Raw genomic sequence first — 115343 nt, 5'->3', positions numbered from 1 at the left:
CTAAAATGGGACTTAATCCACGACTTCGCTTAGACGAAAACCAACAACCAGTTTTAACAGACTCAAAAAATTATATCATCGATTTGTTCTTAGATCATATCGATGACCCCAAAGAATTAGCGTCAACACTAGATTCCATTACTGGAATTGTTGAACACGGATTCTTTTTGGACATTGCTAATACGATTATTGTTCAACATCCAGACGGTCCACAAATCATTAATGCACGCTAAATTATAAAATTAAGATATAATAAAGCCAATCAATTATTTGGGAGGCTTTTTATTATGGATAAATCTATTGAACCAAAGAACATTACCCGTTATGCTAACAACCTTAACGAGTTAGCAGATGCTAATGTCGTACGTCGGGCCGTTACTCATAACGGTATTTTAAAATCAGCAGCTGATTATGAAGCAAACGCTGCAATGGACCCAATTTTTTCAGTTGATGTTTCTAGTCAACACGTTGCTAATCAAAAACAAAGTGGAAGATGTTGGGTATTTGCTGCGCTTAATACTATGCGTACTCAAGTTGAAAACAACTTCAATGTGCCTAAAGATTTTGAATTATCACAAACATTTACATTCTTTTGGGATAAATTTGAAAAATCAAATTATTTCTTAAATAACATTATCAATACTGCTGACCAACCTTTGGACTCTCGAAAAGTTAATTTCTTATTAACTACTCCTCAACAAGATGGTGGTCAATGGGATATGCTTTGTGCCTTGATTGAAAAATATGGAATTGTTCCAAAGTCTGCTATGCCTGAGACTTACAACAGTAACATGTCTTCAGAAATCAACGCAGCTTTAAACACTCAATTGCGTCATGATGCTGTTATCTTGCGTAAATTAGTAAATGACGGTCAAAGTGAAGAAATTATTAACGCTAAACGTGATGATATGATGAATGAAATTTACCGGATGTTAGTTTTTGCTTTCGGTGTTCCAGTTGATAAATTCAACTTTGAATACCGCGATGCAGATAAAAATTATCACATTGACAAAGATTTAACTCCTAAAGATTTCTTCAAAAAATACATTAACTTAGACCTTGAAGAATACGTTTCAATTATTAACTCACCTACTGCTGATAAACCATTTAACAAAACTTACACAGTTGAAATGTTAGGTAACGTAGTTGGTGGAAGAGACGTTAAACACTTTAACCTTCCAATTGAAAGACTAAAAGAATTAACTATCAAACAACTTCAAGCTGGAGAAACAGTTTGGTTCGGTAGTGATGTTTCAATGGACAGTGATCGTAAAGCTGGTATTTTGGATACTGATTTATATCACATCGATGATTTAATGCACACCGACAACTCATTAACTAAAGCTGAACGCCTTGATTATGGTGAAAGTGCCATGAATCATGCCATGGTAATTACTGGTGTTGATTTAGTTGATGGTCAACCTACTAAATGGAAGGTTGAAAACAGTTGGGGCGATAGAGTTGGAGAAAAAGGTTACTTTGTGATGAGTGACGAATGGTTTAGCCAATTCGTTTACCAAATCGTAATTAACAAAAAGTACCTAAGTCCTGAAGAACGTGAACAACAAACTGAAGAACCAAAAGAATTAGCTCCTTGGGATCCAATGGGAACTCTTGCTTAAATAAATACGAAACTAGGTACCGATAACTTAAATTTGTTATTAGTACCTTTTTTAGTGAAACAAAAAGCACTTGAATTCAGCATAATTCGAGTGCTTTCTTATTGATTTTTATTTTTCTAAACCTTCACGTCGATTACGAATTTTTAATAACCACCGAATTAACCCAATAATCAAACCGAATAAAATAATTACACTAATTATAAATAGCCAAGGAATTGAATGAGTAACTTTTGCATTTAAAACAATTGCATCCCAAACTGAAACTGTAAAATCTTTTTCTAAAAAACAAGTTTCACCTTTTACACCTAATTGTGGATCGGTACTTTTGATTTTAACTTTCATAGTATAAGCGCCGGGCGTAATTCTTTTAGTTAACCAAGGAATCTCAAACTTAAATTGACTATTTGGTGCAATTTGTCCATCAACTCGTGATGCTTTGGCAACAACATCATTAGTTCCTTTTTTAACCACCGTGCCTTTATAGCTAATTTGAGATAACATATCTGGATGATTATTAGTAATCATCGCATCAACCATATTATGCTTATACGTAGTGTCAACTTTAACTTTTTTCATAGCAATATTAGGAGAAGATGTTCCTTTGTTAATCCTGATTGCAATTGGATAAGCTATCTTTTTAGCATGATTAGGTTGGGCAACAATATAAATTCCACCTAGAATAGTTCCGTTAAAATTTTTAAACATTTCATTACTAGGAGTTTGAATATGAAAATTTAACTCGCGACTCTCGCCTGGCTTTAATGTAATCTTATTTTCATTAACATCATTGGCCGTTACGATTTGTTTAAAGTCGAATAAGTTCTTAACTGATTTACCTTTGCCATCATAACTAATTTTAGCAACTTTAGACGTAGTTGCTTGGTTTATGCTAGTCGTGAAATCAACTTTTTGATCATGACTTGGATTAGTTACTTTAATGACCAAATCTTGATTAATTTGATCTTGTTTATTAAGTCGAAAATCAAAAAAATTACTATTATTATTTTGAAATTTCAAATTTTTTGTTTGTGGTTCAACTTTTAATGTATCATTTTGCGATACGTTTTCCGCCTTACTAGTGGATTGAAAAGTTACAAATGATCCAACAAAGCTCAGTAAAAGTAATAATAAAAATGTTACTTTTTTTAATTTTTTAAGCATATTTTTCTCCATTCAATCAACAAACTACAAAAGTAAATTAGCAGTTTATACATATTATGGTAATAATTTACAATTTTTAACCATTTTTTAATACAACCTAATTTAAGATTTCCTTTTTCAAAATCCGTAAATCGTGATCTAAAGTATAAATGATTGGTTCTGCATTACCTACTTCAACCCCATCGATTCCTAAATCATCGATGTTCTCAAGATACTTAATTAAAGCTCGTAAAGAACTTCCATGAGCAATAACCAATTGATTATGGTTATTCATCAAACGAGGAGCAATTTCATCAATCCAATAAGGTACTAAACGTTGATAGGCCATTTTTAAACTTTCAGCCCGTGGTTCATCAATTCCAGCATCATGATAACGTCGCAAATCAGGCACCACTTCTAATCTTGGAGGAACTGCTTCAAAACTGCGTCGCCACATCATAAACTGCTCATCACCGACTTCAGCACGAACTTTTTGTTTGTTTTGACCACGCAATGCTCCGTAATGACGCTCATTTAAACGCCAAGTTTTATGTTGTGGAATCCAAAGCTGATTAATTTCGCTCAAAACAATGTTTTCTGAGATAATCGCACGCTTTAAATATGATGTATGGGCATCATCAAACTTAATTTGCAATTCATTTAGTTTGCGACCAGCTTCATGAGCTTCTCGTCTTCCCTCATCTGTTAAGGGAACATCACTCCAGCCAGTAAAAGTGTGGTTATAATTGGCAACACTTTCTCCATGTCGCATCAAAACTAACTTACTCATGTAATCAACCTCGCTGACTCTTTTATCCATTACTAACTATTGTAGCATATCTAAGCCCTTTATTTAATCATTCGTCTTGCTGTAAAAAAATAAATTTACTTAAATTTTTTAAGATTTTAAGACAGAAGTTTAGCATTAAGCTATAATAAGAAAAAGCTTAATACATAACAGAAGGACTTATCATGGCAGAAAATGAAAATAATAATTTTACCCCTAAACGACGTTCTGGAACAAATCATTTTATTAATGATCCCAAAAAATTTAGTTATAATAAAAAAAACAATCATTTAAAATCAAATAATTATCAACCCAAAAACTTTTCAACTCAATCAAATGAAATTGAATATCATCCAATTAATTGGACCATTCTTGTAATTTTATTAATTATTATGATAATTGGCTTAATTTTTGGCTATCAGCAATATAATAAAGCACGTGATACCTTTGGTGATACTTACATGGCATCCCGAAGTTCTCGAAATGTTTCTAAAATTTTAAAAGAACGAAAACCATTCTCAATTCTTTTAATGGGGACAGATACCGGAGCATTAGGAAGAAAAGACAAAGGTCGAACTGATTCACTAATTGTTGCAACGGTTAATCCTAAAACAAATACGACAAAACTAGTTAGTATCCCCCGTGATACTAAAGTTGTTATTCCAGGAGATCGAATGCCATATGAAAAAATTAATGCAGCTTATACAATTGGAGGGCCTAATTCAGCAACCGAAGTAGCTAGTAAATTATTGAATGTTCCCATTGACTTTTACGGAGTTGTCAATATGGGTGGTATCAAAAAAATGGTTAATGCTGTCGGCGGGGTTGATATTACCCCTAACCTAACCTTTAATTACGAAGGAATCAGTGTTAAAAAAGGTAAAAAAGAACATATGACTGGTCAAACAGCACTTCAATATACTCGAATGCGGTATCAAGATCCTCTTGGTGACTATGGACGTCAAATTCGGCAAAGAGAAGTATTAGAACAGATTTTAAAAAATGGTTTGAAAATTTCATCAGTTACTAAATATAGTGATATTTTAAAATCATTAGATGGAAACATTCTCACCAATTTGTCTTTTGAAGATATGATGACGGCTGGTTCCGCATATCGTGGAGCAACTAAAAACCTTCAAGAAGATACTCTTCAATGTGACAACGCTACAGTTGATGGTGTCAGTTATCAAGTAGCACCGAATGGTGAATTGTTAAAAATTTCAAATGAGCTTCGTGAATCGCTTGGTTTAAAAAAATCTCCCACCCTTACAAAAGATCAAAAACACATTAATTCAAATAGCGGAGCTAGCTCTGATGATAGTATTTTTACTGACAATACTAGCGTTAATAATAACGACGAATTAGTTTCAAATTAATTAAAATTCATCTGCAATTTTGCAGGTGTTTTTTTATTCTGCAAAATAAAAAACAGTTCTCATAAGAGAACTGCTTTTTCTACTGCTATTAATGCGGCCAAGAAGATTCGAACTTCCACCGGGAAAACTCCCGACAAGATCCTTAATCTTGCGCGTCTGCCAATTCCGCCATGGCCGCATATGTAACAGTATTTAGTATATCAACAAATCATAAATAACGCAATACAAATCTTAAAATCAATTAGTGTAAATCAATTGTAATTTTCCGCGACACTTACTACATACATATCTTTTAGTATCAATTCGACGTTGCCTTTGGTACTTTAGACCACACTTAGAACACTGATATTCGTATTTATAATTACGTTCAACTCGCGGTGCGTAACGACTACCGCCTACTTGATGTAATAATCGTTTAAATGACACTGTATTATGTTTACCAGAATGACCATTCATATGAAGATGATAGTGGACTAATTCGTGTTTAATAATTCCCACCAAAACTTCTTGTTGACTAGCCATTTTGGGATTTATATCAATGTTGTGGTCTTTAAGATGATAGCGACCCCCGGTTGTTTTTAACCGACGATTAAAATATGCACGGTGTGAAAACGGACGTTTAAAAAATTCTAATGATATATTTTCCACTAAATTTTGTAATTCTTGATCATTCATATTTACTCCTAGTCAATTTTTTTATAACCAAAGATAAATACGTGTTTAATTTTTATATCATTCCGGTTCTATCATAGATAATTGGATTCGTTTCCGATCTATATCAACTGACAGTACCCAAACATCTACAATATCACCAACTGAAACAATCATTGCTGGATCTTTAATGAATTTATTACTCATGTGTGAAATATGAACTAAGCCATCTTGCTTTACACCAACATCCACAAACGCCCCAAAATCAATTACATTACGAACCGTTCCTTGTAATTTCATTCCAGGTTTTAAATCATCAATTTTCATTACATCTGATTTCAATAATGGTGCAGGCATTTGATCACGTAAATCACGTCCTGGATTTTTTAATCCGTTTAGCAAATCAACTGTTAGTTGTTCATCTAAATCTAGTTTATTTGCTAATTCACTTGGATTAACATTATTTAGACTTTGAATAGCTACATCCGTCCCTAATTGATCAACTGATAAATCAAGTGCTTGTAAAATAGATTGGGCTTGATCATAACTCTCAGGATGAATATCAGTATTATCTAGTGGATTATTACCACCAATAATCCGTAAAAATCCAACCGATTGTTCATAGGCTTTGGGTCCAAGTCGTTTTACCTTTTTTAGTTGTTTCCGATTTGTAAAACTACCATTTTCTTCTCGATAATCAACAATATTTTGTGAAATTGCTGCTGATAATCCAGAAATATGTTCCAGTAATTCAACACTCGCTGTATTCAAGTTTACTCCAACTTGGTTAACCGCTGTTTCTACTACTCGATCTAGTTGTTTATCTAAATGTGTCTCTGAAACATCATGCTGATACTGACCAACTCCAACTGCTTTTGGATCAATTTTAATTAATTCGGCTAATGGATCTTGCAAACGCCGACCAATACTAATGGCGGAACGTTCCTCAACATATAAATCTGGGAATTCTTTTCGTGCATTGGAACTAGCAGAATAAACGGAAGCTCCTGATTCATTCACAATCACATAGTGAACTGGAAACTCAATTGCCTTGAGTGCATCTGCTACAAATAATTCGGACTCACGTGACGCGGTTCCATTCCCAATCGCCACCATTTCAACATGATATTGATTGATTAAATCGATGAATTGTTGTTTAGCGTGAGCAATTTTTGCTTCACTAGCTGGCTTAGTTGCGAAAATAATTTGTTTATGCAAAAATTTACCATTTTTATCCATAATGGCTAATTTACATCCAGTTCGATAAGCAGGGTCAAAACCTAGAGTTACCTTTCCTTTAATTGGTGCTTGCATTAAAAGATGATAAAGATTTTTTCCAAAAACTTCAATGGCGTGTTCCTCAGCAGTTTCCGTCAATTTTGCTTGAACATCACGAGTAATTGCTGGCCGAATTGATTTTCGATAGGCTTCTTTAACTGCATCTGCGACAAAGTCAGCTACTGATCCCGTATGTTTGCCAATTACCGTAAAGCTTAAGTATTTCAAAATAACATCTTCATTAACATCAATTTTAACTTGTAAAATCTTTTGTTTTTTCCCACGGTTAATCGCTAGCACCCGAAAAGAAGGAATTGTTTTAATGGTTTCAGAAAAGTCATAGTAATTTGCATAAACTTGATTTTCATCAAGTTCATCTGCCTTACTTTTCAACTTAGTCACAATTAATCCATTTTTTTCCGTGTAATTTCGAATCCATTCACGAAAAATTGCTACATCAGCAACTGATTGAGTAATAATATCAGCTACCCCACTTAAAACTTCGGTAACGTCATTCAATCCAAATGCCGGATTAACGTAACTTTCAGCTAACTGTTCTGGACTTTGGCTCGGGAACTTCATCATTTGATTAGCTAACGGAGTTAATCCCTGTTCGTCGGCAAGCATTGCTTTCGTCTTCCGTTTTTGTTTATAAGGAAGGTATAAATCTTCAACTACCTGAATATCACTAGCTGCTTTAATTTGGTTTTGTAATTGATCAGTTAATTTTCCTTGTTCTGCAATTTTGTTAATTACATCAATTTTACGATTACTAAGTTTTAATAAGCGTTGATAGGTATCTTGAATGTCGCGAATTTGTACTTCATCAAGGCTCCCCGTTCTTTCTTTACGATAACGGGCAATAAACGGAACCGTATTACCTTCATCTAGTAACGATAAAGTTGTTTCGATTTGATGTTGGTTTATGTCAGAAAGGTCCTGACTAACTTGTTTAATAATTTCTTTTTCCACTCCGTTACCTCCAATATAAAAACTCCGTCATAGTAACGAAGTTTTTAGTTGCTTATTTCCAAAATGTATCGTAAACCGTAATTGGTGAATGACGTTTATGTTCAGTCTTCTTGTACCAATTTTCAATGGTAGCAGCAGCTTGCTCACTAACATCTTTACCCTCTAAGAAATCATCAATCTCTTTATAGCTTACGCCCAGTGCTACTTCATCAGGAAGTGCAGGCCGGTCATCTTCTAAATCGGCAGTTGGGGTCTTTTCATAAAGCTTTTTCGGTGCGTTTAAGGCTTCTAACATCGCTCGGCCTTGTCGTTTATCTAAACGCCAAATGGGCGTAATATCAGCAGCTCCGTCACCAAATTTAGTGTAAAAACCCGTGACTGCTTCAGCAGCATGATCAGTTCCTAACACAATTCCTTGATGAGCTCCCGCAATTGCAAATTGTGCAATCATTCGTTCCCGAGCTTTAATGTTTCCTTTGTTAAAGTCTAAAATTTTATCTCCATTAGCTTCTACAGCATTCAACATTGCATCCGTTGCAGCTTTAATGTTAACCCGTTCAACTTGGTCTGCACCAATAAATTCAATGGCTGCCATCGCATCTGATTCGTCAGCTTGTTCTCCATAAGGTAAACGAACTGCGATAAATTGATATTTGTCGTTCCCAGTTTCTTTGCGAAGTTCTGACATGGCCATTTCTCCAAGTTTACCAGTTAAAGTTGAATCTTGACCACCGGAAATTCCTAACACTGCTGTTTCTAAAAAAGAATTTTTTGCAAAATATGCTTTGATAAAATCAACACTGCGCCTAATTTCAACTTGTGGGTCAATTTTTGGTTGGACCTTTAAAGTTTCAATAATTTCTTTTTGAATTTGTTTTTGTTTTTCGTTCATAAGTAATCATCCTATTGTAAACGTTTTTGTCCGCCATTGCGGATTTGTTTAATTAATTTAATCTTATTATCCCATGCTTCTTGTGAAAGGTCGACTGGATATTGTTCCGGATTAAGCATCCGTTTATACTCTGGCCAAAGTAAGCCACGAACCGTATCAGCATATTGTTTAGTTTCCTTTAAAGTTGGTGATTTATAAGTTAATTTACCATCCACAAAGATATCCTTCAATAATGGTTCAGCATTAAAATTAGTAATTGTTTTATTGATGTAAGTATATTGGGGATGGAACATGTAAAGCTCTTTTTCAACACGGGGATCTTCATTTGCTAAAGTTACGTAATCACCTTCGGATTTTCCATCTTTCTTTTCGGTAATCCGCCAAACTTGTTTCTTTCCAGGTGTCGAAACTTTTTCGGCATTATTTGAAAGCTTGATGGTATCAACCATCTTCCCGTCTTTATCTTCAACAGAAACTAATTTATAAACAGCTCCTAAAGCCGGTTGGTCAAAAGCTGTAATGACTTTGGTTCCTACTCCCCAGACGTTAATTTTAGCATGTTGCATTTTCAAACTGCTGATTGTGTATTCGTCAAGGTCATTGGAAGCATAGATTTTGGTGTCGGGATAACCGGCCTTATCGAGCATCTCACGAACTCTTTTAGAGATGTATGCCATATCACCCGAATCAATTCGAACACCATTAAAGTTAATCTTGTCACCCATTTCACGGGCTACACGAATGGCTTCTGGTACTCCACTTTTCAAGGTATCAAAGGTATCAACTAAGAAAACACAATCTTTATGCGTTTCGGCATAGGCTTTAAAAGCATCGTAATCATTTCCAAAGGCCTCAACTAATGAGTGGGCATGGGTTCCTGAAATTGGAATTCCAAATTCTTTACCAGCCAATACATTTGAAGTAGCATCAAATCCACCAATATAAGCAGCTCGAGTTCCCCATAAAGCAGCGGAAACTTCTTGAGCACGACGTGATCCAAATTCAAGAAGTGGATCATTGCCAGCCACACTTCGAATTCGAGCGGCTTTTGTTGCAATCAAGGTTTGATAATTAACAATGTTTAAAATGGCCGTTTCAACTAACTGACATTCTGCAATCGTTCCTTCAACTTGAACAATTGGTTCGTTGTTAAACACCAAGTCCCCCTCATAAGCAGAGCGAATCGTTCCTTGAAATTTAAAGTTACGTAAATATTCTAAAAATTCATCAGAATAATCGCCTTCTTTACGTAAATACTCAATATCAGCATCAGTAAAGTTCAGATTTTTAATGTAATCAATGACGTGTTCCAATCCAGCAAACACTGCATATCCATTTCCAAATGGCATGTCACGGAAATAAACTTCAAAAACAGCATGACGATTTTGCATATTTTTCGCAAAATACGTGGCCATCATATTAATTTCATAATCATCAGTATGCAAAGTAAGGTTTGCATTAACATCTATGGTTGACATTTTTTATTCCTCCAGAATAAAACAAAACTTTGTGACCAAATTATATGAACTAATTCTAACATTAAAAGAGCCAAAAGAAAAAACGCCGAATTAGTTTAACCTAATCAGGCGTTTATTTATTAAGATAAAACTCAAACCGTTGGGCAACATACTGCGTTTCCACAAATTCAAGTGGTTTTTTGTTTTTTAAATATGAAATTTGTTTTAATTTTAGAATTGGATCTCCTGGTTTAATTGCTAACATTTTTGCAACCCGATCATTAGCTAAAATTGCAGAAATGTATTGTTTAGCACTAGCTGGAATAATCCCTTTTTTAACTTCTAACGAACGATAAAATGATTCAGTAACGTCAACTTGCTTAATCCCTTGAATTAACTTTGCACTAACCGTTGTCGTCTCTAAGCAAATTGGTTCTCCATCACCTAAACGTAATCTCTCCATTCGTAAAACTCGTTCATTGTCTTTTAATTCTAGAGCTTGAGATTCCTTGAAAGTTGGTTCAATGATTTTATAGGATAAAGTTTTACTACTGGGGGTCTTTCCCTCAGTTTCCATTGTTTCTGTAAAACTAGAAATTCCAGACATATGTTCCTGGACCTTCTGACTGGTCACAAAAGTTCCCGATCCAATTGCACGCCGAAGTAAGCCTTCATCAATTAATGTTTGAACAGCTTGCCTTAAAGTCATTCTGCTGACATGATATTCATCCGCTAAACGTCGTTCGGATGGAATCCGAGAGCCAACTTTCCATACTTCATTCTCAATTTTTTGTTTAATGTCATTATGAATTTGAATATACACTGGTAAATCCATGATTCCTCCTAATAAAAAAATCGACTGACATTATGTCAGTCGATTAAATATTGGGCTAGCTGGGATCGAACCAGCGCATACTAGGATCAAAACCTAGTGCCTTACCGCTTGGCCATAGCCCAAAAATAAAATGGAGGGGAGTGGATTCGAACCACCGAACCCGAAGGAGCGGATTTACAGTCCGCCGCGTTTAGCCAGACTTCGCTACCCCTCCGCATTGATTAATTGATTAGGTCACCCAATCAACATATATAATATTAATGGATATTGATGATCTTGTCAACAAAATATCCAAAAAAAATCAAAAAAATTTGAATTTTTTTTACATACCCTATCCAATCTATTATCAACCTAATTATAGTTAAAAATGTGTACAAAAAAAGGACTGAATTTAATAAATTCAGTCCTTTAATATTAATTTTACTTATTCAACATTTTCCATTAATTTAATAATTGGTTTAACAAAGAATAATAAAACTACACTAGCTACTATTGCTACCAAACCAATAGTTCCATAGTAAGCTATTTCATTTCCCGGTGTATAAAAACGAGCAATTTGTGAGTTAACTGCTTGTCCGGCTGCATCTGATAAGAACCACATACTTAACATTTGTGCACCAAATGCTTTAGGAGCTAATCGTGTAGTAACTGACAAACCGATTGGTGAGATAAGCATTTCACCAATTTCAATGATTGCCCAACTACCAACTAACCATAGCGGGTTAATTTTAGCAGAAGTTCCAAAAAGGAAAATTGGAATGACCATTAGTAAGAATGATAGACCTGAGAAAAATAGTCCATAAGCAAACTTTTTAGGTGTTCTTGGTTGTCTTTTACCAAGCTTGCTCCATAAAAGCACAAATAATGGAGTATAAAGCATAATAAATAATGGGTTTAGTGATTGATACCAACTTGGATCAATGTTTAACCAACCTAAATGGTTATTGGTTTGTTCTGTGGCAAAAATTGCTAAAACACTTGAACCTGATTCTTCAATTCCCCAGAAAATTACTGCACCAATGAATAATGGGATGTATGCAAGTACCTTCTTATGTTCATCTGGAGTAACTTTTTTACTTCGTAACATGATTACAAAATAAATAATGGGTGTGACAATTGCAACGACACTTAGTAATGAAACAAAATTATCAATAGTAAGAACATTCATTTGTTTCATAACAGCCAAAATACCAGCAAAAACAATCAAACCGGCAATAATGATAAATGTAACTTTCTTACCTTCTCCATCAAGCAAAGGATCAGAAGGTTTTGCACCATCTTCACCAAGGGTTTTGTTACCACCAAAGTAATAGAATAAAAGACCAAAAAACATTCCAATTGCGGCAAGTGAAAAACCAACATGGTAATTATATGAAGAAGAAAACCATCCACAAACTAATGGTGAAATAAAAGCTCCAAAGTTGGTTACAAAGACGAAAATCGTAAACGCACTTTCGCGACGAAGATCATCTGGTTTATATAATTTACCAACCATATCAGAAATATTTGGTTTTAAAAGACCTGTTCCTAAAGTAATGAAGGCAATTGAAGCGAATAATCCTACAATTCCGGCAGAAGGTATTGATAAAGAAATGTGTCCAAACATTATCAAAATCCCACCATATAAAACTGTTCGACGACTACCTAAAATTCGATCACTAACATATCCACCAACAACTGATGCAAGATATACTAATGAACCATAAATTGCCATAATTGATAAACCAGTGGTTTGTGATAATCCCAAACCACCTTTAGCTACTGTGGCAACAATGTAGTAAAGAAGAATTGCTCGCATCCCGTAGTAACTAAATCTTTCCCAAAATTCAGTTCCAACTAACGCAGCTAATCCTTTTGGTTGACCAAAAAACGCATGATCCATATCTTTTTTATTTCCCAAAATCATCTCTCCTATTTAATAATATAAAGTAAGTATACTCTACATTTTATGTTTATTCAATTTGAACATTTGTATACGAATCAACTAAAAAACGACCTAATCATGTTAACTAGGTCGTTTTGTTAGCTATTTAGGTGTTTTTTTAAAGCATATCTAAATAACGATCACGTTCCCATTGAGAAACGTTTTGACTATATGAAGTCCATTCCATATTTTTTGCATCTAAGAAGTTTTGGTAAATATGTGATCCTAAAGCATCCTCCATTAGTGGATCTTTAGAATATTCAGCTAATGCATTATGCAATGATGTTGGTAATTTCTCGATGTGGTCAAGTTTAAGTTCTTGTCCATCCATTGAGTAAATATTACGATCAACTGGTTCTTCTGGTTCAATTTTATTTTTAATTCCATCTAGTCCAGCTTTTAAAATGGCAGCAATTGCTAAGTATGGGTTAGCTGATGGGTCAACACTTCTTAATTCAAGACGAGTTCCCTTACCACGAGCGATTGGGACACGAACCATTGGTGAACGGTTAGCGCCAGACCAAGCAATGTATACTGGAGCTTCAAATCCTGGAACTAAACGTTTGTACGAGTTAACAGTTGGGTTACATACGGCAGTTAATGCTTTCGCATGTTTCAATAAACCACCTAAGAAGTAGTATGCTGTTTGTGATAACTGACCGTCACCATTTTCATCATAAAAGGCGTTGTTTCCATCTTTATCAAAGAGTGACATATTCATGTGCATTCCAGAACCGTTTACACCATTTAAAGGTTTAGGCATGAATGTTGCATATAAACCATAACGTCTAGCAACTGTTTTAACTACCATTTTGAAAGTTTGAATGTGATCAGCTGCAGCAACTGCATTGTCATATTCAAAATCAATTTCGTGTTGACCTGGAGCAACTTCGTGATGAGAAGCTTCTACTTTAAAGTTCATCTTTTCAAGTTCAAGAACCATATCACGACGAACGTTAGCAGCTAAGTCCATTGGTGCCAAATCAAAATAACTACCTTTATCGTTTAATTTTTTAGTTGGGTGGCCATTTTCGTCTAATTCAAATAAGAAAAATTCTGGTTCAGGTCCAATGTTAAAATCACTAAAACCTAATTCTTTCATTTCTTCAAGAACTCGCATTAAATTTTTACGAGGATCTCCTTTAAATAGTTTTCCATCTGCCGTATAAACAGCACAAGTAATTCTAGCAACTTTACCATGTTCGTCGCCCCATGGAAATACCATCCAAGTATCAAGATCTGGATGTAAATACATATCACTTTCTTCAATTCTCACAAAACCATCAATTGAGGATCCATCAAACATTAACTTTCCTGCTAATAATTGGTCTAATTGACTAATTGGAACTTCAACATTTTTAACTGTACCAAGTAAATCGGTAAACATTAAACGAAGGAAACGTACATCTTCATCTTTAACCATTCTTTTAATATCATCAGGTGTATATTTTGCCGTCTTTTCCATTACTCTATCTCCCTTTTATAAATAACCTTGTTTGAATTGAGGATCGTTATCAACATAGAAGCCACCGGCTTTCATGATATCATCACGGAGGTACTCACGAACTCGTTCGTCACTGACAGTTTGTCTTTGATTACTATTCTTACTAGCAAGTCGGCGACGTTGCTTTTCGTAAACCCGTTTCACTTGTTCAATATTCATACCTTCATCTAGATAATCTTTAACTTCTAAAATTCGATCAATATTGTTTAGTGAATAGAGACGACGATTACTTTCAGTCCGTTTTGATTTTACTAAACCACAATCATCGTAATATCTAATCTGGCGTGCGGTTAATGATGTTAATTTCATTACTGTACCCATCGGCAAAACTGCCATTGAGCGTCTTAATTCCTTTTCACTCATATTAATAGCTCCTCATTGGTAGTAATGATAATGGTATTTATTTAAATGGTCAACAAGTCATGTTACATTTCATTACATACAGAGCATAAAAAAAAGGAATCCACCAAATTGATGAATTCCGGTTCTACAATATCTGTTGTTGGTAATAGATTTTCATCTATTACTGATGACAGATTTTTTATTTATGGCTAGAATAAAAAAGCGGACATTTCCTGTCCGTTCATCCAAGTCAACCACCACGAAGATTTTTCAGAAAGAAGGAAATGCCCTATGTGTAATGATACTACAAAATTATTATTAGGAATAGCTGACGAGAACCTAAAAATTACTGACGGTGAAACTGGAGAAGACGGGGTTATTCGCTTAACTGGCCACTTGGATTACACGCCGAAGGCTTGTCCCAAGTGCGGGATTATCAATGATCAAAAGATTATTAACTACGGCTGGCGCAATACCACTATCAGATTCTCGAAGGTTCTGAGCAACACCGTCATCTTAGCCTTAAAGCGCCGCTATTTCCACTGTAAAGAATGTCACGGCAACTTTCTTGCACAAACAGTGACAGTTCCGAAACACTGTACAATTTCAAACACCAGCCGCAAAGAATGCCTAGAGAAGCTCGGTGAACCGGTCTCTTTGAAGCACATTGCCAATGAAGTATCGGCATCAGATTCATTTGTGGGCCGCCAGTTAATGCGCGCTGAACGAGACTTTCAAACCAATTGGCACTATTTACCAGAGATCATCTTAATGGATGAGGTGAAGAGTACCAAGAGCGCTACTGGTACCATGAGCTTTGAGTTCATGAATGGCGAAACCCATGAATTAATCGACTTACTCCCTTATCGAACCATCAATAAACTAGAGAAGTATTTTTACCGCTTCGATCAAGCTGCCCGAGAAAACGTCAAAATTATTGTGACTGATATGAATTATACCTACCCCAAGCTTGTGCAGACCGTGTTCCCCAATGCCATGGTGGTCATGGACAAGTTTCATATTATCAACGCCCTAAATCGGGCGTTTAACAAAACCAGAATCAAGGTGATGAAGAAGTTTACCCCGTCTTCTCGCGAATTTCACGCCCTTAAGCGCTACTGGAAGCTGTTGTTAGTACCAACTGAACAGCTTAACTTTGAACAATTCAAAAAGTGGACTAATTTTCCTTACTGGATGGCTGCCACCGATGTTGTCCATCAGCTGTTATCGTTGGATTCAGAACTAGAACAAACTTATCAAGTCTTAAACAGCGTCCGGTCAGCTGTCCAACATCAAGATTGGCATAACTACAATGCGGCATTTTGGAATAACAAAACGTATTCTGAAGAAATGAAGAACACGATTAAAACACTTGAAAGCCATCATGATGAGATTCGTAACACCTTTACCACACACTATTCAAATGGTCCTTTGGAAGGTTCTAATAATAAAATCAAGGCGATCAAACGAGCCAGTTTTGGCTATCGCAGCTTCTGGAGGTTTAGAACTCGAGTACTATACGTTTTCAAAATCAAAACAAAAAGAGCCCTAATCACGAAGTGATTAGAACTCGAAATATGGATTCACCAACAACAGTTGACGAAGAGCCTGAATTCCTTTTAAAATTATAAATGCTGATTAGAGGAGTCGAACCTCCGACCTTCGGTTTACGATGCCGATGCTCTACCAACTAAGCTAAATCAGCAAAAATAACATTATATAAGTCAAAAGCGCTAACCAGGTAGTTAACGCTTCTTTACTTAACTCCGACAGGCGGGCTCGAACCGTCGACAACCTGATTAACAGTCAGGTGCTCTACCAACTGAGCTATGTCGGAATAATAACCGCGTGGCAACGTCCTATCCTCGCAGGGGGCGATCCCCCAACTACTTTTGGCGTGCTGAAGCTTAACTTCTGTGTTCGGCATGGGAACAGGTGTATCCTTCAGGCTATCGCCACCACACTATTTTTTGTGAGAACTTTGTTCTCTCAAAACTAGACAATATTATTTTCTTCCGATTAACTTCCATCGTATCTTCATTCTACTTGGTTAAGTCCTCGACTGATTAGTATTAGTCCGCTTCACGTATCACTACGCTTCCACTTCTAACCTATCTACCTGATCATCTTTCAGGAGTCTTACTTCCATATAGGAATGGGAAATCTCATCTTGAGGCGAGTTTCACACTTAGATGCTTTCAGCGTTTATCTCATCCATACATAGCTACTCAGCAATGCGCCTGGCGGCGCAACTGATACACCAGCGGTATGTCCATCCCGGTCCTCTCGTACTAGGGACAGCTCCTCTCAAATTTCCTGCGCCCGCGACGGATAGGGACCGAACTGTCTCACGACGTTCTGAACCCAGCTCGCGTACCGCTTTAATGGGCGAACAGCCCAACCCTTGGGACCAACTACAGCCCCAGGATGCGATGAGCCGACATCGAGGTGCCAAACCTCCCCGTCGATGTGAACTCTTGGGGGAGATAAGCCTGTTATCCCCAGGGTAGCTTTTATCCGTTGAGCGATGGCCCTTCCATATGGTACCACCGGATCACTAAGTCCGACTTTCGTCCCTGCTCGACCTGTTTGTCTCGCAGTCAAGCTTGCTTTTGCCTTTACACTTTAGGAATGATTTCCAACCATTCTAAGCAAACCTTTGAGCGCCTCCGTTACTGTTTAGGAGGCGACCGCCCCAGTCAAACTGCCAACCAGACACTGTCTCCGCGCACGATCAGTGCGCAGGGTTAGAGTGTTCACATAACAAGGGTAGTATCCCACTGACGCCTCCACCGAGACTAGCGTCCCGGCTTCTATGGCTCCTACCTATCCTGTACAAGTTATGTAAACACCCAATATCAAGCTACAGTAAAGCTCCATGGGGTCTTTCCGTCCTGTCGCGGGTAACCTGCTTCTTCACAGGTATCTTAATTTCACCGAGTCTATCGTTGAGACAGTACTCAAATCGTTACGCCTTTCGTGCGGGTCGGAACTTACCCGACAAGGAATTTCGCTACCTTAGGACCGTTATAGTTACGGCCGCCGTTTACTGGGGCTTCATTTCGGTGCTTCGCCGAAGCTAACACTTCCACTTAACCTTCCAGCACCGGGCAGGCGTCAGCCCATATACTTCATCTTACGATTTTGCATAAACCTGTGTTTTTGATAAACAGTCGTTTGAGTCTTTTCACTGCGGCTGGCCGTGAGGCCAGCACCCCTTCTTCCGAAGTTACGGGGTCATTTTGCCGAGTTCCTTAACGATAGTTCTCTCGCTCACCTGAGGATACTCTCCTCGACTACCTGTGTCGGTTTGCGGTACGGGTAATTAATTACTAACTAGAAGCTTTTCTCGGCAGTGTGACGTCAGATACTTCTCTACTTAAATTTCGATCCTCATCATCGCTTGTCAACCCGCTTAAAAGCATTTGACTCTTAAACTGACTTACGATTTGAACACACATTTCCAATCGTGTGCATATCTTAGCCTACTGCGTCCCTCCATCGTTCAAACATAATTAACTAGTACAGGAATCTCAACCTGTTATCCATCGCCTACGCTTCTCAGCCTCGGCTTAGGTCCCGACTAACCCTGGGTGGACGAGCCTTCCCCAGGAAACCTTAGTCATTCGGTGGATCAGATTCTCACTGATCTTTCGCTACTCATACCGGCATTCTCACTTCTAAGCGCTCCAGTAGTCCTTACGGTCTACCTTCATTGCCCTTAGAACGCTCTCCTATCACGCAACATAGTTGCGTCCGCAGTCTCGGTAATATGCTTAGCCCCGGTAAATTTTCGGCGCAGAATCACTCGACTAGTGAGCTATTACGCACTCTTTAAATGGTGGCTGCTTCTGAGCCAACATCCTAGTTGTCTATGCAACTCCACTTCCTTTTCCACTTAGCATATATTTAGGGACCTTAACTGGCGGTCTGGGCTGTTCCCCTTTCGACGATGGATCTTATCACTCATCGTCTGACTCCCGGACATAAATCAATGGTATTCGGAGTTTATCTGAACTCAGTAATCCTAGATGGACCCCTTGCTCAAACAGTGGCTCTACCTCCATGATTCTAATTCCGAGGCTAGCCCTAAAGCTATTTCGGAGAGAACCAGCTATCTCCAAGTTCGTTTGGAATTTCACCGCTACCCACACCTCATCCCAGCACTTTTCAACGTACACGGGTTCGGACCTCCGGTGCGTATTACCGCACTTTCATCCTGGACATGGGTAGATCACCTGGTTTCGGGTCTACGGCAACATACTATGGCGCCCTATTAAGACTCGCTTTCGCTACGGCTCCGCTTTTTCGGCTTAACCTTGCATGCAACTGTAACTCGCCGGTTCATTCTACAAGAGGCACGCCATCACCCATTAACGGGCTCTGACTGCTTGTAGGCACATGGTTTCAGGAACTATTTCACTCCCCTTCCGGGGTGCTTTTCACCTTTCCCTCACGGTACTGGTTCACTATCGGTCACTAGGGAGTATTTAGCCTTGGGAGATGGTCCTCCCAGATTCCGACGACGTTTCACGTGTGTCGCCGTACTCAGGATCCTGAACTGAGGGTATTCGATTTCGTTTACGAGACTATCACTCTCTTTGGTGTAGCTTTCCAACTACTTCAACTATCAAATACTTTTGTAACTCAAATGTTCAGTCCTACAACCCCGAACCACAAGGGTTCGGTTTGGGCTATTCCCCGTTCGCTCGCCGCTACTTAGGGAATCGAAATTTCTTTATATTCCTGTGGGTACTTAGATGTTTCAGTTCCCCACGTCTGCCTCTGCATAGCTATGTATTCACTATGCAGTGACCAGTCATAACACTGGTCGAGTTTCCTCATTCGGAAATCTCCGGATCAAAGCTTACGTACAGCTCCCCGAAGCTTATCGCAGTTAGTTGCGTCCTTCATCGGCTCCTAGTACCAAGGCATTCACCATGCGCCCTTATTAACTTAACCTATAATCCTACGGATTATAAATTATTTGAGTTTTAGCGATTAAAACTAATTAAAAAACTCAAAAATAACACAATGGTTATTTCTCGGTTCAATTATATAAAAATATAATTATTACAGAAAATAATATTATCTAGTTTTCAAAGAACAAAAATGACACTTACGTGTCAATGGAGAATAGCGGGATCGAACCGCTGACCCCCTGCTTGCAAAGCAGGTGCTCTCCCAGCTGAGCTAATTCCCCATAATATTCAAAACCGACTTTTCGGTATGGGCCTAAGTGGACTCGAACCACCGACCTCACGCTTATCAGGCGTGCGCTCTAAACCAGCTGAGCTATAGGCCCAAAAAGCGAATACTATGAATATAAAATTTTAAGAGTAAATACTCTCAAAACTGACCAAGATTTTGATTAATGTAAGGTTCCGAATTATTCCTTAGAAAGGAGGTGATCCAGCCGCAGGTTCTCCTACGGCTACCTTGTTACGACTTCACCCTAATCATCTGTCCCACCTTAGGCGGCGGACTCCTAAAAAGGTTATCCAACCGACTTTGGGTGTTACAAACTCTCATGGTGTGACGGGCGGTGTGTACAAGACCCGGGAACGTATTCACCGTGGCATGCTGATCCACGATTACTAGCGATTCCAACTTCATGCAGTCGAGTTGCAGACTGCAATCCGAACTGAGAACGACTTTAAGAGATTAGCTTGACCTCGCGGTTTCGCAACTCGTTGTATCGCCCATTGTAGCACGTGTGTAGCCCAGGACATAAGGGGCATGATGATTTGACGTCATCCCCACCTTCCTCCGGTTTATCACCGGCAGTCTCTCTAGAGTGCCCAACTTAATGCTGGCAACTAAAGACAAGGGTTGCGCTCGTTGCGGGACTTAACCCAACATCTCACGACACGAGCTGACGACAACCATGCACCACCTGTCATTCTGTCCCCGAAGGGAACGTCTAATCTCTTAGATTGGCAGAAGATGTCAAGTCCTGGTAAGGTTCTTCGCGTAGCATCGAATTAAACCACATGCTCCACCGCTTGTGCGGGTCCCCGTCAATTCCTTTGAGTTTCAACCTTGCGGTCGTACTCCCCAGGCGGAATGCTTAATGCGTTAGCTGCGGCACTGAAAGGCGGAAACCTTCCAACACCTAGCATTCATCGTTTACGGCATGGACTACCAGGGTATCTAATCCTGTTTGCTACCCATGCTTTCGAGCCTCAGCGTCAGTTACAGACCAGATAGCCGCCTTCGCCACTGGTGTTCCTTCATATATCTACGCATTTCACCGCTACACATGAAGTTCCACTATCCTTTTCTGCACTCAAGTTTATCAGTTTCCGATGCACTTCTCCGGTTAAGCCGAAGGCTTTCACATCAGACTTAATAAACCGCCTGCGCTCCCTTTACGCCCAATAAATCCGGACAACGTTTGCCACCTACGTATTACCGCGGCTGCTGGCACGTAGTTAGCCGTGACTTTCTGGTTAGATACCGTCATACCGTGAGCAGTTGCTCTCACGGCTGTTCTTCTCTAACAACAGAGTTTTACGAGCCGAAACCCTTCTTCACTCACGCGGCGTTGCTCCATCAGACTTTCGTCCATTGTGGAAGATTCCCTACTGCTGCCTCCCGTAGGAGTATGGGCCGTGTCTCAGTCCCATTGTGGCAGATTACCCTCTCAGGTCTGCTACGTATCATTGCCTTGGTGAGCTATTATCTCACCAACTAGCTAATACGCCGCGGGTCCATCCAGAAGCACTAGCACAAAGGCCAGCTTTCAAACAAGAACCATGTGGTTCTTGTTGTTATACGGTATTAGCATCTGTTTCCAGGTGTTATCCCCTTCTTCTGGGCAGGTTACCCACGTGTTACTCACCAGTTCGCCACTCAGTCGGATCCAAAATCATCTTAGTGCAAGCACTAAGAATCAATTGGGCGACTTCGTTCGACTTGCATGTATTAGGCACGCCGCCAACGTTCGTCCTGAGCCAGGATCAAACTCTCATTTTAAAAATGAGAACTTTACTAGCTCTTATTTATTTGTTTTTGCAAATTGACATTGCATATTTGTTTAATCTTTAAACTAAGTTTAAAGATTATCCTTACACTTATTGTAATCAAAATCTTGTTCAGTTTTCAAAGATCTACTCAAGCACCCGTAACAGTGCATTAACTATATTACATGGTTATACCATAAATGTCAATAAATAAAATGTATTTTTTAACATTTAAATAAAAATAGTAATACTCTCTCACAACCATATAAATATTACTCTCTTACCAAATTGTTGTCAACAATAATTTGAACTTTTTATAATAAAAAAGTGATTGAATTCAATTGAATTCAATCACTTACTTAATTTATTAATCTTGATCTTCTTCCGGACGCATGGTTGGGAATAAGAGAACATCTCGAATAGAAGGTGCATCAGTTAAGAGCATTACTAAACGATCAATTCCAATTCCTAAACCTCCAGTAGGTGGCATTCCATATTCCAAAGCTTTAATGAAATCTTCGTCAATACCTTGAGCTTCATCATTTCCAGCCTCACGTTCTGCAACTTGTGCTTCAAAACGTTGTCTTTGATCAATTGGATCATTTAATTCAGAAAAAGCATTAGCATATTCATTTCCAAGAATATAAAGTTCAAAACGATCAGTGAAACGAGGATCATCAGCATTTTTCTTAGCTAATGGAGAAATTTCAATTGGATGTCCATAAACAAATGTAGGATCAACAATGGTTGATTCAACGAATTCTTCAAAGAATTCATTAATGATGTGTCCAACCTTCCAGTATGATTCATATTTAACGTGATGTTCATCAGCTAATTTACGAGCTTCATCAATAGTCATTTCTGGCCAAAAATCAACACCAGTGACTTCTTTAATAGCATCGACCATATGAACTCGCTTAAATGGCTTATCTAAATCAATTTCATTACCTTGATAGGTAACTTTACCATCATCTGTAACAACCTTAGCGGCTGCACGGAAAATTCCTTCAGTTTCATCCATTACATCTTTGAAATCAAAATAAGCAGCATAACTTTCTAATTCAGTAAATTCTGGGTTATGCTCTTTATCCATTCCTTCATTTCTGAAAACACGGCCTATTTCGTATACTCGTCCCATTCCCCCAACGATTAAACGTTTAAGGTGAAGTTCGAGTGCAATCCGAAGATATAATTGAATATCTAAAGCGTTATGATGAGTAATAAATGGACGAGCTGAAGCTCCACCAGCAGAAGCATGTAATACAGGTGTCTCTACTTCAGTAAAGTCCATCTCGTTATCTAAGAAGTTTCTAATTGCACTGATAATTTTGGCACGATTTTGAAAACGGTCAAAACTCTCGCGGTTAGAAATTAAATCAAGATAACGTTGACGGTATTTTTGTTCTTTATTTTGTAAACCATGGAATTTATCAGGTAGTGGACGAAGTGCTTTTGATAAGAATGTCACGTCCGTAACTCTAACAGTTAATTGACCCATGTCAGTCTTAATTACTTCTCCAGTAAAACCTAAGAAGTCACCAATATCAGAACGTTTAAAGATATGGTATTTTTCTTCACCAACAACATCCTTACGAATATAGATTTGCATTCTTCCAGAACGATCAAGAATATCAGCAAATCCAACTTTACCACTACCACGCTTAGCAACCATCCGTCCTGCAATAGTCACAGTAACGTCTTTTTCTTCTAATTCTTCTTTTGAATATTTGTCATATTCTTCGGTTAAGTCTTTTGCTAAAGCGGTTGGTTTGAACTCATGACCAAAAGGATCAATACCCTCTTCACGTAATTCATCCATTTTTTCATGACGAACTCGCATTTGATCATTCATTTGTCTTTCTTGTTTTCTTTTTTGCTTAGGATCTTGAGCCACTATAATTCCTCCAAACTACTTAATAATTAGTTTAATTTTAACATAACTAAACTCTTTCATGCGCTCTCACAGCACGTTTTTTCTCACGATCTTTAGTTTGTGCTACAAAATCATCCATAATTTTAAACATTTCAGCTTCAGTATCTGCACTTGTGATTGCAACTTTGGCACGAGCTGAATGTGAATATCCCTTAAGATAATAAGCTGCCTGTCCCCTAAATTGATGAACACCAACATAATCACCTTTTAGTTCAACTAATCCATGCAAATGTTCTTTAGCAATTTGCATTTGGTCTTCAATATCTGGAGTTGGTAATACTTCTCCAGTTTCAAGGTAATGGTTAGTTTGCTTTAAAATCCAAGGATTTCCTTCAACAGCACGTCCCATCATAACAGCAGTAGCACCGACTTCATCAAGCATTTGTTTTGCCATTTGTGGAGATGTTACATCTCCGTTCCCAATAAAGGGAATTGTCAAAGCATCAGAAACTTCTTTCAAAATTTCCCAGTTAGCATTACCCATGTACATTTGTTCACGGGTTCTCCCGTGCATAGCAACTGCTGCAGCACCAGCCTTCTCAGCTGCTAGGGCATTCTTAACAGCGTACAAATGTTCGTCGTCCCATCCAGTTCTCATTTTAACTGTTACTGGCTTTTCAACTGCAGCTGTTACTGCAGAAACCATTTCATAAACTTTATCAGGATTTAATAACCAACGAGCTCCTGCTTCACATTTAATTACTTTGTTAACGGGACAACCCATGTTGATGTCAATCACATCTGCTTCAGTTTTCTGGTCAATAAATTTGGCTGCATTAACTAAAGTATCTTTATTTCCACCAAAGATTTGAATACTCATTGGGTGCTCAGTTACTTCAACGTTTACCATGTCTAAAGTTTTTTTGTTGTTATACATAATTCCACGGTCAGAAATCATTTCACAAACAACTAATCCGGCCCCGAATTTTTTACAAATCAAACGGAAAGCAGAATTAGTAACACCTGCCATGGGAGCAACTACTAATGGATTATCAATTTTAAGATTGCCTAGTTTCCACGATCTATCTTTACTCATTACTCTTTTTCCTTTTCATTCATCATTTTAATTAAATCATCTTCTGAAAAATTATACTTCTTTCCACAGAAATTACATACAATTTCAGCACCATGATCTTCGTCAATTAATTGTTGGAGATCTTTTTTACCAATTCCTGCAATATCTTTGGCAAACTTTTCCTTAGAACAATTACATTCAAATGATACAGGAAGATGTTGCACAATGTCCAAATTATCTTTACCAAATAAGGCATCTAAAATATGCTCTGGATTAGGATCTTCTGCTAGCATAGTTGGAATACTTGGAATTTCTTTTAATTTCTTTTCTAATTTTGTAATTGCATCATCGTCAGCACCTGGCATTGTTTGAATTAGGAAACCACCAGCAACTTGGATCTTATTTTCTCCATTGATATCAACGGAGACACCAACTACTGAAGGAATTTGTTCAGACATCGCTAAATAATAAGTAAAATCATCACCAATTTTACCGCTGGCTAAAGGAACACTGCTGGTATAAGGTTCTTTGCCACCTTGATTCTTCAAAACTTCTAAGAATCCATTAGTACCAACTCCTTGAGCAACGTCAACATTTCCTTCTTTCGTCAAAGGTAAGTTGATATGGGGATTTTGAATATAACCCTTAATGTGTCCGTTCGCATCAGCATCAATTACCATAAAACCAACTGGTCCTTGACCATTCAAACGCACCGTCATCGTTTCTTTACCTTTAAGAGCTGAATTAGATAGTAATAACGTTGCTACTAATGTTCTTCCCAATGCAGCAGCTGAAGTGCTCCATAAATCATGATTTTTTTGAGCGTAATCCACTACCCCAGTAGCGTTAATGGCATAAACTCGAAAGTTTTGATCTTTCGTAAGGGCTTTTACCAATACATCATTTTCTTTCATTTTAATTTCTCCTTAAATTCGAAAAGAACGCTAGCAATTCTGCTCACGTTCTTCTTCGTTATTTAATCTTTTGGATCTTTGTGTTCATCATCCTTGATTTTATTTTCAAGTTTTTCTTCTTGTTCACTATCTTTTGTTTCAGCAATTTTCTTTGCTTCATCAAAAGTCTCTTCTTCATTAGCAGGTTTTTCGTCTTGTTCTTCTGGCATTTTACCAGTATTGTATAAACTTAGAATTTGTTTTTCATCTAGAGTTTCATACTTGAGCAATGCGTCCGCAATTAATTTATGTTGAGCCCGATGTTCTTCAATAATTTCGCGAGCCTTTTTATGACCTTCGTCAGTAAAACGTTTGACTTGGGCATCAATTTTGGCTGCTGTATCTTGAGAATACTTAGGAGCAGCATATGGATCAGTATTTGGATCTTCCAAAGCAACTGTTCCAAGCTCATCGGTCATCCCATATTGGGTAACCATTGCCCGTGCAATTTGAGTCGCCTGTTGGAAATCATTAGATGCACCAGAAGATTCTGAATTAAAGACAATTTCTTCAGCACTTCGACCACCCATCATCCCAGCAATTTGTTCAAGGGCATCTTTCTTAGATAGTAATTGTTGATCTTCTTTAGGAAGCACAATTGCATATCCGCCAGCACGTCCACGAGGAACAATAGTAACCTTGTGAACTACTCGAGCATCATTCAAAACTAATCCCACAATTGTGTGACCAGCTTCATGGTTAGCAACAACTTCACGTTCATGCTTACTAATCACACGATTACGTTTAGCAGGACCTGCAATTACTCGATCTTCTGCTTCATCCATATCAGCGGCCGTAATAAATTTACCATCACGACGAGCAGCTAATAGAGCAGCTTCATTAAGTAAATTAGCTAAGTCAGCACCCACAAAGCCAGGTGTTTGCTTGGCAATTTCTTTCAAGTCAACATCAGGACCCATTGGTTTGTCTTTAGAATGAACTTTAAGAATTGCTTCACGACCACGAACATCTGGTTGACCAACCAAAATTTTCCGGTCAAAACGACCAGGACGAGTTAAAGCGGGATCAAGAACATCAGCACGGTTTGTCGCAGCAATCACGATTACTCCAGCATTACCAGAGAAACCATCCATTTCAACTAACAATTGGTTAAGGGTTTGTTCACGTTCATCGTGTCCACCACCCATACCAGAACCACGTTTCCGACCAACAGCATCAATTTCATCAATGAAAATGATAGCAGGAGCATTTTTCTTAGCTTGAGCAAATAAGTCACGAACACGACTTGCTCCAACTCCAACAAACATTTCAACGAAATCTGAACCTGATAGTGAGAAGAATGGAACTCCGGCTTCACCAGCAACTGCTTTTGCAAGTAAAGTTTTACCAGTACCAGGAGGTCCCTCTAAAAGTACACCTTTAGGAATTTCAGCTCCTAATTTAGTGAATTTCTTTGGATCCTTCAAAAATTCAACGACTTCAACTAATTCTTGTTTTTCTTCATCTTCACCCGCAACATCATTGAAACGAACTTTACTTTTAACTGGTTTTGCTTGGCTTTTCCCAACTTTCATAACTCCGCCAGGACCACCTGCACCACCAGCTTGTTTCATCATCATGTAAAACAAGTAAATAAAGATAATTAATGGAAGAATTGAAACAAGTAAGTTTAACCAAAATCCATTTGATTGGGTTTGTTTAGCGGTTGTCTTAACATTATGATTCTTTGCCAAAGCATTAATTTCTTTAATCGAAGAATCAGTTTTTACGACATTCGTTGTAAACTTACTAGTTTTAGTAGTTTCCTTTGGTGCTTTGACAATCCCTTTTGAACTAACGTTAAAAGACATGCCATTATCTTGTTTTACATTTTGTGGAGTTCGGTATTCTCCAGTTACTTTATATACACCGTCACTTGATTCAATCGCAAAACTTTTGATTTTATTATCTTTTAAATCATTAGTAAATTGACTTGATTGAATCTTTTGACTTTGAGCGGAACTGCCACCAGTTCCGCCACCAGTTGCAAAAAGAATAACTCCCATTGCTAACACAAAGACGATGATATAAAACAGACTACTTTTAAAAAGTCCATTTTTATTATTTTTCATTTGTGTCCTCCATAATTTTATTGCTTAACAAACAAATATTATCACTTTTAATGAATTGAAACGATTATTAAGCCTTGTAAACTTCCGGTTTTAAAACTCCAACATATGGAAGATTGCGATATTTACCTTGATAGTCCAACCCGTACCCAACTAAAAATTCATTAGGAACATCAAAACCAACGTAATCAGCTTGAACAGTATCTACTTTACGAGCCTCTGGCTTATCCATCAGAGTACAAACCTTAACAGATTTTGCACCACGATTTTTAAGTAATTTTTTAAGATAATCTAAAGTACGACCAGTATCAATAATATCGTCAATAAAAAGAACATCGCGATCCTTAACGTCAGAATCAAGGTCTTTTACTAATTCAACTTCACCGGTAGAGACAGTTCCGCCTTTATAACTAGAAACATCAATAAAATCAAGATCCATATAAATGTTCATTCGTTTAATGACATCTGCCATAAAAGGAACTGCACCTTTCAAAACACAAACAACTAATGGGGTCTTACCTTGATAATCTTTAGTGAGTTGCTTTCCTAATTCAACACAAGTATCTTGAATTTTTGCTTCACTATAAAGTACCTTTTGGATATCGTCGTTCATTAATAATCTCCTTATTTAACTAATAATACGTATAAATTTGTTTGCACTGATTTATTCGTGCTACTTTCCTGGATTCCTAAGATTGAAAGAACCTCATTATGACAATCAACTAGAGAAAACATTAATTTACGTTCTTCATTATTAACTTTATGATCAATCAAAATTCGCCGTAATTGTTTATGTCCTCCACCCTTCAATTTAACTCGATCATGTATTTCACTTGGTCGAATCTGAAGGGGAAATTGAGAGTCATTTAACCAAAAATAACTTTGGCGTAGGTAGTTTCCACTAGGAACTTTTTCAGAATTGAAAATAGCCACTGACTTGCCACTAGGCAAATCATACCAATGATTTAATACTACCATAAAACCAGTTTTTTCACGAAAAGTTTTGTTTTCACTTTTAATTTTCTTGATTTTTACTTTTTGATAAACCTTTTGCAATTCAAAACCATTGCCTAATTGGATTTTACCTTGTGGTTTTCTTTGATTTTGTAAAAGTTGAACAACTTCAAATAGTTGAGTTTTGGTTAAACTCACTGGCATTAATCGCTGCATCATTTGCTGTAAAGCGGGCTCAATCATATTAGAAATATCATCATAATTAACTTCAATACTATTTGAAGTTTGTTTAAATGAATCAAGATTATTAAGATAGGAATCCAATAATTTTGCAACTAAACCATTTTGCTTTTGTAAATCATCTGCAAAGGTTGCCAAATGATCAACCGCATTTTTATTTTCTTCAACTAAATTAGGAAGCACATGATGACGAATCCGATTCCTTTGAACTTCATCATCGTGGTTGGTTTCGTCTTCAAACCAATGGATTTGATTCGTAATCGCATACGATTCAATTTCTGAACGACGAACTTTTAATAATGGTCTAATTAATTTTCCACCAGCAAACTTACGAACTGGTTTAATTCCAGCAACTTCTTTCAAATTTCCAGACCGAACTAATTTCATTAAAACGGTTTCTGCTTGATCGTTTTGTTGATGAGCGGTCACTAAAACTTTAGAACCTGTCTTTTGCATAACCTCTTTAAAAAATTGATAGCGAAATTTACGGGCTTGAGCTTCCATCCCGCTCGATATTTTACCATGTTCCCAACGTTTAAGCACCAACTGTAGCTGGTGTTCATTGCAGTAATCTCTTAAATATTGTTCTTCATCTTCACTTTGTTTCCTTAATTGATGATTAACGTGAGCAACAGTTATTTGGGGATGGTATTGCTTTAACTGTTGAATTAAATGCAAAAGTACCATCGAATCAACTCCGGTCGAGACTGCAATTACGATGGGTTCATTTGATTTCCACCAATTTGATTGGGCGACTTTAAGATTGAATTGACTTTGTAACTTCACTAAAACTCCCCCTAACAAAAAACTGAGCACCTAAATGCTCAGTTCATTATTAACTGCGACGACCTCCACGACCTCCGCGTTTACCTTCAGTATTCTTTTTAATATCTGACAAGCGACTTTCTGATTGTTTCAAAAAATTAGAAAGTAAATCATCAAATTTTTCTGGTTTATTTTCATGTTTAGGTTGTGAGGAACGTGGGCGGTGTGAATTGCTTTGTGATTTATGCATATGATGCGGTTTAGCATCTGCTTGCGGTTTATCACTGGCTGCTCTAATTGATAAGCCAATTTTACCATCATCACCAATTTTCATCACTTTAACTTTAACATCATCACCAACGTTTAAAACGTCATGAATATCTTTGATGAAGCCATCTGAAACTTCACTAATATGTACTAATCCGTTTTTATGGTCACCAAGATCAATAAATGCACCAAATCCTGTTATCCCAGAAACTTTTCCAGTAACAATTTCACCAACTTTGAGCGTCAAAAGCTGTTCCTCCTAAATAATATTGGTTCTAATTATAACATAACTAAAAATGGAAGTTCGTAAGAACTCCCATTTTTCTTATTTACTACTACTCAAATGATAATTTGTTTCACCTTTTTGCGAATATCCGTACTTGGTATGTGCTAAATCTTTTACATAATCTTCATTTTTAAGTAATTTATTTTTTTGCTTTAACTCAGCTGCTTTAGTTTTTTGTTTTTTTAGATTGATTTTTTCAGAATGGATTTGTCCATTAACTTTATTAAGATTAGCCTTTGCTCCATAAAGTTGAAAACCTAAGCAAAAAGTTACAACTGCAATAGCTCCAGAAATCATCAAAGCTCGCTTTTTTCGACGAGTTGACATTAACTGTTTTGATTGTTTGGGTTTTCCAATATTAGCGTGTAATTGAGCTACATTGCTTTGCCGTTTACCCAACTTTATTCCTCCAACCTAATCAGCCTTAATTTTGTTCTTTCAATCATGATACATCAACAATTTGTATTTTACAATAACTCTTCTGATTCTTTATCATAATCGCGGATATATTTTTCATTTAAAACCGTGTACATTTGATCTGAGTCAGATTTTTTAGTAGTTTGTAAAATTTGTTCAACTCGTACTGTAAGTTCTTTGTTCCCAAACTTAATGAGAATTTCATCACCAACTCCAACCTTAGTAGCTGACTTGGCTTCTCTTCCATTCACAAAAACTCGACCTTGGTCACTAATTTTTTTGGCAACCGGACGTCGTTTGATAATTCGGGAAATCTTTAAAAATTTATCAATTCTCATTTAATTATCCTATTCTTTCTCGTCTTGCATCTCATGTTCATTTCTAATTTTTTCTAATTCTTGGACAAACTGTTTTAAGTTAGTTAGCCAATCAATGACTTCCATCGTTGGTTGCACAATTAGGCGAATCTGGTAACGTCCATCAATCATCTTAATGGTTGAACGAAATTCAGTACTGGCAATTGCTTGTAAAATTTCTTTACTAGAATAGAGTTTTGTTCCTAATGTACTGAAAGTTACTACAATTGTTTGCTTATCTTTTCTGATTTTATCAACTAAATCAAAGTCTGCTAACATTTTAATTAAATCAACATCTAGTAAATTAGCAACCGCTGCTGGATATTCTCCAAAACGATCAATTAAATCACTTTGTAATTCAGTAAATTGTTCAGTACTATCCATTTGGCGAATTCGTTTGTAAAGTTCAATTTTTTGTTGCTGATCTTCAATATAATCAGAAGGAAGATAAGCTTCAATTCCCAATTCAACCGCAGAATTAGTTTTATCAATTTTACGTTTCTTCCCTTGTTTTTGTGCCACAGCATCAGAAAGCATCTTAGTGTACATGTCATAACCAACTGAATCAATAAATCCATGTTGCTGACTTCCCAATACGTTTCCTGCTCCCCGAATTGAAAGATCTCGCATGGCAATTTTAAAACCTGATCCAAGCTCAGTAAAGTCCTTAATAGCTTCTAACCGACTTTCACCTGCTTCCGTCAAAACTTTATTAGGTTGGTACATAAAGTATGCTTGCCCAACTCGATTACTTCGTCCGATTCTACCACGAATTTGATACAACTGCGAAAGCCCCATTCGATCAGCATTTTCGACAAAAAGCGTATTAACGTTTGGTATATCAATTCCGGTTTCAATGATGGTAGTTGTAACTAAAACATCGTAATCACCATTAACAAAATCATAGAGCACGCGTTCCATTTGAGTTTCTGTTTGTTGTCCATGAATGTAGGCAATGCGTGCATCTGGAAGTAGCTTTTCTAATTTTCCAACTACTTGTTCAATATCTTTAACCCGATTGTGTAAATAAAAGACTTGTCCGCCCCGTTGCATTTCTCGACGAATTCCATCCACAATCGTGGCGTCATTTTGTTCAATTACATAGGTTTGAATTGGATATCGATTAGCAGGAGCTGTTTCGATTACCGAAAGGTCACGAACCCCCATCATCGACATATTTAAAGTTCTCGGAATTGGAGTAGCTGTCAAAGTTAACACGTCCACATTAGACCGTAATTCCTTGATTTTTTCTTTAGCTTTTACCCCAAAACGTTGCTCTTCATCAACAATTAATAACCCTAAATCTTTAAACACAACGTCTTTTGAAAGCAATCGATGAGTTCCCACCACAATATCTAACTTTCCATCTTTTAAATCAGCCAAATCTTGTTTGGTTTGTTTGGCACTATTAAACCTTGATAGAACTCCTACACTAACGGGAAAATTAGCAAATCTTTTCACTAACGTCTCATAGTGTTGTTGAGCAAGTACCGTCGTTGGTACTAAAAATGCCACCTGTTTGCCAGCTTCCACTGCTTTGAAGGCAGCTCGCATTGCAACTTCAGTCTTACCATAGCCAACATCACCAACTAGTAGGCGATCCATAGGATGTGGCTGTTCCATATCATGTTTGATTTCATCCGCACTTCGAACTTGATCGGGAGTTGGTGTGTAAGGAAAGTCATTATCAAATTCTACTTGATAATCATCATCTGATGGAAAAGCGAAACCTTTTTCGTGTTCTCGTTTCGCATAAAGCTCGACCAATTCATCGGCCATATCATCAACTTTTTTCGAAACCTTACTTTTAGTCTTCGCCCATTCGTTACCACCTAATTTATTCATACGTGGTTGTTTTCCTTCAGAAGCCACATACTTTTGAATCAAGTTTAATTGCGTAACAGGAATGAAAATGTGGGCATCATTTTTGAAAGTAATCGTTAGGTAATCTTGATGTTTTCCATCAACTTCCATGGTTTTCATGCCATCGTAACGACCAATCCCATGATTAACGTGAACCACAAAATCTCCAGGTTTTAAGTCCGTATAACTTTTAATTCGTTCGGCATTCGTAAAGGTCTGATGACGAATTCGACGAGGTTGTTTCCGTTCAGAAACCCGTTTGAATAATTCATTTTCAGTAATTACCACTAAATTAGCGGCTGGTAGTTCAAACCCCAAATCAAAATTACCTTCAACAACTTGCACTCGATGTGGTTGAATATCATTGACATTTGTTTGTATGGTTTCCATATCAAAATCAGCCAAAGTCTGCGTGACCTTCTGCATTCTTTCTTGATTTGGAACCATTATGATTACTGTGGCTTTTTCTTGTTGATAACGATCCATTTCCGTCTTCAACATTGGCATTTGCCCAAAGAAACGTTGCACAGGACGAACTTTGATATCTACAATATCATCTAATTTCATTCGTCCTAATCCTTTTTGGAATAAGGACAATAACATTTTAGGATGTTGATTTTCTTCAATAATCGTTTTAAAATTCAAACTAAATTTTTGTTTTTCAAAAATTTGGTCATTTTGCATAACTGAATTTTTCCAATTATTTTCATCAGTTTCAAGTTGCTTATTAGCATCCCTTACTCGTGCATAGTCGTCAAAAGCCACAACCCCTTGAGGATCTAAATAATCTAAAATTGATGTTGCTTTACGGAAAATAAATTCTGCATACTGCATCCACAATGAATCAGTAACTTTAGTCCCTAAGTCTTTAATTACTAAATTAATGTTTTTAATTAAATCTTCATTATCAGTTTTTTGGATTTGCTTCGTTAATTCTTTAATTCCATGTTGTCGATCTGCCTCTGATGGCAAAAAGTCAGTGGCTGGTAAAACGGTTAACTCTTGAATATTTTCTATACTTCGTTGTGTGGCTGCATCAAAATAACGCATCGAATCAACTTCGGTATCAAAAAAATCAAGTCGAACAGGATATTCGGAATTTAAAGGATAAATATCAATAATTGATCCCCGAACTGCAAATTCACCAGGAATTGAAACTAAATTATTTCTGATGTACCCCATACTGGCTAGCTGTTTTTGTAAATCAGCAAAGTTAAATTCACTACCAATTTTTGCTTGTAAAGCACTAGCCTTAAAAGTAGCTGGTTCTGGTAAATATCGTTTTAACCCAGATGTTGAAACAATCACTACAACTGGTTTACCACTTTGTAAAGCACTCATCGCCTTTACTCTTGAAGAACGATATTGGGGTGAACTGGTCGCAATTTCAGCTGCAATTAATTCTTCAGCAGGAAATTCATAAACCTGTTGATCTGGCAAAACTTCTTCAAACTCTTTGACAGCCTGATCAGCATAATCCATCGTATCAGTTACAAAAATCATCGGCTTTTTGGTGTCTTTTAAAACCTCACTTAAAATTAATTTTTGTGCAGTTCCACTAGTTCCCGTTACTAACTGCTTAGTATCAGGTTCTAAATTATCTAAAATAGTTTGATATTGAGGAACTTCTTTTAAAAACTCATTTAATTGCATCAATTTACACCTCCTATCGTTTTTTAATTTAGTTTAATTAATTAAATTGATTTTCTAACTTAGCAAAATCGGTTCCGGCTACCCATTCATCAAGTGCTTTCACCGTCTTATCAAGTGCTTCAGAAAGTGGTCCTTGTTGTTCTAAGGTAAATTTACCAAGTACATAATCAACCACACTTTGGCGTTTAGGATGATCCGTTCCAATTTTAATTCGATTAAATTGATCAGTTCCTAAATGGGCAATAAGACTTTTAATCCCATTATGTCCACCAGCTGAACCATGATTACGTAAGCGAATTCGACCAACATGTAAATCCATATCATCATACACAATGACGACATCATCTAAGTCAAGCTTATAAAATTGCATCAAAGGATGAACTGCACGACCAGACTCGTTCATATAGGTGGTTGGCTCTACTACCATGACTTTTTCGCCATCGACCATTCCCGTTCCGAACATTGCATCCATTTTTTGCTTATTAATTTCAATATCGTGTTCTGCCGCAAATTTTTCAACCGCCATAAATCCTGTATTATGTCGTGTACCTGCATATTCATTACCAATGTTCCCTAATCCAACAATCATTTTCATTCTTAATTTCTCCTTACTCGAATTGTAACAATCATTTTAATTGTAACATAATTAACCAGTAGATTATGGCTCTAGAAAAGGCAAAAGGAGTGAGAAATCTCACTCCTTTTCTATGTATTTTTTAATTAATTGAGTCTGTTAATCCAACACTTAAAGCCAAACATTTATCGACTTTTTCCATCAACGTATCAGAGATATGCGTAACCCGATCTTTCAACCGTTGTTTATCAATCGTTCGAATTTGTTCCAATAAAATTACCGAATCTTTACCGATTCCAGAATTACTAGCTTTAATGGCAACATGAGTCGGCATCTTGGGTTTTGTTATTTTAGCAGTAATTGCAGCAACAATTACTGTCGGACTATATTTATTACCAATATTATTTTGCACAATTAAGACGGGACGCAAACCACCTTGTTCTGAACCAATTACAGGCGATAAGTCTGCGTAAAAAATATCTCCCCGTTTTATTCGGGTGTCTGTCATTTTTGATTCCCTTTCATGTAATTAAATTTAGGATCTTGATTATAAATATCTACTAAAGTTTTAGTTAAATCTTGTTTCGAAGCCTCGGCATATTCAGCTACAATTTTTTGACTAATTCTCTTCATCGAATCATAACCATATACCATCTGATTAACTACGGGATTTTTATCAAAATTAGCACTCACAAAGGCAGCATGCTGCTCATCAATTTTTGCAGCCAATCGGACAAAATCTTTATCAGTTAATTTACCATCATAATGACATTTCATGATTATTTCCCCCATTACTTTTGCTTAACGTTTTGTAGACCCTTGGTAGTCTCTCAGTAAAACCACAGGCAATTTCATAATGAATGGTGTGGCACTGATCTGCTACTTGTTGCAACGTAATAGTTTGTGTACCTTGTTTACCTACAATAACTACTTCAGCTCCAGGTTGCATTTCATAAGGCAAGCGAACCATAAACTGGTCCATACAAACTCGACCAACAATCGGACACAACTGTCCATCAATTAATACTTTAAATCCTTGCATTGAGCGCCAAATTCCATCTGCATAGCCAACTGGAACTGTTCCAATCCATTGAGCTTTATCAATCGAATAAGTAGCACCATAACCAATTGAACGACCTGGATTAACTTTTTTTACATAAACCAATTCAGTCGTCAAACTCATTGCTGGATTTAACTTAATTGGAGAAATTAATTCTTGACCTGAAGGGTTCAATCCGTAAGCAGCAACTCCATAGCGAATCATATTTGCTCCGGTGACTTGGTGCCACAAACTTGTCGCTGAATTAGCCACCGAAACATAGCGTGGCTTAGTTTTAAAACATTGCATTAAATTTTTAAAATTTTGATATTGAAAATCAAAGTAATCATGATTATGTTCATCAGCCGTCGCAAAGTGCGTAAACACACCATCCAAAATTAAATTGTTTGCATTTTGATTAACAAAATCAAGAAATTCTGTAACTTCAGCAGAACTTTGTAACCCAATTCGTCCCATCCCAGTATCTAACGCTAAAAATATTTTAATTTTATTTTTTAGTTTTAAATCTTCAAAAACTCGATTGGCTTGCTTAAGCCAAGACACGGAACTCACGGTTACATCAATATTGTACTTAACAATCAAAGGTAAATCTTCAATATCGGTAAGTCCCAACACCAAAATCGGCTCATCAACGAAACCAGCTTCACGAAGTTGAATTGCTTCGTCTAAAATGGCCACACAAAAACCAGTAGCTCCTGCTAATTTTGCAAGTCTGGCAACTTGAACCGCACCATGACCGTATGCATTCGCTTTTACAACCATAAACATTTCAGTTTGCTGGTCTAATCGTTGAATTTCAGCATTAATATTTGAATATATTGCATCTTCATTAATAATTAATTGGGCATTTCGATTTCTTCCGATTACCATAACTTACTCCTTCAATAAAACATGGTTCAATTATACCATTAAAAAAGCTTTGACTTTATAATTTAAAAACACCCCCCAAAATTTTAATTTATAAAATTATACAAAAAAGCGATTGAACTCGAATAGAATTCAATCACTTTTTAAACATATTAATTTAAACTAATTAATGTTTATTTTTAATTACGAATTTGTTACTACGACCAGAGCTGTTACGACGATCATGTCCACCACGACTATTGTTATCGCGACTACCACGATATCCACCACGGCTATGACTGTTGTTACCACGGTATCCTCCGCGACTACGGCCACGACCACCACCATGTCCTTTAAGTGGACGTTCTGGAGTGATATGAACCTTAACTTGATCACGTGACATTTCGTTTAACAAAGCAGCTACTAAATCAATTGCTTCATGATTTTCTAGCAATGTATTTGCAACGTCTTCATATTTTTCGGTATTAGTCCGTTTAACCAACTTATCAACATCTTCAATGGCAAATTTCATTTGACCAGCTAAAGCTTCATCTTCAGTAGGTGGCTTTAATGGTAACATCCGAACCTTAGTAAGTTTTTCAACTAAACGAAGGTAGCTCATTTCGTTTGGAGTTACAAAGGTTACTGAAGTACCATGATGTCCGGCACGACCAGTACGTCCAATACGATGAACATAACTTTCTGGGTCTTGAGGAATATCAAAGTTATAAACATGGGTAACACCTGAAACATCAATTCCACGAGCAGCAACATCAGTTGCAACAAGATAATTGATTTGATCACGTTTAAATTCGTTCATAATTTGAGTACGACGACTTTGAGTTAAATCACCATGAAGACCAGCAGCTTTATAACCGCGAGCAATCAAACCTTTAGCAACTTCATCAACACGACGTTTAGTCCGACAGAAAACGATGGTTACTTTAGGTTGTTCAACATCGAATAAACGAGTCATTGTTTCAAACTTTTCGTTATCTTTAACTTTTACGTAATATTGATCAACTAAATCAGTTGTTAATTCTTTAGATTTAACTTTAATTTGTTTAGGATCAGTCATAAATTGTACCCCAACTCGCTTGATTGGATCAGGCATAGTAGCTGAGAATAACATTGTTTGACGATCTGAGGGGGTGTTCTTGATGATACTTTCGATATCTTCTAAGAATCCCATGTTTAACATTTCATCTGCTTCATCTAAAACTAAGAATTTTACATGTTCTAGTTTAAGAGTACGACGTTTAATGTGATCAAGTAAACGACCAGGAGTTCCAACAATAATTTGTGGTTTCTTCTTTAAATCGTAAATTTGTTTACGAATGTCTGATCCACCGTAAACAACTTGTGCACGGACACCTTCGCCACGACCCAACTTTTGAATTTCTTTTTGAGTTTGAATCGCTAATTCACGAGTTGGTGAAATTACTAATGCTTGTACATTTGGGTCATTAACGTCAATTCCTTGTAGAATTGGTAATGCAAATGCAGCAGTTTTTCCAGTACCAGTTTGTGCTTGTCCAATCACATCTTCACCTTTAAGGGTCAATGGAATTGTTTCAGTTTGGATAGCAGTTGGTTCTGCATAGCCGTTATCTGCTACGGCTTTTAATAGACTATCTGATAGTCCTAAATCTTTAAAATTCAAATGTGTTCCTCCTATTGAAACATCACCGTAAATACAACAAATTGCTCAGAAAAAATCCGTTTCCCTTGAAGCGCAACTTGTTTGATTACACTTTATTTCTCTCTAATACTTCTAATATAGCTATCCTATGATAGCATATTTTACAAAATTAAGCAAACACTGAGCGTGTCAACTACTCTAATGCATCTAATACTTTTTCTAAATGTATTCCATGACTAGCTTTTAATAAAACTTCGTCACTAGGTTGAATCATTGCTTTTAATTTTTCAATCATTACGTCCATTTCGCTAATTTTATAGTAAAACAAATTAACTCCACTTTGATACTTACTATTTAAAGCGTCAGATAATGCTTGCATATCATCACCGATTAAAAAAACATCAGCAATTTGATCAGGATCTAGATTATCTGCCAAACCTGCGTGCATTTCTTTAGACTGATCACCAAGTTCTAGCATATCTCCTAAAACAACCATCCGTTTCCCCATCACATGAGTATTCTCAAAAGCTTTTAAAACTGCTTTGACAGCTGATGGATTAGAATTATAAACATCACTTAGAATCATCTCACCTTGGTTACCTTTAATCCATTCTGTCCGGTTCTTAGTTAAGTTTGCATGTTCTAATCCAAGTTGCATGTTCTGAGACTTGATTTCGAATAAACGACCAACCTCCAATGCTGCTAAAGCATTGAACACATTATATTCACCCAATAAATTAATAGTAAATTCTAACCCATCCCAAACATTAGTAGTAAATTTGGTTGTATTATCACCGTCAATTATCTTAATTGGATAAATATTATTAGTTGTTAATTTACCAAACGTTTTTTTATTGACCTTTAATTTATTAGCCCGATCAACTAAAAGTGGTTCATCTCCATTAAAAACAAATTCTCCATCTTCACGTAACCCATCAATAATCTCTAATTTAGCATCAGCAATCCGATCACGTGTTTTAAAAAATTCAATATGTGCTTCCCCAATCATGGTAATAACAGTAACATCAGGGCTAACAAGTGTACTAAGCTCGTGTAATTGTCCTGGACGATCCATTCCCATTTCAACTACTAAAAATTCAGTATTAGAATTCATGGATAAAATTGTAACCGGAACTCCAATCTCATTGTTAAAGTTTCCTTGTGTTTTAGCAACATTAAAATTAGTTTCTAAAACTGAAGCAATTAGATCTTTCGTTGTAGTTTTTCCATTACTACCGGTAATGGCTACAACGTGCGGATTAATCTTTGTAAGGTAATACTTAGCCAAAGTTTGGAGAGCTTGTAATGGATTGGAAACTAAGATTACTGGAAAATCATCTGGTGCCTGGTTAGCATGATCAGCTTTCCAAAATGTTCCAACTGCTCCATGATCAATGGCACTTTGAATATAATCATGACCATCGTGTTCTCCTGCTAAAGGAACGAATAGTGAATCAGGCTCCATCTTACGACTATCAAAACCAACACTAGTGATTTCAATGTCATTTGCATTATTACTAATCGTTCCGTTAACAGCTTTAGCGATTTCTTCAAGTTTCATCTTCATAAATTTGACTCCCACTTTTAATTTACAAAATCATCTACTAATTATACAACAAAATAAAAAACGGATTAATTCATTCTAATCCGCCTCCACTCTAAAGATCATTCAAATCTTGTTCAAACTTAACTTTCAAATCAATTGACCATTTATTACTTAAAGTATTATAAGTTAACATTCCCACCTGATTTGCATTGGCTAACAACTGCCCTTCGCTTCCCCAAATCACCTTAGTTTGCGTTTTAGCAACTCTAAATAATGGCATTTTAACTTGTCGCTTCACTTCTTGTCCTAATTCAAATGCAATAATCATTCCCTCTACACTAAAGTGTAAGAGATCATGAAGAATTTCAGGATCAATATCTTTCATTTGAATTGGCCGAGCAAAAATTCGTTTATTATTTCGTTGATGGCGTAAATGTCTTTTAATACTTAATTCTAAGATATGATTTAGTTCTTGAAAACTCCGAAAATAAAACCTATTAAAGCCATTGGTGCCGCCTAAATAAACAAATTCATTTCCCAATTTAACAGAAAATGGATTGCGCTTACGGGGAACATTCATATGAGCTAAATATAATAAATCTGCAATTTCATCATCGCTCAATGAATCTAAACCATCTTTAGTTTTATAATCCATCCATTTCGGAACTCTTCCGGTTTTATAACCGCGAATCACATAATCTCGAACCTGGCTTTGACCGGTAATGGTTGGAAAATTAGAATGAACATTAAAACTGTTTGAGCTGTCAACATCATCATTAATCATAATAATATTTTGTGGTATTTTGCTAATTCCATTAATATAATCACCAGCAGAAATGCCCCAAGTAATCGCAAAACGATCAATAGGACTCACCTTTAAATAAATTAAGTTTGTTAACATTTACCCACCACCTTTTAAAACATCAATTGGATTAATTATACTATGATATTAGCTTAATTACAGAGATAGTATAGAAAAATTTAATCTTTATTGAATAATTTTATTTTTCAAGTTTCAAATGCGTGCTAAAGAATTCGGTAATTGCTATGATAGTAATATTGGAATTTTCGACATGGAGGTTAAATATGACTAAAACAAAGGTTCTATTCGTTTGTCTGGGAAATATTTGTCGTTCTCCCATGGCAGAATCAATATTCAAAAAAATGACAAGTGAAAAGGGAATCGCAGATTATTATCAGATTAATTCTGTAGCAACAAGTAGCGAGGAATTAGGAAATCCACCTCATCCTGGCGCCCAAGCAGAAATGGATCGACACCAATTAAATTACAATGGCCACTATTCACGGCCAATTACTGCTGCTGATATTTCCAATGCTGATTACATCATTACAATGGATGAAAGTAATCTTGCAGACTTAAAACAAATAATTCCTAATAGAGATCTATCCAAACTTCACTTATGTATGGACATTGTACCAGGCCAAAAAGGTACCAGTATCGTTGATCCCTGGTATACACATCGATTTGATAAAACCTACCAAATGTTAAATCAATCATTACCACTTTGGTTGAAAAAAATGGAAAAAATAAGAAAGGAAGGATAATTAATGGAAAAACCTAGTACCAACGAACCAGAACAGGTTCCAAAATCAATTTGGCACCGTAACTTAATTGCGCTATGGTTTGGTTTATTTTTAACTTCAATGGGCTTTAGTGGAATGATGCCGTTTCTTTCACTTTACATCGATACACTTGGAAAATACACCCAAAGCCAACTTAATTTATATAGTGGACTAGCCTTTTCTGCTTCTTTCATGGCAGCTGCGGTGGTTTCTCCTATTTGGGGAAGCTTAGCTGATCGTTATGGCCGACGGGTTATGTTGCTTCGTGCATCATTTGTCATGTCAGTTGTCGTCCTCTTAATGGGTTTTAGCACAAGTGTATGGCAATTAATCGCACTTAGATTTATCCAAGGAATTTTTTCTGGTTACTTTCCTAATTCAAATGCGCTTTTGGCAATTCAAGTTCCTAAAAGAGAAAGTGGAAAAGCACTTGGAATTTTATCGACTGGCGGTGTTTCTGGTTCATTACTTGGACCATTTGCAGGCGGAATTTTAGCCTCAATTTTCAGTTATCGCGTTACTTTTTTCATCACCAGTACCTTAATGTTTTTAGTTTTCTTAATTACTATTTTTTTCGTAAAGGAAAAATTCACCCCTGTTACGAAAGAAAAGAACTTACATACTAAGCAAGTGATTAAAGTTTTAAACCGCCCTAAATTAATTTTTGGAATGTTTATTACTACAATGATTATTCAAGCTTCTAACTATTCAATTTCCCCCATTTTGTCACTCTACGTACGTCAAATCATGAACAATAGTCCTTCAGTTACTTTTTTTAGTGGGATTGTTGCAGCCGTACCTGGGATCTCGACCCTAATAGCTGCTCCTAGATTTGGAGCATTAGGTGATAAAATTGGAACCGAAAAAATCATGATTTTTGGATTCATTCTGGCAATCATACTTTACATTCCAATGGCATTTGTTACTAATGTTTGGGAACTAATGGGACTAAGATTCTTACTTGGAATATCTAATTCTTGTATGCTTCCAGCGGTACAAGCGATTATTGCCAAAAATACGCCAGTACAAGTTACTGGACGAATTTTTAGTTGGAATCAAAGTTTTCAAGCTGTTGGTAATTTTACTGGACCAATGATTGGTTCAATTGTATCATCTGTCTTTGGTTACTCCGGTGTCTTTATTTCAACATCAGTATTAGTTTTAATTAACCTAATGTTGGTTTTAAGTGAAACAAAAACGCTTAGTAAAGCTAGAGCATAAATAAAATTAGAAGACCGTCTTCAGTTCACATCCTACTGAAGACGGCCTTTTTATTTTCTAACTTGTGATGAGTCAAAAATGATGATAAGTTAAAACCATAATTAAAAAGAGAGGATTAATTTTAATGCTTAAGAAAACAATACAATTAGTAACAGGTATCACAATAGCTAGTTGTTTAATTATTTGTTTAAACAGCAAAGTTAATGCTGATACAAAAAAACAAACTGTTAAAAATACTGACAAGGTCCAACATCTCATAATTGATGCTCCGACTAAAGTAATTTTAAAAACTGGGAGTGAGTTCCAAGTTCAATCTAAATTTCCAAATCTTAAAAAAACGACCATTACTAATCAAAATGGCAAGCTTAAAGTTTCTTATCCTCATCAAAAACATCTTTGGGGAATTCAAATTAATTCTAAACAGCCCAAGTCTGTTGTCACTGTGACAATTCCTTCAAACTTGAAACTTACTGATTTAAAAATTAAATCTAAAGCGGCTGATGTTCAAACCGATGCAGCAATTAAAAAATTGTTGATTGCTAGTCACAGTGGTGACGTCAAATTGACTAAAACTAATTCAAAGAATTTAACAATCAAATCAGAAAGTGGAGACATTAACATAGATCAAGTTAAAGTAGAAAATGATAATCATCTATCTAGTGAATCAGGAGATGTTAAAATTAGTAATTCTCAATTCAATTCGATGCAAGCAAACTCTGAAAGTGGTGATATCTTTATTAGTAACTTGATTGCTAAAACACTTAAGCTTAACAGTGATTCTGGAAATGTTAAAATTAACAATCAAAAAGCCACGAAATACAATCAAGTTATAATTAACAGCGACAGTGGCGATGTTGAAATTAAAAATTCTAAGATTAATAAAAGTAAGATTGATACTGCTGGTGGAGATTTGGATTTGCCCAAAACTAAAATCAACCATAGCGAAAATTCCACAGAATAGTCTAACTAAAACTGAACAAAAAAAGACTTAACCAATTGGTTAAGTCTTTTAGTTTGCTTAAAATTATTTGTTGAGACCATATCTCTTGTTGAAACGATCAACAGCACCATCTGCTTGAGCTGATTTTTGTTTACCAGTGTAGAATGGGTGTGAATCTGATGAAATTTCAACACGAATCAATGGATAAGTGTTACCGTCTTCCATAGTAATTGTATCTTCAGAAGTAGCAGTAGAACCAGTAATGAACTTAAAGCCAGTACTTGAATCTTGGAATACTACTTGGTGAAAATCTGGATGAATTCCTTTTTTCATAATATTACGCTCCTTTTGCCCTGAACTTATAAAATCCAGAGATTGATTTATAAATATTCAACTTTTGTAGTTTACCACTAAAAAGAAATTGTTGCAATACCAAAAACTATGCTTCAGAAGCACTTGGTACATTTCCTTCAAGTAATTCAACATTAGCATTTAACCCAGCTAACTTTTCAACTACGTTATCATATCCACGTAGAATATGATCAGCATGAGTAATTAATGTTTCTCCATTTGCCATTAAACCGGCAATTAAGAGTGATGCCCCTGCTCGAATCTCTCCGGCAGAAACAATAGCTCCATGTAAATCTCGACTGGGACTAATTATAATTTGATTATTATCAGTCACCTTAATAATAGCACCCATCTTTTTTAATTCATGAATGTGCTTTTTTCTTTTTGGATAAATAGTATCAGTAATAACACTATCGCTATCCGCATTAAACAATAATGGTGTAATTGGTTGTTGCCAGTCCGTTGCAAATCCCGGAAATGGTTCAGTTGTAATCTGAACCCCGTGAATATTACCACTTTCTGGAACAAAAATACTATCATCGTTAATTTCTAATTTTAAACCCATTTCAGTTAATTTTTCTGTAAATGGTTTTAGATGTTCTGGAATTACGTTTTTAACTAAAATTCCGTCACCAATTGCAGCAGCTAACGCTAAATAAGTCCCCGCTTCAATGCGGTCTGGAATAACGGTATGAATTTCAGTAGCAGAAAGAGATTTTACTCCTTCAATCCTAATATCATCCGTTCCAGCACCTGTAATTTTAGCTCCCATACTATTTAAAAATGAAACAATATCTACAATTTCTGGTTCTTTAGCAACATTATGAATCTCAGTAACTCCATCTGCTTTAGTAGCAGCTAGAATTGCATTGATAGTTGCGCCGACCGAAACCATTTCAAAATCGATAATTCCACCCTTTAAACCATGCTTAGTCGCATCAATATAAACTGTATCACCATCTTCAGTGACATCAGCTCCTAATGCTTCAAAAGCACGAATATGTTGATCAATTGGTCGTGGACCAATATTATCTCCACCTGGAAAACTAACAATTGCCCGATGAAACCTACCTAATAATGCCCCCATAAAATAATAAGAGGCTCTTAATTTTTTAATCGCTTCACTAGGAAGCCGACTTTCTTTTATATTAGTTGGATTAACTTTGAATATTCCGTCACTAAATTCAGATGGAACGTTCATTGACTGCAAGATTAGCATTAAATTATGAACATCTAAAATATCAGGGACCTTATCAAACTCAACAGGAGTGTCGGAAAGAATTGTAGCTGGAATTAAAGCAACTGTGCTATTCTTTGCACCACAAATCGTAACTTCTCCCATGAGTCGATGATTACCGTGTATTTTCATCATACTCATATTATATTTTCCTCTTCACTATTCTCATTTTATGCAACATTATTAATCATAGTTAAAAATAGCAAACATTACAATAGGAATCTAATGAAAACCATAAGAATTAATAATTATTTATGAATTATTTTACCTGTTCTTTATGATACTTGTCGGCAGCAGTAATGAACGCTTTAAATAATCCTTCAGGACGATTTGGACGTGATAGGAACTCTGGATGATATTGGGCAGCAATGAAAAAGCGCTTATTTGGTACTTCCACAATTTCAACTAAACGATCATCAGGAGAAGTTCCTGAGATTACTAGGCCAGCATCTTCAAGATCTTTTCTGAACTTGTTATTAAATTCATAACGGTGACGATGACGTTCTGAAATTTCTTTTTTGTTATCATAAGCAGCTGCTGTGGCTGTTCCAGGTTTCAATTTAGCAGGATATGCACCTAAACGTTGGGTTCCACCCATGCTAGTTACATCATTTTGATCAGCCATTAAATCAATCACATTATGTTTAGTATCGTTTACAAACTCAGTTGAGTTAGCATCTTTCCAACCTAGCACATCACGTGCATATTCAATCGTAGTAACTTGCATTCCTAAACAAATTCCAAAGAATGGTACATCATTTTCACGGGCGTAGCGAATTGAAGTAATCATTCCTTCAACTCCACGGCTACCAAATCCACCGGGTACAATTAATCCGTCAAAACCTTTTAGTTTTTCAACTACATTTTCGTCATTAATCTCTTCTGCATCAATATTCGTAATATGAACATTGGTATCATCAGCATAGCCGGCATGGCGTAGTGATTCATCAACGGAAATGTAAGCATCTTTCAACTTCACATATTTACCAATCAAAGCAATGTTAACGTCACCTTTTAGATTACGAATATGATTTTCTAATGTTCTCCATTCAGTCATATCAGCTTTTGGAGCTTTGATTCCAAAATGGTCTAAGACTTGGGTATCCATGCCTTGTTCTTGGAAACTAAGTGGAAGTTGGTAAAGGTTTGGTGCGTCTAATGATTCAATAATACTTTTTTCACTAACATCACAAAACATTGCCATTTTTTGTTTCATAGCTTCTGTTACTGGTTTTTCGGCACGAAGAACCAGCATGTCTGGTTGGATTCCAACACTTCGTAATTCTTTAACAGAGTGTTGGGTTGGCTTAGTTTTCATTTCACCGGCAGCCTTGATGTAAGGAATCAAAGTGGTATGAATGTAATAAGTATTGTCGACACCTTCATCTTTACGCATTTCCCGTATTGCTTCTAAGAATGGTAATGATTCAATATCACCAACTGTTCCACCAATTTCAGTAATAATAATATCTGAATCAGTGGTCTTGGCAGCCCGTTTCATTTTTTCTTTAATCATTCCGGTGATGTGTGGAATAACTTGAACAGTTGCCCCAAGATAATCACCATGACGTTCCCTTTCAAGAACTTCTTTATAAATCTTACCAGTGGTAACATTTGAATATTTATTTAAATCATTATCAATAAATCTTTCGTAATGTCCTAAATCAAGATCAGTTTCAGTCCCATCATTAGTAACGAAAACTTCTCCATGTTGGTAAGGATTCATTGTTCCTGGATCAACATTAATGTATGGATCAAATTTTTGAATGGTAACTTTCAAGCCACGATTCTTTAAAAGTCTTCCCAAAGATGCAGATACAATTCCTTTTCCAAGTGAAGAAACCACTCCACCTGTGACAAAAATATATTTGGTCATAATAGCTACTCCTATCCAAAGTTACGTAACAATAAAACTAAAAAAAGCTCCCCATTCGCAGAACGGAGAGCTTTCTTACTCGATTGCCTTTACAGATATGTAAAGTGCCCAAGTAAGATAATATTAGAATCTGATCAATTAGTCAAGTATTTATTCTTCACCGTCGCCTAAATCATCATCATCTTCGTCATCGACCCCATCAATATCATCTTTAAAATCGTTGTCTTCAGGATCATCATTATCATAATCAACAACATCATCATCTTCAGGATCATCATTATCATAATCAACAACATCATCATCTTCAGGATCATCATTATCATAATCAATAACGTCATCGACATCAGAAGCATCAGCTAAGAAGGCATTAATTTTGTGACGTTTCTTAGTTTTTGGTTCGTCTTCAGTTTCACCAATTGTTGCTTCATCAACTGAATCAAAGGGATACCAGGTCCGTAATCCCCAAACGTTGTCACCTAGTGAAATAAAACTACCATCAACATTTAAATCGCTGTAAAAGTTAACTAGTTTTGCTTTAATTTCATCATCACTGAAGCCAGTATATTTTTGAATTGCATTAACTAAATCAGCAAATTGCATTGTCTTACCTTCATCAGCAAGAATTGCATGTGCTACTTCAATCATTGATAATTCGTTTTTGTCCACATTATCTAATTTTTTAAGTTCCAAATCAAACACGCCTTTCTAGTTTTTTCCGTTATACCTTATGATACTAACTTATAGACTAAAATGCAATTTAATCTGATAGTCTCCTACTTTTTCGTTATTTGAATAAAGAGCATAATCGACAAAAATATGACCTTTAGGAGCACCATGTTCAACCTCAACATCCACTTTTTGGGCCAACGCTCCAATTTCCATACGTCCATAAGGAGTTTGGTAATGATTTTTCGTTTTTTCTCCCTCTACAAAATCAAGCATCAAGTCGTTAGCTGCTTTTCTAGTTAAACGAACATGTTTATCGTCAGTAATTTTGAATGTAACTGGTGTTTCTTGTTGATCTAAATGTTCGAGGTAACGAACATACATTAAGTCATTTATTTCTACAAGTTGACCTTCTTCAGAAAAATCATGCGTTTCTGTTTCACCATCTTGGGTAATCTTTGTTTCAACTGTGACATGAATTATTTGATATTTTTTTTCATTTTCCATATTTATTACCTCGCTATCACTTTTAATTTTACCGCCAATTTTACTAAATTGCATCTTAATCTATCCAAAATGACTAATGCTTACTATTTACGCTATAATAGTAATAATTAACAAATGTAGGAGGTACGCTATGGGATATTATTCAACATCTTTGGAACAAGAGAAAGTCATCCGTGATCCGGTTCATAGTCATATCTATATTCAAGACCAAATCATCATGGATTTAATTAACACCAAAGAATTTCAGCGATTAAGGAGAATCCATCAATTAGGAACGACTTCGCAAACTTTTCCTGGTGCCGAACACACGCGTTTTACTCATTCCTTAGGGGTCTATGAAATTGTCCGTCGAATCTGTAACCAATTTCAACGTAATTATCCCACTAAGACGCCTGGAGATGGTCTTTGGGATGATTCAGAACGAATTGTAGCAGAATGTGCTGGTTTACTTCACGACATTGGTCATGGGGCTTACTCGCATACTTTTGAACACATCTTTCACACCAACCATGAACAAATTACGCAAGCCATTATTACCAATCCGGAAACAGAAGTTAACCAAGTATTGTGTAAAGTTGGCCCTGATTTTCCGAATCGAGTAGCCAGTGTCATCAATAAAACCTACGATAATCAGCAAGTCGTCCAAATGATTTCTAGTCAGTGTGACGCTGATCGAATGGATTATTTATTACGTGACTCCTACTTTACTGGCGTACAATACGGTAAATTTGATTTGGATCGAATTTTGCAAGTAATGCGTCCATATCAAGATGGAATTTGTTTTAAAATGAGTGGTCTTCATGCGATTGAATATTACATTGTTTCAAGATTTCAAATGTATCTCCAAGTCTATTTTCATCCAATCTCACGTTCCATGGAAGTCATTTTAGCTCATTTATTGTTACGGACTAAAGAATTAGCGGAAAGTTCAACTAAGTTAGAAAACTTTAATCCAACCTTGCTGATGCCATTTTTAGAAGGTACCTTCGATCCTAGTCGTGATTTGGAAACTTACCTTAAGTTAGATGATGGAGTTTTGAACACTTATTTCTCAATGTGGTGTGATACCCCTGACTCAATCCTTTCTGATTTATCAAATCGGTTCGTTAATCGAAAACCCTTTAAATCAGCCATTTTTACACAAGAAACCAAAGATGTATTGCCTAAATTAAGAAAGTTAATTGAAGCAGCTGGATTTAATCCCGAATACTACACAGCTACCGATAATAGTTATAACCAGCCTTATGACGTATATAATCCTGAAAGTAAGCATCCCAATGCCCAAATTGAATTAATGCAAAAAGATGGAAGCTTAGTTGAATTATCAAAGGCTAGTCTCTTAGTTCGGACCATTACTGGAAAAGATGTTGGAGATAGTCGTTTCTTTTTCCCTAAAGAAATGCTTCAAACTGACGCTAATGTTGAATTATTTAAACCAATATACGATAATTTTCAAAGATACATTAATAACGATACGATTATAAATCTCAAGGAGAACCAATAATATGGATATTAAATTAATTGCCATCGACATTGATGGTACTTTATTAAACGAAAAAAATGAATTAGCCCAAGCTACCATTGATGCAATCAAAGCTGCCGCTGCTAAAGGAATTAAAGTGGCCCTTTGTTCTGGTCGTCCCCTTTCTGGAATCAGACCTTATTTAAAACCACTAGGAATCGAAGGTGATGAACAATACGCGATTGCCTTTAATGGTTCAGTAACCGAAACTGTTTCTGGTAAGCTAATTTCAAAAATGGGAATTAACTACGAAGATTTCTTACAAATTGAAATGATGTCAAGAGAAATGGGCGTGCACTTCCAAATTGAAACATTAAAAGAAATTATCGTTACCAATCGTAATATTAGTCCATATAGTACCTTTGAAGCTGGCTTGGTCAGATTGCCAATTCACTTCCGTACTCCTGAAGAAATCACCCGTGAAGACGATATCATCAAAATGATGTACACTGATGAAGAAGATAAGATTCAATATGCCATGGATAATTTACCTAATTCAATTAAGCAACGGATGCAAGTTGTTAGAAGTATGCCCTTCTTCTTAGAATTTGTTAACAGTCATGCAGGAAAAGGTACTGCTCTCAAAAACCTCGCTGAAAAACTTGGTTTAACGGCCGATAACGTCATGGCAATTGGTGATCAAGGTAATGACCACAGTATGATTGAATATGCTGGTTTGGGAGTTGCCATGGGTAACGGAATTAAAGAAAACAAAGACATTGCCCAATTTGTCACTAAAACCAATTCTGAAGATGGTGTGGCATTTGCTCTCAATAAATTTATCAACAAATAAAACGTAAATTAAAAGAGTTATCACTCAAAGCTGAGCGATAACTCTTTTTTTATATTTATTTTTGTTTATCAGGCTTAATTTGGTCAGTTTCATAATCAAAACGGGAATTGAATAATGGACTAATTGGCCGATTTTGGTCAATTCTGACAATTGCATCACTAATTAAAGGAGCAATCGAGATTTGTTTAATCTTAGAAATCTTTTTATCATCTGGTAATTGAATAGAATCAGTAACAATCACTTCTTTGATTGGTGAGTCTTGTAAACGTTGAATTGCAGGACCAGAAAGCACTGGATGAGTACAACAAGCGTACACTTCTTTAGCACCAGCATCAATTAATGCTTGAGCACCCTTTGTAATGGTTCCTGCAGTATCAATCATATCATCAATCATGATGGCTGTTTTACCTTTAACATCACCAATAATATTCATAATTTGTGCCACGTTAGCTTTAGGACGACGTTTATCAATAATAGCAATTGGAGCGCCTAAGAACTCAGCTAAAGCACGTGCTCTTGTTACTCCACCATGATCAGGTGAAACAACGACAACGTCTTTATCAAGTCCTCTTTGAATAAGGTAATCAGCTAACAATGGTGCACCCATTAAATGGTCAACTGGAACATCAAAGAATCCTTGAATTTGAGCAGCATGTAAATCAAGTGCTACAACACGAGTAATTCCGTCAGTTTGAAGCATATCAGCAACTAACTTAGCCGTAATTGGTTCACGTGAACGTGCTTTACGGTCTTGACGTGCATAACCGTAGTAAGGAATTACCACGTTGATTGTGGCAGCACTAGCTCTACGAAGAGCATCAACCATAATCAATAATTCCATCAAATTATCGTTAACTGGAGCAGAAGTGGATTGAATAATGTAAACATCATTCCCCCGAACACTTTCTTCAATGTTAATTTTAATTTCGCCATCACTGAAATGATCAACATTAACCTTACCCAATGGTACACCCATATGCTTAGCAATTTTTTCAGCTAATGGACGATTAGAATCCAATGAAAAAATCTTCAATTTTGAATCTTGAGCTTTCGTTACCATAATTTCCCCCCGTTACGTTTTTCTTTGAATAACTTAATTATATTATGCGAAAGGTAATTCGGCAAATATAACTAGTCCGCTCCATTAAATGGTAATTTTTGATAGTAATTTGGTTTATTAGTTTGCCGTTCACGTGCAATAGCCATGTCATATTGATGAATATCATCCGTAATCGTCGAACCAGCTGCAATAAAGCTATGATCAGCTATTTCAAGTGGTGCAATTAAGTTAGCATTACTGCCAATAAAGACGTCATCGCCAACTTTAGTTTCATGTTTATTTTTACCATCATAATTAGCAAAGATTACTCCACAGCCAACGTTAATATCTTTACCTAAAGTGGCATTCCCAACATAAGTTAAATGACCAATCTTAGTGCCTTCACCAATCGTGGCTTTTTTAACTTCACAGAAGTTTCCAATATGAACGTGCTTGCCAATCAATGATTGAGGACGTAAGTGACTATTTGGTCCAATGTTAGATCCATCCATCATTTCAGAATCTTCAATGGTTGAAGAAGTAACTGTAACCCCATCATGAATAATACTACCGGTAATCTTAGAATTAGCTCCAATCACACAGTCTCGCCCAATTTTAGTACCCTTTTGAAGTTGAACACCAGGTTCAATAATTGTATCTGGACCAATTTCAATATCAACGTCAATATAAGTATCATCAGGATTAACAATTGTAACCCCATTATTCATATGATATTCATTAATCCGACGTTGCATGACCTTGGTAGCGGCTGCTTGAGCAACTCGGTTATTAACTCCCATTGATTCATCAAAATCATCCATTTGGTAAGCAGCAATAATGCCACCTTTCCGTTTTAAGATTTCAATGGCATCCGTAAGATAGTATTCACCTTGGGCATTATCATTGTTAATTTCGTGAAGGGCCTTGAATAATTTTTGGTTATTAAAAACGTAAACCCCTGTGTTAATTTCTTTAATGTTTCGTTCTTCTGAACTGGCATCTTTTTCTTCGACAATTTTTTCGACAATTCCTAAATCATTTCTGACAATTCGACCATATCCAGTTGGATTAGGAGCAACGGAAGTTAAAATAGTGGCAGTTGCTTGTTTATCGGCATGATAAGCAAACAATTTTTCGAGTGTTTTTGCCGTGAATAAGGGTGTATCACCGCTAATTACTAAAGTAGTTCCATCAGAATTCTTTAATAAATCTTCGGCACGTAAAACTGCATCTCCAGTACCTAGCTGTTGATTTTGAACCACATACTTAGTTCGATTTCCAAGTTCTTTTTCAACATCTTCAGCACCAAAACCAACGACTGTCACAATGTTATCCATATTTAACTTTGAAACTTGAGTTAAAACATGATCAACCATTGATTTTCCGCAAATTCGATGCAAAACTTTATATAACTTTGATTTCATTCTAGTACCTTTACCGGCAGCTAGAATGATTGTGTTTCTTGCACTCATTTTATCCTCCTACTTAGTACTCCCAAAGATTTTTTCGTCATAATTTCCTTTAGTGATAATCATGTCATCATCGTCAGTATGTTCCATTTTAACTAATGAAGTATAATCACCAAAATCTTTATTTTTATCACTAACTCCTTCAGCAAAGAAAGTGCTACCAACTAAATTACAATCAAATTCTTTAATTAATGATGAAAGTCCATTAATGGTACCACCGCCATGAATAAAATCATCCACAATTAAAACGTTTGAACCTTCATCAAGGCTTCGTTTTGAAATTGTCATTCGTTTAATTTTTTTACTTGAACCAGACATGTAGTTAACATTCACAGTTGAACCTTCAGTAATATTACTATCATGACGAGCAATGACAAGCGGAATGTTTAAATATTGAGAAGCAGCTTGAGCAATTGGAACTCCACGGGTAGCAACTGTAAGCACTGCATCGACTTGTTGGTTTAGATATTGTGTTGCAATAATCCGACCTAAGAAACGTAATTTAGATGGATCACCTAAAATATCAGACATATAAACGTAACCACCAGGAAGTTGTCTTTGACTGTTATTTAAAATTTCAATGACTTCGTCCATGAACTTGTTGGCGTCTTCTTTAAGAATATAAGGAATATATTTTGCTCCACCAGCAGCTCCAGAAACCGTTTCTACTAAACCAATTCCTCTTTCTTGGAAAGTGCGTTTAAGAATCGTTAAATCCTCACTAATTGAAGATTTAGCTGAACCATACCGTTTGGCAAAAAATGTCAAAGGAATTAAAGTATGGGGCCGGTTTAACATATAATCTGTCATATCTACTAATCGTTCGCTACGTTTAATTTTCATTATTACACCTCGTTAATCTATTTACATACAACATGAATTCTACCACAAACGTTCGGTTTCTGCGTAAATTTAATTTAAATTTAACAAAAAAACACTAAATTCTTTAATTTAGTGTTTTTAAAGGCTAATGTTAAGCTTTTTTCTGATAATAGTTAAATGCTAAGGCACTGAAATAAATTAAACATTCAATCGTAGCAATAAAGAAACTAACTGGCCAATTCGTCACATAGCCAAGATATAGTCCCACCCAAACTCCAATTAACCCAAATGCTATTGAGCAAGCAATCATTTTACTAACTGAATGAGCAAAATATTTGGCACTTGCAGCAGGTAAAGTTAATAAAATGAAGATTAATAATGATCCAACAATTTGAGCTACCACTGAAACACTTAAAGCTAACAAAAGTAAAAAGACAATTGACATTAAGCTACTGTTAACATGTTGGGCTTTAGCACCAATGGGATCAAAAGAATCAAATTTTAAATTACGATAAATCACTAATAAAACTACCAATACAATGATGGAGAGTCCAATCATTTGATAAACGTCAGTCGCGTTAATTCCGACGACACTCCCAAACAAAATATTAGTTGCATAACTAGCACTCTTATTTGATAAAGCTAAAAACAAGACTCCTAACCCGATAAATAATCCAGAAATAGCACTAATTGAATCCTCGCGTCGTGATGCTCTAGATCCCATTTTACCAACTAGTACCGAACTAATCATCGTAAAAATAAGCATTCCGTCTAAAGGACTTAAACCAACAAACATTCCAAATGCAGCCCCAGCAAACCCAATTTCTGACAAAGTATGCGTTAAAAAAGGCATATTCCGAGAAACCACAAACACGCCAATAAATCCACAAACAATCGCAATAATCGTACTAGCAAGATAGGCATGTTGCATAAACTCAAGACTAAACATATTATTGTCCTCCTTGATAATCATAAACATTTAAATCATTAATCGGACCAGTTTCATAACCATCTGCTTTTAATAGTAAAAATTCGTCGGAAAATTGCTTAGCAAGAGGGATATCATGAGTTACGGAAATCACCGTTACACCCGTTTTTTGGTTTAAATTTTTGACCAATTCTAATAAATTTTCTTTAGCAATTGGATCAAGACTAGCCGTTGATTCGTCTAATATCAATAAATCTGGCTGATTAATTAACGCTTGCGCTAAATATGCACGCTGTTTTTCTCCCCCAGATGTTTGTCCCAGTGGTTCATTTTCAATTTTAGTTAAATTTGTTTGTTGTAAAATTTGTTTAAGACGAGCTTTTTCATGACGACTTAACCAAGGTAATTTATAACCGTTGAAGTTTAAACTAACAAAGTTTTTCGCTGAAAGTGGATATTCGTCTCCAATGTTTCTAAATTGTGGAACATAGCCAATCTTCACAGCTTTTCGGTTTGGAAAAAATTCAATCGTTCCCTTGGTTGGGTTTAGTTGGCCTAAAATAATTTTAATTAGGGTAGTTTTTCCAACCCCATTTTCTCCGACAATACTTAAAAATGTTCCGCGCTTTAATTTAAAATTCAAATTATTGAGCACTTGCTTTTCGGAAAAGTCTTCCCATAAATCATGAGCTTCTAAAATCAAATCGTTCATTTGTTACTCCTTTAGCTTGGCTAAACGAAAATTTTTGCAAAAAAAAAGACCCATCAGTCTCTTTTTTTTAACGTTAATCTTTATTAATGAACGTAACCTCAATGTCTTCAGTTAATATTTTTGAATATGTAAAAGAGGCTTGGGCAGGTTGTTCATTTGATTCCAAATCGACGATAAATACGGCAGGAAAAACTTCAGAAAGAACGCCTTCATACTCGTTCGTTCTTTTTCGTCCTGCTTGTTCAGTAACCTTGATGTCACTTCCAAGATGACCTTTAATCCAACTTTTAATATCTGGTAAATTCACTCAAATCACCTCAGAGTTGAATTATACACTTTTTAATTAAATTTGTAAAGCCTTCATTATATCACAATAATCCTTGTTCATGAAAAGCATTTGCCATTTTAACAAATTGATCAACTTCTAGCTCTTGAGGACGAACTGTTTTCTTAATGTTTAACTGTTCTAAAATCAATTCAACTTGTTCTTTAACTTCTGGTTTTTTTCCGAAAACTCCTTGCAAATTATTCCATAACGTTTTGCGACGATGCATAAAGCAACCATGGACAAATCCAAAAAATGCTTTTTGATCATAAGCCACAAACTTGCGACTCTTTTTAGGAACCAATTTAACTACTGCGGAATCAACTTTTGGAGCCGGAATAAAAGATGTATGCGAGACCTCAATCGCAATTTCAACATCATCAAGATATTGGTTAATCACGCTCAAAGAGCCATAGTCATGTGTATCTGGTTTAGCACAAAGTCGATCAGCAACTTCACGTTGCATCATAAATACCAAGTTAGTATATGGAACATTACCCTTTAAAATGCTCATTAAGATTGGCTTTGTAATGTAATAAGGTAAGTTTGCCACAATTTTCAACGCATGTTGACCGTCAAAATTATCAGCAATTACTTCCGGTAAATTAGCATTTAAAAAGTCTTCATGCAAAATAGTCACATTATTGTATTGAAATAACGTTTCATCTAAAACCGGTAATAAATTATCATCAATTTCAAATGCCACTACTTGATGAGCACGTTTAGCAATTTGTTCAGTTAAAGCCCCAATTCCAGGACCAATTTCAATCACATCGTCTGCATCAGTAATTTCTGCTGCTTCTACAATCCCATGAAGGACATCTAAATCATCTAAGAAGTTTTGGCCTAAACTTTTTTTGGCACTTAAATGATATTCATTTAAGATTGCTAGCGTTCTGGTTCTACTTCCAATTTCTGGAGTTTCACTCATTAATTTTCTCCTAATCTATTTGCTTTAAAGCAGCTTCAAATTCAGCTTTTGTAATCCCAAACATGCGTAAACGACGTTGTAATTGTTTGGCATTAACATAGCCTAGATGTAAAATTTCACCCAATTCTAAACGCCGTTCTTTTGCATCATGGCTTCCCATTAAATTAGAATCCATTAATTCTTGTTGGCTAATTACTTCTGGATTATCATGACTTTCAGTATAAACCAAGCTCAAGGCTTCCCTAATTGCTTCTGGTGAAGCATGCTCTACTCCCAATGAACCACGAGGATTATCGGGAACAGCATCTTTCTTTTTCAAAAACGCGTGTTTAGCTTCTGGGATTTCTTCTGAAATAATCCGTCTAATCTTTTCTCCGGAGAAATCAGGATCAGTGAACACAATAACTCCTCGAGTTTGTGCTAACCGATCAATTAAATCTAAGGTTTCATCATCAATGGCTGATCCGCGAGTTTCGATGGTATCAGCATCAACGGCTCGTTGAATTCGTTTCGTATCATCTTTTCCTTCAACTACAATTACTTCTTTAATTCGTTTCATTTATTTATCCAATCCAAAAATTCTCATTGTATTTGCATAGGTTGCTTTTGCTACTTCATCGGGATTTAAATCCTTATAACGCGCAACCGCTTCTAAAGTATATAAAGTATAAGCCGGCTCATTTTGATGTCCCCGTAATGGTTCTGGAGCTAAATATGGTGCATCTGTTTCAACCAAAATTCGATCTATCGGCGTTTGCTTAGCTGCTTCATGAACTTCCTTGGTTTTTTTAAAACTGACAACTCCACTATAAGAAAGGTTCATCCCTAAGTCTAAGAATTTCTTCATCCACTCAATGTCACCATTAAAACTGTGAATAATCCCACCGACCGTTTCAATGTGTTCGTCTTTTAAAATCCGATAAGTATCTTCAAAGGCATCTCGATTATGCACTGAAATGGGCATGTGTAAATTTTTAGCCAGTTGAATTTGTCGTCGGAAAACTCGTTCTTGGACATCCTTTGGGGAGCTCTTTTGAAAAAGGTCCATTCCAATTTCACCTAAGGCAACCACTTTTGGATCGGCAAGTTGGGCTTCTAATTTTCGTTCTGCCTCTTCATCATAGTTAAGCGAGTCTTCTGGATGCCAGCCCACAATTGCATACATATCTTCATATGCATGCGCTAATTCTATTGCCCGTTGGTTTAATGCTGCATTGGACCCAACGTTTGCCATTTTAACAACTCCGAGTTTTTGGGCATGATCAAAGTAATCTTGCACCTGTCCCGCAAAATGCTCGTCATTTAAATGAGTATGTGAGTCAAAAATTTTCATGATAAACCTCCTAATTAGCAAAAAAACTTCACCAATTTTAATTAGTGAAGCCTAATTGATTATGCTAATGAACTACCGTTTTCTAATGATGGGTCAACTGTTACAACTTGAATGTCACCATTAGCTTTTTCACTTGAAAGAATCATTCCTTGGCTTAATTCACCACGAAGCTTAATTGGTTTCAAGTTAGCTACGATAATTACTTTTTTACCAACTAATTTTTCAAAATCAGGATACCATTTTGCGATTCCAGAAACGATTTGTCGTTCTCCATCATCACCAGCATCAAGTTTGAATTTTAATAATTTATCAGCTTTTTCCACTTTGCCAACTGCTTTGATTTCAGCCACTTTTAATTCAACTTTTTCAAAGTCAGGAAAGGCAATGTCATCTTTAAGATTTTTCAAAGTAGCCACACCAGGAGTAGCTTGCTTTTCCTCAGCTTGTTTCATAGCTGCTCGACCCTTAGCTTTTTCGTTAACGGTCATTTTACCCTTAATGTATTCTACTTCTTCCTTAACATCGACCCGTGGGAAAATTGGTTCTCCATTTTCAACAACTTTCCGTCCGCCGACAAAATCATTAAGTTTCGCATTTTTAATGTCAAACGTACCGGCATCTAACCCAAGTTGGTTGAGAATTTCAAAGGCCGCATTTGGCATTGCTGGACTAATTAAAATGGCAATCAAACGTAAACTAGCAGCTAAGTGCGCCATCACGTTGGCTAATTGTTTAGCACTAGCTTCATCAGTAGCTTGTTGCTTAGCTAAGACCCATGGTTCACTTTGGTCGATGTACTTGTTGGTTTGCGAAATTAATTTCCAAACTGCTGAAAGCGCATCAGATAAATGAACTGTATCCATTAAATGTTTATATTCTTCAGTTGCATCAGCTGCCATTTTTTGTAATTCTTGGCTCGCCTCATCATCAGTATCATGATAATCAGGAGTTACTCCACCTTCATACTTGTTAATCATCGCAACGGTCCGATTTAACAAGTTACCTAAATCGTTGGCTAAATCGAAGTTGACCCGGTTCACAAAATCTTCGGGAGTGAAAACCCCATCACCTGCAAACGGAACCGCTTTTAATAAATAATAACGGGTAGCATCGAGGCCATAACGCGCAATTAAATCTTCAGGATAAATTGCATTTCCCTTTGATTTAGACATCTTACCATCTTTCATGGTAATCCAACCATGTCCATAAATTTCTTTTGGAAGTGGCAATCCTAGGGCGTGCAAAATGATTGGCCAATAAATACAATGGAAACGCACAATTTCTTTTCCAATCATTTGTAAATTAGCAGGCCAAAACTTTTTAAAGAGTGAGTCATCCTTACTATCATAACCAAGAGCAGTAATATAGTTGGTCAAAGCATCAATCCACACATAAACCACGTGTTTTGGATTAGCTGAAACCGGCACTCCCCATGAAAAAGTAGTTCGAGAAACGGCTAAATCTTCTAAACCAGGTTTCAAGAAATTATTAATCATTTCATGCATCCGGGCGTTTGGTTGGATAAAATCTGGATGAGACTTGTAATAGTCCATTAACCAATCGGCGTACTTACTCATCTTGAAGAAGTAACATTCTTCGTTAACTAATTGGACTTCGTTACCAGTTGGTGCAATCCCCCCAGTTACGTTTCCTTCGTCATCGCGATAAACTTCTGCTAATTGTGATTCAGTGAAATATTCTTCATCAGAAACTGAATACCAACCAGCATAAGTTCCTAAGTAAATGTCACCTTGATCTAATAATTGTTGAAAGATTTTTTGGACAGCTTTGACATGACGGTCATCAGTAGTTCTAATGAAATCGTCATTTGAAACATCTAATTCGGCCCATAAATTTTTGATTTGCTTGGCCATTTTGTCTACATATTGTTGTGGTTGAACACCTAATTTTTCGGCTTTTTGCTCAATTTTCAAACCGTGTTCATCAGTTCCAGTTAAATAAAAAACATCATAACCAGAAGCACGACGATAACGTGCAACCGCATCAGCAGCTACAGTAGTATAAGAGTTCCCTATGTGTAGTCTACCTGATGGATAGTAAATTGGAGTCGTAACATAAAATGTTGGTTTTTTCTCTGCCATGTCGATTCTCCTTGTTGTTTTATTATTTTTATTATACTACATCATTATTAAAGCCAAACTAAGAAAAATCACCTAAAACAAATTCAACTGCATGGCTGCCTGCTGGTTGCCTTTTAAGTGTAATATTTCTTGTAACTGAATCGCATTTTTGGCGGCTGCTTTTCCAGTATTATTGTTAAAAATAATTGCTACTTCATCAGCCGATTGGCTTAATTCAACGGCGACTTTGGCAATCCGTTCTAATTCCAGCTTTGAGTAACGGTAGCGATACCGTTCTCTCGTTCCTTTTGCCCAAGCTGCTTCGTTTTGTCCATGTAATCGAAGATATGCAAAATTTCGATTAGTAATAACTGGGGTAAACGGTACTCCATTATAAAGTTGGTGTGGTTCGTCAACAACTACTTCAGTCATCTTCAAACTACTCAAAAAATCAGCCGCATCTTTACCAATTTCTGGACCTACCCATGATGAATTCCTAAATTCAATGGAAAGTGGTAACTTCCCCATCCATTGCCGAATTTGGCGTAAATATTGAATATTGGTTTGATTACAGGCAAATGAAGGGGGAAACTGAAACAAAAAAGAAGCTAACTTCCCTGTATCAATCATTTGTTGAAAAGCTTCTTTAAATCTCACAAACAATTTTTCTAACTCTTCGTCACTTAATTCCAGCTGATTTCGCATGGGAGTTTTCGTCATTTTAGAATTTGCCTTGACGATGAACTGGAAGTCATCAGGAACATCACTAACCCATTTTTGGACCCACTCAACTTTTGGAATTGCATAAAACGGACTATCAACTTCTACAATTGGAAAGAAGTCAGTGTATTCAGGTAATGTAATTTTGGGTTTATGTTGTTCTGACAAATACGGATGGTCAGTCCAGGTTGCTAATCCAATTTTAATCATACTTAAACCTGCAACTCATTAAAGAAATCCACCGCATCCATTTTTTGCATGATAAACGGAACCGGTAAATTCAATTCTTCTTGATTAATTACTAAAACTTTAGCGTTTCGTTGACGATAATCCAGTAATCCAGCAAAAGGATAAACTCGCATGGAGGTTCCGACAATCACAATCAAATCAGCCTTTTGCACTGCTTGTAAACTTTGCATGACCGTTTCTTCATTAATTCCTTCACCATATAAAACAATATTGGGACGCAAGATTCCACCACAATTTTCATGATACATTGATTTTGCATAAGTAGCATAATCAACATGTTTGCCACATTTTTGACAGTAAATATCATATAAATTGCCATGAAATTCAGATAGATGTATGGCTCCCGCTTTTTGGTAAAGTCCATCCACATTTTGGGTGACAATTGCTGCTCGGTTTTCACGCGTTAACTCTTCCTGTTTTTCATGAATCACGTTCGGTTTAGCATTGGGATAATACATATTATTCATCACATAATGATAAAAAGTCTCTGGTTCATTAACTAAACAATCATGACTTAAATAATACTCTGCTGGTTTATTAGTTTCATCATTCGTATATAAACCACCTTTAGAGCGATAATCAGGAATTCCTGAAGGAGTTGAAACTCCGGCACCCGTTAAAAATACAATGTGATGGGCATCATCAAACATTTTTTGAATTTCTGTCACTTTCATGGGCTGTCCTCGTTTATCTAATTAAATATGGAATTTTTAATTCATCAAATAATTCTTTAACCGTTTTAGCATAAATATTTTGAATAAATTTTTCTGCTTTTTGAGCATTGATTGGTCCACTTATAACGAACGAATCTTGATCATCAACAGATGCAAAACCAATGTAGGCAGGTGTCAAAGTTTTTGTATCTTTTAATTTAGAATGATAAAGCTTAAAGACCTGGCTTACCTTTAGACCTAATTGCCGTTGAGAAAATACTGAAGTTATCATAGCAAAATCAGTTAATTGAAGTTCTGGTAACTCCCATCCCTTCATTTGACCATCAAAAGCTTTAAACAATTTCACTACATTTCGACGAAGTGCAAAAGGACTATCAGTTGGTTTTTCTGTAATAATTTTATAAAGACGTTGAGCAGCTTTAGTTGCAATCGGAAAATTTTGTACAAAAACTGCATCATGTTTAGCAAATTCATTGCCAAAGAAAACCATGGCATCCAAAAGTGTTACTACTCGGATAATCATTTCTGAATCAATTTTGCTAGTTTCAGGAGTAATCATTTGCCGTACTCCTTTGATGTATTCTTCAGCGATTTTTGAATTAATTAAGCCATGTTTACGTTGTTCTGAATAAACCACAAAGTGTGCCACAACATCAAAAAGTTCTGTTCCAATAAACCGAAGTTGTTCATCTAGCGCATCATCCCCAGTTGTTAAAGGAAAATAAATTTGGGGAAATCCACGAAGGGTCATTAACAAATGAAGCAATTCATGGGTAGCAGTAAAATCAGGTTCAGTTACATCATTAATTTGGACAAACAAATTTTTTCCATCTTGCATGATTTGAGCTTGATCATGTTTTACATAACCTGATTTTAAATTCCCAATAAATTGAACTTGGACGTCTCCATCAAAAAAACGTGAGACTGCATTTAATAAACTTTTTGCTTTTGGTCCTAACTTTAATTCTTCTGCCAAATTATTTTTCTCCTTTTAGTTCCTTTAAAATTCGAGTTGCATTTTCTAGATTTTTCGCCGTATCTGGCAAATCAGCCAAACGCACAGAAACTTCTTTAATTTCGTCACCTTTAGCACCAGCAGTCATTGCTAATGACTTAAGTTGAAGGCGCATATGTCCTCGTTGAATACCATCCGTTACTAAGGCCTTTAAAGCAGCTAAATTTTGTGCTAATCCAACCCCTGCTAAAACTTCCATAATTTCGATAGCATTATCAATGTCTAAAATTTGATAATTGATTTTACTCATTGGTAATAAGTGAGTTGCTCCACCAACGGTCCCAGTCGGAATTGGTAACTTGATCATTCCTTCTAAACCATCTTCCGTTACACGCCATTTTGAGAGACCCTTATAAGAGCCTTTTCGAGCCGCATAAGAATGGGTTGCTGCTTCCACTGCCCGCCAATCATTTCCGGTAGCAATCACCACAGCATCGATTCCATTCATGATGCCTTTATTGTGAGTAGCAGCACGTTTGGGATAAATATTAGCAACATGCGCGGCTTCTTCAATTTTACGAGCTACTGCTTCCCCTGATAAATCGCCACGTTGCAAGGCATCAAAAGGTACCTTTCCCTTAGCAATTACAATATTATAATCGCCATAGTTAGATAAGATACTCATTAAAACTTCTTGTCCTAGACTAATTTCAATGTTTTTTGCAGCGGCTTCTAACATTGAGTTCATGGTATTTGCGCCCATTGCATCGCCCACATCAACAAAGAGTTCAAAAGAAACATGTTCTTCATCAATCATATTGTATTTAATATCGCGAATTCCACCATATTGCGTAATACTTGGATGAGCTTTTAAAGCAATCTCAATCAATTTATCTTTATTTTTTTCAAACCAATCTTGAACTCCAAGCACATTATCAGTCTTTAAAATGATTTCTCCAGTTAGCACTCTGCTAGCTGCTGTGGCAGTAATTCCACCACCATCTAATAACATCTTTGCTCCGTTACTAGCTGCTGCAATTACCGATGGCTCTTCAGTTACCATGGGAATCAAATAGTCTTTATCATTCACCCGAAAATTCGTTGCAATTCCTTCAGGTAGTCCGAAATCAGTTAAATAATTTTCAATCAATTCACTACCAACTGATTGAAAATTTTGGTTAATCGTCTTGATTTGATCTTCATTTAAGTTAGCTGATTCAGCCACTAATTTAAGTCGTTCTTGATAAGGTTTCCGAAAAAAGCCACTAAAATCTGTCATTTGATTAACTCCTTTTTAACTAAAGTTCCTTTTCAACGTATTCGTTCACAACGCCTTCGCGGACTCCACCATCTGAAAAAATTACCCGTTTTGAATCAATAAAATCCATGACTGACGTTAAATTAATTAGACCACCGACAATCACATCAGCGCGGTCACTTTCTAAGCCATTAATTTGTTGTCTTTGTTTTAAATTATCATTCAAAAAAATACTCATTGTATGATTAATTTGTTTTCTGGTAAGTTGATAGTCTTGAATTCGATCAACGTGTTTAAAGTGTTGATGACGCCGATTAATTCGAGCTAAGGTTCGAGCAGCTCCACCAATTAAAACAATCGGATAGTGCAGTGGATGCTTTAACCAACCAATCTTGCTATACATTTCGATGATAAATTGTTGGGCGGAAAATAAGTTTGCGGCTGTAATTTCATTTTGCAATTTAAACCGTTCTGTCATTTTCACAGCTCCCGTGGGAATACTGACGTAATTGATGGCCTGTTTGTTCCGTACGTGCACAATTTCAACACTTGCTCCACCAATATCCATTAAGACGTAATCTCGAACACTCAGACGCTTTACCACTCCTTCATAATCGTAATAAGCTTCTTCGTTACCAGTTAAGACTTGAACAGTGATTCCAATTTCATCTTTAATGCTGTGCAAAAAATCTTGTTGATTTTGTGCTTGACGAACGGCCGCAGTTGCGATAGCTTTCACTGTCACATTAGATAACTTACTATACTCTGATTTGAAGTGTTTTAAGGTCGCAATCGTTCGTTTCATCGCAGAAAATTGTAAAATGTTTTTGTTTCCCATTCCTTCAGAAAGGCGGGTATCGTTTTTCATTCGTTTTATTTCATGGTAGGTTCCATCTGCATTAATTTGATACACAGCCATGCGTACCGAGTTCGAACCGATATCAATGATGACAAAATTTTCCATCCGAATCTCCTCTACTAGTGGGCCTAACTAGTTAAAGTAATTAATTCCCATTGCATCACGAACTTCTTGTAAAGTTTTTTCTGCAACTTGGTTAGCCTTTTTACTGCCTTCTTTTAGAATCTGATAAACTTTAGCGGGATCTTGTTCAAATTTTTCCCGACGTTCACGAATTGGGGTCAAGATATTTTGTAGAACTTCATTTAAATATAATTTAATTTTAACATCTCCCAAGCCACCACGAGTGTATTGGTCCTTCAATTCTTGAACCTTTGCTTTATCATCCGCAAAGATATCAAGATAAGTGAAAACTGTATTTCCTTCTACTTGACCAGGATCTTCAACATGAATGTGGTTAGGATCAGTATACATAGACATCACTTTTTTCTTGATAGTTTCTGCATCATCAGATAAGTAGATACAATTATTAAGTGATTTACTCATCTTTGCATTACCATCTAAACCAGGAATTCGGCCTTCACCCTTTGGTGGAAAGTAACCCTTTGGTTCAACCAAAATATCAGTATGATATGCACTATTAAAGCTTCGCACAATTTCTCTGGTTTGTTCGAGCATTGGTTCTTGATCATCACCAACTGGTACAACCGTAGCTTTGAATGCTGTAATATCAGCTGCTTGTGAAACTGGATAAGTTAAGAAACCTGCTGGAACACTTTCCTTAAAACTCTTTTGTTGAATTTCGTGTTTAACAGTTGGGTTTCTTTCCAAACGTGCAACTGAAACTAGATTCATATAAATCATCGTTAATTCGTTTAAAGCTGGAATTTGTGATTGTACAAAAATCGTTGACTTAGTTGGATCAATTCCTACTGCAAGATAATCTAAGGCAACTTGGAAAAGACTGTTTCTGATTTTTTCTGGATCCCGTGCATTATCCGTTAAGGCCTGCATGTCAGCAATCATAATGAATGGTTCATAATCTCCGGTATTTTGTAATTCAACTCGATTTCTCAATGAGCCAACAAAGTGTCCAATGTGTAATTTGCCAGTAGGACGATCTCCGGTTAAGATAATTGGTTTTTTTGTCATTTTAAATTTTCCTTTCTATCAAAAAAAACGTCCATTGATAAAAATCAATAGGACGCCTAAACGTGGTACCACCTAATTTGCATTTATAAAAATGCCACTAATAACTGTAAGGTTGTTAACCATTTACCCATTTCGTTTTGTCTGACTACTTTCAGCAATCGTAATCTCTCTGTTAAGGCGACGCCACTACTCAACTTTAATGTTAATTTTAGGTGTTTTATGTTCAAATGTCAAAGTTCAAACTCATTGACAGGCCCTTTTTTTACAATTAAAATAAGCACCGACTTATAAACGAGGAGTAGTTATTTTGAACAATCAAGATGAACAACAAGAACAGCAACGTGTCACCTTTATTTCAGACTTATTAAACCAAAAAATTAACAAAACTAAACAAGATGTGGAAGACGCCAAAACAGAAGCACAAAAAGTCCAAAAAAACTATGGCATCAACACCTCAGTTAACTATTTAGAAGCAGATGACCGAATTGAAACCAAAGCTGATTTGCAACAACAAAGAAGTTTGGTTAACAAAGTTGTAGAAGATGAAAATATCGTTAAACGCCAACTTCGGACATACCAAGAATTAAAACACTCTCCTTACTTTGGAAGAATTGATATTAAAGACGAGGGGTACGATGAAACAGAACAATTGTACATCGGAACGGCTTCTCTTTTGGACGATAAAACCGGTGAATTCTTAATTCACGACTGGCGTGCTCCCATTTCTAGTATCTATTACAATGGAAATTTAGGAAAGGTTAGTTATGAAACACCGAATGGCAAACAGAACACTGATTTGTTAAAAAAACGCCAATTTCAAATTAAAGATGGACAAATCATTAACATGTTTGATACTAACGAAACCGTTGGTGATGAACTTTTACAAAAAGAGTTAAGCGATAAAAGTTCTGAGCAACTTCGTAACATCGTTGCCACTATTCAAAGAGAACAAAATGATATTATTCGGGACACTAAAAGTGACTTATTAGTAGTACAAGGGGTTGCCGGTTCTGGAAAAACGTCGGCTTTGTTACAACGAATCGCTTTTTTACTTTATCATAGTCGTGATGAATTAAATGCCAGCCAAATTATTTTGTTCTCCCCCAACTTATTATTCTCTAACTATATTAGGGACGTGCTCCCTAGTTTAGGAGAACGAAATATGCGACAAGTAACGTTAGCCGAATTTTTTGCACAACGCTTAGAGGGAATTAAAGTGCAAACCCTCTTTAGTCGCTTTGAATCACAAACAACTAATAATCAAATTAATGATTTAAAAGGGAGTCAAACTTTTATTAATCAAATTGATGATTATTTAAATCATTTAACTGAAAAACAAATTGTTTTCACTGATATTTATTTTCAAGGTGAGATTTTCTTTGCCAAAGAAGAAATTCAAAAAATCTACGGGAGTCTGAACTCTAATCTACAATTAGCAGACAGACTATTGCAAACCAAAAACAAATTAATTAAAGCATTAAAGAAGAGAGTTCAGGCTGACATTCATGATGAATGGGTTCTTGAAAAGATGGATTCATTATCTGATGAAGAATACCATAATTATTTAATCGATACGAAACCATCTGATTTTGAAGATTTTGATGCCGAACACGATTATATTGCTAAAAAAATTGCTAAAGAGCACTTACGGATTGTTTATGATGCAATTTATAATAATAGTTTTTGGGATCCATTTACCCAATATCTTAATTTTCTCAATCAAGTCGTTTTACCAACTGGAATTAATTCCAGTGATTGGCAAACTGACGTAGCACAATTTCAACATCAACTAGAATTTCATCAAATGCGCTTAGCTGATGCAGCCCCAATGTTATATTTACGAGATAAATTTACTGGTGAAAATAAAAATAATAATATTAAATATTTGTTTATTGACGAAGTTCAAGATTATTCAATTGCTGAAATTATGTATTTAAAATTAATTTTTAACAACGCTAAGTTTAATTTGATTGGTGATAGTGAGCAAGCCATCTTTAAAGACGTCGAATCAGCTCCACAATTACTCAAAAAATTAAATGATGCTATTCCCGTTAAACATCCCCGTTTAATTAATTTAAACCGTTCCTACCGTTCGACCTATCCAATTACAACTTTTGCTAGCTCTCTGTTACCTGATGGTGAACATATTGAGGCATTCAATCGGGATGGTGAAAAACCTGTTCTTTACGTTGAGCCTAACCAAACGGCTAGTTTCAATCGTTTACAACAAGTAATTAAAGATAAACTAAAATTACAAGATTCAGTTGCGATTATTACCAAAGATCGACAGGAAGCAGAAACATTATATCGTAAATTAAGAAAGAATTTTGATCCACTACTTGTTTCTGATTCTGCTCGCACGATTGATAAAAAATTGATTATCTTACCTGTTTATCTAGCAAAAGGAATGGAATTCGATGATATTATCGGTTGGGATATTTCAAAAGAAAATTATCCTAATCAACATAGCTTAGGAATTTTATATACAATTGTTACAAGAGCTATGCATTCGTTAACCTTAATTAGTAATCAAACTATCAGTCCTTTAATTTCAAACAACGCTATCGAAAATAATCTAATCAAAATAAAAAAAGTTGAGAAATGATTTCTCAACTTTTTATTTTTGGTCTTCTTTTAATAAAGTAACGATTTCCTTGAGATACTTTTCTTTAGGATCTTCTTTGGTTTCCTTTTTAGAAACTATGTGTGACTTATTTAGTAGCTTAACAATAATGAATACAACAAACGCAATAATCAAAAAGTTAATTACTGAATTCAGAAATACTCCATATTTAAAAGTAGCGTGTCCTACTTTAAACACTAAATTAGAAAGATCAATTTTACCTAGGAAAATCCCAATAAAAGGATTAATAATGTTTTTGACTAGCGAACTAACGATTGAAGTAAATGCAGCTCCTACAATTACCCCAACTGCCATATCAACAACATTACCTTTAGAAATAAATGCCTTAAATTCCTTCCACATTCTTATTAATCTCCTCTCACATTAAATTTAAAACTACAGATTATATCATAACAATAATCTCAAAATTTTTATACCTATTCCATCCAAAAAGGTGACTATTAATTAGTCACCTTGATTTTTAATAACATTATTGCAAAAGAAATAAGTACTTAAGCCGCTTCGGGGATTTGAACCCTGAATCTTTTCCTTACCATGGAAGTGCTCTACCTATTGAGCTAAAGCGGCAGTTTGATTTTAACATAACTATCATTATTTACAAAATAAAAAAAGACCTTAGCTTTCGCTAAAGTCTTTTCTTTCAATTGCGTGGCAACGTCCTATCCTCGCAGGGGGCGATCCCCCAACTACTTTTGGCGTGCTGAAGCTTAACTTCTGTGTTCGGCATGGGAACAGGTGTATCCTTCAGGCTATCGCCACCACACTATTTTTTGTGAGAACTTTGTTCTCTCAAAACTAGACAATATTATTTTCTTCCGATTAACTTCCATTGTATCTTCATTCTACTTGGTTAAGTCCTCGACTGATTAGTATTAGTCCGCTTCACGTATCACTACGCTTCCACTTCTAACCTATCTACCTGATCATCTTTCAGGAGTCTTACTTCCATATAGAAATGGGAAATCTCATCTTGAGGCGAGTTTCACACTTAGATGCTTTCAGCGTTTATCTCATCCATACATAGCTACTCAGCAATGCGCCTGGCGGCGCAACTGATACACCAGCGGTATGTCCATCCCGGTCCTCTCGTACTAGGGACAGCTCCTCTCAAATTTCCTGCGCCCGCGACGGATAGGGACCGAACTGTCTCACGACGTTCTGAACCCAGCTCGCGTACCGCTTTAATGGGCGAACAGCCCAACCCTTGGGACCAACTACAGCCCCAGGATGCGATGAGCCGACATCGAGGTGCCAAACCTCCCCGTCGATGTGAACTCTTGGGGGAGATAAGCCTGTTATCCCCAGGGTAGCTTTTATCCGTTGAGCGATGGCCCTTCCATATGGTACCACCGGATCACTAAGTCCGACTTTCGTCCCTGCTCGACCTGTTTGTCTCGCAGTCAAGCTTGCTTTTGCCTTTACACTTTAGGAATGATTTCCAACCATTCTAAGCAAACCTTTGAGCGCCTCCGTTACTGTTTAGGAGGCGACCGCCCCAGTCAAACTGCCAACCAGACACTGTCTCCGCGCACGATCAGTGCGCAGGGTTAGAGTGTTCACATAACAAGGGTAGTATCCCACTGACGCCTCCACCGAGACTAGCGTCCCGGCTTCTATGGCTCCTACCTATCCTGTACAAGTTATGTAAACACCCAATATCAAGCTACAGTAAAGCTCCATGGGGTCTTTCCGTCCTGTCGCGGGTAACCTGCTTCTTCACAGGTATCTTAATTTCACCGAGTCTATCGTTGAGACAGTACTCAAATCGTTACGCCTTTCGTGCGGGTCGGAACTTACCCGACAAGGAATTTCGCTACCTTAGGACCGTTATAGTTACGGCCGCCGTTTACTGGGGCTTCATTTCGGTGCTTCGCCGAAGCTAACACTTCCACTTAACCTTCCAGCACCGGGCAGGCGTCAGCCCATATACTTCATCTTACGATTTTGCATAAACCTGTGTTTTTGATAAACAGTCGTTTGAGTCTTTTCACTGCGGCTGGCCGTGAGGCCAGCACCCCTTCTTCCGAAGTTACGGGGTCATTTTGCCGAGTTCCTTAACGATAGTTCTCTCGCTCACCTGAGGATACTCTCCTCGACTACCTGTGTCGGTTTGCGGTACGGGTAATTAATTACTAACTAGAAGCTTTTCTCGGCAGTGTGACGTCAGATACTTCTCTACTTAAATTTCGATCCTCATCATCGCTTGTCAACCCGCTTAAAAGCATTTGACTCTTAAACTGACTTACGATTTGAACACACATTTCCAATCGTGTGCATATCTTAGCCTACTGCGTCCCTCCATCGTTCAAACATAATTAACTAGTACAGGAATCTCAACCTGTTATCCATCGCCTACGCTTCTCAGCCTCGGCTTAGGTCCCGACTAACCCTGGGTGGACGAGCCTTCCCCAGGAAACCTTAGTCATTCGGTGGATCAGATTCTCACTGATCTTTCGCTACTCATACCGGCATTCTCACTTCTAAGCGCTCCAGTAGTCCTTACGGTCTACCTTCATTGCCCTTAGAACGCTCTCCTATCACGCAACATAGTTGCGTCCGCAGTCTCGGTAATATGCTTAGCCCCGGTAAATTTTCGGCGCAGAATCACTCGACTAGTGAGCTATTACGCACTCTTTAAATGGTGGCTGCTTCTGAGCCAACATCCTAGTTGTCTATGCAACTCCACTTCCTTTTCCACTTAGCATATATTTAGGGACCTTAACTGGCGGTCTGGGCTGTTCCCCTTTCGACGATGGATCTTATCACTCATCGTCTGACTCCCGGACATAAATCAATGGTATTCGGAGTTTATCTGAACTCAGTAATCCTAGATGGACCCCTTGCTCAAACAGTGGCTCTACCTCCATGATTCTAATTCCGAGGCTAGCCCTAAAGCTATTTCGGAGAGAACCAGCTATCTCCAAGTTCGTTTGGAATTTCACCGCTACCCACACCTCATCCCAGCACTTTTCAACGTACACGGGTTCGGACCTCCGGTGCGTATTACCGCACTTTCATCCTGGACATGGGTAGATCACCTGGTTTCGGGTCTACGGCAACATACTATGGCGCCCTATTAAGACTCGCTTTCGCTACGGCTCCGCTTTTTCGGCTTAACCTTGCATGCAACTGTAACTCGCCGGTTCATTCTACAAGAGGCACGCCATCACCCATTAACGGGCTCTGACTGCTTGTAGGCACATGGTTTCAGGAACTATTTCACTCCCCTTCCGGGGTGCTTTTCACCTTTCCCTCACGGTACTGGTTCACTATCGGTCACTAGGGAGTATTTAGCCTTGGGAGATGGTCCTCCCAGATTCCGACGACGTTTCACGTGTGTCGCCGTACTCAGGATCCTGAACTGAGGGTATTCGATTTCGTTTACGAGACTATCACTCTCTTTGGTGTAGCTTCCCAACTACTTCAACTATCAAATACTTTTGTAACTCAAATGTTCAGTCCTACAACCCCGAACCACAAGGGTTCGGTTTGGGCTGTTCCCCGTTCGCTCGCCGCTACTTAGGGAATCGAAATTTCTTTATATTCCTGTGGGTACTTAGATGTTTCAGTTCCCCACGTCTGCCTCTGCATAGCTATGTATTCACTATGCAGTGACCAGTCATAACACTGGTCGAGTTTCCTCATTTGGAAATCTCCGGATCAAAGCTTACGTACAGCTCCCCGAAGCTTATCGCAGTTAGTTGCGTCCTTCATCGGCTCCTAGTACCAAGGCATTCACCATGCGCCCTTATTAACTTAACCTATAATCCTACGGATTATAAATTATTTGAGTTTTAGCGATTAAAACTAATTAAAAAACTCAAAAATAACACAATGGTTATTTCTCGGTTCAATTATATATAAAAATATAATTATTACAGAAAATAATATTATCTAGTTTTCAAAGAACAAAAATGACACTTACGTGTCAATGGAGAATAGCGGGATCGAACCGCTGACCCCCTGCTTGCAAAGCAGGTGCTCTCCCAGCTGAGCTAATTCCCCATAAGAGTAGATACTCTCAAAACTGACCAAGATTTTGATTAATGTAAGGTTCCGAATTATTCCTTAGAAAGGAGGTGATCCAGCCGCAGGTTCTCCTACGGCTACCTTGTTACGACTTCACCCTAATCATCTGTCCCACCTTAGGCGGCGGACTCCTAAAAGGTTATCCAACCGACTTTGGGTGTTACAAACTCTCATGGTGTGACGGGCGGTGTGTACAAGACCCGGGAACGTATTCACCGTGGCATGCTGATCCACGATTACTAGCGATTCCAACTTCATGCAGTCGAGTTGCAGACTGCAATCCGAACTGAGAACGACTTTAAGAGATTAGCTTGACCTCGCGGTTTCGCAACTCGTTGTATCGCCCATTGTAGCACGTGTGTAGCCCAGGACATAAGGGGCATGATGATTTGACGTCGTCCCCACCTTCCTCCGGTTTATCACCGGCAGTCTCTCTAGAGTGCCCAACTTAATGCTGGCAACTAAAGACAAGGGTTGCGCTCGTTGCGGGACTTAACCCAACATCTCACGACACGAGCTGACGACAACCATGCACCACCTGTCATTCTGTCCCCAAAGGGAACGTCTAATCTCTTAGATTGGCAGAAGATGTCAAGTCCTGGTAAGGTTCTTCGCGTAGCATCGAATTAAACCACATGCTCCACCGCTTGTGCGGGTCCCCGTCAATTCCTTTGAGTTTCAACCTTGCGGTCGTACTCCCCAGGCGGAATGCTTAATGCGTTAGCTGCGGCACTGAAAGGCGGAAACCTTCCAACACCTAGCATTCATCGTTTACGGCATGGACTACCAGGGTATCTAATCCTGTTTGCTACCCATGCTTTCGAGCCTCAGCGTCAGTTACAGACCAGATAGCCGCCTTCGCCACTGGTGTTCCTTCATATATCTACGCATTTCACCGCTACACATGAAGTTCCACTATCCTTTTCTGCACTCAAGTTTATCAGTTTCCGATGCACTTCTCCGGTTAAGCCGAAGGCTTTCACATCAGACTTAATAAACCGCCTGCGCTCCCTTTACGCCCAATAAATCCGGACAACGTTTGCCACCTACGTATTACCGCGGCTGCTGGCACGTAGTTAGCCGTGACTTTCTGGTTAGATACCGTCATACCGTGAGCAGTTGCTCTCACGGTTGTTCTTCTCTAACAACAGAGTTTTACGAGCCGAAACCCTTCTTCACTCACGCGGCGTTGCTCCATCAGACTTTCGTCCATTGTGGAAGATTCCCTACTGCTGCCTCCCGTAGGAGTATGGGCCGTGTCTCAGTCCCATTGTGGCAGATTACCCTCTCAGGTCTGCTACGTATCATTGCCTTGGTGAGCTATTATCTCACCAACTAGCTAATACGCCGCGGGTCCATCCAGAAGCACTAGCACAAAGGCCAGCTTTCAAACAAGAACCATGTGGTTCTTGTTGTTATACGGTATTAGCATCTGTTTCCAGGTGTTATCCCCTTCTTCTGGGCAGGTTACCCACGTGTTACTCACCAGTTCGCCACTCAGTCGGATCCAAAATCATCTTAGTGCAAGCACCAAGATGATTTTGGGCGACTTCGTTCGACTTGCATGTATTAGGCACGCCGCCAACGTTCGTCCTGAGCCAGGATCAAACTCTCATTTTAAAAATGAGAACTTTACTAGCTCTTATTTATTTGTTTTTGCAAATTGACATTGCATATTTGTTTAATCTTTAAACTAAGTTTAAAGATTATCCTTACACTTATTGTAATCAAAATTTTGTTCAGTTTTCAAAGATCTACTCAAGCACCATTTACAGTGCATATAATATGTTACTAGCTAATAGAGAAATTGTCAACATATATTATTAATTTTTTTAGAAAATAATTATATAGAAAACGTCTTACTATCAGCGACAATTAATATAATATTACCAATCAAATTAAATGTCAAGAAAAGTCAATTTTTTTAAAATGTTGAAAATGATTTTTCAACTGATAATAAAATTTCAAAAAATAAAAAAGGAACCTCACTTATGTGAAGTTCCTGCCTAATCTAATTAAATTATTTAAGATTCATTTCAGCTGCAACTTTTTGTGAAAGTTGTGCCATAGATTGTGCTTTTACTTGCTTTTGAAATTCCGCAGCATATTTTTTAGTTAACTTTTGTTTTTGTGCATCAGACATTTTAGGATTCTTTTGCATGTCAGCAGTTAACTTACCTTGAACAAATTCTGCTCCTTTAGCTTTGGCAGCTGCCATTGCTTCAGGTGTTTGCATTGCCTTAGCTTCTGCTTTCATCTTAGCACCAAATTGTTTGGCTTGATCAGGAGTCATTACAAGTACTCCATTTTCAACTTCAAAAGTTTTGGTTTGCTTAATCAACTCATGCTTTTGAGCAAATCCAAACAACGCTTTATAAAAATCATTCTTGTAAACCCAATAAGTTCCTTTAGTTACAAGTTGATTCTTAGAAGCATTTTCTTTAATTACATTTTTCGTATCCATTGCTGGCTTAGCAACAGTTGGTTTCTTTTGGCTTGCTTTTTTGTTATAAATAACAGCTTGTTCAGAACCATCAGTACCGACTGGTTGTTTTAAAATCATCATTTGCTTTACTGGAGCAATTTCTGTTCTAGTAACAATGGTTTGTTGTTCCATTCCAAAATGATATTTGAAATTACCCATCATCGCAAGAACTGACAAAATTGATAAAATTGCAAAAAAGACTCCAGTAACATTAGAAACCTTTTGATTAGGAATCAAATTCCAGCAAAGAAAGAACGCTAGTACGGAAACCGTTAATAGTAAGAAAATCATTATTTAGTGTCCTCCTTACCTACTTTAATGGTAGTAACTCGACCTTTTTTTAACATAAATCCAGCAAGGAATGCTATCAAACTAAGTCCAAAGGCAATCGCAAATGCAGCTGAATAACCTTTCAAAGTTGCATTAATTGCTAAACTAACATAGTGAATTGGATTAAGCTTCATTATATGTTTAGCTGGCATGTTATCGGTAGTTACATTAGCAAGAATTGATACCATGATTGCAGTAGCAATTGAAGCACAGATTTGACGAACCGTATTATTAACGGCAGTTCCATGACTCATCATAGTAACTGGTAAAGCATTCATTGCTGAAGTTGTAACTGGCATCATAACCATTGCTACCCCAAACATCCGAACAACATATAGCATTGTGATGTAATGAACTGGAGTAGTCTTAGTTAAGAACATGAATGGGAAAGTACCTAATGATAGTAAGAATAATCCCCCAATTGCTAATTTCTTAGCACCATATTTATCAAAAATCTTACCAGTAAAAGGACTCATAATTCCCATCATAATTGCACCAGGTAAAAGAGTTAATCCAGAGTCAAAAGCCGTCATTCCACGTACAATTTGTAGGTAAAGTGGAATAATCATTTCTACACCAATCATAGCCATGAAAACGATTGAAGCAATCATTGTCCCAATACTAAATTCAGCAGACTTGAACACATTAAGGTTCAAGAATGGTTCTTTCATGGTTAATTGACGCCAAACGAATAAGCCAACAAAAATGGCACCGATAACTAATGAAACAATTACAGTTTGACTACCCCATCCGTCGCTACCAACTGATGAAAATCCATATAAAGCACTACCAAAACCAATGGTAGAAAGAATTAATGATAGTACATCTAATTTTGATTTTTCTGTTTTAAGGACTGGCTTAATGTAAACTAACCCAAATATTAAAACAAGAGCTGCGATTGGAATTAACATTCCAAATAAATCACGCCATTGATAATTATCAATAATCCAACCAGAAAGAGTTGGTCCAATGGCAGGTGCAAGTCCAATTACCATTCCAGCCATTCCCATGGCAGCTCCACGCTTGTCAGCAGGGAAGATGGTCAACATAACTGTTTGAAGTAATGGCATAATTACACCAACTCCAACAGCTTGAACTAATCGACCAGCAAATAAAACACCAAATGATGGTGCCATATATGCCATGATTGTCCCAATTTCAAAAATTAACATGGCACCTAAATAGAGCCACTTAGTATTAAATCTGGTATTTAACCAAGCACTAACCGGGATTAAAATACCATTAACCATCATAAATCCAGTAGTCAACCACTGAACAGTTGATGTATTGATATTAAAAGCATGCATTAGTGTTGGAAAAGCAGTTGCTAAAATCGTTTGATTCAAGATAGCCACAAAGGCCCCGACTAATAACAAAAGAACAAACATCGTACGATTGTACGGTTTCCCCTTTGCATCAACAGCTTGATTTTTGTTCATATAAAATCCCCCATGTATATTATTAAAAGTAAGTTCTATGATACGACCATTTTTAAGATTGTCAAGTAATCTGACAACGATTTTAGTGCAATAAAAAAGCCTGCACTAATTATAGTACAAACTTTTTAAATATTTATCTGTTTTCGTCTAACTTAGTTTTGCTTACAATATTTAAATTTTCATCAATATCGTAAACAATTGGATCACCAGTAGCAATTTCTACATCCATGATATCTTCATCAGAAATACCTTCGATGTATTTAGTTAAGGCACGTAATGAGTTACCATGTGCAGCAATGATTACGTTCTTGTGATCTAATAATTTAGGAGCAATTTCATCTTGCCAGAATGGAATTACACGTTCCAAAGTGGTTTTAAGATTTTCACCTGCAGGAATTGCACGTGGGTCTAAATCAGCGTAACGACGGTCTTTAGTTGCTGAACCTTCATCATCGGCACTCAATAGTGGAGGCAAAACATCATATGAACGACGCCAAATGTGAACTTGGTCTGCACCGTACTTTTCAGCAGCACGTTCTTTGTTGTGACCTTGTAAAGCACCGTAATGACGTTCGTTTAAACGCCATGATTTCATTTCTGGAATCCATAATTGGTTACTTTCACCTAAAGCATAGTGCAATGTGTTAATGGCACGTTTTAAAACTGAAGTGTAAGCTTGGTCAAATTCAAGACCGGCATCGGCAATTAACTTACCTGCATGTTTAGCTTGCTTAACTCCTTCTTCACTTAGATCAACATCAACCCATCCAGTGAATTTGTTTGCTAAGTTCCATTCACTTTGTCCGTGACGAATTAAACATAATTTAGCCATTGTTTATACCTCTTTCGAATTAAAATCTATATTTAGTATACGTATTACATAATACATCATTTTACATATTTTTTTAACAATTTTCTTATGAAGCCGGGATTTTTTTCACGATCTTTATTAACTTGATCAACCTTTTGAACCCCAAAAACATCTAATAAGAAAGTAAAAATTGGAACAGAAACAATTAATCCCCAAGTTCCTAAGAAATGTTCTCCAATTAATAACACCACAAAGGTATAAAAAATTGGAAGCTCAGTCCGTGCTGACATAAATTTAGGGTTTAAAATATAAGCTTCAATTGCATGCACCACTAAAATAATAATCATAATGTACACAATGTATCTTAATCCACCCACTGCATATCCAGCAATTGATAAAGGAATCACAGAAACAATTACTCCAGCGACGGGAATGAGACTCAAAAAGAAAATCATAAGCGAGAATAACGCTAACTCTGGCATATGCATAAATGCTAAACAAGTCGTGGTAATCACGGTATTACAAATTGCAATGAAGAATTGTGCTTCTAACACTACTCCAAAGGTCTTTACAAAAATGTTACCAAAATATTGTAAATCTTGGAAAAACCAACCAAAGGTGCTATCTAAAAACTTCTCGGAAAAACGTTTTGTTTGCTCAAGCTCTAAAGTGAAGAAAAAGCTTAAAAGAATTGACATAAATAAGGAAAAGCTGACCGTCCCAATGCTCGTAATGTAACTCCAAATTAATCCTAAACTATCTTGAATTTGATGAGGAACATTAACGCTGTGCATAAATTTGATAAAAACTTCTCGTACCTGAGGATTAGTAATTCGGCGTGGATGCTGATAAAAATTAATTAATTGTTTAGTATATTTAGCTGTTTGATCAGCAATTGTTGGCAAGTAATTAATGGCAGCATAAGTAATTAATCCTACTATTAAGGCATAAATTATAATCACCAAAATTGGAATTGGAATTTTAATCTTTTTTCGAATTGCTACTACCATTTTAGTTACTAGTAATGTAAAGATAAAAGTCAGCAGTACAGTTGTCATCATTTCACGACAAAAATACAAAACTGAAATAATAAACATCAATACAAAAGTTCTTCTTAAGCGAACATTATTAATAAAATTATTCCAATGTACTTGCATCAATTTTCTCCTGTTACTAATTAGTTAAAACGGTTTGAATACTCATTAGGATTAGTATAAACATCGTAAGGATCGTTCGTTACACTTACTGGACCATTTGCAATATTAGTATTATCAACAGTAGATGTATTAGAACTTGTCCCACTATTTACAAAACGATTTGCGTATTCTTGAGGATTAGTGTAAACATTAAATTGACTTAAATCATTACTATTTCCATTTGATGAGTTTGTCCCATTATTGGAACCGTTGTTGGCGTTGCTATTATTAAGTTTTGCTTTATTCGCTGCATCGATTGATTTATCATTTGATTTTTTTAAATCTTTTGCTTTAGCTAATACATCCGCATAATATGATTGATTAATTGTATCGTCATCCAAAATTTGATTCAAAGTGTCGTTTGAAAGTTGATAATTTTTTTCATTATGTTGTTGAACTGTAGCTTTGTAAATTTTATTAAATTGATTAATATTAGCAGTAATTAATTTAACTTCTTTAATTTTTTGTTGAGCCTGATTAGCTAAATCTTTTGATCCATTTTCAACATTTGCTGCCATTTTAAATGAATTTTTAGCCGTTACAAAATCATTTGATCTTAATTGACGCTCACCATCAGTATATTTTTCAACTTGGCTAACAGATCCGTTGACCTTTTTTGAATCTGGCTTAGCATCAAGTGCCTTTTGAAAATCTTTTTTAGCTTGGTTATAATCATGGTTTTGCAAAGCTATATTCCCATTCTTAAGATTAGTTTGGTAGATATTTTCTTTGTTAGCATGATCGATATACATCCATCCACCAAGCAAAATTACTACAACTAGGATAATCACCCCTGATATCCATTTTTTCATTAAAATAATCCTCCATACAAATTAAAAGGCTTGATTTACCTATCATTATATCATACCAATTTTTAATTAAGCGTACTCCTTCACTAAACAAAAATGGTTCTAACTAAACCAATAGTTAGAACCATGTATTTTTAAAAGACAAACATTGAGAGTAGAAATACCAAACATAAGCCAATGATAACTGATAATGCCATGGAACGCGTCCAAAAAGCAATTGCAATTACCACTATACTAGAAATCAATTCTGGAAAATGCCCTTGTAAAGTAAAATCGTAAGTTTTTGTAATAAATAAGTCTTTTACTACCAATGAAGTAAACAAACAAATTGGCACAAATTCCATCCATTCATTAAACCATTTAGGAATTTTCCGAGTACGGAAGATGTAGAGTGGGATAAATCGAGGTAATAGCGCTACAAAAAAACAAAGTATTACTAACAGAAAATGTTGCATTCCATTCCATTCCATTTTTTAGTCCTCCCCTAATCTTCTTTAGGTGTACCAGCTGGGTTCTTAAACATCTTAATTAAGCGACTCTTATGATGAGTCTTAATCCGTCGCCGTCTGAGATAATTGTCAATTAAGAAACCAACAAAAGAAGCCAAAAGCGTCGAACAAACTAAACCAAGCGTTGATTTAGTAATCACTAAGAAAAAGATTGCCAAACCTGCAGCTAATAAAGCAATAAAAATCTTCAAAAAGTTCTTAACTTGCATCACAATCATAAATAAGAATAAAGCAGTTAAAGCAAAATGAACGACCGTTAAATCAATATGGATTGCTGTACCAAGTAAGCTTCCAACTACGTTACTCATCGTCCAAAAGAATAGTGACCAGTGCTCGATTTGCAAAGCATATCGAGGTGTGAACTTTTTATCAGTGGAAAATTTCAAATAGTTTACAGCATAATTTTCATCATTCATCGAAACTGCAAATAAAAATGTAAATAACGTGCTTTGCCCATGCAAATATTTCGACAGACTTGATCCTAATAATGCATAACGTAATTCCAAGAAAAACAACATTAATACAATTGTAAGTAATGGTGAATTAATGGTTAACATTGATGCAATCAAGAATTGAGCTCCACCAGAAAAAACCAAGATAGATAGTAACAACGTATTAAAAAAGTTGAAACCTGCTGCATGTAATAAAATACCACTAGCTAACCCAATCGGAATATAACTAATATCTAGTGGGAATGAAATCTGAAAATTTCGACGCCATGCCGGAATTTTTGGATCTGCTACCATTTTTGTCAATTAAAATCCTCCAAATAGTGACTTCATTTATAACTTTTGTCCAATACTTTAATTATATTGTAAAAAGTAAAAATAAAAAACCACTTTGCCAACATTTGTAAAAAAACTTTTTTTCTAAAAGTTAACGACAACGTTTAATTAAATGACAAACGAAAAAAGCTAATCAAATGATTAGCTTTTTAATCAGTTTGTTTTCCTTTAATTGGTAAGGTAAACACAAATGAAGTTAATTTATCGGTCGAATTTACGTTAATAGTTCCACCTTGATTTTGGATAATTTCTTTTACAATTGCCAAACCTAACCCGCTTCCACCAGTATTGGTGTTTCGAGAACTTTCTTCTCGATAAAATCTTTCAAAAATTCGTTTAATTACACTGGTAGGAATTCTCTTTCCATCATTTGCAACTGTAAATTGAATTTGAGCACCTTTAACTTTGGCACTTAAACATATTTTATTAGCACCCTCACCATAAGAAATTGCATTAGTAATTAGATTATTAAAAATTCGACCAACTAATTCAGCATTTGAAGACATAATCACATCTTTTTTGAGTGGTTTAACAACTATTTTAATTCCTCTTTTGCTAGCTTCTAACGCAAATGATGTTTCTAATTGAGTCAATAGTTGATTAACATCAATTGGATTCATTTCTAATTTGCGTTGTTTCAAGTTGTTAGCCTTTGTATATTCAAATAATTGGTCAACTAGTAATTTCATTTGCTGCGATTTTTCATAAGCAATTTTACAATATTTTAAGATATCTGCTTCAGATTGATATTGATGATCCTCAATTAAACCTAAATAGCCAATAATTGAAGTCAATGGTGTTCGTAAATCATGACTGACACTAGTCACTAAATCATCTTTTGACTTTTCAATCCGTCGTTCATCGTCCATTGATTTAATCACATTTTCAACTAAAAAATTAACACTTTTGACCACCCGTTCATTATCCCCGCTTAATTGAAAAGGAATTTTATGCTCAAAATGGCCATCTGAAATATAATGTAATTCATCAATTATTCGACTAATTTCAATTTGTTTATAGATTCTAACCAAACGCCACCAAGCAATCAATCCGTTGATTAGCAACATAATAAACCAGAAAAGACCTTCCAAACTAAGAATTGGTTGCCGAAATGGACCAAATGTCACTGACTGTTTAATGATAAAAATACCATCCGTAACACCTTGATTGTGTCGAATGAAATTAACGATAATATTACCAATCGCAAAATCAACCAAGAGCAGCAAACTCATCGTTAAAATTCCTTCAATCCAGAGCTCTTGTCTTTCATTTCGTTTAAGTTTAAAGCTTTCGGTATTGTTCTTCAAAATTAACCTTCAACCTTGTATCCGACACCCCAAACGGTTTTAATGATGTCTTTTCCATCAGTTGCTTCTTCAATCTTGTCACGCAAATGGCTCATGTGGACCATTACTGTCTTAGCAGAAATGACACTTTCTTGTTTCCAAACTCGTTCAAAAATTTCGTCAGCAGAAAAAACTCGATTAGGATGACTAGCTAATAAATATAAAATTCCAAATTCGATTGCTGTTAATTGAATTTTGGTTCCGTTTTCCGTGGTTACTTCATGAGAATCCTTATTGATTTTAAGTCCCTCAATGTCAATCACATCTGGTTCGTCATTTGTTACATTATTTTGACTTCGACGAAGGAGTGAGTGTACCCGAGCCATCATTTCCAAAGGGTTAAACGGTTTAGTAACGTAATCATCTGCACCAGATGTCAATCCTTGAATTTTATCCATATCTTCAGTTTTGGCTGAAAGAACAATAATTGGTACTTGTGAATCCTTCCGAATTTCATTAATTACTTCGATTCCACTCATTCCGGGCATCATAATATCTAAGATTACTAATCCAATGTCACTGTTAGTATGGAGCATTGAAAGTGCTTCCTCACCGTTATAAGCAGCAATTGGAGTGTAACCTTCGTTTTTAATGTAAATCTCTAATAATTGAGCAATTTCACGATCATCATCGACAACTAATATTTTCATAATTTAATAAATCCTTTCTGAATCTGACTTTTAATTAATTCTAACTAAAAGAATTCTCAAAAGAAAGTAAATGGCGCGATTATAAGAAAAACTTAGCAATTAAAAAAGCCTCTTTCCACAGAAAAAGGCTTTTAAATTTAACGACGACCAGCAAAAAATCCACTGGTAATCGTATATTTGGTCCGCATGTATAACACTCCAACTAAGGCTAAAATCCCAATTACAACATCAACAATTGGTGAAACTACTGGATTTAACCCAGCTGGTAACAAATTCGTTCCATAGAATACAACCATCCAAATCATGAATAATCCAACCATCATAATGGAACGAATTAAGGCATTATGTTTGTGCTTAACGCCAGGTGCAAACAATTGGGTAACAACTGGCATTCCAATCCCAGCAAGTACTGAAGAAAGAATGATGCTCGTGATTCCGGCTACTCCACCTTGTTTGGCTTGCGCTGGAGAAACCCAGAACATCGTAGCATACATGAAACTGAATAAAATTAAGAACCACAAAACATTATAAGAGGCATCGATTAAATAACGTTCCTTAGTTAAGGGTCCAGCTGGTTTCCGTGGTGGATTAACTGTCATAGCTACTTTTTCGGTAACAGTCCCATAAAGGCCTTTAGCAGTGATACCCTTTTTTTGTGCTGCAAGAATTTCATCAATCATAGTTTTGATGATATCAGCTTGTTTTTCAGCAAGCACATTTGTTTCAGCTAAAGCAGCTTTGAAACGTACTAAATATTCAATATTACGTTTCGTTAAACCTAACTGATCAAATTCTTCATAAGTAGCTTTTCTTCCACTTTTGTGGTGTTGTTGTGCTGCAGCATTTCGCTGCTTATTTTCTAATTCGCTCATATTTTCTCCTATACATTGAACCGGAAATTAACGATGTCACCATCTTGCATAACGTATTCTTTACCTTCAACTCGTAATTTACCGGCTTCTTTAACTGCCTGTTCGCTACCCAATTTATCAAGGTCTGCAAATGACATTACTTCTGCTCGAATAAATCCCCGTTCAAAATCTGAGTGAATAATTCCAGCAGCTTGGGGAGCTTTCGTCCCTTTTAAGTAAGTCCAAGCTTTGGTTTCTTTACCACCAGCTGTAAAGAAAGTTTCAAGATTTAGCAATTTGTAGGCTGCCCGAATTAACTTATCTAATCCTGGTTCTTCTACTCCAGCAGCATCCAAAAATTCTTGTTTATCTGCATCATCAAGTTCAGCAATTTCTTCTTCACTTTCAGCGGCAATTCCAATTGCTTCAGCACCATGTTCGTTAGCATACTTTTTAACCGCTTGGAATAATTCATCTGATTCTGGGTCGCCCATTGAATCTTCACTAATATTTGCAACATAAAGAACTGGTTTTGAAGTTAATAAGAAAAAGCCTTTTACAATTTTTTGTTCTTCTTCATCTAAATCAACATCACGCACTGATCCACCAGCTTCTAGAACTGGCTTAATTTTTTCAATCACAGCTAATTGTTCTTTAGCTTCATCATCATTTCCTTTAGCGGCCCGTTCAACTTTAGCAAAACGTTTGTTAACGGCTTCTAAATCAGAAAGACTTAATTCTAAATTAATGGTTTCAATATCAGCCACTGGATCAACTTTATTAGCTACGTGGGTGATGTTATCGTCTTCAAAAGCCCTCACGACATGGACAATCGCATCAACTTGACGAATGTTTTCCAAAAATTTATTTCCAAGTCCTTCACCTTTACTGGCACCTTTAACAATCCCAGCAATATCAGTGAACTCAAAAGTTGTAGGGACAACTTTTTTAGCAGGAATCAATTCTTGAATGCGGTCTAAACGTTTATCAGGAACTTCAACCATTCCAACGTTTGGATCGATTGTAGCAAACGGATAGTTTGCCATTTCTGCTCCCGCTTTAGTAATCGCATTAAATAAGGTTGACTTACCGACGTTTGGCAAGCCCACAATTCCAGCAGTTAGTGCCATTTTATCATTACCTCTTTCTTAATCTTCTGTATGTTTTTCTAGTACTTTTTTCATTCTCTTATCAAATTGATGTCTGGCCAACATTACGACGTGTCCACAGCCAAGACATTCTAATTTAATATCAGCACCCATGCGAATAATTTCCCACCGATTTGTTCCACAAGGATGGGGCTTTTTCATTTCAACAATGTCATGTAATTCGTACATAAAATCGCTCCTTAATCCAAATGAATATCAAGTAGTTCTAAAATTCGAGTTAAATCAGCATTAGAAAGATAATCAATTTCAATCTTTCCTTTTCCTGATTTAGGACGTGTTTCATTGATAGCGACACGAGTCCCAAATTTGTCTTGTAGACGATCTTCGCTTTCCTTTAAATAAGGAGATTTGCGAAAACTATTACTTTTTTTCTTTTTATCTTCTTTGGGATTTAAAGCAGCAATTAGTTTTTCTAATTGCCGAACAGTTAACGTTTCGTCAGCAACTTTTTTTGCCAATTTAATTAACTCAGTTTTATTCTTCACAGCTAATAAAGTCCGAGCTTGTCCCATCGAAAGTTGACCTTTTTGTAACATTTCTTTAACTTCAGCAGGTAAGTTTAACAACCGAAGATAATTAGCAATGTAAGGACGACTCTTTCCTAAACGACGGGAAACTTCAACTTGGGTAATATCAAGATGAGTCATCAACATTTCGTAAGCTTTAGCTTCTTCTAGAGGATTCAAATCTTCCCGTTGAAGGTTTTCCATCACGGCAATTTCCATCATTTGTTCATCCGTTGCATCACGAACAATTGCTGGAATGGTTTCTTTTCCAGCAGCTTTAGAGGCACGAAAACGCCTTTCACCTGCTAGAATTTCGAATTTGTTTTCTTTTTTATTTGGTTGACGCACAATGATTGGTTGAAAAACACCCGAAACTTTAATTGATTCAGTTAAATCATTTAAAGCACGCTTATCAAATTTTTTTCGTGGTTGATAAGGATTGGGAATTAAATTTTCCAATTTCAAAGTTTGAACAGTTTCATCACTCAAATTGATATCATTGTCGTCAAATAAGGCATCCAGTCCTCGACCAAGCCCTTTACTATTATTTGTCATTGGCAGCTAACACCTCCTTTGTCAATTTCATGTACACTTTGGCACCCTTTGAATTTGGATCATAATCAATAATGGGAAGTCCATGCGATGGTGCTTCTGAAAGTCTTACATTACGTGGAATAATACTTTTATAAACTTTTTCTTTAAAGAACTTACGCACTTCTTCATTTACTTGGGCACCCAAATTAGTTCGGGCATCATACATCGTAAGTAAAACACCTTCTACATATAGATTAGGATTAAAATGTTTTTGAACTAATTGAACCGTATTCAATAATTGACTCAACCCTTCAAGCGCATAATATTCACTTTGAACGGGAATTAAAATTGAATCACTAGCTGTAAAAGCGTTAATCGTAATCAAACCCAATGAAGGAGGACAGTCAATTAGCACATAATCATATTGATCATTAATTTGCTTAATTGCATTTTGCAACCGCGTTTCTCGTGCCATTTGTGGGGTTAATTCAATTTCTGCACCAGATAATTGGATTGTGGCAGGAACGATATCTAAACCTTCATGTGCGGAATGCATAATTACATTTTGCATTGGTTCTTCATTAACTAAAACATCATAAACATCCTTTTGAATGTTTTGTTTACTAATTCCCACACCACTAGTAGCGTTTCCTTGAGCATCGGAATCAACGATTAAAACACGTTTACCTTCACTGGCTAGGCCAGCTCCGAGGTTAACAGCAGTGGTAGTTTTACCAACTCCACCTTTTTGGTTTGCTAACGCAATTACATGTGCCATTGTTTGTGTCCTCCTTTATTTAATGGGTTCTTTATTTGGGGTACCTGCTTTACGGGGATATTTAATCGGCGTTTTCCGTTCTTTTTCAATCACAATAATATGACGTTCTTCATCATTTTCTGGTAATTTAAACGAAAAATCTTCTGTTACTTTTCCACCAAGCACATGAATTGCCTTGGTAGCATCCGTTAATTCTTCTGGAGCTTTTGCAGCTTTCATGGCAATCAACTTACCACCAATTTTTACTAATGGTAAACAAAGTTCACTCATTACACTCAAACGAGCTAAGGCTCTAGCGGTTGCTAAATCAAAACTTTCACGGTCTTTAGATCGACGGCCACCAAATTCTTCAGCTCGAGCATGAACTAGATTAACTCCAGTTAACCCTAATTGACTAACCAACTTTTGTAAGAAAATAATTCGCTTATTAAGTGAGTCAACAATTGTAACTTGTAGGTCAGGGTTTACAATTTTTAACGGGATGGATGGAAATCCAGCTCCTGCACCAACATCTACCAAACTTTTTGCTTCTTTTAATTCCGAAACGTAAAAAGCTGGTGAAATAGAATCATAAAAATGTTTAAGGTAAACATCATTACGTTCTGTAATGTTGGTTAAATTAACATTCTGATTATATTCTACTAACAATTCAAAATAGTCTTTAAATTGTTGCATTTGTTGGTCAGATAACGCAAACCCTTGTTTGGCTAATCCCTGTTTAAATTCTTCTGGTGTCATCTGAAACTCCTAACTTCTTAATCGAACAATAATTGCATATCTATTCTCCATTATAACTAAATTTTAAGATTTTAGTTAGCTAGAAAACAAAAAAGATTGGATATTCTCCAATCTTTTTCAATAAATTGCTATTTCATTTTTTTAACTTCTGCTTTAAACCAATCATTGAAAGCCTCAGCATCAATATCAAGGCAAACATCTGCGTTCGTTTGACCGTCATGATAAGCACCCCGAATATCGGCAACAGTTTCACCATTTGCGGGACCTTCTGTTTGAATATCAATCCACAACTTTTTAGTAGTCATGAATTCTGGATGAAGTAAGTAAAAAATGGTGTTAACGTCATGCATTGCCACTCCATGTTCGTTCCGATCACCATCGCTAATAATCAAGTCATGCAACATTTTCCCAGCTGGGTTCATAGTTTCAATTTCAGCTAAGGTTTCTGGTGTCACTAATGCTTTTTTAGTAACATCAAGCCCCACCATCACAATTGGTACGCCAGATTGGTACATCATCTTAGCTGCGTGAGGATCAGTAAAGACGTTAAATTCAGCAGCACTCGTCATATTACCACAACCTAAAGTACCACCCATTGCCACAATCCGTTCTAACTTATCTTTAACTTCTGGATATTCGGCAAAAAGTAAAGCGACATTCGTATATGAACCAGTTGCTACCAAAGTTATTGGTTCATCACTAGCCATAATCACGCGATACATTGCTTGTACAGCAGTTTCTTTTAATGGCTTAGGTAATTCACCATGAAAATCATAGCCACTCATCCCAGACTCACCATGAATCCGTGCAGCATCTTCAAATGGTTTGATTAACGGCTGTACTGCCCCTGCCGCAACTGGAATCTCGGTTCCTTTACCAAAAAAGTTAATAATTTTTAAGGCATTAATGGTGGTTTTATCGACGGTAACATTTCCGGCCACAGTCGTCACTAATTCAACGTCTAGTTCTGGATTGTTAATTGCCACTGACAATGCTGCGGCGTCATCAATCCCAGGATCAGTATCCATGATAATTTTTGTCATTATAATCCTCCATCAAGAAATTGATGTTTACCAAGAGCAAAACTAAAATCTTCAGCATGGTTATTAGCAAAGACAATCATCAAATCTTCAGGTCGAAGGTTCATTTCACGTTGAAATGCTTCAACTGCAGCTTTTGCATAAGCTTTCTTTTGCCCAGTTGTTCGTGGAGTTGAAAGAATTTGAATTAAAATTACATCATCAGTTCGTTCAATTCCTAATCCGGCATCTAACAGGCACATTTCGTAAGGTTCATGTTGCGTTACAACTTGGAAACGGTCATCTTCTGGAACCCCAAAAGTATCACGAGTTACATCGTAAGCAATTTGCATTACTTGTTTAATTTGTTCAGGAGTTCTTCTTCCTTTAATTAAATCAATCCGCATAAGTGGCATTTCATTCACATCCATTTCTCATTTATTAAGGTAATTTTACCACAATTTCAAACAAAAAAGAGTGGCACAAGGCCACTCTTCAAAGTATCTTACCAAACAAAGATTCCCACGATTCCAGCTGACATCAATGAAACTAAGATTCCAGATAAAAAGAGGTAAAGAATGTTTTTCGAAATCATATCATTTTTCTTGCGGTCAACAATTCCTTTCAAACAACCAATAATCATTCCAACTGTACTAATGTTAGCAAATGAAGTTAAAAAGACTGTTAGTTCAGCTTGGAAGTGATGACTGAAGACATGTACATTGTTAATTTTAGGAGCAATTTCTCCCATAACAACGAATTCATTGGTTACCAATTTAGTTCCCATGTATTGGGCAAATTGGAAAGCTTGATTAACATCAAGACCCATTAACCAAGCAAATGGGAACATAATTACTCCCAAAATGTGTTCAAGTGATAACCAAGGATTAATTAAACCAAGTAACTTACTAATTAAAGCAGCTAAAGCAACAAACGCAATTACGTTAGCAACAATAATTAAGATCAACTTACCGGCACCTAAGATTGAATCACCTAAGAATGAGAAGAATGGTGCTTTAGCTGGTTTTCCAGGCTTATCTTCAACAACTTCTTCAGCGATTTGTTTGTCATCAGCAGGACTACCAATTTTGTAAATAACATCTTCAGCTTTGGTAACCTTAACTGGGTTCAAAAGGTTCGTAATAATGATAGCATTTAAAATGTTCAATGGAATTGCTGTCAAAACATATTCACCTGGTACCATTTGAGCATAAGCTCCCACCATGGCAGCAGTGATACATGACATTGACATCATCGCAATTGTTAAAACTCGTTCTGATGAAATTCGTTTTAATTGCACACTTGAAACAGCCATTGCTTCAGTGTTTCCTAAAAACATCATTTCAACTGCAAAGAATGATTCAAACTTAGGTTGTCCAGTGATAAATGCCATTCCACGACCAATCCATTTAATACAGAATGGAAGAATTCCGAAATAAGTCAAAATATCAAACATTGGAACAATCATTAAGATTGGAAGCAATGCAGCTGTAAAGAAGTTCATTTGTTTAACGTGTACCCAATCTGGAAAGGCAAATGCAATTCCAGTATAAGAAACGTTAATCAACCATTGAAATCCTTGAGCGGCACCTTTAACAATGTCACGTCCCCAACTAAAGTTAGTAAGGAAAAATGCAAGGAACAAGTTAAGTGCTAAAACAACTAGCACTGATCGCCAATTAATATTTTTACGATCTTTGGAAAGTAAAAAAGCAATTGCCATAAAAACAATGACACCAAAAACGTTAACGAGCAAATAAGTGTTCATGAGATAGATTCCTTTCGAAAATCAGAGCAATAAATTTTAATCATTATTTCGTGTAAGGTAATAAACTGTGTTTAGGCGAGATAACTTGGTCTTGAAGCCCCATTGCTGCTAAGACAGTTGCTCCAACTTCACAGACATAAGGTTCATTTTTGAAGTGATGACAATCAGAGTGATTATCATGAATCATCACTGGTAAAATCTTGTACGTTGGGAAACCGTCACGTGTTCGATTATCTCCAATTCGACTAGATACAACCATTAATAAATCATCATCACTTAAATTATTCATCAAATTAGACAAATGGTGATCAACCACCGTTAATTCATCAGTAAAAGCATCAAAATCATTGCTTTGCGCTAATTCCTGTAATTGAGGTAGTTGCATGTAGAAAAAGCCTTCGTCATTTTTTTCAATTTGATGGTCAAGCTCAGAAAAAGCCTCTTCATCAGTACTAACTTGGTAGATATCACTTAATTCTTGCGAAAAAAGATAACTAACAAACTTAGAAATAATAATTGAATTTGTATGCTTAGCAGTTTCTTCAAATACACTCGAAACTCGGTAACTCAAAGAACAGTCAAACATTTCGCGCAAACCAGAACAAGGTTTATTAACGATGCATCTCGTTCTAGCTAGTCCATATGTAGCCACAATATGTGGGTCAATCTCCTTATTGTCATTAAAAAAGACGTTAAAGAAACCTAACTTATGCAAAGCTGGTAACGAGAAGTCCGATGACTGGTTGAGAACATGAGTCAACATGGTATCATTATCTGAATTGTGTTGGGCAGATTCGTTGTCAGATCTAAGACCTAAGGCAGCTAAATCAACTAAAATCACTCGCTTATAACTCACTTTAAACCCTCCATAAAGTAATCATTGTTTCAATTATAAATGAAGCATTTCTTTGTAGCAATCTTTCCTTAAGAATTTCTGAAAAATAAGTTAAAATGAACTTAAATAATAAGTATCAAGGAGTTTAATCATGCTAAAAAAAGCAAATTTAATTATGTTAGGTGACTCAATCACGAACGGTTTTGATGGTCACAAAGATTTAGAAAAAAACATCTCCTACTATCTTAGTAAAATAGACCCACAATTTAATATCACAAATGCTGGTGTAAATGCCGGTACAATTACTGGCAATACAGAACGTGACCTTACTTTTCAAGTAAGTAATCATAATTTTGCTGATTATCAATTAGCTACAATCTTTTATGGAACAAATGATTTTGCCCATCGAGAAGAAACCCTTGAAATTTTAGGCAGAATTTTACAAAAAAATATCATAACTATTAAACAAGAGAATCCCACCATCAAAATTTACGGAATTTTACCAATTAACCGTTTCGATGGAGGAATTGATAACTATCACATCAGTGGATTAGCTCAATATTCCTTTGCTGAATTGTTAAATAAATTAACTAAAATTTATCAAGCTAACCAAATTCCTGTTTTAAACTGGCGCAAGATTGCTCCTCAACTTTTAACTTTTGCTAACTATGTCAATGCTCTCGGTGATGGACGTTTACACCCGAATACCTCTACTTATCAAAAAATGGCAACCATTATTAATCAATTTATTCTAGAAAATTAAAAAATACCCCTCATTAAGCAGTGGATTTAATTTTTCCACTAATTCACTGGGTAAATAAGCAGCTTGATATGGTTGATACTGCCAGTTGGTTTTACCCGGGACGTGCTTTTTCACGTACCAATCATTCACCTGTTGGGCTAAAATTTGAAACCCAGGAAAACCAAATTGCAGTTTTGTTTCATAGGTAATCAAGGCGTGTAAAATCAAGTGTTCAATTAAATTACAGTACACTAATTGATTTTTGATTTGGTAAGCATAAGGATAACGGTAATGCCAAATGAAGCGGGGATTACTTAAATTCAAGGCTTTAATTTCATCGATGTGATGACAGTAAAGTCCCTCTTTGATGCGACTAACCCCTTTGGCCTTGGTCAGCGTCTTATTAATTCCTGCTAAAAACTTTTCGTAACCCTCTTCTTTGAAATAGTTTTCTTTCGCAGGTCCATATTTAGATAATAAGTATTCAACGGCCTCTGCATAGGTCATTCGTAATAACTTGACGTAGTCTTGATATTTTTCTTCGTAATCCATAGACCTACTCCTTAATTACTCATAGTTAATTCCTTCATTTTTTCATAAAGGTAACCAATGTTATTTTTGTGAACTAATACGTAGAGTACATCGCCTGGTTTGATTTTAGTTTTTCCTTTGGGAATAATCGTTAAATTACCCCGTTTAATCGTAATTAGAATGGAGTTACCTGGCCATTTAACGTTTTTAACAAATTCATGTGCCACAGGACTATATTCATAGACTGGCATTTTGGCGATATCAGTTGGTTCTTTAGAATCAAGATAACGTTTAACCCGAGTGAGTCTTTCAGCCAAAGCTTGATAAATCGGTTGACTTCCAAGCCAATCAGAAGACAAATAGGCAATCAAAACGACAATTGCTAATGACATAAAGTTGTGCGTACTCCCTACTAGTTCGGTAATCAAAATAATTGAAGTAAAAGGTTCCTTACTGACGGCCGTAAAATACCCAGCCATCCCAAACACGATGAAATTATTGAGATAAACAGCGTTCAACAAACCAAGTTGTTGCATCCCCGTTCCATACACCGCACCAATTAAAGCACCTGCTGCCAAGATCGGCATGAAAAAACCACCAGGAATTCCAGCACCATATGAAATTAACCCAAAACCAATCCGTAAAACTAGGTAAAAAATAAGTAACTGTAGCGGGTAGTTATGCGTGGAAGCCAACATAATTAGTTTACTTCCGCCACCCAATGTTTCTGGGAAAAATACTCCAATCGGAATTACCAATAAAATTGGAATTAAACAATAAAAATACCATGGAACTATCCGAATTTTGGCATACCATAAGGGAAAATCTAACAAGCCTTTGTTGTACACATATCCTAATAAACCGATAATTAATCCAAATGGAATTAATTGCCAATAGGCTAATGGTGGTAAGACCCGATTATAGAAAATTGGTAAAATCGGGGTTAATCCAAAGACATTGAATGAAACAAAGTTCGACGTAACTGCCCCCGTTAAAGCTGACAACCACACCGTTGGCTGAAAATTACGATGAATTCCTTCCATTACGAAGAAAGTTCCTGCTAAAGGTGCACTAAAAGTGGCTGATAAACCAGCGGCTGCTCCGGTGGTAATCAAAAGCCGTCGATCAGAACCGTGTTGTTTAAATCCTTGTGCAATTCCTTGCCCAACTGCTCCCCCTAGTTGAATCGAAGGACCTTCACGTCCCATGAAAACTCCAGTTCCATCTGTTAAAACTCCAGAAATAAATTTCCGCCATAAAACAGAGAACCAGTTCATTTCCAAATTGCCAGCTAGTTGAGCTTCAACTTGAGGAATTCCCGATCCCCGAATATTAGGATTACCTTTCATCAAAAGTCCGACGATGATTCCTAATCCAATAAAAAGTGGAATCATTAGCCATAACCAATTAGGCTGCTGCTTAATCAACAGATAGCCTTTTACACTATAATCAAGCCCTTTTTCAATTAAAATCCGAAACACGGAGATTACAATTCCGGTTAAAACTCCAATTAAAGCACTAATGCCAACAAACTGCAGATTTTTCTTTTTTGAATCCATAACTTCATCTCCAAAAACTTAATACTTTAATTGTATCAGTTTGAAAACAAAGTAAGCTATTTTTTCTGTTTATGGTTATACCAAACCAAAAAATAAGCATCTGAAACACAAACATTCCTCTTATTTTAGACAAATCAAAAAATATTTACTAAATTAATTATTTTTTTGCTTAATTAATGCTCATTATTAGCATTTTATTCAACAAATCACGGATAATAAATTTACCATATCTTTTAAGGTCCACATATTAGTCACAATTTTTATAAATGCGAACATTGCATACTAATGAAACACAATTAAACACGAAAGTGGAACATTAAAATTAAAGTAAATGAAATCAGTTTGTATAAACGAATAATAGCTGTTAAGATAGTGCATGTACTCAAGTAAGACAATTCATTGACGTGTAGTTCAGTTGGTAGAAACACCTGACTGTTAATCAGGATGTCGTTGGTTCGAGCCCAACCACAGCAGTTATCCCAAGTCGTTAGTTCATTGAACTGACGGCTTTTTTGTTATCTTCGGAGTATAATGAAACCATATTCAAATAACCAAAAAGGAATTGCATATGTTAGTAAATCTCGTATTCAATATTTTTTATCTCTTCAGCTTTTTAGCAATTGTCTTAATTGGCTTACCATTATTAGATGGTTTAATCAGTTATACTCTAGCTAAGAATTTGAAGGGGTACATGGTCAATAATTTTAGTTTCAAGTCACAATATTGGCTTGGTGGCTTAGGTGTTATCATTCATGAATTAGGTCATGCTGCTTTTGCAGTAATTTTTGGCCACAAAATTACCCAAATTAAGTTACTAAACTTTCATCCAGAAGATGGAAGTCTAGGCAGTGTAGGCAGTATGTATAATCGTAAAAGCCGATACCAAACCCTAGGCAGCTTTTTTATTGGACTTGGTCCCCTGTTTAGTGGTTTATTGGTCTGCTGGCTCTTATTAGAATTTTTGTGTCACCCGATTTATACTGCGATTCCTTTGGATGAAGTTAAACAATTAGGTCCAACCAATTTCATCAATTTTATTATGCAAATAACCACAACTTGGTTAGGCAACTTTACCACTGCTTTTCTAAACGCTGGCATTGTCAATCAGCTTATTTTAATCATCTTAATTGGGATGATTAGCTCGACAGTCTTTAGTTTATCAAGCGAAGATCTGCATTCTAGTTATACTGGTTTACCAAGTTTCTTCATGGTAATTGCCGTACTGAGTGTCATCGGTGGAATTTTAGAAACTATCAGTCTTTCGTTTCACTTAACCATCGACCGACTCCTATTGCTCATTGCGGCTTTATGGCTCATCTTATTAATGCTAATTTTCGTCTGTTTGTTAATCAGCTTAGTGGAAATGTGGCTGGGTAGTTTAATTTTAAGAATAAGATAGTCGGATAATTATGGTAAAATAATTTCAGAAAAAAAGGAAGCGATGGTAGGACATCACTTCCAGATTGCAAGTCAGTGTATTAGATCAATCTTTATGATTGGTCTTTTTTGATACTTGAATTTTTTTAAATTTAGAATAAATCCTATTTTTAAATATGTGGCAGATTGCAAGAAATAACTTGAACAAATTTAGTAACGCAGATTACGCAAAAAGATCTCAATCGGTGTTCGCCAATTTAAACATTTGAGTGGTCGGGAATTCAAATACCAGTTAATTTGAATCAATTCATCATCGGTAATCTCATCAATCGGTTGACCTTTGGAATGAAGCGGCGTAGTACTCGGTTGCGATTTTCATTACTGCCTCGTTCATGTGGCGAATAAGCGTGCGCAAAGTACAGCGGAACACCGGCCTGTTCTTCAATCAAATTGTAGTTGGCGAATTCTTTCCCATGGTCAACAGTAAGGGTCTTGAGATTATCTCCTAACTGGTTAGCCAATTCTAAAATAGCCTTGGTCATTGAAGTACTATCTCGTCCATTAAGCCGTTTAACGATGGTAAGCCGACTCTTACGCTCGACAAACGTAGCTACTGCTTGACCTTTACGTTTTCCAGATAAAACTGTATCAGCTTCGAAGTGACCTGAAGTATTACGATCAGAAATTTCAGCTGGACGATCTTCGATGGAACGTCCATGACTAAAACTACCACGGGTTTCTTTAGCTCGTTTGCGACGAATACCATGGTCAGGTAAATCAGTCACATTAATATCCAGTAGTCCCTGATCAATCCAGTTATAGATGGTTTTGTAGGCAATTCTAACTACATGAGCCACTTGTTCAATTGACCATTTTTGGATCTTGATTTTTTCTTCAATCAATCGCTTTAGGTTAGTCGTTAAGATGGTTTTACGACCACGATGACTAAGTTTAACTTCATGGTCAGTTTGAGCCTTAACTGCGTGATACTCACCAGCTAAGCGATGAACCTCATTAAAGATAGTGGTTTTACTAAAGCCTAAATAATCGGCAATATATTGAAGTGAGTGCTTTTCATGATGAAGTGTTTCGATGACAACGCGGTCTTCAAATGATAAAATAGTGGTGCCCATAAAGGTCCTTCTTTCTAGTGGAATGTTGTGGTGACACCATTAAAGACCTTTATGGGTTTTTCTGTCCACCAATATGTTCAACTTAAATTTTACAATCTACCAAAAATAAAAGTTGCCTAATCAGTTCAGACCTAGATAAAAAACATTCCGAATTATTGACTTATGAGCAAAATTTTTTAATAGGTTAACCCAAATCAATTTGATCTAACATCGTTTCGCGACTAGCTTGGTCTAACCCAAGATAAGTCAGTGTCATGGCTTCACTTGAGTGATTCAATAAATGCATGACTAAGCCAATGTTGTAGTTTGATTGTGTATAGACGCGATAAGCACCTGTTTTACGCATAGTGTGCGTGCCTAAATAGTTGATACCTAGTAGATCACCAACACGCGCCATCACTTTATAAAACTGTTTATCGGTGATATGGCGATCATGATGGGCTGTCGAGGGGAATAACCACTCAGAATTGATATTTTCTTGGACCAGCCAATCATGATATTGCAATAAGTCTTGCTGAACAGGCTTTAAATATAACGTGTTTGCTTTACCGGTCTTTTTATCATGAATAAACCCGGATTATTCATCAAGACAAACAAAAACCCGCTGAAACAGCAAGTTAATACCGTTTCAGCGGGTTTTGCGCTTTCACCCGTTGGGTAAAAACCATAGGAGCTCTTTTTTATGATATTTTGTTAGTGAAAAACAAACCAAATACTCAAAAATTGGAGCGTCTAAAATTATGACTCAAAAAGTATTACCTAGCAACCATTTAGTTGCAGTTTCAGACAATGGGGCACCAATTACCTCGGATGGTGGCAACGTGCTGCTTAGTATGTTTCTGAATTCACCTGTAGTTTCCAGGCTCTTTAATAACGTTGAATTCAACGATAATCGCAAAAATCCACGCTATGCTAAGGTAGAATTGTTATTGCAAATGCTCATTCAAGTTATCGAAGGTTATCGCAACGACAACGTTGCAGATTACTTGATCCAAGATATCGAACATCGACTTGTTTATGCGCAAAACATGGCATCTCAACCAACTATTTCCAGATTTCTATCACATCTCACGAACGAAGACATTGATGAGCTACAAGAATTAAATCGTCGTATTGTATCTTTAATTGATGAAAGATCAGCCAACACTGAACTGGTGCTAGATTTGGATTCAACCTACTTTGAGACCTTTGGTCATCAAGAAAAAATTGGTTTTAATTATCACTACTTGAACATCGGTTACCATCCGCTTATCATGACCGATGAATTTGAGTATCAAGCCGCCTCATGGGACAAAGCACGTCGTGTTATCGTTTTAAATGATGAACATGGCGGTACACAGTTCATCGTCACTAACCTAAGTCTTCCACAAAAAGACATCGTCCGTGTTTACCGCAAGCGTGCGGCGATTGAAGACATTATTCGCGAGCTTAAAGGTGGATTTGCCTTCGGCAAAACTGATAGCAGTTCATTTTTCGCCAACAAAGCGCGCATGTGGATCTCAGTAATTGCATCAAACTTGATGCGGTTGATGAAGAGTATTGCATTGGACGACCAGCAACAATCGTGGACAATCAACACCTTTCGAGACCGTTTGTTAAAAATCGGGGGACGTGTCACTAAGCACGCCCGCAAGGTGATCTTGACGTTAGATAGCCGCATCCAAGAACAATTCGATGGTCTGTTCTGGCGAGCTTGGGAACGACTAAATGCTTTGTGGCAATAAAACAACGAAGTAGATTTTCAAAAAAATAGCAAAATCTGGCTGGTTTTAGTGTGCCCATTTTTCTCAAAAAACGCTCAATCGAAAAAAACACCCTGAAACCGTGCCAAGGTACTGGCAGTTTCAAGGTGATTTATCGTATTTTACTGATTTAGCTGTGGTTAAAAATTTAGTGCATGAATAATCCGGATCAAAACAAAAATCGTTCTAGTGAGTTGAATAAATCAAGTTTACTAGAACGATCGGAATAGCTATATATCAACATCTGTGTTGACAAAGCGTAGAAAATCAGCTGCCTAAGCAAGGTTCAAAATATTAAATTTTACCGATCATCAGTACCATTTGACTTTGAACCTGGAAACCGATGGCCTTTTTAGTGGCAAACTTATTTGAGTGGTTTATTTTTTTGAGATTATCAACCGTGGTGAGTTAATCAAGTTTTGCCGCAATGTTAGCTAAGGTGACCTCAGCTGTGCTAGCAAAATTAAGGTTCGCCGCCGCCAGTACAGTCGTATCCCCAATCCCCAACGATACTTCACCGGCCCCGTTGATTGACGCAATTCCGGCTGCCGAATCTTCTAAGCCAATGACTTGTTCCGGTAGCAAGTTCAAGATTTCAGCTGCGCGGACAAAAATTTCTGGATCAGGCTTACCGGCATGTAGCGTTGCTGGGTCAACAATTCCGACAAAGCTATCCGTTAAGCCAAGCTTGTCCAAGATAAACGGTGCGTTCTTTGACGCCGATGCCACGCTCGCCCGGTAGCCCTTATCGTTCAATTCCTTGATGAAATCTGCCATCCCCGGCAAAATATCATCCGGCGTCAAACCAGAAATCAATTCAACGTAGTGGTTATTCTTCCAAGATGCCAACGCCACCTTTTCATCGTGTGTGTAGTCATCTTGCTTGTTGCCAGCCTTCAAAATCATCTCAAGACTGCCCATGCGGTCAATCCCTTTCAATGACTCTTGCAATTCTGGCGTCCAAGTCACGTTTACTTGGTCAGCAAGCGCATGCCAAGCTTGCGTGTGAAACTTAGCGGTGTCCGTGATGACGCCATCCAAGTCAAAGGCAAATCCCTTAATTTCTGAAAACTTCGTCATCTTAGGCCTCCAAAGTTAGCTTTTCACCAGCCAAATCAATCGTCAATGGCTCACCAGACAACAATTCGACGTGTGAACCGTTTTGGTCAACAGCGACTGACAACAAGCGACCGCGGAATAGGAAGCGGAAACTGTAGCCTTGCCACTTATCAGGCAAGAATGGGTCAAAGTGCAATTGATCATCGCGGACACGCATGCCAGCAAATCCTTGCACGATTGATAGCCAGGCACCCGTCATTGACGTGATGTGCAACCCGTCTGACGTGTCGTTGTTGTAGTTATCCAAGTCAAGACGTGCTGTACGCTCGTAGAACTCGACACTCTTATCGGCCATCTTCAAGTCAGCAGCGATAATTGAGTGAACAGATGGTGACAATGATGACTCGTGCACCGTGAATGGCTCATAGAATTCATAGTTGTCACGCTTTTGTTGTTCCGTAAAGGCATCTGGGAAGTAGTACATCGCGTGCAATGTATCTGATTGCTTGATGTATGGTGAACGCAAGACACGGTCCCATGACCAGTGTTGGTTAATTGGCAAGTGCTTTGGATCCAAATCACGGACTGGTACCAATTCCTTGTCCAAGAATGTGTCGTGCGCAACAAAGACGTGACGTGGCACACCGTTGACGTCAGTAACGTCCGCTTCAGGCAAGTACATCTTGTCGACAATCTCTTGCCAGTGCTTGCGTTCTTCAGCTGTAACGTTCAACTTCGTTTGGAACTCTGGTGCAACCGTGTCGATGTTTTCCAAAGCGTATGACAAGACCCACTTAGCCATCCAGTTAGTGTAGTAGTTGTTGTTGATGTTGTTCTCGTACTCGTTTGGTCCGGTAACACCGTGAATCATGTACGCATCGTTGCGTGCTGAATAGTGCACACGGTCAGCCCAGAAGCGTGCGATACCAATCAACACTTCACTACCCTCGTTTTCAAGCCATGAACGGTCACCCGTCAAGTGCGTGTAGTTGTAGATGGCATAGGCGATCGACGAATTACGGTGGATTTCTTCAAACGTAATTTCCCACTCGTTGTGTGATTCGATACCATCGAAGGTCACCATTGGGAACAAAGCCCCAGCCAAGTCTTGTTGCTTAGCATTGTGGTAAGCCCCTTCGATTTGTTGATAACGGTACTTCAACAATGACTTCACGACAGCTGGATCAGTAACCCCTAGGTAAACTGGAATGGCAAATGCTTCCGTATCCCAATACGTCGCACCACCATACTTCTCACCAGTGAAGCCCTTTGGTCCGATGTTCAAACGCGCATCGTTACCATAATACGTGGCAAATAATTGGAATAAGTTGAAGCGAATGCCTTGTTGGGCCGCTTCGTCACCAGTAATCTGAACGTCGGCCTTTTCCCAACGTTCCGCCCATCCAGCCGTGTGTGCATCATACAAGTCGTCATAGGTTGCTGATGCAATGCTAGCAAAAATAGTGTCAGTTGCATGCTTAACAGCAGCATCATCTGCATAATCACGTGAAGTCGTGACAATCACACGCTTTTCAATGCGCTGTGTTGCCGCACCAACTTGACCCGCAAAAATGTTTCCAACTTGTTTGTCTTCTTGCACAACATCAATTGCTGGCAAATCCGACACAAATCGTTGCTGGGCCGCCACTGTAAATTGGGGCACACCAAATGGATTGGGCACAGTTCGCGTCATTAAGAACGCCGTGTCGTTGGTTACTTCTGCATCAAGCACGTCCCAGAATTTTTCATCATAATTTGAATCCTCATTGACGACGTCGCCATCAATCAATGCCGTCAACTGCACATCGTGGGTCTGCCCATCAATAGCTGTGAATGACCACCGCAAATCAGCCAGTTCCTTCGTCGCAACCGAGATGAAGCGATCGACTTGTACCCGCACACCGTTAACCGTAAATTGACGGTGCAGGACACCTGCTTGCATATCCAAAGTGACTTCAAAATCAGTGTAAGGTACCGTTGCTAAATCAACCGTGACCCCATCAATTTGAATAATCGCTTTCACAAAATTCAACGCATTAATCGCCTTACCGAAGTACTCTGGGTAGCCGATTTTCCACCAACCAACACGCGTCTTGTCAGGGAACCAAACGCCCCCAATGTAAACGCCTTGCATAGAGTCGCCGGAATATGTTTCTTCAAACATGCCCCGCATCCCCATATACTCATTTCCAAGTGACGTCATTGATTCTTGCAAACGCTTGTCCGCTGGTTGCAACTCATGCGAGGTAATAGTCCAAGGACTAACTTCAAAAATTCGCTTCATGATATTCTCCTATTTTTAAATTTTTAAACGTGGCTACGGAGCAAACGCCCCACTGACAATGCTGCAATGATTAAAGCAATTGCAGAAACTAACAACATGTGTGGCATTGATGAACCCAACAATGGGAACAAGCCAAATGAGGCAACTGACGCCACAATTTGTGGGATCGTGACGGCCCCGTTGAACAGACCCAAATATGTGCCGTTGTTCTTACCATCCAAAGCTTTCGTCAAAAATGTGAATGGATAAGCCAAAATTGCTGACCAGGCAAATCCGATTAACATGAATGACACCAACAAAGCCCATTGGTTATGAATGAACAAAATCGATCCGAACCCAATAGCCCCGAGCAGCAAACTACCGCCATAAGCGAAGCACTCTTGCGCTGGCTTCACCTTAGTCAAAACCAAAGCCCAAAGTACGGCGCCGATTGATTGCACGGCACTCAACACACCAAACCAGTTACCGGCAGCTTGATAGCCGGCTGAATGAGCAGCCGTTGTATGCCAAACCGTATCAGCAATCGTCCCAGTCCCATACGTCCAAAGGTATTGGAAAGCTATCCAGCTAAAGGATTGCACAACTGCCAACTTCCAGAAAATGCTTGGTGCGTGCGTCAGCAAGTGCATCACACTTTCTTTTGGTCCTTCTTCTTGAATTCCGTGATACTTGGTATACGTTTCTGGGTCATATTCCTTCACGTTAATCAGCGCAATGATGGTTGTAATCACCAAGACAACCGCACCAACGTAGAATGAAATCGCCACTGAATCTGGAATGACGCCTGGCTTAGCCGTGTTGGCCACCCCCATCGCCGTTAATGCGAATGGGAAAATTGAGGCTACCACTGAACCAGCATTGGCTAAGAATGATTGCACTGAATACGCGTAACCTTTTTGTTCTTCGTTAACCGTGTCACCGACGACCATCTGGATTGGTTGCATCGCCACGTTGAATGCCATGCCCATAAACAGGATAGTGATGGCACCAAAGATCAACGCAATCGTTGCTTTGAATCCCAAGCTTCCTGCGTTTGGCAACAAGAACATCACGATAGCTGACACGACCGCTCCAATAATCAGATACGGCATACGACGACCAAATCGGTTCCATGTCTTATCTGATAAACGACCAATAATTGGTTGCACGAGCAAGCCGGCGGCCGGTGGTAGGATAAAGAACCACCCCAGCGAGCGCGGATCAGCTCCAAGTGTTTGTAATAGTCGTCCCAAGTTTGAGCTCTGCAATGAGAAGCCCATTTGTACACCAAAGAATGCGAAACTCAACATCCAAATGGTATGTAATGGTAATGTTGGTAGATTTTGACGAGTCTCCTCATTTATCATCTTCGTTCCCCTTATAAACTCAATTGTATTTTTGTTTGCAAATGTAAGCGTTTAATTCACAATTTTAAATATAACCGATTCTAAAATCAGATGCAAGTGTTTTTTGAAGTTACCGGTAACATGTTTGCCTTCATCTTGTTAGATGATATCAATGAAATTGAACCATATTATGCGCATTTATTGCTGCATTTAACGGATGAATTACGGCAAGCTGGTTACACCTTGGAAATGCGGCACGATCGTAATTTTGATTTAACAAACGTGGATGGTTTCTTAGTCAGTGGCGCTCTCGGATCAGATTTTGAACTCTTGCAGAGTTTAACCGTTCCTGTCGTCATTTATGGTACTGAACCGGTGATCCCGTCAGTGGATATCGCCAATAAGGCCGGCACCCAGTTGGCGACCAACACCCTGCTCGACGCTGGTTATGCGCGCCTGATTTATCTTGGCATCGATATGTCTGAACCATTTGTTGTTAATCGCGAGGTTGGTTACCGTGACGCGATGTTAACAGCTGGTCGGACAACTGAGATATATCATCTGCCAAATGATGAGCACGCAGCCCAAGCCTTTTTAGCCGGCCTTAAACCTGTGTGGCAGCACCGGGATTGTGGCTGCGACAGACCGATTGGGATTAGGTGCATTGCGGGCTGGTCGTAGCCAGAGACTAACAGTGCCCACCGACTTAAGCATTGTTGGTTTCGATGGTATCTATGTCCATCAACTAGCGGAGTTGCCGATTACGACGATTCAGCAACCACTTGCAACCATTGCCCAACATATGTTTGCTTTACTGATGAAGCAATTGGCTGGCGAAACAGTGACATCGGTTTACGTTGTACCAGAATTACTGTACGGGGCTACAACTGCCTAAAAAAGCCGGTGAGACACAAAGTTCCACCGGCTTTTTGGCTATTGTTAGCCCACAAAAATATTCTTACCCAAACTCAACATTTGCAAGTACTCTTCAGATTCACCAGCAATAATAAAGGCCGCATTACCTGATAGCACCGTCAACTTACCAGCGTGTGAACGGGCGTAGACGCGATCAAATAATTTTTCTTGCAACTTAGCACGATTACCGGCCAATTGCTCCAAGTTTTCAATCACCAGGACATCGTAATCGTCATAACGATCCTTGAACTTTTGCGCCCCAACTTGACCACCACGTTGACCAGCTTCATAGTCTTCCATGAATTGTTCAACTTCAACGATGGTCACACCGGTATCGAACGCTTGGTTAATCAAGCGTTCACGGAACTCGTAATTTTCACCACGAACTAAAATCATCTTCAAATGATCATTGTTCATCACATCAGTCGCCGCCCACTTCAATTGACCTGGTACATCGTCAATATTAATGTCTTCATGTTTAACTTCTAATAACTTCGACAACACTTCGATTTGTTGATTCAACCCGGCAACTTGGGCCTTCAAATTCAAAATGACCTGCTCAATTGCTTCTTGATGTTGTGCTTCAACCATAATTGTTGTCCCCCTATCCTAAGTAGTTTGTACCATAAGCACAGCACGCACCCTTGATGTCCTCTTATAATAAGTACTATCTTAATAGCACAATTTCCAGGAGGTCATGATATGAAATACACCCTACTTTACGAACACGCACCACTCTTCAGAAATGACGACTTAGACTTGTTTTTAGCCGACGTCGAGCTTGAGGCGGACATTTGCAACATCCCTTTTGATGAAGCCAAAACCCGCCAACTCATTGCCGACTTAGCGCAGCAATCAGAAGGACTTGCGATTGGCTTTCTTGCCACTTATCCGACGTATGGGCACTATGATGCGCTCGGTCGTGAAATCGACGTGGCATTGGAAATTGCGGTTATCCGCCAAGACTAGACGTACATTTTCTTATCGCGGGCCTGCCAATTGCCATTAGCAGCACTCACACCAATTCGGGTGGCTAAATTCGCCCAAAACTTAATATCAGCTAACGAAACACTCCCCAATCTGATGACAGAACAAGTGTAGATACTAATTTAGTAAAGACGTCTCTGTAAGAGCTTCCTGTATAATACTGTCCACCAAATAACAATGATAAGGCAGAAAATTGGCTTAATTTATCAATATAGCTCTGATTACCTTGGGTATTATTATCTAGTTCGATTTCTGCTCGTTTCATTTTTTCAATTATTTTGCGTTCTAGCAGATCTAACTGTGCTTTTGATAAATGGCCATCTTCGCGGCCAAAAAATATTAATTTATTCCACCAAGGCTTATTAATATAATGTTGCTGCAACCGATTAAAAATAGCATTTGATGCTTGACCTATATATCGTTTATCACCACCTAACAATATATAGATGCCAAGTTTTTTAGACTCATCAATCAACTGAATGCTAGCTAAATCGTCTTTATTCGCAATGACCACAAATGATGGTTCGTCATAGAATATTGAAATGTTATCATTCCCTGACTCTCGGTTGATAAATATGTGATTGGGCATGTGATCATCGACCTATTCTTTAGGCACTATTATACCGCCGAACAAAAAAACAGCCCCCATTATCTAATCACTAGATAATGGGGGTTGTTTTAATAGGTTTTCACAGGGGCGATTTGTAAATTATAGCCCCTATACAAGCATCTTTTGTAAAAAGCCTTTTTTCTGTTCTTTCAACAAATCTAACTTACGCTGATGAAGAGCGATAGTGTCATCTAATTGTTTAAAGAATGAACCGATTTTTTGTTGTTCTTCAGCATTTGGTGTATTAACTAATAAATTACCTACTTGTTCAAGAGAAAGATTAGGTTGCGCACCAACTGTTGGATTACGTCGAATATATTCCTTTACGACGTTTCCAGATAACGATGTAATAAGAAAATTGGCATCAAAATCATACCCTCTTATTATCGCTAGAGCTTGATTAGTATTAGCTGGTAATATTGATTTATTTACAATTGCGGTTCTACCTAATGTACCTGCTATTGAAAATAGAATATCTTTTTCTTCTAATCGAGATCTTTTTAAATAATTGTCATGTTCATTTTGTTTTATTTTATTAATAGGATAAATTTTATCATTGGTTATATTTTCAACTTTAACAAAATTAACATCACCAATACCTGTTTTATCCTTAGGCGTCGTTCCTTTAGTAATTAACTTAGTATATTGACCTAACTTACGCTCTTCCCAAGCGTCAGTAAAGCCCTTGAACCGAATTCTCGGGGTCATTTTTTTATTTTTCATTTGAACAACTCCTTGATTTTATCAAGCTGCTGTTGAGCGTCAGTGTCAGTACCTACTAATTCGTCCAACATTGAACCAATTTCACCATTTAATCGTTCGATTTCAGCATCCGTTTCCTTCATATCTTTCACTAATTTATCTACATCTACTGGTGGTTCTGGTTCAAAAGTATCTACATAACGTGGAATGTTAAGATTATAGTCATTTTCTTTAATTTCAGCTAGTGAAGCCACGTGTGCATACTTATCAACGTTTTCACGTTTCTTATACGTTTCAACAATCTTCTTAACATTTTCATCCGTTAAAACATTTTGATTCCGTTCTTTATCAAATTCCCGACTAGCATCAATAAACATGATGTTATCGTCAATTTTATCCTTTTTCAGAATCATAATGACCGTTGGAATCGAAGTTGAATAGAAAATATTAGCCGGTAACCCAATGACAGCGTCAATCTGATTTTTCGCAATTAACTCTTCTCTGATTTTACCTTCTGCTGCTCCCCGGAATAAAACTCCGTGAGGTAACACAATTCCCATCGTTCCCGTTGGTTTCAAGTGATATAACCCATGTAATAAGAATGCATAGTCAGCTTTTGATTTAGGTGCTAAGCGACCATAATCACGAAAACGTGGATCACTCATCCGATCTTTATTGTTATCCCAATGAGCTGAATATGGTGGGTTCATAACGACGGCGTCAAATTGGTATGGTTCTTCAGTTGGCCAATCGATATCTAAAGTATCACCATTATGCACGTGAATATCTTCGTAACTAACCCCATGAAGCATCAAGTTCATGCGGGCCAAGTTATAAGTGGTGGTGTTCAATTCTTGTCCATGGTAACTAATTGGGTAATCACCGGTAACTTGAGCAGCAACTGTTAATAGCAATGAACCAGAACCCATGGTTGGATCATAAACACTCCGAAGTTGTTCATCACCAGATTTATGATTAATCGTCACAATTTGAGCAATGATTTCACTAACTGTTCGTGGCGTATAGAATTCTCCGGCTTTCTTACCCGCACTCATCGCAAAAGAACTAATTAGATATTCGTAAGCATCCCCTAAGACATCGCGATCTTCATTAAAGTTGATATCCTTTAAAGCTAAAATGACATCATTAATGATTTGACTAGGATTCTTTCCTAAACGATTAGAATCTAAATCAATATCATCGAATAATCCTTCAAAGTCTGATTCGGCAGGATGACCCTTTACAGATTGTTCTAAATTAAATAAAGCCTGCTTTAAATCTGAAATTTGAAAATGATGCTTTTGAATCCGATCTACGATTGAGTCAAATAAATCTTCTGGGGCAATAATATATCCATTATCGTCATAAAGAGCTGACACAATGTCATCATGTTGTTCTGCCCAGTAGTTTTTGTAAACTTCAATCGGGTTTTCTGTTTCTCCAGTAGCATCCATAACTGCTTGTAAGGTTTTTTCACTCAAGAAACGATAGAAAATTAAACCTAATAAATAATTTTTGTATTCACTAGCGTCCATCTTGCCCCGCAACACATTTGCTGAATTCCATAACGCATTTTCTAATGATTTTGACTTTGTTTCCGTTTTATCCATTGTTGTTACCTCCAAATAGTTTTAAATCTTGACTGATAAATTCACGCCATTCTTTTTGAATGACACCTTTATAGTTCAATAAATTCTTAAATTCATGACCGTTTGCTTCAGCTTGTTCCTTATTAGCCGTCATTTTAAGTTCTTTTTCGTGAGTAAATTCACCATTTGCTTCATAACTAGTGACCAAGCGATTCAATAAATCTTCATCAAGTCCCCATTCCTGAGCAAAATTTTTAATAGCAACTTGTTTTTGTTGATTTTGGTGTAAAGCATAGCGAGCAGCTGCATCGTAGTCTTTATCAAACTTTTGTCCAGATCCTTTTTCAGATTCAATGAATTTTTGAATGTTTTGGGCTTCCACAGTTTTCCCAGCTTTTTCATACTTCGCCATCGCTTCTTGATATTCTTTTTGTGCAACAGAATCATCTTGGCGTTTCAAAGCTTTAGTTGCCAAACTCAAAATATATTCTTTATCAATCTTCATGTTGGTAATATATACATCATCAAAATCAAAGCGGAGTTGAATGGGATCCTCTTCTTCATCCTCGTTATCTTCCTGATTAGTGACTGCTTCTTTGATATTTTGAAAAGCACCTTGATAGTGATCATATTCGTCATCAGAAATGTCGTAATCAGCAGCTTGTTCCTCCCAGTTAAATTCAGAATAAGAACTGATGTATTTTAATTGTTTCGCCATTTCCCTAAAACGACTCAAATATTCAATTTGATCGTCCATACTTTCACCTTCAAGTGCATCCGCCACTTCAGGAGTCGGAACATAACGTTTTAATTCATCTACCGTTTTCTTAAATTCTTGTTGCATTTGAGCAAAGTCCGGACGAAAAACACGACTGAAAGAACCTTCTCCAGCATATTTTTCAAAGGCATCTTTAGTGCGTTCTTCCATTAATTTTGGACGACGAAAGACCACAATGTTTCCTTCAGACTTATCTTTACTATAAATTCGATTAGTTCTGGCATAGGCTTGAATTAATCCTTGATATTGCATTAATTTATCCATATATAATGCATTTAACCGAGGAGCATCAAATCCAGTTAATAGTCGATTAACAACAATCGTTAAATCAATTTCTTGATCTGGACTTAGATGTTGATATTGACCTTCAGTACGTGCGGTTCGCTTTGCAACATCATCAATATAAATTCCAATATTATCTAAGTTAAATGTACTTTCTGAATTAGAATATTGTAATGAATAATCTTTCATTGCTTCGACTAAACCAGCACGTTGCTTTTCATTTTCATCACCGTTTTCGTTAATCGAGTAAGTAATGGCAACCTTAAGTGGACGATTACTATCTTTATTCTTTTCTTTAAACAATTTATAAAAAGCTAAGGCTTGATCAATATTAGAAGTGGCTAATAAGGCATTGAATTTTCCATCTTTAGACTTTCGTTTCCAATTTCGATAAATCCAGTTCACAACTTTATCACGATAAGTTTGTGCTTCTTCAGAATCACCTTCATAAACAGAATCGGGCAATCTGTTTTCACTTTCAAAATCATCATTTTCGTTTTGAGCTTGCACTAAAGAAACGTATTCGGCATTAAAATCTAAAATAGCATGATCATTTAGGGCATTACCGATATTGTAGCGATGTAATTCTGGCCCAAATTGGCTTTCAGTCGTTTGATCTTGAGCCGTTTTATTAAAATCAAAGATTGGAGTTCCAGTAAATCCATACCAATTTTGATTAGGAAAGGCTTGGCGAATTACGCGTTGCATATCACCAAATTGAGAGCGATGTGCTTCATCAACAATGAAAATGAAACGTTTGTTATTAATAACATTATCTAAAGGACCTTTTTTACCTTCGTCATGAGCTTTATTATTTCTATCAATCGCAATCTTCATTTTATTGATGGTTGTTGTTATTACACCATTCTTTGATTCTTTAAGTTTTCTAATTAAATCTCTGGTATTATTAGTTTCAAAAATCGTATCATCACTGTTATTGGCAAATACAGTAAAGTTTTTACCAGATTGATTATCAAGTTCTTTACGATCAGACATAAATACAACTTGATTATGGGGATCACGTTGTATTAAGGTTGCCGTTTTGTAGGCCGTTAAAGTTTTACCTGAACCAGTTGCGTGCCAAACGTAACCATCTTCATGTTTAGCGGCAGCTTCTCTAACAGCCTTAACTGCATGAATTTGATATGGACGAAGCACTTTTAATACATCGCCATCAACTACCATATAATTACTAATAATGTTATGAGCCATCGGAATTTTTAAGAATTCTTCGGTAAACTGTTCCCAATTTCTGACTGGCGTATTTTTCTTATCTAACCATTGAAAGAAGAATTTATCATTAAACATGTCAGCTGATTTTTCGTTGGCAAAGTAACGAACTGCATTTTGTTTAATTACAACAAATAATTGTACTGATGAAAATAATCCATCATATTTATTTTCTGCTTTGTATTTCTTAATTTGGTTTGATGCTTGTTTTAAGTTAACATCAAGTCGTTTTTCTTCAATTTGAATTAGAGGAAGTCCATTAAATAACAAAGTCACATCAAAACGACGATTAGGACTACTCAAATCATCTTCTTTACCTGGACGAATTGCCTGACGCACAACTTCATAACGCATCCGTCCTCCAGCAATATCATCACGCCAAAAAACTTTGAGGTTAATCTTGCCTTCTTCGGGATTGTCACGTGCCACTGTAAGTTCAGCGACGTATCCATTGGTGAGAAAATCGTTCATTTCAGTAGGTGTCATCGCTGATATTTTCCGCATTACTTCGGAGAATTCATTATCGGTTAATTCAACCCCATGTAATTGTTCTCGATTATTTTGATTTAAAATTTCACGAAAATGATCTTCCAGTTGTTGTGGAGTAGCATCGTCTAACTTTTTGACATGTGTCCAGCCATTATGTGTTAACTTATCGACTAAGTCAGCTTCAAAATCAAGCTCACTTGAGGTATATTTAGATACCATATTTTATCCTCTATAAATTATTATTAATATGTACTTAAGATTTTATTGATATTTCATTAGCTTAATTATATCAAACTTACACTTGTTGTGAGGGTTAGGATGGTTTCCATCAAAAAAAGACCCTCAACCGAGGGTCTTTCCTTTATTCTAAATTAACATGTCGATCTTTTCAGCACCATATTTAACGGCTTGATTTACTTCATAGGCAGCAACATCCATAATTTTTAAATCAGCAAATAAAGTAATGTCAGGAAATTGTTTTCTGATTTTAGCTAAACATTCTAGACCAAAGTTAATTACCAATGGAGTACCGTATTCAAAAATATCGATACTGTCCTTTGTTTTTTTAATTAATTTAATTGCACCATCTACATCTTCTAAATCGATAGCAAGTTGAATTTTCATAATTTTGTTCCTCCTCTAATTTCAATGGGTAATAAGTGTCCCACTGATTTCAAAGGTTCAAAAATAATTGGTTTATAACGCCGTGCACACAAAAAGGCCGATATCCACAGATATCGACCTTTTCGTTTACCTAAACCTATGCAGTTTTCTTGCTATCATCAAAAATTGGATAATTCTTGTTGTCCAGGTAACGAGCACTCACTGGAGTGGCGTATAGTTTAACGCCATCTTTTTGAAACATTTCCAAAGCTGAGATGCGTTCCATTAAGGCTTTTGCACTAGTTTCAGTTAAATCTTGCTTAGCATAATTGAATTTAATAGTGCGTACTTTGTGTTCTTCTGATTTAAAAATAAATTCTAAAATTTTCATAAGTTATTCTCCTCTTATTCAGCGATTACGCTTGAGTTATTTACAACAATTTTTTGGACTGCTTCACCTGATAAGTCAGACAAAATTGCACCGAATTTGGCAAGTTGTTCATCAGAAATGTTGTCTACTAAGTTTGCGTAGTTTACTTTACGTCCCTTAAGATGTGCTTCCCCAACCATTGTGAATGTTGCCGTAGTCTTTAACCAGTTCTTTTTCATATTCTTTTTTCTCCTCTTTGTAGGTATCATCATATTTGTAATCAGTTGGCCAACCCTTACATATACTAGTAACGAATTAGCCATCCAATGTGTTACCCCAAATTGGTTTTATTTTTGTTTTAATTTGATTGCGCCACACGTACAGTGTTTTTCGTGAGACTTTTAAATCTTCAGATAACTGTGACATCGTCTTGCCTTCCAGGTATAGTCCGCGGATTAATAACTGTTCTTTTTCATTTAAGACTGCTAACACGTTATTAAAAATTAGCTTGGTTTCGACATCCGCTAATGCTTCATCATCAAAGGATAGGTTGGTTAGTGTTTCTACCCCCCCCCGCAAAATCGGCGTACTGACGCGGGTTGAGCGCCTTAACTTATCTAATAAGCGCCATTTGACAGACTGATAAATATAGCTCAACATCTGTTTTTCGTCGTCTCGTTGGTCGGGATATTTTTGGTATGCATCCACAAATTCGAGTCGTCCTTCTTGCACTAAATCTTGATAATGTTCATGCCACGGTCTGACGTTTAAACGTTTCAGTACCCCAAACACAACCACCTCATGATCACCTTCTAACATAAAATCAAAAGCCGTTTGATAATCGGTTTTATTATCCAAATAAAAAAATCTCCTGTCTGATAGTTTCTGACAAGAGATACGCATAAATTTTATTATTTAATTTTTCTTAAGCCGTTTTCCGTCTCCGTTTCATACTCCGCATCGAATAATTAAACAACTGAATCACTAATTCAGCTAGTAAGAAGCCCATGGCAAGTGATCCGGCAATCATTAAAACTTGCATCAAGAAGCCAAAGGCCACGCGTGGTTTATTCATCGCAATGTTTTTCATAACTTGGTAAGCCTGACCTCCAGGAACTAGTGGCACCAAAGCCGGAATGTTAAAGATAATAACTGGAGCTTTTTTGATACGGGCCGCAATCATTCCAAAGATTCCGAGGGTAAACGCACCTAAGACGTTGCCACCAACGTACCCGCCAATATATGTATAGTAAGCTAAATAAACTAAGTAGCCGGCAACCCCAACAATTCCCCCATCGTTCAGGTATTTCGGTGATACGTTAATTAAAACCGCAAATCCTAAGGTTGCCACATATACACCGGCAATAATAATTAATAAATGTACCATTTCATTCACCTACCCTAACCAAATCAAAGAGAATGCAACCCCGAATCCTAGTGCACACGCACATATTAAAGCTTCAATGCCTCGAGCGGGACCACTAATCAAGTTTCCAGAAATCAAATCCCGAAACGAGTTGGTAATTTGCACTCCGGAAACTAACGGCATTACGGATCCAATGATAATGTTATCGGTACTTTGACCGAGACCAATATGAACCGCAAAAATCGCCATTGCTCCGATTGAAGCGGCAGCCATAAATTCACTAATAAAACTGGCTTGCACGCGGGTGGAAATCACGCTAAAGATTACCCAACCCAACATTCCAACTAGACAAGTAATGAAGAAATCATGAATATCGTTATTGAAAACGACAGAAATACATCCAGAGATTAAGGCGGCGGAGAGCATCATCATACAATAAGGATAATAAAGTCCAAAGCGATTAATTTTATTCAATAAGTTATAAAAACGTCCGATTGAAATTTTACCTTGCGCATAGTCACGAGATAAGCGGTTCACGGCCGCAATTCGCCGTAAATTAAAGGTTCGTTTCTCAATTTCTTTAATTTGCGCTCCCGCTTCATCATTGGCCGAAATCATAATCCCAGTAATGGTTACGTAGGCATTTAAATCATTTAAGCCAGCGTTTTTCGCAATTCGTTTGATGGTATCAGACACTCGATTTAATTCGGACCCGTTTTCAATTAAAATCGTACCCGCTAACAGGCAAGTTTGGACTACTTTATTTTTATATTCTTTGGATTTTTTTACTGGTTCTGTTTCAGTCATGTGGCCACCAACTTTCTTCATGTTCTTTTAGGATACCAAAAAAATGCCTGTTTTTGTATCCATTTTCCAATTCCTTTTCAAAATTATTTTACGTAATCGTCACTTACCGCTATAATTAGAATATACATTACTGTTTCAAATCCAGGAGGAATTAGCATGAGCGACAATCTATCATTCAATGATTTAAACGAACAGGCACAAATGAAAGCCATTACTGGTTTTATGCCATTTTACGGCAAGTTATTAGCTAACAACGAATTAGACGTAATGACTACTTTTGACTTTGATCATGTCATGGCTGACATTAACCGGACTATCAAAACCGTTAGCAACAAGACTCCAGAAGAAATTTACTCATACGTAATTAACTTTAATTCCGCTGCAATTCATGACTTAGTTAACGAATTACCTCAAACTTACTTCGACAACGGTAACCCTATGACTGATTGGTCAGAATGGTACGTTGATGAAGCTAACAGATTAGATCCAGATGCAACGCTTTAATTAACTGCATGCAAAAAGCCCGCCACTTCACTGTGACGAGCTTTTTTTGTTGGTTAAATATCTTTTTTCGAACTATAAAAGAAATCTTCATTTTCGCCCCGCACCGTTTCGGGCTGAATCGTAATATGGTCAATCCCATATTTGGTGGTCAATAAATGATTAATTTTATCGTAGATTTCTTGAACTTGGCTTAAACGTAAATCATCCATATTAACATGAGCTGAGAAAACCACACTGTTTTCATCAACCATTAAAGCGTGCACGTGATGAACACATTTCACACCATCGATTGCTAACAAATCTTGATGAATGGCCTTGTAATCTAAATTAGGTGCACATTCCATCAAAATTCCAACTGACTTGCGAATTACAGGCCAGCTTTCCCACATAATGTAGCAAGCCACTGCAATTGTAATCAATGGATCAATAATAGTCCAGTTAAAGAACGTAATCAAAATGGCCCCAATGATAATCCCAAATGATGATAATGCATCACTTAGTAAATGAAGATAGGTCGCCTTCATGTTCAAATTATGCTCTGCACCCTTACTTAATAAAATAGTTGAAAGAGTATTGGCAACCGTTCCAACTACGGCAACAACTAACATAATGACCCCATCCACTTTTTCGGGATGTTGAATTCGATCAATCGCTTCGATAATCAAAAAGAGAGAAATTACTACCAAAAAGATTGAATTAAATAATGCTGATAAAATTTGAGCACGTTTGAATCCATAAGT

General features: G+C 36.9%; 102 protein-coding genes, 10 tRNA genes, 6 rRNA genes and 2 pseudogenes (2 of these 120 only partly in view). 18 read left to right on the top strand and 102 right to left on the bottom strand.

Annotated elements, in window-relative coordinates; translation table 11 throughout:
• Both rpiA and PY770_RS02320 read left to right on the top strand, forming a co-directional pair.
• Positions 1-233, top strand: partial view of a ribose-5-phosphate isomerase RpiA gene (gene rpiA, locus PY770_RS02325; RefSeq protein ID WP_139554935.1) — the end only. The gene continues 454 nt to the left of window position 1, outside the view; the window shows 233 of its 687 coding nt (coding positions 455-687); its start codon lies beyond the left edge, outside the window; it ends in the stop codon at positions 231-233.
• 54 nt (positions 234-287) lie between these two features.
• On the top strand, positions 288-1622 hold the full coding sequence (locus PY770_RS02320; protein WP_163600934.1) for a C1 family peptidase: 1335 nt from the start codon (positions 288-290) through the stop codon (positions 1620-1622).
• Between the two features lie 108 nt (positions 1623-1730).
• Here the strand turns inward: PY770_RS02320 and PY770_RS02315 are convergent, their stop codons facing one another.
• Both PY770_RS02315 and PY770_RS02310 read right to left on the bottom strand, forming a co-directional pair.
• Positions 1731-2783 (bottom strand): WxL protein host-binding domain-containing protein, encoded by a 1053-nt coding sequence (locus PY770_RS02315; RefSeq protein ID WP_163600933.1) that lies wholly within the window; start codon positions 2781-2783, stop codon positions 1731-1733.
• 97 nt (positions 2784-2880) lie between these two features.
• A complete protein-coding gene (locus tag PY770_RS02310) occupies positions 2881-3552 on the bottom strand; it encodes a 2,3-bisphosphoglycerate-dependent phosphoglycerate mutase (protein ID WP_056958139.1) in 672 nt (223 codons plus the stop codon).
• A 182-nt stretch (positions 3553-3734) separates the two neighbouring features.
• Between PY770_RS02310 and PY770_RS02305 the strand changes: the two genes are divergently transcribed.
• Positions 3735-4925 (top strand): LCP family glycopolymer transferase, encoded by a 1191-nt coding sequence (locus tag PY770_RS02305; RefSeq protein ID WP_275046051.1) that lies wholly within the window; start codon positions 3735-3737, stop codon positions 4923-4925.
• A gap of 92 nt (positions 4926-5017) precedes the next feature.
• Here the strand turns inward: PY770_RS02305 and PY770_RS02300 are convergent.
• The 11 genes from PY770_RS02300 to PY770_RS02250 all read right to left on the bottom strand — a co-directional run bounded on the left by PY770_RS02300 (position 5018) and on the right by PY770_RS02250 (position 14801).
• Positions 5018-5103: transfer RNA gene (locus PY770_RS02300), tRNA-Leu, on the bottom strand.
• Between the two features lie 59 nt (positions 5104-5162).
• Entirely contained in the window at positions 5163-5600 is a 438-nt protein-coding gene (locus PY770_RS02295; RefSeq protein WP_163600932.1) for a SprT family protein, read from the bottom strand.
• A gap of 57 nt (positions 5601-5657) precedes the next feature.
• Positions 5658-7826: a Tex family protein gene (locus PY770_RS02290; RefSeq protein ID WP_275046050.1), complete on the bottom strand. Its 2169-nt coding sequence runs from the start codon at positions 7824-7826 to the stop codon at positions 5658-5660.
• A gap of 52 nt (positions 7827-7878) precedes the next feature.
• Positions 7879-8718 (bottom strand): ammonia-dependent NAD(+) synthetase, encoded by an 840-nt coding sequence (gene nadE, locus PY770_RS02285; protein WP_163600931.1) that lies wholly within the window; start codon positions 8716-8718, stop codon positions 7879-7881.
• 11 nt (positions 8719-8729) lie between these two features.
• Positions 8730-10196, bottom strand: coding sequence for a nicotinate phosphoribosyltransferase (locus PY770_RS02280; RefSeq protein ID WP_014081745.1), 1467 nt, complete (start codon positions 10194-10196; stop codon positions 8730-8732).
• Between the two features lie 112 nt (positions 10197-10308).
• Positions 10309-11010 carry a GntR family transcriptional regulator gene (locus PY770_RS02275; protein WP_139554933.1) on the bottom strand — a complete coding sequence of 234 codons (702 nt, stop codon included), beginning with the start codon at positions 11008-11010 and terminating at the stop codon, positions 10309-10311.
• Positions 11011-11060: 50 nt separating this feature from the next.
• Positions 11061-11132 (bottom strand) — tRNA-Gln (locus tag PY770_RS02270).
• Positions 11133-11141: 9 nt separating this feature from the next.
• A tRNA-Tyr gene (locus tag PY770_RS02265) sits at positions 11142-11224 on the bottom strand.
• Between the two features lie 210 nt (positions 11225-11434).
• Positions 11435-12916 (bottom strand): peptide MFS transporter, encoded by a 1482-nt coding sequence (locus tag PY770_RS02260; protein WP_103429170.1) that lies wholly within the window; start codon positions 12914-12916, stop codon positions 11435-11437.
• Positions 12917-13052: 136 nt separating this feature from the next.
• Positions 13053-14399: a type I glutamate--ammonia ligase gene (gene glnA, locus PY770_RS02255; RefSeq protein WP_275046047.1), complete on the bottom strand. Its 1347-nt coding sequence runs from the start codon at positions 14397-14399 to the stop codon at positions 13053-13055.
• A 15-nt stretch (positions 14400-14414) separates the two neighbouring features.
• Complete coding sequence (locus PY770_RS02250; protein WP_103429168.1) at positions 14415-14801, bottom strand: MerR family transcriptional regulator; 387 nt, start codon at positions 14799-14801, stop codon at positions 14415-14417.
• Between the two features lie 270 nt (positions 14802-15071).
• Here PY770_RS02250 and PY770_RS02245 point away from each other — a divergent pair, with 270 nt between their 5' ends.
• On the top strand, positions 15072-16343 hold the full coding sequence (locus tag PY770_RS02245) for an ISL3 family transposase (protein WP_275045807.1): 1272 nt from the start codon (positions 15072-15074) through the stop codon (positions 16341-16343).
• Between the two features lie 69 nt (positions 16344-16412).
• Here the strand turns inward: PY770_RS02245 and PY770_RS02240 are convergent.
• The 24 genes from PY770_RS02240 to PY770_RS02125 form a co-directional block, all read right to left on the bottom strand.
• A tRNA-Thr gene (locus PY770_RS02240) sits at positions 16413-16485 on the bottom strand.
• Between the two features lie 59 nt (positions 16486-16544).
• A tRNA-Asn gene (locus tag PY770_RS02235) sits at positions 16545-16617 on the bottom strand.
• A 9-nt stretch (positions 16618-16626) separates the two neighbouring features.
• Positions 16627-16743: ribosomal RNA gene (rrf, locus tag PY770_RS02230) — 5S ribosomal RNA — on the bottom strand.
• A gap of 83 nt (positions 16744-16826) precedes the next feature.
• Positions 16827-19742, bottom strand: a 23S ribosomal RNA gene (locus PY770_RS02225).
• A gap of 168 nt (positions 19743-19910) precedes the next feature.
• A tRNA-Ala gene (locus PY770_RS02220) sits at positions 19911-19983 on the bottom strand.
• 27 nt (positions 19984-20010) lie between these two features.
• Positions 20011-20085: transfer RNA gene (locus PY770_RS02215), tRNA-Ile, on the bottom strand.
• Between the two features lie 95 nt (positions 20086-20180).
• Positions 20181-21758: ribosomal RNA gene (locus tag PY770_RS02210) — 16S ribosomal RNA — on the bottom strand.
• The 16S, 23S and 5S rRNA genes sit together here with 4 tRNA genes alongside, the layout of an rRNA operon.
• A 354-nt stretch (positions 21759-22112) precedes the next feature.
• Positions 22113-23597, bottom strand: coding sequence for a lysine--tRNA ligase (gene lysS, locus PY770_RS02205; RefSeq protein ID WP_056958027.1), 1485 nt, complete (start codon positions 23595-23597; stop codon positions 22113-22115).
• Between the two features lie 88 nt (positions 23598-23685).
• Positions 23686-24714 (bottom strand): tRNA dihydrouridine synthase DusB, encoded by a 1029-nt coding sequence (gene dusB / locus PY770_RS02200; protein ID WP_103450596.1) that lies wholly within the window; start codon positions 24712-24714, stop codon positions 23686-23688.
• A complete protein-coding gene (hslO, locus tag PY770_RS02195; RefSeq protein WP_103428628.1) occupies positions 24714-25607 on the bottom strand; it encodes an Hsp33 family molecular chaperone HslO in 894 nt (297 codons plus the stop codon). The genes dusB and hslO overlap by 1 nt, the downstream gene beginning before the upstream one ends.
• 62 nt (positions 25608-25669) lie before the next feature.
• The gene (ftsH, locus tag PY770_RS02190; RefSeq protein ID WP_275046046.1) at positions 25670-27718 is read right to left on the bottom strand and encodes an ATP-dependent zinc metalloprotease FtsH; all 2049 of its coding nucleotides are present in this window, start codon (positions 27716-27718) and stop codon (positions 25670-25672) included.
• Between the two features lie 67 nt (positions 27719-27785).
• On the bottom strand, positions 27786-28328 hold the full coding sequence (gene hpt / locus PY770_RS02185; RefSeq protein WP_103423180.1) for a hypoxanthine phosphoribosyltransferase: 543 nt from the start codon (positions 28326-28328) through the stop codon (positions 27786-27788).
• Between the two features lie 11 nt (positions 28329-28339).
• On the bottom strand, positions 28340-29695 hold the full coding sequence (tilS, locus tag PY770_RS02180; RefSeq protein WP_275046045.1) for a tRNA lysidine(34) synthetase TilS: 1356 nt from the start codon (positions 29693-29695) through the stop codon (positions 28340-28342).
• Positions 29696-29744: 49 nt separating this feature from the next.
• On the bottom strand, positions 29745-30188 hold the full coding sequence (locus PY770_RS02175; RefSeq protein ID WP_103423182.1) for a S1 domain-containing RNA-binding protein: 444 nt from the start codon (positions 30186-30188) through the stop codon (positions 29745-29747).
• 78 nt (positions 30189-30266) lie between these two features.
• Complete coding sequence (locus PY770_RS02170) at positions 30267-30626, bottom strand: FtsB family cell division protein (protein WP_139555026.1); 360 nt, start codon at positions 30624-30626, stop codon at positions 30267-30269.
• Positions 30627-30694: 68 nt separating this feature from the next.
• Positions 30695-30982 (bottom strand): RNA-binding S4 domain-containing protein, encoded by a 288-nt coding sequence (locus tag PY770_RS02165; protein ID WP_014081732.1) that lies wholly within the window; start codon positions 30980-30982, stop codon positions 30695-30697.
• Positions 30983-30991: 9 nt separating this feature from the next.
• On the bottom strand, positions 30992-34516 hold the full coding sequence (mfd, locus tag PY770_RS02160) for a transcription-repair coupling factor (protein ID WP_225362377.1): 3525 nt from the start codon (positions 34514-34516) through the stop codon (positions 30992-30994).
• A gap of 37 nt (positions 34517-34553) precedes the next feature.
• The gene (gene pth / locus PY770_RS02155) at positions 34554-35111 is read right to left on the bottom strand and encodes an aminoacyl-tRNA hydrolase (RefSeq protein ID WP_056957973.1); all 558 of its coding nucleotides are present in this window, start codon (positions 35109-35111) and stop codon (positions 34554-34556) included.
• Positions 35112-35232: 121 nt separating this feature from the next.
• On the bottom strand, positions 35233-35598 hold the full coding sequence (locus PY770_RS02150; RefSeq protein WP_041817621.1) for a type II toxin-antitoxin system PemK/MazF family toxin: 366 nt from the start codon (positions 35596-35598) through the stop codon (positions 35233-35235).
• A complete protein-coding gene (locus PY770_RS02145; RefSeq protein ID WP_103428623.1) occupies positions 35595-35867 on the bottom strand; it encodes a hypothetical protein in 273 nt (90 codons plus the stop codon). Before PY770_RS02145 ends, PY770_RS02150 begins: the two co-directional genes overlap by 4 nt.
• Positions 35851-37020 carry an alanine racemase gene (gene alr / locus PY770_RS02140; RefSeq protein ID WP_275046044.1) on the bottom strand — a complete coding sequence of 390 codons (1170 nt, stop codon included), beginning with the start codon at positions 37018-37020 and terminating at the stop codon, positions 35851-35853. The genes PY770_RS02145 and alr overlap by 17 nt, the downstream gene beginning before the upstream one ends.
• A gap of 163 nt (positions 37021-37183) precedes the next feature.
• Positions 37184-38659 (bottom strand): degradosome RNA helicase CshA, encoded by a 1476-nt coding sequence (gene cshA, locus PY770_RS02135; protein ID WP_041817620.1) that lies wholly within the window; start codon positions 38657-38659, stop codon positions 37184-37186.
• A 172-nt stretch (positions 38660-38831) separates the two neighbouring features.
• Positions 38832-40205, bottom strand: a complete 1374-nt coding sequence (locus PY770_RS02130) for a UDP-N-acetylmuramoyl-tripeptide--D-alanyl-D-alanine ligase (RefSeq protein WP_103428622.1) — start codon at positions 40203-40205, stop codon at positions 38832-38834.
• 91 nt (positions 40206-40296) lie between these two features.
• Entirely contained in the window at positions 40297-41085 is a 789-nt protein-coding gene (locus PY770_RS02125; RefSeq protein ID WP_139555023.1) for a hypothetical protein, read from the bottom strand.
• 185 nt (positions 41086-41270) lie between these two features.
• Between PY770_RS02125 and PY770_RS02120 the strand changes: the two genes are divergently transcribed.
• The 3 genes from PY770_RS02120 to PY770_RS02110 all read left to right on the top strand — a co-directional run bounded on the left by PY770_RS02120 (position 41271) and on the right by PY770_RS02110 (position 43950).
• Positions 41271-41750, top strand: coding sequence for a low molecular weight protein-tyrosine-phosphatase (locus tag PY770_RS02120; RefSeq protein ID WP_168848101.1), 480 nt, complete (start codon positions 41271-41273; stop codon positions 41748-41750).
• 3 nt (positions 41751-41753) lie between these two features.
• Complete coding sequence (locus PY770_RS02115; protein WP_163600924.1) at positions 41754-42989, top strand: multidrug efflux MFS transporter; 1236 nt, start codon at positions 41754-41756, stop codon at positions 42987-42989.
• Between the two features lie 124 nt (positions 42990-43113).
• The gene (locus PY770_RS02110) at positions 43114-43950 is read left to right on the top strand and encodes a DUF4097 family beta strand repeat-containing protein (RefSeq protein ID WP_275046043.1); all 837 of its coding nucleotides are present in this window, start codon (positions 43114-43116) and stop codon (positions 43948-43950) included.
• A 63-nt stretch (positions 43951-44013) separates the two neighbouring features.
• On the opposite strand, the gene PY770_RS02105 is transcribed toward PY770_RS02110, so the two are convergent.
• From PY770_RS02105 to PY770_RS02085, 5 genes are all read right to left on the bottom strand, one after another.
• Complete coding sequence (locus tag PY770_RS02105; protein WP_041817614.1) at positions 44014-44262, bottom strand: type B 50S ribosomal protein L31; 249 nt, start codon at positions 44260-44262, stop codon at positions 44014-44016.
• A gap of 106 nt (positions 44263-44368) precedes the next feature.
• Complete coding sequence (locus PY770_RS02100; RefSeq protein ID WP_275046042.1) at positions 44369-45658, bottom strand: UDP-N-acetylglucosamine 1-carboxyvinyltransferase; 1290 nt, start codon at positions 45656-45658, stop codon at positions 44369-44371.
• 118 nt (positions 45659-45776) lie between these two features.
• Positions 45777-47393, bottom strand: a complete 1617-nt coding sequence (locus PY770_RS02095) for a CTP synthase (RefSeq protein WP_103428616.1) — start codon at positions 47391-47393, stop codon at positions 45777-45779.
• Positions 47394-47543: 150 nt separating this feature from the next.
• Positions 47544-48083, bottom strand: a complete 540-nt coding sequence (gene rpoE, locus PY770_RS02090) for a DNA-directed RNA polymerase subunit delta (RefSeq protein WP_180993248.1) — start codon at positions 48081-48083, stop codon at positions 47544-47546.
• Between the two features lie 48 nt (positions 48084-48131).
• Positions 48132-48566 carry a YwiB family protein gene (locus PY770_RS02085; protein WP_014081715.1) on the bottom strand — a complete coding sequence of 145 codons (435 nt, stop codon included), beginning with the start codon at positions 48564-48566 and terminating at the stop codon, positions 48132-48134.
• 130 nt (positions 48567-48696) lie between these two features.
• Between PY770_RS02085 and PY770_RS02080 the strand changes: the two genes are divergently transcribed.
• Both PY770_RS02080 and yidA read left to right on the top strand, forming a co-directional pair.
• On the top strand, positions 48697-50070 hold the full coding sequence (locus PY770_RS02080; protein ID WP_139555018.1) for an HD domain-containing protein: 1374 nt from the start codon (positions 48697-48699) through the stop codon (positions 50068-50070).
• A gap of 1 nt (position 50071) precedes the next feature.
• Positions 50072-50881, top strand: coding sequence for a sugar-phosphatase (gene yidA / locus PY770_RS02075; RefSeq protein ID WP_139555017.1), 810 nt, complete (start codon positions 50072-50074; stop codon positions 50879-50881).
• Between the two features lie 55 nt (positions 50882-50936).
• Here the strand turns inward: yidA and PY770_RS02070 are convergent, their stop codons facing one another.
• From PY770_RS02070 to trpS, 16 genes are all read right to left on the bottom strand, one after another.
• Complete coding sequence (locus PY770_RS02070; protein WP_103428613.1) at positions 50937-51941, bottom strand: ribose-phosphate diphosphokinase; 1005 nt, start codon at positions 51939-51941, stop codon at positions 50937-50939.
• Positions 51942-52012: 71 nt separating this feature from the next.
• Entirely contained in the window at positions 52013-53392 is a 1380-nt protein-coding gene (gene glmU, locus PY770_RS02065; RefSeq protein ID WP_139555016.1) for a bifunctional UDP-N-acetylglucosamine diphosphorylase/glucosamine-1-phosphate N-acetyltransferase GlmU, read from the bottom strand.
• Between the two features lie 9 nt (positions 53393-53401).
• On the bottom strand, positions 53402-54232 hold the full coding sequence (purR, locus tag PY770_RS02060; protein ID WP_275046041.1) for a pur operon repressor: 831 nt from the start codon (positions 54230-54232) through the stop codon (positions 53402-53404).
• 130 nt (positions 54233-54362) lie between these two features.
• Complete coding sequence (locus PY770_RS02055; RefSeq protein WP_056958006.1) at positions 54363-55160, bottom strand: metal ABC transporter permease; 798 nt, start codon at positions 55158-55160, stop codon at positions 54363-54365.
• A 1-nt stretch (position 55161) separates the two neighbouring features.
• The gene (locus PY770_RS02050; RefSeq protein ID WP_103428610.1) at positions 55162-55851 is read right to left on the bottom strand and encodes a metal ABC transporter ATP-binding protein; all 690 of its coding nucleotides are present in this window, start codon (positions 55849-55851) and stop codon (positions 55162-55164) included.
• A 73-nt stretch (positions 55852-55924) separates the two neighbouring features.
• Complete coding sequence (locus tag PY770_RS02045; RefSeq protein WP_014081707.1) at positions 55925-56158, bottom strand: Veg family protein; 234 nt, start codon at positions 56156-56158, stop codon at positions 55925-55927.
• A gap of 61 nt (positions 56159-56219) precedes the next feature.
• On the bottom strand, positions 56220-57107 hold the full coding sequence (rsmA, locus tag PY770_RS02040) for a 16S rRNA (adenine(1518)-N(6)/adenine(1519)-N(6))-dimethyltransferase RsmA (RefSeq protein ID WP_103428609.1): 888 nt from the start codon (positions 57105-57107) through the stop codon (positions 56220-56222).
• A 10-nt stretch (positions 57108-57117) separates the two neighbouring features.
• Positions 57118-57666 carry a ribonuclease M5 gene (rnmV, locus tag PY770_RS02035; RefSeq protein ID WP_056958011.1) on the bottom strand — a complete coding sequence of 183 codons (549 nt, stop codon included), beginning with the start codon at positions 57664-57666 and terminating at the stop codon, positions 57118-57120.
• Positions 57667-58440, bottom strand: coding sequence for a TatD family hydrolase (locus PY770_RS02030; protein ID WP_041817607.1), 774 nt, complete (start codon positions 58438-58440; stop codon positions 57667-57669).
• Positions 58441-58499: 59 nt separating this feature from the next.
• Complete coding sequence (gene metG, locus PY770_RS02025; protein WP_139555014.1) at positions 58500-60542, bottom strand: methionine--tRNA ligase; 2043 nt, start codon at positions 60540-60542, stop codon at positions 58500-58502.
• A 72-nt stretch (positions 60543-60614) separates the two neighbouring features.
• Positions 60615-61451 carry a DUF72 domain-containing protein gene (locus tag PY770_RS02020; RefSeq protein ID WP_275046040.1) on the bottom strand — a complete coding sequence of 279 codons (837 nt, stop codon included), beginning with the start codon at positions 61449-61451 and terminating at the stop codon, positions 60615-60617.
• Positions 61452-61453: 2 nt separating this feature from the next.
• Positions 61454-62164, bottom strand: a complete 711-nt coding sequence (locus tag PY770_RS02015; protein ID WP_014081701.1) for an NAD-dependent protein deacylase — start codon at positions 62162-62164, stop codon at positions 61454-61456.
• A gap of 13 nt (positions 62165-62177) precedes the next feature.
• Positions 62178-63140: an IpaB/EvcA family protein gene (locus tag PY770_RS02010; protein ID WP_163600921.1), complete on the bottom strand. Its 963-nt coding sequence runs from the start codon at positions 63138-63140 to the stop codon at positions 62178-62180.
• 1 nt (position 63141) lies between these two features.
• On the bottom strand, positions 63142-64398 hold the full coding sequence (locus PY770_RS02005; RefSeq protein WP_014081699.1) for a hydroxymethylglutaryl-CoA reductase, degradative: 1257 nt from the start codon (positions 64396-64398) through the stop codon (positions 63142-63144).
• Between the two features lie 19 nt (positions 64399-64417).
• Positions 64418-65341, bottom strand: coding sequence for a Ppx/GppA phosphatase family protein (locus tag PY770_RS02000; RefSeq protein ID WP_041817605.1), 924 nt, complete (start codon positions 65339-65341; stop codon positions 64418-64420).
• Between the two features lie 27 nt (positions 65342-65368).
• Positions 65369-66388, bottom strand: a complete 1020-nt coding sequence (trpS, locus tag PY770_RS01995; RefSeq protein ID WP_014081697.1) for a tryptophan--tRNA ligase — start codon at positions 66386-66388, stop codon at positions 65369-65371.
• A gap of 307 nt (positions 66389-66695) precedes the next feature.
• Between trpS and helD the strand changes: the two genes are divergently transcribed.
• Positions 66696-68993: an RNA polymerase recycling motor HelD gene (helD, locus tag PY770_RS01990; protein ID WP_139555013.1), complete on the top strand. Its 2298-nt coding sequence runs from the start codon at positions 66696-66698 to the stop codon at positions 68991-68993.
• A gap of 12 nt (positions 68994-69005) precedes the next feature.
• Here helD and mscL read toward each other — a convergent pair whose 3' ends face one another.
• The 25 genes from mscL to PY770_RS01865 all read right to left on the bottom strand — a co-directional run bounded on the left by mscL (position 69006) and on the right by PY770_RS01865 (position 91640).
• Positions 69006-69374, bottom strand: coding sequence for a large-conductance mechanosensitive channel protein MscL (gene mscL, locus PY770_RS01985; protein ID WP_103428603.1), 369 nt, complete (start codon positions 69372-69374; stop codon positions 69006-69008).
• A 152-nt stretch (positions 69375-69526) separates the two neighbouring features.
• Positions 69527-69599 (bottom strand) — tRNA-Thr (locus tag PY770_RS01980).
• A gap of 79 nt (positions 69600-69678) precedes the next feature.
• Positions 69679-69795, bottom strand: a 5S ribosomal RNA gene (gene rrf / locus PY770_RS01975).
• 83 nt (positions 69796-69878) lie between these two features.
• Positions 69879-72794, bottom strand: a 23S ribosomal RNA gene (locus tag PY770_RS01970).
• A 170-nt stretch (positions 72795-72964) separates the two neighbouring features.
• Positions 72965-73037, bottom strand: a tRNA-Ala gene (locus PY770_RS01965).
• 67 nt (positions 73038-73104) lie between these two features.
• A 16S ribosomal RNA gene (locus tag PY770_RS01960) occupies positions 73105-74681 on the bottom strand.
• Positions 74682-75081: 400 nt separating this feature from the next.
• Complete coding sequence (locus PY770_RS01955; RefSeq protein ID WP_103428648.1) at positions 75082-75837, bottom strand: DUF4811 domain-containing protein; 756 nt, start codon at positions 75835-75837, stop codon at positions 75082-75084.
• On the bottom strand, positions 75837-77315 hold the full coding sequence (locus PY770_RS01950; protein WP_139562201.1) for an MDR family MFS transporter: 1479 nt from the start codon (positions 77313-77315) through the stop codon (positions 75837-75839). Before PY770_RS01950 ends, PY770_RS01955 begins: the two co-directional genes overlap by 1 nt.
• Positions 77316-77448: 133 nt before the next feature.
• Positions 77449-78147: a 2,3-diphosphoglycerate-dependent phosphoglycerate mutase gene (locus PY770_RS01945; RefSeq protein ID WP_014081691.1), complete on the bottom strand. Its 699-nt coding sequence runs from the start codon at positions 78145-78147 to the stop codon at positions 77449-77451.
• Between the two features lie 56 nt (positions 78148-78203).
• A complete protein-coding gene (locus PY770_RS01940) occupies positions 78204-79283 on the bottom strand; it encodes an AI-2E family transporter (RefSeq protein ID WP_275046039.1) in 1080 nt (359 codons plus the stop codon).
• A 20-nt stretch (positions 79284-79303) separates the two neighbouring features.
• Entirely contained in the window at positions 79304-80134 is an 831-nt protein-coding gene (locus PY770_RS01935; protein ID WP_103428651.1) for a hypothetical protein, read from the bottom strand.
• A gap of 131 nt (positions 80135-80265) precedes the next feature.
• Positions 80266-80601: an AzlD domain-containing protein gene (locus tag PY770_RS01930; protein ID WP_103428652.1), complete on the bottom strand. Its 336-nt coding sequence runs from the start codon at positions 80599-80601 to the stop codon at positions 80266-80268.
• 14 nt (positions 80602-80615) lie between these two features.
• Entirely contained in the window at positions 80616-81386 is a 771-nt protein-coding gene (locus PY770_RS01925; RefSeq protein WP_041818054.1) for an AzlC family ABC transporter permease, read from the bottom strand.
• 188 nt (positions 81387-81574) lie between these two features.
• Positions 81575-82732, bottom strand: a complete 1158-nt coding sequence (locus tag PY770_RS01920; RefSeq protein ID WP_275046038.1) for a sensor histidine kinase — start codon at positions 82730-82732, stop codon at positions 81575-81577.
• Positions 82733-82734: 2 nt separating this feature from the next.
• Positions 82735-83421, bottom strand: coding sequence for a response regulator transcription factor (locus PY770_RS01915; RefSeq protein ID WP_103450731.1), 687 nt, complete (start codon positions 83419-83421; stop codon positions 82735-82737).
• A gap of 137 nt (positions 83422-83558) precedes the next feature.
• Positions 83559-84293: a DUF1129 family protein gene (locus PY770_RS01910; RefSeq protein WP_275046037.1), complete on the bottom strand. Its 735-nt coding sequence runs from the start codon at positions 84291-84293 to the stop codon at positions 83559-83561.
• Positions 84294-84301: 8 nt separating this feature from the next.
• Entirely contained in the window at positions 84302-85402 is a 1101-nt protein-coding gene (ychF, locus tag PY770_RS01905; protein ID WP_014081684.1) for a redox-regulated ATPase YchF, read from the bottom strand.
• 18 nt (positions 85403-85420) lie between these two features.
• Positions 85421-85609 carry a DUF951 domain-containing protein gene (locus PY770_RS01900; RefSeq protein ID WP_103428656.1) on the bottom strand — a complete coding sequence of 63 codons (189 nt, stop codon included), beginning with the start codon at positions 85607-85609 and terminating at the stop codon, positions 85421-85423.
• Positions 85610-85620: 11 nt separating this feature from the next.
• Positions 85621-86502 carry a ParB/RepB/Spo0J family partition protein gene (locus tag PY770_RS01895; RefSeq protein WP_014081682.1) on the bottom strand — a complete coding sequence of 294 codons (882 nt, stop codon included), beginning with the start codon at positions 86500-86502 and terminating at the stop codon, positions 85621-85623.
• Complete coding sequence (locus PY770_RS01890; protein ID WP_014081681.1) at positions 86492-87259, bottom strand: ParA family protein; 768 nt, start codon at positions 87257-87259, stop codon at positions 86492-86494. The genes PY770_RS01895 and PY770_RS01890 overlap by 11 nt, the downstream gene beginning before the upstream one ends.
• 15 nt (positions 87260-87274) lie before the next feature.
• Positions 87275-87997 (bottom strand): 16S rRNA (guanine(527)-N(7))-methyltransferase RsmG, encoded by a 723-nt coding sequence (gene rsmG, locus PY770_RS01885; protein ID WP_014081680.1) that lies wholly within the window; start codon positions 87995-87997, stop codon positions 87275-87277.
• A 128-nt stretch (positions 87998-88125) separates the two neighbouring features.
• Positions 88126-89043 carry a ribonucleoside hydrolase RihC gene (rihC, locus tag PY770_RS01880; protein WP_103434637.1) on the bottom strand — a complete coding sequence of 306 codons (918 nt, stop codon included), beginning with the start codon at positions 89041-89043 and terminating at the stop codon, positions 88126-88128.
• The gene (locus tag PY770_RS01875) at positions 89040-89447 is read right to left on the bottom strand and encodes a tautomerase family protein (protein ID WP_338148605.1); all 408 of its coding nucleotides are present in this window, start codon (positions 89445-89447) and stop codon (positions 89040-89042) included. Before PY770_RS01875 ends, rihC begins: the two co-directional genes overlap by 4 nt.
• A gap of 74 nt (positions 89448-89521) precedes the next feature.
• The gene (locus PY770_RS01870) at positions 89522-90784 is read right to left on the bottom strand and encodes a NupC/NupG family nucleoside CNT transporter (protein ID WP_103428658.1); all 1263 of its coding nucleotides are present in this window, start codon (positions 90782-90784) and stop codon (positions 89522-89524) included.
• Between the two features lie 43 nt (positions 90785-90827).
• Positions 90828-91640 (bottom strand): phosphopentomutase, encoded by an 813-nt coding sequence (locus PY770_RS01865; protein WP_103428659.1) that lies wholly within the window; start codon positions 91638-91640, stop codon positions 90828-90830.
• 130 nt (positions 91641-91770) lie between these two features.
• Here PY770_RS01865 and PY770_RS01860 point away from each other — a divergent pair, with 130 nt between their 5' ends.
• Positions 91771-92382 carry an SGNH/GDSL hydrolase family protein gene (locus PY770_RS01860; RefSeq protein ID WP_103450726.1) on the top strand — a complete coding sequence of 204 codons (612 nt, stop codon included), beginning with the start codon at positions 91771-91773 and terminating at the stop codon, positions 92380-92382.
• Here PY770_RS01860 and PY770_RS01855 read toward each other — a convergent pair.
• Both PY770_RS01855 and PY770_RS01850 read right to left on the bottom strand, forming a co-directional pair.
• On the bottom strand, positions 92371-92913 hold the full coding sequence (locus tag PY770_RS01855) for an SAV1803-related protein (protein WP_275046036.1): 543 nt from the start codon (positions 92911-92913) through the stop codon (positions 92371-92373). The two genes, PY770_RS01860 and PY770_RS01855, sit on opposite strands and share 12 nt — an antisense overlap.
• Before the next feature lie 11 nt (positions 92914-92924).
• Complete coding sequence (locus PY770_RS01850) at positions 92925-94451, bottom strand: ClC family H(+)/Cl(-) exchange transporter (protein ID WP_056957729.1); 1527 nt, start codon at positions 94449-94451, stop codon at positions 92925-92927.
• Positions 94452-94851: 400 nt separating this feature from the next.
• On the opposite strand from PY770_RS01850, the gene PY770_RS01845 reads away from it, so the two are divergent.
• A tRNA-Asn gene (locus PY770_RS01845) sits at positions 94852-94925 on the top strand.
• Positions 94926-95142: 217 nt separating this feature from the next.
• A complete protein-coding gene (locus tag PY770_RS01840; RefSeq protein WP_275046035.1) occupies positions 95143-95850 on the top strand; it encodes a hypothetical protein in 708 nt (235 codons plus the stop codon).
• 188 nt (positions 95851-96038) lie between these two features.
• Here PY770_RS01840 and PY770_RS01835 read toward each other — a convergent pair.
• Both PY770_RS01835 and PY770_RS01830 read right to left on the bottom strand, forming a co-directional pair.
• Positions 96039-96961: pseudogene (locus PY770_RS01835) on the bottom strand (IS30 family transposase).
• Between the two features lie 184 nt (positions 96962-97145).
• Positions 97146-97538: pseudogene (locus PY770_RS01830) on the bottom strand (tyrosine-type recombinase/integrase); the annotation flags it as partial.
• Positions 97539-97701: 163 nt separating this feature from the next.
• On the opposite strand from PY770_RS01830, the gene PY770_RS01825 reads away from it, so the two are divergent.
• Entirely contained in the window at positions 97702-98685 is a 984-nt protein-coding gene (locus PY770_RS01825) for a transposase (RefSeq protein ID WP_275046034.1), read from the top strand.
• A 426-nt stretch (positions 98686-99111) separates the two neighbouring features.
• Here the strand turns inward: PY770_RS01825 and pgmB are convergent, their stop codons facing one another.
• From pgmB to PY770_RS01810, 3 genes are read right to left on the bottom strand one after another with little or no spacing between them, the layout of a single operon-like run.
• Positions 99112-99783 (bottom strand): beta-phosphoglucomutase, encoded by a 672-nt coding sequence (gene pgmB, locus PY770_RS01820; RefSeq protein ID WP_056957726.1) that lies wholly within the window; start codon positions 99781-99783, stop codon positions 99112-99114.
• Position 99784: 1 nt separating this feature from the next.
• The gene (locus PY770_RS01815; RefSeq protein ID WP_103423491.1) at positions 99785-102046 is read right to left on the bottom strand and encodes a glycoside hydrolase family 65 protein; all 2262 of its coding nucleotides are present in this window, start codon (positions 102044-102046) and stop codon (positions 99785-99787) included.
• 23 nt (positions 102047-102069) lie between these two features.
• Positions 102070-103392 (bottom strand): SLC45 family MFS transporter, encoded by a 1323-nt coding sequence (locus PY770_RS01810; protein WP_275046033.1) that lies wholly within the window; start codon positions 103390-103392, stop codon positions 102070-102072.
• 96 nt (positions 103393-103488) lie between these two features.
• Between PY770_RS01810 and PY770_RS01805 the strand changes: the two genes are divergently transcribed.
• Together PY770_RS01805 and PY770_RS01800 are read left to right on the top strand one after the other, a co-directional pair.
• The gene (locus PY770_RS01805; protein WP_225361290.1) at positions 103489-104052 is read left to right on the top strand and encodes a LacI family DNA-binding transcriptional regulator; all 564 of its coding nucleotides are present in this window, start codon (positions 103489-103491) and stop codon (positions 104050-104052) included.
• Positions 104003-104266, top strand: coding sequence for a substrate-binding domain-containing protein (locus tag PY770_RS01800; protein ID WP_275046032.1), 264 nt, complete (start codon positions 104003-104005; stop codon positions 104264-104266). Before PY770_RS01805 ends, PY770_RS01800 begins: the two co-directional genes overlap by 50 nt.
• 44 nt (positions 104267-104310) lie before the next feature.
• Here the strand turns inward: PY770_RS01800 and PY770_RS01795 are convergent, their stop codons facing one another.
• Positions 104311-104877, bottom strand: a complete 567-nt coding sequence (locus PY770_RS01795; RefSeq protein ID WP_103423489.1) for a hypothetical protein — start codon at positions 104875-104877, stop codon at positions 104311-104313.
• Positions 104878-104988: 111 nt separating this feature from the next.
• Here PY770_RS01795 and PY770_RS01790 point away from each other — a divergent pair, with 111 nt between their 5' ends.
• Entirely contained in the window at positions 104989-105255 is a 267-nt protein-coding gene (locus tag PY770_RS01790; RefSeq protein ID WP_163601934.1) for a hypothetical protein, read from the top strand.
• A 91-nt stretch (positions 105256-105346) separates the two neighbouring features.
• On the opposite strand, the gene PY770_RS01785 is transcribed toward PY770_RS01790, so the two are convergent.
• The 10 genes from PY770_RS01785 to PY770_RS01740 all read right to left on the bottom strand — a co-directional run bounded on the left by PY770_RS01785 (position 105347) and on the right by PY770_RS01740 (position 114099).
• On the bottom strand, positions 105347-105862 hold the full coding sequence (locus PY770_RS01785) for a GIY-YIG nuclease family protein (protein WP_056957721.1): 516 nt from the start codon (positions 105860-105862) through the stop codon (positions 105347-105349).
• 129 nt (positions 105863-105991) lie between these two features.
• The gene (locus PY770_RS01780) at positions 105992-106606 is read right to left on the bottom strand and encodes a restriction endonuclease subunit S (RefSeq protein ID WP_275046031.1); all 615 of its coding nucleotides are present in this window, start codon (positions 106604-106606) and stop codon (positions 105992-105994) included.
• Positions 106603-108195, bottom strand: coding sequence for a type I restriction-modification system subunit M (locus tag PY770_RS01775; RefSeq protein WP_275046030.1), 1593 nt, complete (start codon positions 108193-108195; stop codon positions 106603-106605). Before PY770_RS01775 ends, PY770_RS01780 begins: the two co-directional genes overlap by 4 nt.
• Entirely contained in the window at positions 108188-111172 is a 2985-nt protein-coding gene (locus PY770_RS01770) for a type I restriction endonuclease subunit R (RefSeq protein WP_275046029.1), read from the bottom strand. The genes PY770_RS01775 and PY770_RS01770 overlap by 8 nt, the downstream gene beginning before the upstream one ends.
• A gap of 147 nt (positions 111173-111319) precedes the next feature.
• The gene (locus PY770_RS01765; RefSeq protein ID WP_275046028.1) at positions 111320-111577 is read right to left on the bottom strand and encodes an orotidine 5'-phosphate decarboxylase / HUMPS family protein; all 258 of its coding nucleotides are present in this window, start codon (positions 111575-111577) and stop codon (positions 111320-111322) included.
• Positions 111578-111713: 136 nt separating this feature from the next.
• Positions 111714-111947, bottom strand: coding sequence for a DUF2922 domain-containing protein (locus PY770_RS01760; protein ID WP_056957720.1), 234 nt, complete (start codon positions 111945-111947; stop codon positions 111714-111716).
• A 14-nt stretch (positions 111948-111961) separates the two neighbouring features.
• A complete protein-coding gene (locus PY770_RS01755; protein WP_014081660.1) occupies positions 111962-112165 on the bottom strand; it encodes a DUF1659 domain-containing protein in 204 nt (67 codons plus the stop codon).
• A 76-nt stretch (positions 112166-112241) separates the two neighbouring features.
• Entirely contained in the window at positions 112242-112784 is a 543-nt protein-coding gene (locus PY770_RS01750; RefSeq protein ID WP_180993997.1) for a sigma-70 family RNA polymerase sigma factor, read from the bottom strand.
• 67 nt (positions 112785-112851) lie between these two features.
• Entirely contained in the window at positions 112852-113313 is a 462-nt protein-coding gene (locus PY770_RS01745) for a threonine/serine exporter family protein (RefSeq protein ID WP_056957718.1), read from the bottom strand.
• Between the two features lie 9 nt (positions 113314-113322).
• The gene (locus PY770_RS01740; protein ID WP_275046027.1) at positions 113323-114099 is read right to left on the bottom strand and encodes a threonine/serine exporter family protein; all 777 of its coding nucleotides are present in this window, start codon (positions 114097-114099) and stop codon (positions 113323-113325) included.
• A 156-nt stretch (positions 114100-114255) separates the two neighbouring features.
• On the opposite strand from PY770_RS01740, the gene PY770_RS01735 reads away from it, so the two are divergent.
• Positions 114256-114603, top strand: coding sequence for a hypothetical protein (locus PY770_RS01735; protein ID WP_014081656.1), 348 nt, complete (start codon positions 114256-114258; stop codon positions 114601-114603).
• A 53-nt stretch (positions 114604-114656) separates the two neighbouring features.
• Here the strand turns inward: PY770_RS01735 and PY770_RS01730 are convergent, their stop codons facing one another.
• Positions 114657-115343: the 3' portion of a cation diffusion facilitator family transporter gene (locus PY770_RS01730; RefSeq protein ID WP_103428781.1), read on the bottom strand. 219 nt of this gene lie beyond the right edge of the window; only the last 687 of its 906 coding nucleotides appear in the window; its start codon lies off the right edge, out of view; its stop codon occupies positions 114657-114659.

It is taken from the genome of Fructilactobacillus sanfranciscensis, assembly GCF_029023685.1.
GTDB lineage: Bacteria > Bacillota > Bacilli > Lactobacillales > Lactobacillaceae > Fructilactobacillus > Fructilactobacillus sanfranciscensis.
Note: the sequence above shows the minus strand (reverse complement) of the source record. Positions and strands in the feature narration are given on the sequence as shown.

Coding starts and splice junctions, on each gene's coding strand:
- PY770_RS02105 (WP_041817614.1), bottom strand. CDS start 44,262: ATGAAAAAAGGAATTCATCCAGATTTTCACCAAGTAGTATTCCAAGAT.
- PY770_RS01840 (WP_275046035.1), top strand. CDS start 95,143: ATGGTCAATAATTTTAGTTTCAAGTCACAATATTGGCTTGGTGGCTTA.
- PY770_RS02310 (WP_056958139.1), bottom strand. CDS start 3,552: ATGAGTAAGTTAGTTTTGATGCGACATGGAGAAAGTGTTGCCAATTAT.
- PY770_RS01810 (WP_275046033.1), bottom strand. CDS start 103,392: ATGATAAATGAGGAGACTCGTCAAAATCTACCAACATTACCATTACAT.
- PY770_RS02295 (WP_163600932.1), bottom strand. CDS start 5,600: ATGAATGATCAAGAATTACAAAATTTAGTGGAAAATATATCATTAGAA.
- hslO (WP_103428628.1), bottom strand. CDS start 25,607: ATGAAAGAAAATGATGTATTGGTAAAAGCCCTTACGAAAGATCAAAAC.
- purR (WP_275046041.1), bottom strand. CDS start 54,232: ATGAAAATTAAACGTAGCGAACGATTAGTAGATATGACAGATTATATG.
- mfd (WP_225362377.1), bottom strand. CDS start 34,516: ATGCAATTAAATGAGTTTTTAAAAGAAGTTCCTCAATATCAAACTATT.
- rsmA (WP_103428609.1), bottom strand. CDS start 57,107: ATGAGTGAAACTCCAGAAATTGGAAGTAGAACCAGAACGCTAGCAATC.
- PY770_RS01740 (WP_275046027.1), bottom strand. CDS start 114,099: ATGACTGAAACAGAACCAGTAAAAAAATCCAAAGAATATAAAAATAAA.
- pth (WP_056957973.1), bottom strand. CDS start 35,111: ATGAAAATGATTGTTGGATTAGGGAACATTGGTAATGAATATGCAGGT.
- trpS (WP_014081697.1), bottom strand. CDS start 66,388: ATGACAAAAAAACCAATTATCTTAACCGGAGATCGTCCTACTGGCAAA.
- PY770_RS01775 (WP_275046030.1), bottom strand. CDS start 108,195: ATGGATAAAACGGAAACAAAGTCAAAATCATTAGAAAATGCGTTATGG.
- rsmG (WP_014081680.1), bottom strand. CDS start 87,997: ATGACACCAGAAGAATTTAAACAGGGATTAGCCAAACAAGGGTTTGCG.
- PY770_RS02150 (WP_041817621.1), bottom strand. CDS start 35,598: ATGACAGACACCCGAATAAAACGGGGAGATATTTTTTACGCAGACTTA.
- PY770_RS01780 (WP_275046031.1), bottom strand. CDS start 106,606: ATGAAAAATAAAAAAATGACCCCGAGAATTCGGTTCAAGGGCTTTACT.
- PY770_RS01870 (WP_103428658.1), bottom strand. CDS start 90,784: ATGAACACTTATTTGCTCGTTAACGTTTTTGGTGTCATTGTTTTTATG.
- PY770_RS01770 (WP_275046029.1), bottom strand. CDS start 111,172: ATGGTATCTAAATATACCTCAAGTGAGCTTGATTTTGAAGCTGACTTA.
- PY770_RS02275 (WP_139554933.1), bottom strand. CDS start 11,010: ATGGATTTACCAGTGTATATTCAAATTCATAATGACATTAAACAAAAA.
- PY770_RS01890 (WP_014081681.1), bottom strand. CDS start 87,259: ATGGCACATGTAATTGCGTTAGCAAACCAAAAAGGTGGAGTTGGTAAA.
- PY770_RS01815 (WP_103423491.1), bottom strand. CDS start 102,046: ATGAAGCGAATTTTTGAAGTTAGTCCTTGGACTATTACCTCGCATGAG.
- PY770_RS02115 (WP_163600924.1), top strand. CDS start 41,754: ATGGAAAAACCTAGTACCAACGAACCAGAACAGGTTCCAAAATCAATT.
- PY770_RS02015 (WP_014081701.1), bottom strand. CDS start 62,164: ATGAAAGTGACAGAAATTCAAAAAATGTTTGATGATGCCCATCACATT.
- nadE (WP_163600931.1), bottom strand. CDS start 8,718: ATGAACGAAAAACAAAAACAAATTCAAAAAGAAATTATTGAAACTTTA.
- PY770_RS02030 (WP_041817607.1), bottom strand. CDS start 58,440: ATGAAAATTTTTGACTCACATACTCATTTAAATGACGAGCATTTTGCG.
- PY770_RS01935 (WP_103428651.1), bottom strand. CDS start 80,134: ATGAAAAAATGGATATCAGGGGTGATTATCCTAGTTGTAGTAATTTTG.
- PY770_RS02080 (WP_139555018.1), top strand. CDS start 48,697: ATGGGATATTATTCAACATCTTTGGAACAAGAGAAAGTCATCCGTGAT.
- lysS (WP_056958027.1), bottom strand. CDS start 23,597: ATGAATGATCAAATGCGAGTTCGTCATGAAAAAATGGATGAATTACGT.
- mscL (WP_103428603.1), bottom strand. CDS start 69,374: ATGTGGAAGGAATTTAAGGCATTTATTTCTAAAGGTAATGTTGTTGAT.
- glnA (WP_275046047.1), bottom strand. CDS start 14,399: ATGGAAAAGACGGCAAAATATACACCTGATGATATTAAAAGAATGGTT.
- PY770_RS01790 (WP_163601934.1), top strand. CDS start 104,989: ATGAAATACACCCTACTTTACGAACACGCACCACTCTTCAGAAATGAC.
- PY770_RS02000 (WP_041817605.1), bottom strand. CDS start 65,341: ATGGAAAATTTTGTCATCATTGATATCGGTTCGAACTCGGTACGCATG.
- PY770_RS01955 (WP_103428648.1), bottom strand. CDS start 75,837: ATGATTTTCTTACTATTAACGGTTTCCGTACTAGCGTTCTTTCTTTGC.
- PY770_RS02250 (WP_103429168.1), bottom strand. CDS start 14,801: ATGAGTGAAAAGGAATTAAGACGCTCAATGGCAGTTTTGCCGATGGGT.
- metG (WP_139555014.1), bottom strand. CDS start 60,542: ATGGCAGAGAAAAAACCAACATTTTATGTTACGACTCCAATTTACTAT.
- pgmB (WP_056957726.1), bottom strand. CDS start 99,783: ATGACGAAGTTTTCAGAAATTAAGGGATTTGCCTTTGACTTGGATGGC.
- PY770_RS02050 (WP_103428610.1), bottom strand. CDS start 55,851: ATGAACGATTTGATTTTAGAAGCTCATGATTTATGGGAAGACTTTTCC.
- PY770_RS02245 (WP_275045807.1), top strand. CDS start 15,072: ATGTGTAATGATACTACAAAATTATTATTAGGAATAGCTGACGAGAAC.
- PY770_RS01825 (WP_275046034.1), top strand. CDS start 97,702: ATGACTCAAAAAGTATTACCTAGCAACCATTTAGTTGCAGTTTCAGAC.
- PY770_RS02120 (WP_168848101.1), top strand. CDS start 41,271: ATGACTAAAACAAAGGTTCTATTCGTTTGTCTGGGAAATATTTGTCGT.
- PY770_RS01745 (WP_056957718.1), bottom strand. CDS start 113,313: ATGGTACATTTATTAATTATTATTGCCGGTGTATATGTGGCAACCTTA.
- PY770_RS02085 (WP_014081715.1), bottom strand. CDS start 48,566: ATGGAAAATGAAAAAAAATATCAAATAATTCATGTCACAGTTGAAACA.
- PY770_RS01940 (WP_275046039.1), bottom strand. CDS start 79,283: ATGCAAGTACATTGGAATAATTTTATTAATAATGTTCGCTTAAGAAGA.
- PY770_RS01910 (WP_275046037.1), bottom strand. CDS start 84,293: ATGAGCGAATTAGAAAATAAGCAGCGAAATGCTGCAGCACAACAACAC.
- PY770_RS02260 (WP_103429170.1), bottom strand. CDS start 12,916: ATGATTTTGGGAAATAAAAAAGATATGGATCATGCGTTTTTTGGTCAA.
- PY770_RS02020 (WP_275046040.1), bottom strand. CDS start 61,451: ATGATTAAAATTGGATTAGCAACCTGGACTGACCATCCGTATTTGTCA.
- PY770_RS02055 (WP_056958006.1), bottom strand. CDS start 55,160: ATGTTTAGTCTTGAGTTTATGCAACATGCCTATCTTGCTAGTACGATT.
- PY770_RS01875 (WP_338148605.1), bottom strand. CDS start 89,447: ATGGATGTGAATGAAATGCCACTTATGCGGATTGATTTAATTAAAGGA.
- PY770_RS01860 (WP_103450726.1), top strand. CDS start 91,771: ATGCTAAAAAAAGCAAATTTAATTATGTTAGGTGACTCAATCACGAAC.
- ftsH (WP_275046046.1), bottom strand. CDS start 27,718: ATGAAAAATAATAAAAATGGACTTTTTAAAAGTAGTCTGTTTTATATC.
- yidA (WP_139555017.1), top strand. CDS start 50,072: ATGGATATTAAATTAATTGCCATCGACATTGATGGTACTTTATTAAAC.
- PY770_RS02315 (WP_163600933.1), bottom strand. CDS start 2,783: ATGCTTAAAAAATTAAAAAAAGTAACATTTTTATTATTACTTTTACTG.
- PY770_RS01755 (WP_014081660.1), bottom strand. CDS start 112,165: ATGAAAAAGAACTGGTTAAAGACTACGGCAACATTCACAATGGTTGGG.
- PY770_RS01735 (WP_014081656.1), top strand. CDS start 114,256: ATGAGCGACAATCTATCATTCAATGATTTAAACGAACAGGCACAAATG.
- PY770_RS01795 (WP_103423489.1), bottom strand. CDS start 104,877: ATGGTTGAAGCACAACATCAAGAAGCAATTGAGCAGGTCATTTTGAAT.
- dusB (WP_103450596.1), bottom strand. CDS start 24,714: ATGAGTAAAGATAGATCGTGGAAACTAGGCAATCTTAAAATTGATAAT.
- PY770_RS01760 (WP_056957720.1), bottom strand. CDS start 111,947: ATGAAAATTTTAGAATTTATTTTTAAATCAGAAGAACACAAAGTACGC.
- PY770_RS02320 (WP_163600934.1), top strand. CDS start 288: ATGGATAAATCTATTGAACCAAAGAACATTACCCGTTATGCTAACAAC.
- PY770_RS01925 (WP_041818054.1), bottom strand. CDS start 81,386: ATGGTAGCAGATCCAAAAATTCCGGCATGGCGTCGAAATTTTCAGATT.
- PY770_RS01930 (WP_103428652.1), bottom strand. CDS start 80,601: ATGGAATGGAATGGAATGCAACATTTTCTGTTAGTAATACTTTGTTTT.
- PY770_RS02110 (WP_275046043.1), top strand. CDS start 43,114: ATGCTTAAGAAAACAATACAATTAGTAACAGGTATCACAATAGCTAGT.
- PY770_RS01915 (WP_103450731.1), bottom strand. CDS start 83,421: ATGAAAATATTAGTTGTCGATGATGATCGTGAAATTGCTCAATTATTA.
- rnmV (WP_056958011.1), bottom strand. CDS start 57,666: ATGAAACGAATTAAAGAAGTAATTGTAGTTGAAGGAAAAGATGATACG.
- alr (WP_275046044.1), bottom strand. CDS start 37,020: ATGGTAATCGGAAGAAATCGAAATGCCCAATTAATTATTAATGAAGAT.
- PY770_RS01900 (WP_103428656.1), bottom strand. CDS start 85,609: ATGTACGAATTACATGACATTGTTGAAATGAAAAAGCCCCATCCTTGT.
- PY770_RS01945 (WP_014081691.1), bottom strand. CDS start 78,147: ATGGCTAAATTATGTTTAATTCGTCACGGACAAAGTGAATGGAACTTA.
- PY770_RS02125 (WP_139555023.1), bottom strand. CDS start 41,085: ATGTTAACAAACTTAATTTATTTAAAGGTGAGTCCTATTGATCGTTTT.
- PY770_RS02070 (WP_103428613.1), bottom strand. CDS start 51,941: ATGGTAACGAAAGCTCAAGATTCAAAATTGAAGATTTTTTCATTGGAT.
- PY770_RS02100 (WP_275046042.1), bottom strand. CDS start 45,658: ATGAGTATGATGAAAATACACGGTAATCATCGACTCATGGGAGAAGTT.
- PY770_RS02005 (WP_014081699.1), bottom strand. CDS start 64,398: ATGACAGATTTTAGTGGCTTTTTTCGGAAACCTTATCAAGAACGACTT.
- PY770_RS01785 (WP_056957721.1), bottom strand. CDS start 105,862: ATGCCCAATCACATATTTATCAACCGAGAGTCAGGGAATGATAACATT.
- PY770_RS02165 (WP_014081732.1), bottom strand. CDS start 30,982: ATGAGAATTGATAAATTTTTAAAGATTTCCCGAATTATCAAACGACGT.
- PY770_RS02305 (WP_275046051.1), top strand. CDS start 3,735: ATGGCAGAAAATGAAAATAATAATTTTACCCCTAAACGACGTTCTGGA.
- PY770_RS02095 (WP_103428616.1), bottom strand. CDS start 47,393: ATGACCAAATATATTTTTGTCACAGGTGGAGTGGTTTCTTCACTTGGA.
- PY770_RS01855 (WP_275046036.1), bottom strand. CDS start 92,913: ATGGATTACGAAGAAAAATATCAAGACTACGTCAAGTTATTACGAATG.
- PY770_RS02130 (WP_103428622.1), bottom strand. CDS start 40,205: ATGAAGATGAAACTTGAAGAAATCGCTAAAGCTGTTAACGGAACGATT.
- PY770_RS02145 (WP_103428623.1), bottom strand. CDS start 35,867: ATGAAATGTCATTATGATGGTAAATTAACTGATAAAGATTTTGTCCGA.
- ychF (WP_014081684.1), bottom strand. CDS start 85,402: ATGGCACTAACTGCTGGAATTGTGGGCTTGCCAAACGTCGGTAAGTCA.
- PY770_RS02280 (WP_014081745.1), bottom strand. CDS start 10,196: ATGTCAACCATAGATGTTAATGCAAACCTTACTTTGCATACTGATGAT.
- hpt (WP_103423180.1), bottom strand. CDS start 28,328: ATGAACGACGATATCCAAAAGGTACTTTATAGTGAAGCAAAAATTCAA.
- PY770_RS01850 (WP_056957729.1), bottom strand. CDS start 94,451: ATGGATTCAAAAAAGAAAAATCTGCAGTTTGTTGGCATTAGTGCTTTA.
- glmU (WP_139555016.1), bottom strand. CDS start 53,392: ATGAGTGCAAGAAACACAATCATTCTAGCTGCCGGTAAAGGTACTAGA.
- PY770_RS01895 (WP_014081682.1), bottom strand. CDS start 86,502: ATGACAAATAATAGTAAAGGGCTTGGTCGAGGACTGGATGCCTTATTT.
- PY770_RS01765 (WP_275046028.1), bottom strand. CDS start 111,577: ATGAAAATTCAACTTGCTATCGATTTAGAAGATGTAGATGGTGCAATT.
- PY770_RS01950 (WP_139562201.1), bottom strand. CDS start 77,315: ATGAACAAAAATCAAGCTGTTGATGCAAAGGGGAAACCGTACAATCGT.